The sequence below is a fragment of the Streptomyces sp. NPDC047085 genome (assembly GCF_040643735.1).
Lineage (GTDB): Bacteria > Actinomycetota > Actinomycetes > Streptomycetales > Streptomycetaceae > Streptomyces.
The window spans coordinates 57,111-170,542 of record NZ_JBEYUW010000016.1; the positions used below are offsets into that span (position 1 = coordinate 57,111).

Annotated in this window: 106 protein-coding genes, 1 tRNA gene and 1 pseudogene (2 of these 108 cut by a window edge); 61 read left to right on the top strand and 47 right to left on the bottom strand. The window is 72.2% G+C overall.

From position 1 onward, the window contains the following. A protein-coding gene (gene ctaD / locus ABZ865_RS36880; RefSeq protein ID WP_361240157.1) for a cytochrome c oxidase subunit I crosses the window boundary here: on the bottom strand, positions 1-850 show its 5' portion. The gene continues 836 nt to the left of window position 1, outside the view; 850 of the gene's 1,686 nt are visible here — the first part of the coding sequence; it begins with the start codon at positions 848-850; its stop codon lies off the left edge, out of view. 435 nt (positions 851-1,285) lie between these two features. Here ctaD and ABZ865_RS36885 point away from each other — a divergent pair, with 435 nt between their 5' ends. Continuing rightward, positions 1,286-1,501 (top strand): I78 family peptidase inhibitor, encoded by a 216-nt coding sequence (locus ABZ865_RS36885; RefSeq protein ID WP_361240159.1) that lies wholly within the window; start codon positions 1,286-1,288, stop codon positions 1,499-1,501. A 150-nt stretch (positions 1,502-1,651) separates the two neighbouring features. Here the strand turns inward: ABZ865_RS36885 and ABZ865_RS36890 are convergent, their stop codons facing one another. Continuing rightward, a complete protein-coding gene (locus ABZ865_RS36890) occupies positions 1,652-2,695 on the bottom strand; it encodes a phosphatase PAP2 family protein (RefSeq protein WP_361240161.1) in 1,044 nt (347 codons plus the stop codon). A gap of 239 nt (positions 2,696-2,934) precedes the next feature. Then, positions 2,935-4,119: a mannosyltransferase family protein gene (locus ABZ865_RS36895; protein ID WP_361240163.1), complete on the bottom strand. Its 1,185-nt coding sequence runs from the start codon at positions 4,117-4,119 to the stop codon at positions 2,935-2,937. Between the two features lie 259 nt (positions 4,120-4,378). On the opposite strand from ABZ865_RS36895, the gene ABZ865_RS36900 reads away from it, so the two are divergent. Further along, a complete protein-coding gene (locus ABZ865_RS36900) occupies positions 4,379-6,052 on the top strand; it encodes an MFS transporter (RefSeq protein ID WP_361240165.1) in 1,674 nt (557 codons plus the stop codon). Positions 6,053-6,131: 79 nt separating this feature from the next. Further along, positions 6,132-7,322 carry an acyl-CoA dehydrogenase family protein gene (locus tag ABZ865_RS36905; RefSeq protein ID WP_361240167.1) on the top strand — a complete coding sequence of 397 codons (1,191 nt, stop codon included), beginning with the start codon at positions 6,132-6,134 and terminating at the stop codon, positions 7,320-7,322. Positions 7,323-7,358: 36 nt separating this feature from the next. On the opposite strand, the gene ABZ865_RS36910 is transcribed toward ABZ865_RS36905, so the two are convergent. Continuing rightward, complete coding sequence (locus tag ABZ865_RS36910) at positions 7,359-7,796, bottom strand: cell division protein SepF (protein WP_361240169.1); 438 nt, start codon at positions 7,794-7,796, stop codon at positions 7,359-7,361. A gap of 310 nt (positions 7,797-8,106) precedes the next feature. On the opposite strand from ABZ865_RS36910, the gene ABZ865_RS36915 reads away from it, so the two are divergent. The 10 genes from ABZ865_RS36915 to ABZ865_RS36960 all read left to right on the top strand — a co-directional run bounded on the left by ABZ865_RS36915 (position 8,107) and on the right by ABZ865_RS36960 (position 22,507). Further along, the gene (locus tag ABZ865_RS36915) at positions 8,107-9,261 is read left to right on the top strand and encodes a DUF5685 family protein (protein WP_361240171.1); all 1,155 of its coding nucleotides are present in this window, start codon (positions 8,107-8,109) and stop codon (positions 9,259-9,261) included. Between the two features lie 539 nt (positions 9,262-9,800). Next, a complete protein-coding gene (locus tag ABZ865_RS36920) occupies positions 9,801-10,007 on the top strand; it encodes a hypothetical protein (protein ID WP_361240173.1) in 207 nt (68 codons plus the stop codon). 11 nt (positions 10,008-10,018) lie between these two features. Further along, the gene (locus ABZ865_RS36925; protein ID WP_361240175.1) at positions 10,019-11,797 is read left to right on the top strand and encodes an FAD/NAD(P)-binding protein; all 1,779 of its coding nucleotides are present in this window, start codon (positions 10,019-10,021) and stop codon (positions 11,795-11,797) included. A 170-nt stretch (positions 11,798-11,967) separates the two neighbouring features. Further along, positions 11,968-12,864: an LLM class flavin-dependent oxidoreductase gene (locus ABZ865_RS36930; RefSeq protein ID WP_361240419.1), complete on the top strand. Its 897-nt coding sequence runs from the start codon at positions 11,968-11,970 to the stop codon at positions 12,862-12,864. A 16-nt stretch (positions 12,865-12,880) separates the two neighbouring features. Beyond that, positions 12,881-13,696 carry a DUF1684 domain-containing protein gene (locus tag ABZ865_RS36935; RefSeq protein WP_361240176.1) on the top strand — a complete coding sequence of 272 codons (816 nt, stop codon included), beginning with the start codon at positions 12,881-12,883 and terminating at the stop codon, positions 13,694-13,696. A gap of 154 nt (positions 13,697-13,850) precedes the next feature. After that, a complete protein-coding gene (locus ABZ865_RS36940; protein ID WP_361240178.1) occupies positions 13,851-14,702 on the top strand; it encodes a S1 family peptidase in 852 nt (283 codons plus the stop codon). Between the two features lie 248 nt (positions 14,703-14,950). Then, positions 14,951-15,853, top strand: a complete 903-nt coding sequence (locus ABZ865_RS36945) for a S1 family peptidase (protein WP_361240180.1) — start codon at positions 14,951-14,953, stop codon at positions 15,851-15,853. A 211-nt stretch (positions 15,854-16,064) separates the two neighbouring features. Then, entirely contained in the window at positions 16,065-17,192 is a 1,128-nt protein-coding gene (locus ABZ865_RS36950; RefSeq protein WP_361240182.1) for a S1 family peptidase, read from the top strand. A 912-nt stretch (positions 17,193-18,104) separates the two neighbouring features. Further along, positions 18,105-21,536: a DNA polymerase III subunit alpha gene (locus ABZ865_RS36955; protein WP_361240183.1), complete on the top strand. Its 3,432-nt coding sequence runs from the start codon at positions 18,105-18,107 to the stop codon at positions 21,534-21,536. Then, the gene (locus ABZ865_RS36960; RefSeq protein ID WP_361240185.1) at positions 21,533-22,507 is read left to right on the top strand and encodes a hypothetical protein; all 975 of its coding nucleotides are present in this window, start codon (positions 21,533-21,535) and stop codon (positions 22,505-22,507) included. The genes ABZ865_RS36955 and ABZ865_RS36960 overlap by 4 nt, the downstream gene beginning before the upstream one ends. A 17-nt stretch (positions 22,508-22,524) precedes the next feature. Here the strand turns inward: ABZ865_RS36960 and ABZ865_RS36965 are convergent, their stop codons facing one another. Next, positions 22,525-22,899 (bottom strand): cupin domain-containing protein, encoded by a 375-nt coding sequence (locus ABZ865_RS36965; RefSeq protein WP_361240187.1) that lies wholly within the window; start codon positions 22,897-22,899, stop codon positions 22,525-22,527. A gap of 110 nt (positions 22,900-23,009) precedes the next feature. On the opposite strand from ABZ865_RS36965, the gene ABZ865_RS36970 reads away from it, so the two are divergent. Together ABZ865_RS36970 and ABZ865_RS36975 are read left to right on the top strand one after the other, a co-directional pair. Beyond that, the gene (locus tag ABZ865_RS36970; protein WP_361240189.1) at positions 23,010-23,456 is read left to right on the top strand and encodes a MarR family transcriptional regulator; all 447 of its coding nucleotides are present in this window, start codon (positions 23,010-23,012) and stop codon (positions 23,454-23,456) included. 169 nt (positions 23,457-23,625) lie between these two features. Beyond that, positions 23,626-24,486 carry an alpha/beta fold hydrolase gene (locus tag ABZ865_RS36975; RefSeq protein ID WP_361240422.1) on the top strand — a complete coding sequence of 287 codons (861 nt, stop codon included), beginning with the start codon at positions 23,626-23,628 and terminating at the stop codon, positions 24,484-24,486. Positions 24,487-24,550: 64 nt separating this feature from the next. Here the strand turns inward: ABZ865_RS36975 and ABZ865_RS36980 are convergent, their stop codons facing one another. After that, on the bottom strand, positions 24,551-25,540 hold the full coding sequence (locus ABZ865_RS36980; RefSeq protein WP_361240191.1) for a lytic polysaccharide monooxygenase: 990 nt from the start codon (positions 25,538-25,540) through the stop codon (positions 24,551-24,553). A 176-nt stretch (positions 25,541-25,716) separates the two neighbouring features. On the opposite strand from ABZ865_RS36980, the gene ABZ865_RS36985 reads away from it, so the two are divergent. Beyond that, entirely contained in the window at positions 25,717-26,166 is a 450-nt protein-coding gene (locus tag ABZ865_RS36985; protein WP_361240193.1) for a GNAT family N-acetyltransferase, read from the top strand. A 15-nt stretch (positions 26,167-26,181) separates the two neighbouring features. On the opposite strand, the gene ABZ865_RS36990 is transcribed toward ABZ865_RS36985, so the two are convergent. After that, positions 26,182-26,316, bottom strand: a complete 135-nt coding sequence (locus ABZ865_RS36990; RefSeq protein ID WP_361240195.1) for a hypothetical protein — start codon at positions 26,314-26,316, stop codon at positions 26,182-26,184. 110 nt (positions 26,317-26,426) lie between these two features. Between ABZ865_RS36990 and ABZ865_RS36995 the strand changes: the two genes are divergently transcribed. Further along, the gene (locus ABZ865_RS36995) at positions 26,427-27,047 is read left to right on the top strand and encodes a class I SAM-dependent methyltransferase (protein WP_361240197.1); all 621 of its coding nucleotides are present in this window, start codon (positions 26,427-26,429) and stop codon (positions 27,045-27,047) included. A 67-nt stretch (positions 27,048-27,114) separates the two neighbouring features. Here the strand turns inward: ABZ865_RS36995 and ABZ865_RS37000 are convergent, their stop codons facing one another. Both ABZ865_RS37000 and ABZ865_RS37005 read right to left on the bottom strand, forming a co-directional pair. After that, on the bottom strand, positions 27,115-27,615 hold the full coding sequence (locus ABZ865_RS37000; RefSeq protein WP_361240199.1) for a DUF402 domain-containing protein: 501 nt from the start codon (positions 27,613-27,615) through the stop codon (positions 27,115-27,117). Continuing rightward, positions 27,596-28,525 (bottom strand): GNAT family N-acetyltransferase, encoded by a 930-nt coding sequence (locus ABZ865_RS37005; RefSeq protein ID WP_361240201.1) that lies wholly within the window; start codon positions 28,523-28,525, stop codon positions 27,596-27,598. Before ABZ865_RS37005 ends, ABZ865_RS37000 begins: the two co-directional genes overlap by 20 nt. Before the next feature lie 71 nt (positions 28,526-28,596). On the opposite strand from ABZ865_RS37005, the gene ABZ865_RS37010 reads away from it, so the two are divergent. Continuing rightward, complete coding sequence (locus tag ABZ865_RS37010) at positions 28,597-28,965, top strand: GntR family transcriptional regulator (protein WP_361240203.1); 369 nt, start codon at positions 28,597-28,599, stop codon at positions 28,963-28,965. Between the two features lie 34 nt (positions 28,966-28,999). Here ABZ865_RS37010 and ABZ865_RS37015 read toward each other — a convergent pair whose 3' ends face one another. Both ABZ865_RS37015 and ABZ865_RS37020 read right to left on the bottom strand, forming a co-directional pair. Continuing rightward, positions 29,000-29,770, bottom strand: a complete 771-nt coding sequence (locus tag ABZ865_RS37015; RefSeq protein WP_361240205.1) for a DUF72 domain-containing protein — start codon at positions 29,768-29,770, stop codon at positions 29,000-29,002. Positions 29,771-29,836: 66 nt separating this feature from the next. Further along, complete coding sequence (locus ABZ865_RS37020; protein ID WP_361240207.1) at positions 29,837-30,931, bottom strand: DUF5925 domain-containing protein; 1,095 nt, start codon at positions 30,929-30,931, stop codon at positions 29,837-29,839. Positions 30,932-31,183: 252 nt separating this feature from the next. Between ABZ865_RS37020 and ABZ865_RS37025 the strand changes: the two genes are divergently transcribed. Beyond that, on the top strand, positions 31,184-31,990 hold the full coding sequence (locus tag ABZ865_RS37025; protein WP_361240209.1) for an SGNH/GDSL hydrolase family protein: 807 nt from the start codon (positions 31,184-31,186) through the stop codon (positions 31,988-31,990). Here the strand turns inward: ABZ865_RS37025 and ABZ865_RS37030 are convergent, their stop codons facing one another. The 4 genes from ABZ865_RS37030 to ABZ865_RS37045 form a co-directional block, all read right to left on the bottom strand. After that, the gene (locus ABZ865_RS37030) at positions 31,991-33,649 is read right to left on the bottom strand and encodes a protein kinase (RefSeq protein ID WP_361240211.1); all 1,659 of its coding nucleotides are present in this window, start codon (positions 33,647-33,649) and stop codon (positions 31,991-31,993) included. Positions 33,650-33,676: 27 nt separating this feature from the next. After that, the gene (locus ABZ865_RS37035; RefSeq protein WP_361240213.1) at positions 33,677-35,305 is read right to left on the bottom strand and encodes a nickel transporter; all 1,629 of its coding nucleotides are present in this window, start codon (positions 35,303-35,305) and stop codon (positions 33,677-33,679) included. Next, entirely contained in the window at positions 35,302-36,666 is a 1,365-nt protein-coding gene (locus ABZ865_RS37040; protein WP_361240215.1) for a tetratricopeptide repeat protein, read from the bottom strand. Before ABZ865_RS37040 ends, ABZ865_RS37035 begins: the two co-directional genes overlap by 4 nt. 127 nt (positions 36,667-36,793) lie before the next feature. Beyond that, positions 36,794-38,335 (bottom strand): DUF4331 domain-containing protein, encoded by a 1,542-nt coding sequence (locus ABZ865_RS37045; protein ID WP_361240217.1) that lies wholly within the window; start codon positions 38,333-38,335, stop codon positions 36,794-36,796. A 218-nt stretch (positions 38,336-38,553) separates the two neighbouring features. Between ABZ865_RS37045 and ABZ865_RS37050 the strand changes: the two genes are divergently transcribed. The 3 genes from ABZ865_RS37050 (at position 38,554) to ABZ865_RS37060 (ending at position 40,334) form a co-directional block, all read left to right on the top strand. Then, positions 38,554-39,096, top strand: a complete 543-nt coding sequence (locus tag ABZ865_RS37050) for a sigma-70 family RNA polymerase sigma factor (RefSeq protein ID WP_361240425.1) — start codon at positions 38,554-38,556, stop codon at positions 39,094-39,096. Next, a complete protein-coding gene (locus ABZ865_RS37055) occupies positions 39,093-39,938 on the top strand; it encodes an anti-sigma factor (RefSeq protein ID WP_361240219.1) in 846 nt (281 codons plus the stop codon). The genes ABZ865_RS37050 and ABZ865_RS37055 overlap by 4 nt, the downstream gene beginning before the upstream one ends. 126 nt (positions 39,939-40,064) lie before the next feature. Further along, positions 40,065-40,334, top strand: coding sequence for a hypothetical protein (locus tag ABZ865_RS37060; protein WP_361240221.1), 270 nt, complete (start codon positions 40,065-40,067; stop codon positions 40,332-40,334). Positions 40,335-40,408: 74 nt separating this feature from the next. Here ABZ865_RS37060 and ABZ865_RS37065 read toward each other — a convergent pair whose 3' ends face one another. Beyond that, complete coding sequence (locus ABZ865_RS37065) at positions 40,409-41,605, bottom strand: CaiB/BaiF CoA-transferase family protein (RefSeq protein WP_361240223.1); 1,197 nt, start codon at positions 41,603-41,605, stop codon at positions 40,409-40,411. Between the two features lie 72 nt (positions 41,606-41,677). Between ABZ865_RS37065 and ABZ865_RS37070 the strand changes: the two genes are divergently transcribed. Next, the gene (locus ABZ865_RS37070) at positions 41,678-41,956 is read left to right on the top strand and encodes a hypothetical protein (protein WP_361240225.1); all 279 of its coding nucleotides are present in this window, start codon (positions 41,678-41,680) and stop codon (positions 41,954-41,956) included. On the opposite strand, the gene ABZ865_RS37075 is transcribed toward ABZ865_RS37070, so the two are convergent. From ABZ865_RS37075 to hmgA, 3 genes are all read right to left on the bottom strand, one after another. Then, complete coding sequence (locus ABZ865_RS37075) at positions 41,953-43,119, bottom strand: type ISP restriction/modification enzyme (RefSeq protein ID WP_361240227.1); 1,167 nt, start codon at positions 43,117-43,119, stop codon at positions 41,953-41,955. The two genes, ABZ865_RS37070 and ABZ865_RS37075, sit on opposite strands and share 4 nt — an antisense overlap. Before the next feature lie 25 nt (positions 43,120-43,144). Continuing rightward, positions 43,145-43,894, bottom strand: coding sequence for a GntR family transcriptional regulator (locus ABZ865_RS37080; protein ID WP_361240229.1), 750 nt, complete (start codon positions 43,892-43,894; stop codon positions 43,145-43,147). Between the two features lie 63 nt (positions 43,895-43,957). After that, positions 43,958-45,271, bottom strand: coding sequence for a homogentisate 1,2-dioxygenase (hmgA, locus tag ABZ865_RS37085; protein WP_361240231.1), 1,314 nt, complete (start codon positions 45,269-45,271; stop codon positions 43,958-43,960). A gap of 151 nt (positions 45,272-45,422) precedes the next feature. Here hmgA and ABZ865_RS37090 point away from each other — a divergent pair, with 151 nt between their 5' ends. The 11 genes and pseudogenes from ABZ865_RS37090 (at position 45,423) to ABZ865_RS37140 (ending at position 58,661) form a co-directional block, all read left to right on the top strand. Next, entirely contained in the window at positions 45,423-45,989 is a 567-nt protein-coding gene (locus ABZ865_RS37090) for a hypothetical protein (protein ID WP_361240233.1), read from the top strand. 84 nt (positions 45,990-46,073) lie between these two features. Next, positions 46,074-46,730: a TetR/AcrR family transcriptional regulator gene (locus ABZ865_RS37095; RefSeq protein ID WP_361240235.1), complete on the top strand. Its 657-nt coding sequence runs from the start codon at positions 46,074-46,076 to the stop codon at positions 46,728-46,730. A 122-nt stretch (positions 46,731-46,852) separates the two neighbouring features. Next, positions 46,853-49,084, top strand: a complete 2,232-nt coding sequence (locus ABZ865_RS37100) for a molybdopterin oxidoreductase family protein (RefSeq protein ID WP_361240237.1) — start codon at positions 46,853-46,855, stop codon at positions 49,082-49,084. Positions 49,085-49,207: 123 nt separating this feature from the next. After that, complete coding sequence (locus ABZ865_RS37105; RefSeq protein WP_361240239.1) at positions 49,208-50,605, top strand: citrate:proton symporter; 1,398 nt, start codon at positions 49,208-49,210, stop codon at positions 50,603-50,605. Positions 50,606-50,653: 48 nt separating this feature from the next. Next, positions 50,654-51,910, top strand: coding sequence for an MFS transporter (locus ABZ865_RS37110; RefSeq protein ID WP_361240242.1), 1,257 nt, complete (start codon positions 50,654-50,656; stop codon positions 51,908-51,910). Positions 51,911-52,007: 97 nt separating this feature from the next. Then, positions 52,008-52,619: a hypothetical protein gene (locus tag ABZ865_RS37115; protein WP_361240244.1), complete on the top strand. Its 612-nt coding sequence runs from the start codon at positions 52,008-52,010 to the stop codon at positions 52,617-52,619. 913 nt (positions 52,620-53,532) lie between these two features. Beyond that, positions 53,533-54,018: pseudogene (locus ABZ865_RS37120) on the top strand (class F sortase); the annotation flags it as partial. Positions 54,019-54,174: 156 nt separating this feature from the next. Next, entirely contained in the window at positions 54,175-55,515 is a 1,341-nt protein-coding gene (locus ABZ865_RS37125; protein WP_361240246.1) for an ABC transporter ATP-binding protein, read from the top strand. An 18-nt stretch (positions 55,516-55,533) separates the two neighbouring features. Then, positions 55,534-56,070, top strand: a complete 537-nt coding sequence (locus tag ABZ865_RS37130; RefSeq protein WP_361240248.1) for a DUF3574 domain-containing protein — start codon at positions 55,534-55,536, stop codon at positions 56,068-56,070. Positions 56,071-56,174: 104 nt separating this feature from the next. Then, the gene (locus ABZ865_RS37135) at positions 56,175-57,563 is read left to right on the top strand and encodes an aldehyde dehydrogenase family protein (protein WP_361240250.1); all 1,389 of its coding nucleotides are present in this window, start codon (positions 56,175-56,177) and stop codon (positions 57,561-57,563) included. 15 nt (positions 57,564-57,578) lie between these two features. Next, positions 57,579-58,661 (top strand): Zn-dependent alcohol dehydrogenase, encoded by a 1,083-nt coding sequence (locus ABZ865_RS37140; RefSeq protein WP_361240252.1) that lies wholly within the window; start codon positions 57,579-57,581, stop codon positions 58,659-58,661. A gap of 46 nt (positions 58,662-58,707) precedes the next feature. Here ABZ865_RS37140 and ABZ865_RS37145 read toward each other — a convergent pair whose 3' ends face one another. From ABZ865_RS37145 to ABZ865_RS37155, 3 genes are all read right to left on the bottom strand, one after another. Next, positions 58,708-59,673 (bottom strand): DMT family transporter, encoded by a 966-nt coding sequence (locus tag ABZ865_RS37145; protein WP_361240254.1) that lies wholly within the window; start codon positions 59,671-59,673, stop codon positions 58,708-58,710. 115 nt (positions 59,674-59,788) lie between these two features. Further along, positions 59,789-60,532 carry a winged helix-turn-helix domain-containing protein gene (locus tag ABZ865_RS37150; protein ID WP_361240256.1) on the bottom strand — a complete coding sequence of 248 codons (744 nt, stop codon included), beginning with the start codon at positions 60,530-60,532 and terminating at the stop codon, positions 59,789-59,791. Between the two features lie 41 nt (positions 60,533-60,573). Continuing rightward, positions 60,574-61,221 carry a TetR/AcrR family transcriptional regulator C-terminal domain-containing protein gene (locus tag ABZ865_RS37155; protein ID WP_100825355.1) on the bottom strand — a complete coding sequence of 216 codons (648 nt, stop codon included), beginning with the start codon at positions 61,219-61,221 and terminating at the stop codon, positions 60,574-60,576. A 136-nt stretch (positions 61,222-61,357) separates the two neighbouring features. On the opposite strand from ABZ865_RS37155, the gene ABZ865_RS37160 reads away from it, so the two are divergent. The 3 genes from ABZ865_RS37160 (at position 61,358) to ABZ865_RS37170 (ending at position 63,664) form a co-directional block, all read left to right on the top strand. Then, the gene (locus ABZ865_RS37160) at positions 61,358-62,509 is read left to right on the top strand and encodes an acyl-CoA dehydrogenase family protein (protein ID WP_361240428.1); all 1,152 of its coding nucleotides are present in this window, start codon (positions 61,358-61,360) and stop codon (positions 62,507-62,509) included. Between the two features lie 131 nt (positions 62,510-62,640). Then, the gene (locus ABZ865_RS37165; RefSeq protein ID WP_100825353.1) at positions 62,641-62,928 is read left to right on the top strand and encodes a YiaA/YiaB family inner membrane protein; all 288 of its coding nucleotides are present in this window, start codon (positions 62,641-62,643) and stop codon (positions 62,926-62,928) included. Between the two features lie 88 nt (positions 62,929-63,016). Continuing rightward, positions 63,017-63,664: a TetR/AcrR family transcriptional regulator gene (locus ABZ865_RS37170; protein WP_361240258.1), complete on the top strand. Its 648-nt coding sequence runs from the start codon at positions 63,017-63,019 to the stop codon at positions 63,662-63,664. A gap of 4 nt (positions 63,665-63,668) precedes the next feature. Here ABZ865_RS37170 and ABZ865_RS37175 read toward each other — a convergent pair whose 3' ends face one another. Continuing rightward, the gene (locus tag ABZ865_RS37175) at positions 63,669-64,130 is read right to left on the bottom strand and encodes a MaoC family dehydratase (protein ID WP_361240260.1); all 462 of its coding nucleotides are present in this window, start codon (positions 64,128-64,130) and stop codon (positions 63,669-63,671) included. A gap of 105 nt (positions 64,131-64,235) precedes the next feature. Between ABZ865_RS37175 and soxR the strand changes: the two genes are divergently transcribed. Then, positions 64,236-64,694 (top strand): redox-sensitive transcriptional activator SoxR, encoded by a 459-nt coding sequence (soxR, locus tag ABZ865_RS37180; RefSeq protein ID WP_361240262.1) that lies wholly within the window; start codon positions 64,236-64,238, stop codon positions 64,692-64,694. Positions 64,695-64,748: 54 nt separating this feature from the next. Here the strand turns inward: soxR and ABZ865_RS37185 are convergent, their stop codons facing one another. After that, the gene (locus ABZ865_RS37185; RefSeq protein WP_361240264.1) at positions 64,749-65,816 is read right to left on the bottom strand and encodes an RNA ligase (ATP); all 1,068 of its coding nucleotides are present in this window, start codon (positions 65,814-65,816) and stop codon (positions 64,749-64,751) included. A 162-nt stretch (positions 65,817-65,978) separates the two neighbouring features. On the opposite strand from ABZ865_RS37185, the gene ABZ865_RS37190 reads away from it, so the two are divergent. After that, the gene (locus ABZ865_RS37190; RefSeq protein ID WP_361240266.1) at positions 65,979-66,713 is read left to right on the top strand and encodes a hypothetical protein; all 735 of its coding nucleotides are present in this window, start codon (positions 65,979-65,981) and stop codon (positions 66,711-66,713) included. Here ABZ865_RS37190 and ABZ865_RS37195 read toward each other — a convergent pair. Both ABZ865_RS37195 and ABZ865_RS37200 read right to left on the bottom strand, forming a co-directional pair. After that, positions 66,659-67,387 carry a 3-keto-5-aminohexanoate cleavage protein gene (locus tag ABZ865_RS37195; RefSeq protein ID WP_361240268.1) on the bottom strand — a complete coding sequence of 243 codons (729 nt, stop codon included), beginning with the start codon at positions 67,385-67,387 and terminating at the stop codon, positions 66,659-66,661. The genes ABZ865_RS37190 and ABZ865_RS37195 overlap by 55 nt on opposite strands. Positions 67,388-67,675: 288 nt before the next feature. Continuing rightward, entirely contained in the window at positions 67,676-68,278 is a 603-nt protein-coding gene (locus ABZ865_RS37200) for a hypothetical protein (protein ID WP_361240270.1), read from the bottom strand. A gap of 253 nt (positions 68,279-68,531) precedes the next feature. Between ABZ865_RS37200 and ABZ865_RS37205 the strand changes: the two genes are divergently transcribed. After that, entirely contained in the window at positions 68,532-71,321 is a 2,790-nt protein-coding gene (locus ABZ865_RS37205; RefSeq protein ID WP_361240272.1) for a penicillin acylase family protein, read from the top strand. Between the two features lie 28 nt (positions 71,322-71,349). On the opposite strand, the gene ABZ865_RS37210 is transcribed toward ABZ865_RS37205, so the two are convergent. Beyond that, positions 71,350-72,654, bottom strand: coding sequence for a serine-threonine protein kinase (locus ABZ865_RS37210; RefSeq protein ID WP_361240274.1), 1,305 nt, complete (start codon positions 72,652-72,654; stop codon positions 71,350-71,352). 82 nt (positions 72,655-72,736) lie between these two features. After that, the gene (locus ABZ865_RS37215; protein WP_361240276.1) at positions 72,737-73,966 is read right to left on the bottom strand and encodes a DUF1343 domain-containing protein; all 1,230 of its coding nucleotides are present in this window, start codon (positions 73,964-73,966) and stop codon (positions 72,737-72,739) included. 156 nt (positions 73,967-74,122) lie between these two features. Between ABZ865_RS37215 and ABZ865_RS37220 the strand changes: the two genes are divergently transcribed. From ABZ865_RS37220 to ABZ865_RS37230, 3 genes are read left to right on the top strand one after another with little or no spacing between them, the layout of a single operon-like run. Further along, a complete protein-coding gene (locus ABZ865_RS37220; protein WP_361240278.1) occupies positions 74,123-74,896 on the top strand; it encodes an SDR family NAD(P)-dependent oxidoreductase in 774 nt (257 codons plus the stop codon). Continuing rightward, complete coding sequence (locus ABZ865_RS37225; RefSeq protein WP_361240280.1) at positions 74,893-76,572, top strand: AMP-binding protein; 1,680 nt, start codon at positions 74,893-74,895, stop codon at positions 76,570-76,572. Before ABZ865_RS37220 ends, ABZ865_RS37225 begins: the two co-directional genes overlap by 4 nt. A gap of 26 nt (positions 76,573-76,598) precedes the next feature. After that, positions 76,599-77,192 (top strand): TetR/AcrR family transcriptional regulator, encoded by a 594-nt coding sequence (locus ABZ865_RS37230; protein WP_361240282.1) that lies wholly within the window; start codon positions 76,599-76,601, stop codon positions 77,190-77,192. Positions 77,193-77,319: 127 nt separating this feature from the next. Here ABZ865_RS37230 and ABZ865_RS37235 read toward each other — a convergent pair whose 3' ends face one another. The 7 genes from ABZ865_RS37235 to ABZ865_RS37265 all read right to left on the bottom strand — a co-directional run bounded on the left by ABZ865_RS37235 (position 77,320) and on the right by ABZ865_RS37265 (position 82,458). Then, positions 77,320-78,534: an acyl-CoA dehydrogenase family protein gene (locus ABZ865_RS37235; protein ID WP_361240284.1), complete on the bottom strand. Its 1,215-nt coding sequence runs from the start codon at positions 78,532-78,534 to the stop codon at positions 77,320-77,322. Between the two features lie 6 nt (positions 78,535-78,540). Continuing rightward, positions 78,541-79,563, bottom strand: coding sequence for a phosphotransferase family protein (locus ABZ865_RS37240; protein ID WP_361240286.1), 1,023 nt, complete (start codon positions 79,561-79,563; stop codon positions 78,541-78,543). 221 nt (positions 79,564-79,784) lie between these two features. Next, positions 79,785-80,084, bottom strand: coding sequence for a hypothetical protein (locus ABZ865_RS37245; RefSeq protein WP_361240288.1), 300 nt, complete (start codon positions 80,082-80,084; stop codon positions 79,785-79,787). A gap of 159 nt (positions 80,085-80,243) precedes the next feature. Next, positions 80,244-80,558, bottom strand: coding sequence for a DUF202 domain-containing protein (locus ABZ865_RS37250; RefSeq protein WP_361240290.1), 315 nt, complete (start codon positions 80,556-80,558; stop codon positions 80,244-80,246). After that, a complete protein-coding gene (locus tag ABZ865_RS37255; protein WP_361240293.1) occupies positions 80,555-80,947 on the bottom strand; it encodes a DUF202 domain-containing protein in 393 nt (130 codons plus the stop codon). The genes ABZ865_RS37250 and ABZ865_RS37255 overlap by 4 nt, the downstream gene beginning before the upstream one ends. A gap of 21 nt (positions 80,948-80,968) precedes the next feature. Next, the gene (locus ABZ865_RS37260; protein ID WP_361240296.1) at positions 80,969-81,484 is read right to left on the bottom strand and encodes an NUDIX domain-containing protein; all 516 of its coding nucleotides are present in this window, start codon (positions 81,482-81,484) and stop codon (positions 80,969-80,971) included. An 80-nt stretch (positions 81,485-81,564) separates the two neighbouring features. Further along, on the bottom strand, positions 81,565-82,458 hold the full coding sequence (locus ABZ865_RS37265) for a DMT family transporter (protein ID WP_361240299.1): 894 nt from the start codon (positions 82,456-82,458) through the stop codon (positions 81,565-81,567). 544 nt (positions 82,459-83,002) lie between these two features. Between ABZ865_RS37265 and ABZ865_RS37270 the strand changes: the two genes are divergently transcribed. From ABZ865_RS37270 to ABZ865_RS37285, 4 genes are all read left to right on the top strand, one after another. After that, positions 83,003-84,034, top strand: coding sequence for a hypothetical protein (locus tag ABZ865_RS37270; protein ID WP_361240302.1), 1,032 nt, complete (start codon positions 83,003-83,005; stop codon positions 84,032-84,034). Positions 84,035-84,137: 103 nt separating this feature from the next. Next, positions 84,138-84,872, top strand: coding sequence for a molybdopterin-dependent oxidoreductase (locus ABZ865_RS37275; RefSeq protein ID WP_361240304.1), 735 nt, complete (start codon positions 84,138-84,140; stop codon positions 84,870-84,872). Continuing rightward, the gene (locus tag ABZ865_RS37280) at positions 84,856-85,482 is read left to right on the top strand and encodes a cytochrome b/b6 domain-containing protein (protein WP_361240307.1); all 627 of its coding nucleotides are present in this window, start codon (positions 84,856-84,858) and stop codon (positions 85,480-85,482) included. Before ABZ865_RS37275 ends, ABZ865_RS37280 begins: the two co-directional genes overlap by 17 nt. Positions 85,483-85,739: 257 nt before the next feature. Further along, entirely contained in the window at positions 85,740-85,910 is a 171-nt protein-coding gene (locus tag ABZ865_RS37285) for a hypothetical protein (protein ID WP_361240310.1), read from the top strand. 212 nt (positions 85,911-86,122) lie between these two features. Here ABZ865_RS37285 and ABZ865_RS37290 read toward each other — a convergent pair whose 3' ends face one another. Further along, on the bottom strand, positions 86,123-87,520 hold the full coding sequence (locus ABZ865_RS37290; protein ID WP_361240313.1) for a gluconate:H+ symporter: 1,398 nt from the start codon (positions 87,518-87,520) through the stop codon (positions 86,123-86,125). Positions 87,521-87,562: 42 nt separating this feature from the next. Beyond that, a complete protein-coding gene (locus tag ABZ865_RS37295; RefSeq protein ID WP_361240316.1) occupies positions 87,563-88,081 on the bottom strand; it encodes a gluconokinase in 519 nt (172 codons plus the stop codon). Between the two features lie 142 nt (positions 88,082-88,223). Between ABZ865_RS37295 and ABZ865_RS37300 the strand changes: the two genes are divergently transcribed. After that, positions 88,224-88,925: a FadR/GntR family transcriptional regulator gene (locus ABZ865_RS37300; RefSeq protein WP_361240319.1), complete on the top strand. Its 702-nt coding sequence runs from the start codon at positions 88,224-88,226 to the stop codon at positions 88,923-88,925. 7 nt (positions 88,926-88,932) lie between these two features. On the opposite strand, the gene ABZ865_RS37305 is transcribed toward ABZ865_RS37300, so the two are convergent. Next, complete coding sequence (locus tag ABZ865_RS37305) at positions 88,933-89,307, bottom strand: YchJ family protein (RefSeq protein WP_361240322.1); 375 nt, start codon at positions 89,305-89,307, stop codon at positions 88,933-88,935. A 115-nt stretch (positions 89,308-89,422) separates the two neighbouring features. On the opposite strand from ABZ865_RS37305, the gene ABZ865_RS37310 reads away from it, so the two are divergent. From ABZ865_RS37310 to ABZ865_RS37320, 3 genes are read left to right on the top strand one after another with little or no spacing between them, the layout of a single operon-like run. Next, on the top strand, positions 89,423-89,734 hold the full coding sequence (locus tag ABZ865_RS37310) for a dsRBD fold-containing protein (RefSeq protein WP_361240325.1): 312 nt from the start codon (positions 89,423-89,425) through the stop codon (positions 89,732-89,734). Between the two features lie 11 nt (positions 89,735-89,745). Then, entirely contained in the window at positions 89,746-91,050 is a 1,305-nt protein-coding gene (locus ABZ865_RS37315; RefSeq protein WP_361240328.1) for a phosphoribosyltransferase, read from the top strand. 40 nt (positions 91,051-91,090) lie between these two features. Continuing rightward, the gene (locus tag ABZ865_RS37320) at positions 91,091-92,224 is read left to right on the top strand and encodes a CapA family protein (RefSeq protein ID WP_361240331.1); all 1,134 of its coding nucleotides are present in this window, start codon (positions 91,091-91,093) and stop codon (positions 92,222-92,224) included. A 6-nt stretch (positions 92,225-92,230) separates the two neighbouring features. Here the strand turns inward: ABZ865_RS37320 and polX are convergent, their stop codons facing one another. From polX to ABZ865_RS37345, 5 genes are all read right to left on the bottom strand, one after another. Further along, positions 92,231-93,961 (bottom strand): DNA polymerase/3'-5' exonuclease PolX, encoded by a 1,731-nt coding sequence (gene polX, locus ABZ865_RS37325; RefSeq protein WP_361240334.1) that lies wholly within the window; start codon positions 93,959-93,961, stop codon positions 92,231-92,233. 80 nt (positions 93,962-94,041) lie between these two features. Then, positions 94,042-94,461 carry a CBS domain-containing protein gene (locus tag ABZ865_RS37330; protein WP_361240337.1) on the bottom strand — a complete coding sequence of 140 codons (420 nt, stop codon included), beginning with the start codon at positions 94,459-94,461 and terminating at the stop codon, positions 94,042-94,044. Between the two features lie 108 nt (positions 94,462-94,569). Beyond that, positions 94,570-95,913, bottom strand: a complete 1,344-nt coding sequence (locus ABZ865_RS37335) for a M1 family metallopeptidase (protein WP_361240339.1) — start codon at positions 95,911-95,913, stop codon at positions 94,570-94,572. A 74-nt stretch (positions 95,914-95,987) separates the two neighbouring features. Continuing rightward, on the bottom strand, positions 95,988-99,857 hold the full coding sequence (locus ABZ865_RS37340; protein WP_361240342.1) for a Pls/PosA family non-ribosomal peptide synthetase: 3,870 nt from the start codon (positions 99,855-99,857) through the stop codon (positions 95,988-95,990). Positions 99,858-100,133: 276 nt separating this feature from the next. Further along, positions 100,134-100,221, bottom strand: a tRNA-Leu gene (locus tag ABZ865_RS37345). A 214-nt stretch (positions 100,222-100,435) separates the two neighbouring features. Between ABZ865_RS37345 and ABZ865_RS37350 the strand changes: the two genes are divergently transcribed. From ABZ865_RS37350 to ABZ865_RS37360, 3 genes are all read left to right on the top strand, one after another. Then, a complete protein-coding gene (locus ABZ865_RS37350) occupies positions 100,436-101,761 on the top strand; it encodes a M20/M25/M40 family metallo-hydrolase (protein WP_361240345.1) in 1,326 nt (441 codons plus the stop codon). A 146-nt stretch (positions 101,762-101,907) separates the two neighbouring features. After that, the gene (gene chpH / locus ABZ865_RS37355) at positions 101,908-102,141 is read left to right on the top strand and encodes a chaplin ChpH (RefSeq protein ID WP_100825321.1); all 234 of its coding nucleotides are present in this window, start codon (positions 101,908-101,910) and stop codon (positions 102,139-102,141) included. Between the two features lie 140 nt (positions 102,142-102,281). Then, complete coding sequence (locus tag ABZ865_RS37360; protein WP_361240350.1) at positions 102,282-103,058, top strand: chaplin; 777 nt, start codon at positions 102,282-102,284, stop codon at positions 103,056-103,058. A gap of 83 nt (positions 103,059-103,141) precedes the next feature. Here the strand turns inward: ABZ865_RS37360 and ABZ865_RS37365 are convergent, their stop codons facing one another. Then, a complete protein-coding gene (locus tag ABZ865_RS37365; RefSeq protein WP_046732800.1) occupies positions 103,142-103,330 on the bottom strand; it encodes a DUF5703 family protein in 189 nt (62 codons plus the stop codon). 47 nt (positions 103,331-103,377) lie between these two features. Between ABZ865_RS37365 and ABZ865_RS37370 the strand changes: the two genes are divergently transcribed. Continuing rightward, entirely contained in the window at positions 103,378-104,127 is a 750-nt protein-coding gene (locus ABZ865_RS37370; RefSeq protein ID WP_361240353.1) for a hypothetical protein, read from the top strand. A 97-nt stretch (positions 104,128-104,224) separates the two neighbouring features. Here the strand turns inward: ABZ865_RS37370 and ABZ865_RS37375 are convergent, their stop codons facing one another. Both ABZ865_RS37375 and ABZ865_RS37380 read right to left on the bottom strand, forming a co-directional pair. Further along, positions 104,225-106,552, bottom strand: a complete 2,328-nt coding sequence (locus ABZ865_RS37375) for a helix-hairpin-helix domain-containing protein (RefSeq protein WP_361240356.1) — start codon at positions 106,550-106,552, stop codon at positions 104,225-104,227. Continuing rightward, the gene (locus ABZ865_RS37380; RefSeq protein WP_361240359.1) at positions 106,549-107,532 is read right to left on the bottom strand and encodes an aldo/keto reductase; all 984 of its coding nucleotides are present in this window, start codon (positions 107,530-107,532) and stop codon (positions 106,549-106,551) included. The genes ABZ865_RS37375 and ABZ865_RS37380 overlap by 4 nt, the downstream gene beginning before the upstream one ends. 186 nt (positions 107,533-107,718) lie before the next feature. Between ABZ865_RS37380 and ABZ865_RS37385 the strand changes: the two genes are divergently transcribed. Further along, positions 107,719-108,774, top strand: a complete 1,056-nt coding sequence (locus ABZ865_RS37385) for an LLM class F420-dependent oxidoreductase (protein WP_361240362.1) — start codon at positions 107,719-107,721, stop codon at positions 108,772-108,774. 229 nt (positions 108,775-109,003) lie between these two features. Further along, the gene (locus ABZ865_RS37390; RefSeq protein WP_361240365.1) at positions 109,004-109,792 is read left to right on the top strand and encodes a ferritin-like domain-containing protein; all 789 of its coding nucleotides are present in this window, start codon (positions 109,004-109,006) and stop codon (positions 109,790-109,792) included. Between the two features lie 7 nt (positions 109,793-109,799). Here the strand turns inward: ABZ865_RS37390 and corA are convergent, their stop codons facing one another. Further along, positions 109,800-110,795, bottom strand: coding sequence for a magnesium/cobalt transporter CorA (gene corA, locus ABZ865_RS37395; RefSeq protein ID WP_361240431.1), 996 nt, complete (start codon positions 110,793-110,795; stop codon positions 109,800-109,802). Between the two features lie 62 nt (positions 110,796-110,857). On the opposite strand from corA, the gene ABZ865_RS37400 reads away from it, so the two are divergent. The 4 genes from ABZ865_RS37400 to mshC all read left to right on the top strand — a co-directional run. Beyond that, on the top strand, positions 110,858-111,544 hold the full coding sequence (locus tag ABZ865_RS37400; protein ID WP_361240368.1) for a histidine phosphatase family protein: 687 nt from the start codon (positions 110,858-110,860) through the stop codon (positions 111,542-111,544). A gap of 90 nt (positions 111,545-111,634) precedes the next feature. Continuing rightward, on the top strand, positions 111,635-112,225 hold the full coding sequence (locus tag ABZ865_RS37405; protein WP_361240371.1) for a DUF3090 domain-containing protein: 591 nt from the start codon (positions 111,635-111,637) through the stop codon (positions 112,223-112,225). After that, the gene (locus ABZ865_RS37410) at positions 112,189-113,034 is read left to right on the top strand and encodes an SCO1664 family protein (RefSeq protein WP_361240374.1); all 846 of its coding nucleotides are present in this window, start codon (positions 112,189-112,191) and stop codon (positions 113,032-113,034) included. Before ABZ865_RS37405 ends, ABZ865_RS37410 begins: the two co-directional genes overlap by 37 nt. Positions 113,035-113,127: 93 nt before the next feature. Next, positions 113,128-113,432: the 5' end (the start) of a cysteine--1-D-myo-inosityl 2-amino-2-deoxy-alpha-D-glucopyranoside ligase gene (gene mshC / locus ABZ865_RS37415; protein WP_361240377.1), read on the top strand. It continues 925 nt past the right edge of the window; only the first 305 of its 1,230 coding nucleotides appear in the window; the start codon lies at positions 113,128-113,130; the stop codon falls past the right edge of the window.

A 113,432-nucleotide genomic window follows, 5' to 3' on the forward strand; every position in this document is an offset into this window, starting at 1 on the left:
TCGGCTTGCGGCTGAAGACCGGGATGATCTCCGTGATGATCCCGAAGAACGGCAGCGCGATGATGTAGACCTCGGGATGCCCGAAGAACCAGAACAGGTGCTGCCACAGCAGCGCCCCGCCGTTGGCCGCGTCGAACACGTGCGCGCCGAACCGGCGGTCCGCCTCCAGGCACAGCAGGGTGGCCGCCAGCACCGGGAACGCCATCAGGATCAAGATCGACGTGAACAGCGTGTTCCAGGTGAAGACCGGCATCCGGAACAGCGTCATGCCCGGCGCGCGCATCCCGATGATCGTGGTGATGAAGTTGACCGCGCCGAGGATCGTCCCGAAGCCCGCTAGAGCGAGCCCCGTGATCCACAGGTCCGGGCCGATGCCGCGGGAGTGCGTGGCGTCGTTGAGCGGCGCGTAGGCGAACCAGCCGAAGGCGGCCGGTCCCTCGGGCGTCATCAGCGAGCCCAGCACGATCAGACCGCCGAACAGGAACAACCAGTACGACAGCATGTTCAGCCGCGGGAACGCCACGTCCGGCGCGCCGATCTGCAGCGGCATCACCTCGTTGGCGAAGCCCGCGAAGCTCGGGGTCGCGAACAGCAGCAGCATGATCGTGCCGTGCAGCGTGAACAGCTGGTTGTACCGGTTGTTGTCCATGAGCTGCAGCCCCGGCCGGGCCAGCTCGGCCCGCATCAGCAGCGCCATGACCCCGCCGGCCAGGAAGAACAGGAAGGCCGTGATCAGGTACAGATGGCCGATCTTCTTGTGGTCGGTGGTGGTGAGCCAGTCCACGATCAGCCGCCCCGGCCCCCCGCGTGCCTCCGGTCCTGCCGTCGCCCGTACGGTGTCGGTCCCCATCGCTCGCTCGCCCCTTCGCTCGTCGCGCCCGGGTCCGCCGGGGCCCGGGGCACGCCCACCCGCGAGCTGCCGTCATGATGCTCGCGCCGCCGTGCGCTCCGACAGGGGCGTACGGCGGTTGTGTGCTGAATCCGTGAATTTCCTATGCGGTGTCAGCTCTCGCGGCATCGCATGGATTCCGGGGGAATCCCGTTCCGGAGCCCGCCCCGATCATCACGTGGGCACTTTCCGCCGGGTAATTGGAAGGGGCACTGCGACACGCGGGAATTCTGTTCGAATGCCCCGGGAAGCGGAACGGAAACCCCCGTACGCGTGACGGAGTTCGACGGAATCGCGTGTCGGGAAGCTGTGACAGAAGTGTGACGGGGCGCGGGAACTCCGTCCCCGCCGAGGGTCCGGCTTCCGTCGCCGCGGGATGCGGCCTAGCGTGGTCGCATGGCACCGATTCCCACTCCGCCAGCGGAGCCGAACGACAGTCCCGACGGGTACGTCGGCCTCGACGCCGAGCACGCCGAGCGGCTGGCCCGGGACCGGGGGTGGTCGACGGTACGGTCGCTGCCGCCCGGCGCGATCATCACCATGGAGTACCGGGTGGGCCGGCTCAACTTCGAGGTGACCGACGGCCGGGTGACCCGCGCCTGGAAGGGCTGACCCGAGCCTGAAAGGGCTGACCGGCGCCGCCCGCCGGGCCCCGGGCGCCAGAAGGCCCCGCTTCCCCCTGAGGGGAGGCGGGGCCTTCTGCCGGCCGGGGTGGGTGTGCGTACCGGACCCCGTTGTCGCCGGTGTGGTCCTGGCGGGGCGTCAGCCGCCGGTCAGGGGGCGGGCCTGCTGGGCCGTGCCGCGCGGAAGCCGGTCCGCGTGCGGCGGCCGGCGACTGCCGGCCGGGGTGACCGGGGTGCGCTCCGAACGGGCCGTGTGCGGACCGGGCGCCAGATGGATCGAGGCCCGGGACCCGCGCCCCGACGCCACCGGCTCGCGCGCCGGGGCGGGCTGAGTGGCCCGGGCGGACGGCTCGACGGACGAGGCGCGCGGCCTGAGCACCACGGGGGTGACCGGGACGGCCGGTGCGGGAGCCGTACGGCGGCGACGGTCGCGCAGGCGGTCGCGCAGGTCGAACAGCGCGGTCTCGGTCCTGGCGATCAGCGGCTCGAACCAGGGCAGGGCGAGCAGGATCAGCAGACCCGCGGCCCAGCCCAGCAGCACGTCGCTCAGCCAGTGCGTGCCGAGGTAGACGGTGGTGAGGCCGACGCCGAGCGCGGTGATCGCGGAGAGCGCGGACAGCCAGCGGCGCGCTCGCGGGGTGGAGGCCAGATACGCCAGGATTCCCCAGGTCACCACCGCGTTGGCGGTGTGGCCGCTGGGGAATATATCGCCGCCGAGGCCCATCTCGTTCGAGCCGATCACGGTCGCGTAGTGCGGACCGAGGCGCCCCATCCCGAGCTTGGCGGCGCCGACCGTGATGTTCAGCAACAGCAACGAGGCGGCCAGGGTCAGCAGCGGGCGCAGCGTGTGCTGCCGCCAGGAGCGCCAGCCGAGCCAGGCCGCGACCATCACCGCGGTGGGGCCGCGCTGGCCGAGCACCACGTAGTAGTCGAGGAAGGCGTGGATCTGCGGCCACTGCTGGTACGGCCGGAAGAACATGACCTGCCAGTCGAGCCGGACCAGCCAGGAGGTGGTGATCACGGCCCACACGATCGCCAGGTAGAAAGCCAGGGTCGCGGAGAACAGCACGACCCGGTGCCGGCTCATCCTCGGCACATCGATGTGGGCCGGTCGTTCCGGCTCACGGTCCAGCCTGGCGAAGACCCGGTCCAGACGCCGGGTCAGGTTTCGTTCGGTACGCACCCAATCGACGTTACAGCGGGTGAGCTGTGTTCCCGGTCGAATCAGCACCTTTGTGATGACGATGTGATGTGGGAAACCTCTCAGGAGCCCGCAGAATTCCTCGGATTCGACAATCCCGTGCGCGCCGCTTCCGGTAATTCCTTTGATCATGCCGGAGGTTGCTTATATGGCGCTTATAAATGCGTTCACCGAATCATGGGGTGGAATTCAGGGTACGCTCATCGGACCGCCGAAGATGATCATGGAGGACCGGAGCCGTTCAGCCAGAACGCGCCGTACACCGCCGTCGCCGCCGCCACACCCGCCGTGACCAGCGCCGACCTGGACGTGCGCAGCCGGGCCAGGGCGCGCGCGAGGGGGAACAGCACCGGGAAGGCGGGCATCAGCAGTCGCGGCTTCGACCCGAAGTAGCTGGACGCGCACAGGGCGAGGGCGAGCACGACACCCGTGTACACCAGCAGCGCGACGGGCTGACGCTGGCGCACGCCGGTGACGTAGAGCCAGATCAGCAGAGCGACACCGATGATGAGGCCCGCGCCGGCGAGGGCCGACGGAAATGACGTGAACTTGTCGGCCACGAAGCGCCCGAAGGCGTACCCGCCGTCGAACCCGTTGCGCCACCCGGCCTGGACGTCCAGATATCCGAGGAGTCCCTTTCCGGTGCGGTGTCCGACCCACAGCACATAACCGGCGGCACCCAGCGGAGCGAGAAGCATGCCGAGGGCGCGGCGCGGGACGGGGGCGTGCTCGCCGTCGCGGGCGCCGCTCGCGCCTCGCGCGCTCCTGTCCCGCACGAACGAGATCACGCCCGTCACCCACACGGCCGCGACCACCGCGAGCCCCACCGGCCGGGTCAGCCCGGCCAGCGCAGCCAGCACACCCGCGCCCACCCACCGGCCGGTCAGCACCGCGTACAGCGACCACGCGGCCAGCGCCGTGAACAAGGACTCGCTGTACGCCATCGACTGCACGATCCCGACCGGCAGCACCGCCCACAGCAGCACCGCGCAGACCCCCACCCGGCGGCCGTACACATGCTCCGCCACCGCGAAGATCCCGCAGGCCGCCGCGAGCGAGGCGAGCAGCGCGACCACGAACCCGGCGTCCGCGTACGACAGCGGCGTGACCGCGTGCAGCGCCCGCTCCAGCCACGGCAGCAGCGGGAAGAACGCGAGATTGGAGTGGACGTCGCCGTTCGGCAGCCGCACCTCGTAGCCGTAGCCCAGCTCGGCGACCCGCGTGTACCACAGCGAGTCCCAGCGCGCCGTCAACAAGGTGTACGCACTCTTGCCGCGCGCGGCGCTCCACACCGCCAGCACGACCAGGCCCAGGGCGCGCACGGCCGCGTACCCGAGCAGGGCAGGCGCCGCCCGGCGCAACAGGGGGGCGCGGGACGGGGTCGCGCGCGTCGCAAGATCGGTCACGGGCTCGATTATCGACCGGCCGCGGAACCGCACGGTCCGCCGGGGCGTGGTCAAGAGCGGGCGGAGTGGCGTACGCCACACGGGTTCGGTCGTGCGTGTGAGAGGTCCGCCACGTGACCCCGTGGTGAACTCGCGTACGCTGACGAGTCACCCGCGTGGGTTGCGCGGGCCGGAGACCCCGCTCCTCTCCGGCCGTACGACGGGGAGTCCCCACCCCGCCGATCCGCCGCACGCGAGGGAGCATCTGGGAGGTACGTACATGTCCGGGACGACCACGGCCGGCATCCGGCCGCGCCGTCGGGCGGCCGGGGCCGGGGCCAACCGCTGGGTCGTCCTCGTCGTCCTCTGTGTCAGCCTGCTGCTCGTCGCCGTGGACGCGACCGTCCTGCACGTGGCGGTCCCCGCCGTCACCGAGGACCTCAGGCCGGGCGCCGTACAGCTGCTCTGGATCGTCGACATCTACCCCCTGGTCTGCGCCTCGCTGCTGATCCTCTTCGGCACGCTGGGCGACCGGATCGGCCGCAGACGCGTCCTGCTGCTCGGCTACGCCCTCTTCGGCGTGGCCTCCGCGGTGGCCGCCTTCGCGCCGAGCGCCGAGACCCTGATCCTCGCCCGCGCGCTGCTCGGCGTCGGCGGCGCGATGATCATGCCCGCGACCCTGTCGATCCTGCGCCAGGTCTTCCCGGAACGGCGCGAGCGCGCGCTCGCCATCGGCATCTGGAGCGCGGTCGCCGCCGTCGGCGCGGCGGTCGGACCGCTGCTCGGCGGGTTCCTGCTGGAGCACTTCTGGTGGGGCGCGGTCTTCCTGGTCAACATCCCGCTGATGCTGGTCAGCCTGCCCGTCGGCCGGATGCTGCTGCCCGAGTCGCGCGGCGACCGCGACGGCCCCTGGGACGTGGTCGGCGCGCTGATGGCGGCGGCCGGACTGTTCGGCCTCGTGCTCGGTGTGAAGCGGCTCGGCGGCGAGCCGCTTGCCGATCCCCTCACCCTGCTGCCGCTGCCGGTGGGCGCCGCACTCCTCTTCTTCTTCGTACGACGCCAGCGACGCCGCCCGCATCCGCTGGTGGACCTGCGCATGTTCCGGCGGCCCGCGTTCAGCACCTCGGTGGGCTGCATCGTGCTGGCGATGCTCGCGCTGGTGGGCCTGGAGCTGATCGCGGCTCAGTATCTGCAGCTGGTGCTCGGCCTGTCGCCGCTGGAGACGGGCCTTCGGCTGCTGCCGCTGACCGTCGCGGCGATGGCGGCCGGCCTCGCGGGCGCGCGGATGCTGCGCCGCTTCGGACCGCGCCGCATGGTCTGCGCCGGCTTCTGCCTCACCGCCGCCGCGGTCCTCACGCTGACGGCGATGGGCGGCACGGACAACCCGACCCTGCTGCTCCTCGGCTTCGTGCTGCTCGGCTTCGGCCTGGAGACCACCCTCTTCGGGGCGTACGAGTCGATGCTGAGCGAGGCTCCGGCGGAACAGGCCGGCGGGGCGGCGGCGATCGGCGAGACCTCGTACCAACTGGGCGCCGGCATCGGGATCGCGCTGCTCGGCAGCGTGATGAACGCGGCCTACGCGCCCGGCCTCGCGTCCGTGCCGGGCGTGCCCTCGCGCGCCTCCGCCGCCGCGGGCCACTCGCTCGGCGAGGCCTACGACATCGCCGGACGGCTGGGCGGACCCGAGGGGGCCGCGCTGCGCCGGGCGGCACGGGAGTCCTTCGTGCACGGGCTGCATGTGACGCTGCTGGTCAGCGCGGGCCTGTTGCTGCTGGGTGCGGTGATCGCGCTGCGGCTGCCGAGGATCATGCAGTGCGCGGAGGACGTCCGCGCGGACGCCGTCACGATGCAGGAGGGCGCCGCCGAGGTGGAGCTGCCCTCCCCGCGGGAGGCGGAGAAGCCGAGGGTGTCGGCCCTGACCCCCGCTCTGGACGTGCGGGAGACTGCACCGTAACGTCGGTCGCACGCGTCGTAACTAGCGCTGCTAGTTTTCGCTGTACCGCTGTGTGCCTCAGTGTCCCGGAGGGTGTTCCATGTCCGCGTCCGCGAAGTTGCCCCCGTTCGACCCCGCCGACCCGCTCGGGATCGACGACCTGCTGGAGCCGGAGGACCTGGCCGTCCGGAACACCGTCCGCAGCTGGGCGGCCGACCGCGTGCTGCCGTACATCGCCGACTGGTACGAGAAGGGCGAGCTGCCCGGCATCCGGGACCTCGCCCGTGAACTCGGCGGCATCGGCGCGCTGGGCATGTCCCTGACCGGGTACGGCTGCGCGGGCGCGTCGGCGGTGCAGTACGGCCTGGCCTGCCTGGAGCTGGAGGCCGCCGACTCGGGCATCCGGTCCCTGGTCTCGGTGCAGGGTTCGCTCGCCATGTACGCCATCCACCGCTTCGGCAGCGAGGAGCAGAAGCAGGAGTGGCTGCCTCGCATGGCCGCCGGCGAGGTGATCGGCTGCTTCGGGCTCACCGAGCCCGACCACGGCTCCGACCCCGCCTCCATGCGCACCCACGCCAAGCGCGACGGCGACGACTGGGTCCTGAACGGCCGCAAGATGTGGATCACCAACGGGTCGGTCGCCGGGGTGGCCGTCGTCTGGGCGCAGACCGAGGACGGCATCCGCGGGTTCGTCGTCCCCACCGACCGACCCGGCTTCTCGGCGCCCGAGATCAAGCACAAGTGGTCCCTGCGCGCCTCCGTCACCAGCGAACTCGTCCTGGACGACGTACGACTGCCCGCCACCGCCGTACTCCCCGAGGTCACCGGACTGCGCGGCCCCCTGAGCTGTCTGTCCCACGCCCGGTACGGCATCGTCTGGGGTGCCATGGGCGCGGCGCGCAGCAGCTTCGAGGCGGCCGTCGACTACGCGAAGACGCGGGAGCAGTTCGGACGGCCCATCGGCGGCTTCCAGCTCACCCAGGCCAAGCTCGCCGACATGGCGGTCGAACTGCACAAGGGGATCCTGCTCGCCCACCATCTGGGGCGGCGGATGGACGCCGGCCGCCTGCGTCCCGAGCAGGTCAGCTTCGGCAAGCTCAACAACGTCCGCGAGGCCATCGAGATCTGCCGTACCGCGCGGACGATCCTCGGTGCCAACGGGATCTCCCTCGAATACCCCGTCATGCGGCACGCGACGAACCTCGAGTCGGTACTCACCTACGAGGGCACCGTCGAGATGCACCAGCTCGTGCTGGGCAAGGCGCTCACCGGGCTCGACGCCTTCCGGTGAGCCCCCGAGGAGGCAGGGCCGGTGAGCGGCCCTGCCTCAGCTCTGGTTGAAGAACCCGTCCCCGCGGTGCGAGGACGCCTCACCGCTGATGATCTCCGTGTTCGCCGGCGTCAGCAGGAACACCCGGGTCGCGACCCGCTCGATCGTGCCCCGCAGGCCGAAGGTCAGTCCGGCGGCGAAGTCCACGACGCGCTTGGCGTCGGCCGGCTCCATCGCCGTCAGGTTCATGATGACCGGGACACCGTCCCGGAACAGCTCGCCGATGGCGCGGGCGTCCCGGAAGCTGTCCGGGGTGACCGTGCCGATCCGCCGGCCCTTCTCCTCGGCCGTGTCCGTGGCCACCTGCACCCGGGGGTCCGTGACCCAGGCGTCTCCGGACTCCGTGCCCTCCGAGTACTCGTCGTCGTAGTAACGCTCGTCATCGTTGTCGTCGACGAGGCCGAGCCACGCACTCGCCTTGCGTACCGATCCCATGGACGCCTCCTCTCACAGCGGTCTTCTTGCGTTCCTCTTCCCTATGGTCATCCATGATGCTGACAGTGCGCCAAGTAGATAGGCGCCGCGCGGGGGGTTTGTGACGGTACTGGTGCACAGCCGATCCGTCGAGAGCCCTTGTGTCCCAAGGGTCGTTACTCATACGGCTGCTGACTGTGAGTGAAATATGATTGTCTTCGGCGGATGGGTGATGTCGGGGCGTATGGGTGAACGCACCGGCTGATACGAGCCGACTTTGGGTCGGTACGATGCCGCGACTCAACGTCGCATCGCATCACGGGGGATCGTCGTGTTCGGAATCGTCAGGCCCTGCGCCCACCGGCTCGGTGAGCGTCTCAAGGCCGAGTGGATGGCGCACCTGTGCGGGCTCTGCCTCGCGCTGCGCAAGGATCACGGCCAGTTCGCACGCATCGTGACGAACTACGACGGGCTGCTCATATCCGTTCTGACGGAGGCTCAGGCGGGTGCGGTGAGCGGCTCCCGGCGCACGGCGGGCCCGTGCGCGCTGCGCGGGATGCGGACGGCGTCCGTCGCCCAGGGCGAGGGCGCGCGACTCGCTGCCGCGGTCTCGCTGGTGCTCGCTTCGGCGAAGGTGCGCGACCATGTCGCCGACGGTGACGGACTGCTGGGGCGGAAGCCGGTCGCGGTCGCGGCACGCCGGGTCGCGGCGGGTTGGGGGAGGGCCGGAGCGCGTGGCGGATCGGCGGTCGGGTTCGACACCGGGATCCTCGTCGACGCCGTGGACCGGCAGGTCGGCCTGGAGGCCCTGGCGGGCCCGGGCACCTCGATCCTGACGGTCACCGAGCCCACCGAGACCGCCACCGAGGCCGCCTTCGCGCACACCGCGGTGCTGGCCGGCCGGCCGGGCAACGCCGAACCGCTCGCCGAGGCCGGCCGCCTCTTCGGCCGGCTCGCGCATCTGCTGGACGCCGTGGAGGACAGGCACGCTGATGCCGTGTCAGGTGCCTGGAACCCCCTCACCGCCACCGGGACCTCGCTGACGGAGGCCCGTCGGCTCGCCGACGACGCCCTGCACGGCATCCGTCTGGCACTGCGGGAGGCGGAGTTCGCCGACGGCAAGCTGGTGCACCTGTTGCTGGTGCACGAGCTGCGGCGCTCGGTGGACCGGGCGTTCGGTGCGATGCCCACGTGCGCGGCGCATCAGCCGGGGCCGTATGCGCCGGGTCCGTATGGGCCGGGGCCGGGAGCGCCGCACTTCCCTGGCGCCCCCTCCCCTCAGAAGCCCAAGGAACCGCGCGGCTTTCTGCCCGGCTGCGGGATGTTCCTGCTGCTGTGCTGCAGTTGCCAGATGTGCTGCGCCGAGGAGTACGAGGGGCCCTGGTCCCGGAAGAAGCGCGAGGGCTGCTGCCGGGACTGCGACTGCGACTGCCCGTGCGACGGGTGCGACGGCTGTGACTGCTGCTGCCCTTGCGACGGCTGCTGAGCAGAGCGATGAAAGGGCCCCGCTGACTCGGGATCAGCGGGGCCCTCTCGTTCCCTGAACCGGTACTGCCGACTACGCCGGATCGGACCTCAGGAGGGCCGGATCCGAATGATGTGCCGCGGCCAGAAGTCCGTCCTCAGGTCTCCATAGGCGTGAATGGCGGGAAGCGGAAATACGAGGGGAGGGGTGTGCGTGTGAAGGCGCGGAAAGAGGAGAACGCGAGTACGCCCGCCCGGAGGGCAGGCGCACGCAGGGGGTCAGCTCAACAGGACGAGGACCACACGCGACCGAAGTCGATGTGGGAGCGGGTGACCAGCCACTGCTGTGGGCGCATGGGCCAAGTGGAACAGGCATCCGGTTCCGCGTCAACTGCGTTGAGACGTACGGCTCACAGTGCGGACGACCTTGACAGCGGACCGAAACGTCCACGTACTCTCGACGAACGGCCCTGCTGAGGGGCTCGGCCGTACCCGCGCCGCACGGCGCGCCCGTGTGAAGGCGATCACCGTGTTCCACCCACCGTGTCACGGAGCCTTCGCATGTCATCCGACACCCTCGCCAAAATCCCCACCGCACCCCCGGCATCCGAGCGCGCGGACGCCCTGACCGTCGTCCCGCAGCGCCGGTTCGGACAGCGGGCCGCCGTCGCCGTCCTGGTGCCGCCCGGGTTCGCCGTCAACTCGCTGAGCCCGGTCGCCGTCGCGGTCGTCGGACTCACCCCGCACCAGGGGGAGTCCGCCCGGTGAGCGCGCGGCCGGTGAGCGACGGAACCCGCGCGACGCGGCCGCAGCTGGTGATCGTGGGAGCCGGGCCGCGGGGGACCGGACTGCTCGAACGCATCGCCGCCAACGCGCCCGAGTTGTACGCCGGTTCGGGCCTCGACATCCATCTGGTCGACCCCCATCCACCGGGCGGCGGCCGCATCTGGCGCGAGGCGCAGTCGCCGCTGCTGTGGATGAACTCGCATGCCGAGGACGTCACCATGTTCACCGACGAGACGGTGGTGATGGACGGCCCGGTGCGCGAGGGGCCCACGCTGCACGAATGGGCCGGCCTGCACGGCCGTACCTTCGCCGGCCGGCGGCTCCAGGGCCGCTATCTGCGCTGGGTGTACGAGCAGGCGCTCGCCGAACTGCCCCCGGGTGTCACCGTCCACCACCACCCCCGGCGCGCCCTGCGCGTCAGCGGCCCGCGCGAGGGGCGCCAGCAGGTGTGGCTGGAGGGCCGTCCGCGCCCCCTCCTCGCCGACCTGGTCGTCCTCGCCCTCGGCCACCTCGACTCCGAACTCGACGAGGAACAGGGGCGGTTGGCCGCGTACGCCCGTGAGCACGGCCTGGTCCACCTGCCGCCCGACTTCACCGCCGACAGCGACCTGTCCCCGCTCAAGGCCGGCGAACCCGTCCTCGTACGGGGCTTCGGTCTGGCCTTCGTCGACCTGATGGTGCTGCTCACCGAGGGGCGGGGCGGACGGTACGAGGGTGACACCTACGTTCCCTCGGGGCGTGAACCGGTGCTGTACGTCGGCTCGCGGCGCGGGGTGCCGTACCACTCGAAGATCGGCTACGACTGGACCGGCGACCGGCCCCCGCTGCCCCGCTTCTTCGGACCGGCCGAGGTGCGGGAGCTGCTGGCCGGGCCGACGGGGTTCGACTTCCGGCGCGATGTGTGGCCGCTGGTGGAGAAGGAGCTGGGCTTCGCCCACTACCACCGGCTGTTCACCGCCCACGCCGAGCGCACCGCGATGGCCTGGTCCGACTTCGAGGAGAAGTACGCGGCCGCCGCCGACCCCGCCGAGATCCAGGCGCTCGTCGCCACCGCCGTACCCGACCCGGCCGACCGCCTCGACCTCGCGGCGCTCGACCACCCCCTCGACGGGGTGCGGTACGGCTCGCACGAGGAGTTCCAGGAGGGGCTGCGCGGCTATGTGGAGGCGGACCTGGCGCGCCGTCATGATCCCGAACACAGCGCCGACCTGGGGGTCTTCCTGGGGCTGCTGTCCGTCTACGGGCAGCTCGTACGGCTCGGGAACGTCGGCTCCTGGTGGCACGGCTTCTTCAGCTACCTGGCGTCCGGGCCGCCCGGACCCCGGCTGCGGCAGATGCTCGCGCTGTCCCGGGCCGGCGTGCTGCGGTTCGTCGGGGCCGGCATGACCGTCACGGCCGAGGGCGGGGTGTTCCGGGCGTCCGGGGCGACGGTGCCGGGGTTCTCCGTCGAGGCGCGGGCGCTGGTCGAGGCCCGGCTGCCCGAGCCCACCGTCGGACGGGCCCGCGACACCCTGCTGCGCGAGCTGCACGCCGACGGCGCCGCCGAGACCCCCGACGGGCTGCTGCGGGTCGACCCCGGAGACGGCCGCGTCCTCGACGGGGCCGGACGCCCGCATCCCCGGCGCTTCGCCCTCGGCCCCTACACCGACGCCCGTACCCCCGGCGCCTTCACCCGGCCGTGCACCGGCGGGCCGGCGTTCCGGCAGAACGACGCCGTCGCCCGGGCCGCGCTGGTTCTGCTGCGGGGTCTGGCCGGTCGTGCGGCCGCCTGAGACACCAACACCATCCACCATCCCAACACACGTTCGCTGACAAGGAATTCACGCCATGACCGTCATGGTCGACACCGTCGTCCTCGGCCCCTCCGGCTCCGGCAGGTCGACACCGCCGCGCACCACCATCAAAGTGTTTCCGGCGAAGGTGCTGTGAGGTGGTGCGGGCGTTGTTGCATCTCGGCGTCGCCATCGATCAGCCGGAGCGCTGGAACGCCGCCCCGTACGTCGAACTGGCGCAGCTCGCCGAGCGCGGCGGTGTGGACTTCGTGACGCTGGACGACTCCGTCGCGCGGCCGGGGCCCGACGCGCTCGCCGTGCTGGCGCGGGTGGCGCCCGGTACGCGGCGGATCGGGCTGGTGCCGACCGTCACCTCGGCCTCCGCCTCGGCCTCTGCCTCCACCGAGCCCTTTCGGGTGCAGGCCGCCGTGGCCACGCTCGACTGGGTCAGCCGTGGGCGGGCCGGCTGGCGGAGCGACGTCTTCCCGGATGAGGGCGAGGGAGGCGCCGAGATCCGGGACGTGGGCGGTGGCCGGTTGCTCGGCGGGGCCGGGCCGCAGGGGCGTCCGGTGCGCGTGGTCGACGCCACCGAGGCAACGGCCCGGCCCGTCGCCGCCCGGTGCGCGGACGTGGCGCTGATCCGTACCGCGCAGCTCGGGCGGGCGGCCGCGGTACGTCGGCAACTGCGGGACTTGGCAGGGAGGTTCGGGAGGGACCCGGACGGCCTGCGGGTCCTGGTGAGCCTGCTCGTCGACCTCGGCGGCGGCGAGTGCGCGGCCGCGCCCGGACACGGTGGGGGAGGCCCGCGGCCGACCGTACGAGGGCCGCTGTACCGGGGCGGTCCCGTCGACCTCGCGGAGCTGATCGCCGCCTGGCACGCCCAGGAGGCGGCCGACGGCTTCCATCTGATCCCCGTCGAACCGCACCGTGACCTGGAGCGGCTCGTCAACGGCACGGTGGCGCTGCTCCAGCACCGCGGCCTGTTCCGCACCTTCTATCCGGGCGGCACCCTGCGCGAACACCTGGGCCTGACCCGGCCCGCCAACCGGTACCAGACCCTGGCATAGGAAAGGAATCGAGCGCATGACGATGGACGCACTGGACGCACTGGACGCACCGGGCGCGGACGCACAGGACGCGTGGAAGCGGTGGCACGAGCACCGCATGGAGACGGTCTCGGCGCCCTACGGGCCGCTCGCGCTGACCGCGACCCACTGGATCGAGGACTATCCGGAGGGGCGACTTCCGGACATTCCCGGGAACTGGGTGGTCGACGGGGACGTGGTGGTGCTCATGGCCGACGAGGCCGATGGGCTGAGGGTGGACGGCCGGCCATTCTCCGGTGAGGTCCGGCTCGCCGCCGACCTCGGCCCCGAGGGCGCGTCGCGGGTCGCGCTCGGTGAGAAGCGGCTGGTGGTGTTGGTCCGGGAAGGTGTCTGGGGGGTACGGGTCTATGACCCTGCGGCTGAGGGCCGTCGTGCCTTCCGGGGTATCGAGGCTGCGCCGTACGACCCGCGCTGGTCGGTGCCGGGGCGTTTCACGCCGTACGACGAGACGCGCACCGTGCGGGTCGGCAACGCGGACGGGCGCGAGCGGGGCCTCGTCCTCGCCGGCGACCTTGCCTTCACCCTGGCGGGACAGGATCTGACGCTCCAGGTCGCGCGGCAGGGCGACGGGCGGTTGTGGGCGGTGTTCGCCGATGCCACGAGCGGTGACAGCAGCTTCCGGTTCCGGTTCCTCCATCCCCCGGCGCCTGATGCGGAGGGCCGTACCACCGTCGACTTCAACCGCGCGCAGCTTCCGCCGTGCGCCTTCGCCGACCACTTCATCTGCCCCTTCCCGCCACAGGGGAACACGCTGGCCGTGCCGATCGAGGCGGGGGAGCGTGTACTGGGCTGAACTCCTCTTTCCGCAGGGCTTCTGCGCGCGTCTTGTGCGCGCGCCCTTCTGGCGTCATCCTCACTGCGGCGCATGTCAGGAACACGCCACAGCGTGCGCGTTCCGCGGGTCCTCACCCCCCGGCCCGGCCTTCCGCTTCCCACGAGGAGGATCAGTGAGAGCCAAGCGCATCCGACTGCTCGCCATCGCCGCAGGTCTCGTCGCCGCGACCCTGGCCGGAGCCCCCACCGCGGGCGCCGCCGGCACTCCCGTCCGCGGCGCGGCCCAGCTGGCCCGGGTCTCGGGCAACGTCGCCAAGGCCGCGGTCGACGGCACCGCCTGGTACGCCGACCCGGCGAGCGGCCGTGTCGTCGTCACCGCCGACAGCACGGTCACCAAGGCCGGCATCGCCCGCATCGAGAAGGCCGCGGGCTCCGACACGGGCGCCGTGGAGGTCCGGCGCGCCGCCGGGGTCTTCCGGCCACTGCTGTCCGCCGGTGCCGCCATCTACGGCGGCCAGTACCGCTGTTCGCTCGGCTTCAACGTGGTCAGCGGCAGCACCTACTACTTCCTCACCGCGGGCCACTGCGGCAAGGTCGCCAAGACCTGGTACACCAACCAGGCCCACACCACGCTCATCGGTCCGACCATCGGCTACGACTTCCCCGGCAACGACTACGCCCTCGTCCGCTACGACAACTCCGCCCTCAGTCACCCCGGCGGCTACAGCGCGGCGAACGCCTACGTCGGCGAGAACGTCAAGCGCACCGGCTCCACCTCGGGCACCCACAGCGGCACGGTCACCGCGCTGAACGTCAGCGTCCGCTACCAGGGCGGTGGCACGGTCAGCGGCATGATCCAGACCACGGTGTGCGCCGAGCCCGGCGACTCCGGCGGCCCCCTGTACGACGGGACCAAGGCCCTCGGCATCACCTCCGGCGGCAGCGGCGACTGCACGACCGGCGGCACGACGTTCTACCAGCCCGTGCCGGAGGCGCTGAGCGCGTACGGCGTCAGTGTCTACTAGATCCACCAGGTCCACTCGGTGCGCGGTGTCGTAGCGGCATCTCGGGAGTGGAACGACGGTAGCGTGTAGGACAGTTGAAGGCTGGACGGCCGAAAGGTGCCCTTGTGCCGACCGGCCGTTCGGCCGAATACTGCCGCTCAGCGCTTGTCAGGGACATGTGGTTTTCGTGATCCGATACGCGTCTCTGGCTGCGCCTCACCGGGCCCCGACCCCACGCGGGCCCCCGACTTCCCCGGAGGGAACGAAACGTGAGGATCAAGCGCACCACTCCCCGCAGCGGCATCACAAGACGGACCCGGCTGACCGCCGTGGCCTCCGGCTTCCTGGCCGCGGCTGCGTTCGCCGCCCCCACCGCGAACGCCAGCGACGCCCACACGTTCAGCGCCAACCAGCTCACCAAGGCGAGCGACTCCGTCCTCAAGGCCGACATCCCCGGTACGGCCTGGGCGGTGGACAGCAAGACCGACCGTGTCGTCGTCACCGTCGACAGCACGGTCTCCCAGGCCGAGATCGCCAAGATCAAGCGGCAGGCCGGTGGTAACGCGGGCGCGCTCGTCATCAAGCACACGCCCGGCAAGTTCAACAAGCTGATCTCGGGCGGCGACGCCATCTACGCGAGCAGCTGGCGTTGCTCGCTGGGCTTCAACGTCCAGGACTCCAGTGGCAACTACTACTTCCTGACCGCCGGGCACTGCACCGACGGTGCGGGCACCTGGTGGTCGAACTCCTCGCACACCACGACGCTGGGCTCCACGGCCGGCTCCAGCTTCCCCGGCAACGACTACGGCATCGTGCGCTACACGAACTCGTCGGTCTCCAAGCCGGGTGCCGTGGGCAGCCAGGACATCACGAGTGCGGCCACGCCGTCCGTCGGGACGACCGTGTACCGGCGTGGGTCCACCACCGGTACCCACAGCGGTCGGGTCACCGCGCTCAACGCGACGGTGAACTACGGTGGCGGGGACATCGTGTACGGGCTGATCCAGACCACGGTCTGTGCCGAGCCCGGTGACTCCGGTGGTCCGCTGTACGGCGGCAGCACGGCGTACGGCCTGACGTCCGGCGGCAGTGGTAACTGCACGTCCGGTGGTACGACGTTCTTCCAGCCGGTCACCGAGGCGTTGAGTGCCTATGGGGTTCACGTCTACTGACGGACTCCGGTGACACTCCGGTGACGAGGTGTGCTGTGCCCCCGCGCGCTGTGTGCGTGCGGGGGCTTTCGTCTGGGGCTTTTGTGCGCGTCCTGAAGGCGACCTTGTGTGCCCCCTGTGCTGTTCGGAAGAGTGAGCGTCCGTCAACCATCCTTCCGGCTCGTGAGGTCCCCACAACCTCTCGGGCCGACCCCCCACAGGAGGACGTGAGTTGAAGCACCGACGCATACCCGGGCGGCGGGCCGCCGTGGCTGGTGCGGGAATCGCCGCGCTGGTAGCCGTGGGCATCACCTTTCAGACGGCGAACGCCGACGAGCCGGTGAAGTCGGCGAAGTCGTCGATATCTGCAAAGTCTGAGAGTTCCTCGAAGTCTGTTTTGGGAGTGCAAGTTCTGTCGGCGCCTGCGGCTGGAAAGCTCGCCTCGGCGCTGGTTCGGGACCTCGGGTCCGATGCCGCCGGCAGTTACTACGACGCTCGGGCGAAGAGCCTCGTCGTCAACGTGCTCGACGCCTCCGCTGCCAAGACCGTCGAGGCGGCCGGAGCGAAGGCCAGGATCGTCGCCAACTCCCTTGCCGAGCTGGACGGGGCGCGGGCGACGCTGAAGAAGGACGCGACCATTCCGGGGACCTCGTGGGCGACCGATCCGGTCACCAACAAGGTTGTCGTCACCGCCGACAGAACGGTGTCCGGGGCCGAGTGGGCCAAGCTCGGGAAGGTGGCCGACGGGCTCGGGGGCATGGTCGAAGTCAAGCGCTCGAAGGGGGAGTTCAAGCCCTTCATCGCCGGTGGTGACGCGATCACCGGGTCGGGTGGGCGTTGCTCGCTCGGCTTCAACGTGGTCAAGGACGGGCAGCCGTACTTCCTGACCGCGGGGCACTGCACCGAGGCGATCTCCAGTTGGACGGACTCCAGTGGTAAGGAGATCGGGCAGAACGCGGAGTCGCACTTCCCGGGGACCGACTTCGGGTTGGTGAAGTACGCGGCGGGTGTGGAGCATCCGAGTGAGGTCGATCTGTACGACGGGTCTTCGCAGCGGATCACGCAGGCTGCTGAGGCGACCGTCGGGGAGAGGGTGACCCGGAGCGGGTCGACGACGCAGGTGCACGAGGGCAAGGTCACGGGGCTGAACGCGACCGTGAACTACCAGGAGGGTACGGTCAGCGGGCTGATCCAGACCGATGTGTGTGCCGAGCCCGGGGACAGTGGTGGGTCGCTGTTCGACGGGAGCAGTGCGATCGGGCTGACGTCGGGTGGCAGTGGTGACTGCACGTCCGGTGGGGAGACCTTCTTCCAGCCGGTCACCGCGGCGCTGTCGGCCACGGGTGCACAGATCGGCTGACGCCGGGAAGACGGTTTGTGGAGTCCCGCCCCGCGCGCGAGGGGCGGGGCTTCGTCGTGCTGTGGCTGTGGCTGTGGCTGTGGTGGGGGCGGAGGCTTGGTGTGCCTGCGGCGGCCTGTCGCGGTGCGTTGTGGCTTGGGTCGCGCCTGCGGTGCGTCGTGGGTCGGGTCCGTGCCGGGGGGTATCCGTCCTCGGTCCGGCGCCACTGCAAGGACGGATCGTTCTGTTTTTCTTACGCCGGCCGCTGCGGGCGGACACCCCCCGTCCCGTCCCCTCCCCGCCGCGGGCGGGTGCGGCCCGCCTCCCCCCGGTGACCCCGACCCGCCGTGCGCGGGTGCGGCCCCCCTCGGTGGCTCCGGCCCGCCGTGCGCGGCTGTCGGGCGTCTGCCTCGCCTTGTGGCTCCGGCCCGCTGTGGGCGGGTGTGGCGCGCCGCGGCCTGGTGGCTCCGGCCCGCCGTGCGCGGCTGTCGGGCGTCTGCATCGCCTTGTGGCTCCGGCCCGCTGTGGGCGGGTGCGGCGCGCTGCGGCCTGGTGGCTCCGGCCCGCCGTGCGCGGCTGTCGGGCGTCTGCCTCGCCTTGTGGCTCCGGCCTGCCGTATGCGGGTGTGGCGCGCTGCGGCCTGGTGGCTCCGGCCCGCCGTGCACGGGTGCGGGTCGCATCGCCCTGTGGCTCCGGCCTGCCGTGTGCGGGTGCGGTGCGCGTCGGCCCGGTGGCTTTGGCCTCGCCGTGGTTGGCCCCTTTGTCGTGCGGGCTGGCGGCCCCCTCTGTCGGCCTTCCGGCGGGGCCGTGGTTTGGGTGTTTGTGCAGGTGAGGGGGTTGGGTGTGGATGTCGCACAAGCGTTCGAGATTGGGGGTATGGTGGGGGTGGGGATGTTGGGAACAGGTGTTCGAGTGTGAGTGCGGGAGGTGTGTGTGCCGGGCTTCGCGCATCTGCGCACCGTCTCCGGGTTCTCCCTGCGGTACGGGGCCTCGCATCCGGAGCGGCTGGCCGAGCGCGCCTCGGAGCGGGGGATGGATGCCCTTGCGCTCACTGATCGCGACACCGTTGCCGGCACTGTTCGGTTCGCCAAGGCGTGTGCCGGGGTGGGTGTGCGGCCGTTGTTCGGGGTGGATCTGGCGGTGGGTGAGCCGGAGGTGGTGCGGAGGGAGCGGCGGCGGGCGCCGGTGCGTGGGGGTGCCTTTGTCGATGAGTCGGCGCCTCGGGTGACTTTTCTGGCCCGGGATGGTGCCCGTGGGTGGGGTGATCTCTGCAGGATCGTTACTGCGGCGCACGAGGGTGAGGGTGCGCCCCTGCTGCCCTGGGCCGGTAATCACGGTGACGGTCTGACCGTGCTGCTGGGGCCCGGGTCCGATGTGGGGCGTGCGCTGGTGGCGGGGCGTCCTGACCGGGCCGCCAGGCTGCTCGTTCCCTGGCGTGAGGTGTATGGCGACGCGCTGCGGTTGGAGGCCGTCTGGCACGGGCGGCAGGGGACGGGAGCGGGGTCGCTGAGGCTGGCCGCTCGGACGGTCGGCTTCGCCGCCGAGCAGGGGGTTCGGCCGGTGCTCAGCAATGCCGTCCGGTATGCCGATCCGGGGCAGGGGCCGGTCGTCGATGTTCTGGATGCCGCCCGGCGTCTGGTGCCGATCGATCCGCGCAAGGAGCTGGACTCGGGGGAGGCCTGGCTGAAGGACGCGGGGGCCATGCTGGGGATCGCCGAGCGGGTGGTGGAGGCGGCCGGATACCGGCGGGACACCGCGCATCGGCTGCTGGAGCAGACCCGGGCCACCGCCGACGAGTGTCTCGTCGATCCCGAGGACGATCTCGGTATCGGTAGCGTCCACTTTCCCGAGGCGCATCTGGTCGGTGCCGGCCGTCGTACCGCCCAGCGGGTGCTCGCCTCGCGGGCGGCGGCCGGGATGGTGCTGCGCGGGTATGCCGACCGGCGGGACTACTGGGAGCGGATGCATCACGAGCTGGACATCATCGCTCACCATGGTTTCGCCTCTTATTTTCTGACGGTCGCTCAGGTTGTCGATGATGTGAAGGGGATGGGGATCCGGGTGGCCGCCCGTGGCTCCGGTGCGGGGTCTCTGGTGAATCATCTGCTCGGGATCGCGCATGCGGATCCGGTGGAGCACGGGCTGCTCATGGAGCGCTTCCTGTCCAAGGAGCGGGTCGCGCTGCCGGACATCGACATCGATGTGGAGTCCGCGCGCCGGCTGGAGGTGTACCGGGCGATCATCGGGCGCTTCGGGAGTGAGCGGGTGGCCACTGTCGCCATGCCGGAGACCTATCGGGTGCGGCACGCCATCCGTGATGTCGGGGCCGCCCTGTCCATGGACCCGGCCGAGATCGATCGCGTGGCCAAGTCCTTCCCGCACATCCGGGCGCGGGACGCCCGCGCGGCGTTGGAGGAGCTGCCCGAGCTGAAGCAGCTCGCGGGGGAGAAGGAGAAGTACGGCAGGCTGTGGGAGCTGGTCGAGGCGCTGGACGCCCTGCCGCGTGGGGTCGCCATGCATCCCTGTGGGGTGCTGCTGTCCGACGCCTCGCTGCCGGCCCGTACGCCGGTGGTGCCGACCAGCGGTGAGGGGCTGCCGATGTCGCAGTTCGACAAGGAGGACGTGGAGGATCTCGGGCTGCTCAAGCTGGATGTGCTGGGTGTGCGGATGCAGTCGGCGATGGCGCACGCGGTGGCGGAAGTGGAGCGGGCGACGGGGGAGCGGGTCGATCTGGATGCCGTGCGGGAGGGGGATCCGGCTACGTACCGGCTGATCCGGTCCACCGAGACGCTGGGCTGCTTCCAGATCGAGTCGCCGGGGCAGCGGGATCTGGTGGGGCGGCTCCAGCCGAGCACCTTCCATGATCTGGTCGTCGACATTTCGCTGTTCCGGCCGGGGCCGGTCGCCGCCGACATGGTGCGGCCCTTCATCGAGGCGCGGCACGGGCGGGCGCCGGTGCGCTATCCACATCCGGATCTGGAGGAGCCGCTGAAGGGGACGTACGGGGTCGTCGTCTTCCACGAGCAGATCATCGACATCGTCGCCATCATGACCGGCTGCGGGCGGGGTGTGGCGGACCAGGTGCGGCGCGGGCTGTCCGATCCGGAGTCGCAGGGGCGGATCCGGTTCTGGTTCGCGCAGAACGCGGCGGCGAAGGGATACGACGCGGAGACCGTCCAGCGGACCTGGGAGATCATCGAGGCCTTCGGGTCGTACGGCTTCTGCAAGGCGCACGCGGTCGCCTTCGCCGTGCCGACCTATCAGTCGGCGTGGCTGAAGGCCCATCATCCGGCTGCTTTTTACGCGGGGCTGCTCACGCACGACCCCGGGATGTATCCGAAGCGGCTGTTGCTGGCGGACGCGCGGCGGCGTGGGGTACCGATTCTGCCGTTGGATGTGAATGTGTCGGGGGTCGCACACCGGATCGAACTGGTGTCTGAATCAGGGGTGTGGGGGCTGCGGCTCGCCCTCTCCGACGTGCACGGCATCAGTGAGGCGGAGGCGCGGAGGATCGAGGACGGGCAGCCGTACTCGTCGCTGCTGGACTTCTGGGAGCGGGGCCGGCCGAGCCGGCCGCTGGCCGGGCGGCTGGCGCAGGTGGGCGCGTTGGACGCCTTCGGCGCCAACCGGCGTGATCTGCAGTTGCATCTGACCGAGCTGCACCGGGGGACCCGGGGAGCCCGGGGCGGAGGCGGTCAACTGCCGTTGGCCGGTGGGCGGAAGACGGCGCCGGCCGGTCTGCCGGATCTGTCGCCGGCGGAGAAGCTCAGTGCCGAGCTGGGCGTGCTGTCCATGGACGCCTCGCGCAATCTGATGGACGACCACCGGGAGTTCCTGAAGGAGCTGGGCGTGGTGTCGGCGCGTCGGCTGCGCGAGGTGCGGCACGGGGAGACGGTGCTGGTCGCGGGCGCCAAGGCGGCCACCCAGACCCCGCCGATCCGGTCCGGCAAGCGGGTCATCTTCAGCACGCTGGACGACGGCACGGGCCTGGTCGATCTCGCCTTCTTCGACGACTCGCACGATGCCTGCGCCCACACCGTCTTCCATTCCTGGCTGCTGCTGGTGCGTGGGGTGGTGCAGCGGCGCGGTCCGCGCAGTCTGAGCGTGGTGGGGTCCGCCGCCTGGAACCTGGCCGAGCTCGTCGAACTGCGGGCGGAGGGCGGTCTGGACGAGGTGGCCGCCCGGCTGGCGGCGCCCGGCCCGGAGGGGGCGGGGGCCGATCCGACGGGCGGACGGCGGATCCATCTGCCGACCGGATACGACATGCACCCGTGGGCCGATCTGCGGCCCGCGGGCGAGGGGGCCTCACAAGGGCCCGCAGCCGTAAGGAAGTTGTGGCACCAGAGTCCGGGGAGTGCGGGATGACCATCCTCTGCGTACGTTTCCAGCTGCCGCCGATGTACGAGGCGGCCCTGCCCGGGCTGCTCGGGCTGCTGGAGGAGTTCACCCCGGTCGTGGAGGCGTTGCCCCCGGACGGGGCGCTGGCCGATCTCCGGGGCGCCGAGCGGTACTTCGGGCGCGGCGCCGTGGAACTGGCCTCGGTGATCCGGGTGCGGGCCCTGGCGCTGTACGGCGTCGACTGCGCGATCGGTGCCGGTCCGGGACCGATGCTGGCCCGCGTGGCGCTGCGCGACGCCCGGCCCGGGGTGACCTGTGCGGTGCCCGAGGAACCGGACGCCGTCGCGGAGTTCCTCGCCGACCGGCCCGTGTCCGCGCTGCCCGGCGTCGGTGCGGCGACCGCCCGCACCCTGTGTGAGTACGGCCTGGACACCCTGGGCCGGGTCGCCGCCGCGCCGCTGTCCACGCTCCAGCGGCTGATCGGCGCGCGGGCGGGCCGTGAGCTGCGGGAGAAGGCGGCCGGTGTCGACCGGGGGCGGGTCGTCCCGAACGCCGTCTCCCGTTCCCTGGCCGCTGAACGGCCGTTCGAGATGGATGAGTTGGATCCCGGCCGGCATCGCCGGGCGCTCCTGGGCGCCGCCGAGGAGCTGGGTGCCCGGCTGCGCGCGGTGGAGAAGGTCTGCCGCACCCTGACCCTCACCGTGCGCTACGCCGACCGCTCTTCCACCACCCGCAGCCGCACCCTCGCGGAGCCGACCGCGCACTCGGCGGCCCTCACGAAGGCGGCCTACGGCATGTACGAGGCACTCGGCCTCCAGCGCGCCCGGGTCCGCTCGATCGCCCTGCGCGCCGAGGGCCTGGCCCCCGCCGACCAGGCCTCCCACCAGCTCACCTTCGACCCCGTGGACGAGAAGGTCCGCCGCATCGAGGAGGTCGCCGACCGCGCGCGAGCGAAGTTCGGACCACGGGCGGTGATGCCGGGGACGCTGGCGGCGTAACTCTCCTTCGGCGTATGTCAGTTGGCCCACGGCGGGGTGATGCGGGTGCCGTCGGCCAGCTCGGCCTCCAGGCCGATGGACGTGGTGACCCAGGAGATCGCGGTGTGGCCGGTGGGGTTCTCGACGGCCAGGGTCGCGCCGGGGTTGATGATCACCGTGTCGCCGGCGGAGATCCGCTCGGTGTGGCCGTCGAGGGTGATCAGCAGCTCGCCGAGGAGCAGGTGGAAGATCTCCTCGCGGGTGACGGTGTGGGCGGGGGCCTTGGTCTCGGGCGGGATCTCGCCCCGCCAGGCACACAGCTCCTTGCTGCCGGTGCCGGGGGTGGCGTACGAGACGAAGCGGGCGCCGTGGATCTCGTGGGTCACGGCGTCGGAGGAGCGGACGACGGGCATGGTGATCTCCGTTCGAGCGCGGGTAAGTGGTCAAGCTTCTTGACTATATGGTCAAGCTGCTTGACTGATTCGTCAAGGGGGTTCTCCCGTGGGGGTGTTTCAATGCCTCCGTGCAGAACTCCGAAGCCATGGCCCTGACCGCCGCGCTGCTCGCCGTCGCGGGCGACCTCACGCAGCGCATCAACGAGGGTGTCGTGGCCCGCGGCTTCACGGACATCCGGCCCGCTCATGGCTTCGCCTTCGCGCGGCTCGCCCCGGGCGGGGCCACCGTCACCGATCTCGCCGTGCATCTCGGGGTGACCAAGCAGGCCGCCAGCCAGCTGGTCGACGAGATCGTACGCAAGGGGTACGCCGAGCGTCGGCCGCATCCCGGGGACGCGCGGGCCCGGCTGATCGTGCTCACCGAGCGGGGGTGGGCGTGCACCCGCGCGGCGGAGGCGGCGGCCGCCGAGGTCGTGGGGGCGTGGGCCGAGGTGCTGGACGAGGGTGAACTGCGCGTGTTGCGGGAGGGTTTGCTGCGGATCGCGCCCTATGGTCCCTTGAGGCCCTCCTGGTGACGGACTGTCAGGCGTGTCACGGCCCGCTTGTTACTCGAAAGTTTTACTGACGCGTAACTTCACATGTCAGCTACTCGCCCGTAACTTGACGAGTGAACAGACAGCATCCTCGTGATCCGGATCACAGGGCAAGGCCCCCACCACCCTTGAGCCGCAAGGAGATCACATGGTGCTGCCCTGGAAGCGCGTGCTCAGACCGCTCGCCGCACTGGCTCTGACGATCGCCGTCGCCGCCGTTCCCGCCGCCACCGCACGGGCCTCGACGGCACCCAGCAGCGGATGGAACGACTACTCCTGCCAGCCGTCCGCCGCCCATCCCCGCCCCGTCGTCCTGGTCCACGGCACCTTCGGGAACTCCGTCGACAACTGGCTGGGCCTCGCCCCGTACCTGAAGGACCGCGGGTACTGCGTCTACTCCCTCGACTACGGCCAACTGCCCGGCGTCCCCCTCTTCTACGGCCTCGGCCCCATCGACAAGTCCGCCGCACAGCTGTCGGCCTTCGTCGACAAGGTGCTCACCTCGACCGGAGCCGCCAAAGCCGACCTCGTCGGCCACTCCCAGGGCGGCATGATGCCCCGCTACTACCTGAAGTTCCTCGGCGGTGCCGCCAAGGTGAACGCCCTCGTCGGCCTCGCCCCCGACAACCACGGCACCGACCTGAACGGCCTCACCAACCTGCTGCCGTACTTCCCCGGCGCCGAGGACCTGCTCAAGGCCACCACCCCCGGCCTCGCCGACCAGATCTCCGGCTCCGACTTCCTCACCAAGCTCAACGCGGGCGGCGACACCGTCCCCGGAGTGCACTACACGGTCATCGCCACCAAGTACGACGAGGTGGCCACCCCGTGGCGCGACCAGTACCTGAGCGGCTCGGACGTCCACAACGTCCTGCTCCAGGACCTGTGCCCGCTCGACCTGTCCGAGCACGTGGCGATCGGCCTGTTGGACCGGATCGCCTTCCACGAGGTGGCCAACGCCCTCGACCCGGCCCACGCCAAGGCCACCAGTTGCGCGTCGGTCTTCAGCTGACGTGCCGCCGGGGCCTGTCCGGCCTGAGCCGCCGGACAGGCCCCGGAAACTTTCCGGGCGCCGCTCAGCGCCCGTGCCGGCCGCCGCCCGCAGCGCGCCGCCGCACCGACAGGAACAGCACCGCCGAGCCCAGCGCCAGCGCCGCCGCGCCGCCGATCGCGACGTACGAGGTGCCGGTGGACGCGCCGGTCTCGGCGAGGTTCTCCGACGCCCCGGCGGCCTTCGGCTCGTTGGCGGAGGCCGGAGTCGGTGCCGGTGCCGTGGTGGGCTCGGCCGTGGTGCTCGCGTCGTCGTCCCCGTGCCCGTGGTGCTCGATCGTCGACTTGTCGGCACCGTCCGCGATCTGCTCGTCGGAGGGCGCGGAGGCGCTCGGAGCGGGGGCGCTCGAAGCTGGGGTGCCCGAAGCAGGGGTGGTGCCGCCCGTCGTACCGCCGCCGAAGTCGACGTCGGAGCAGGAGTAGAAGGCCTCCGGGCTGTCCGAGCGCTGCCAGACCGCGTACAGCAGCTGCCTGCCCGTGCGCTCGGGAAGGGTGCCCGAGAAGGTGTAGAAGCCGCCCGAGGCGACCGGGTCGGTAGCCGTCGCGACCGGGTGCTCCAGATCCAGGCCGGACCAGGCCAGCGGCTTCGCCGGGTCGTAACCCGGCTTGGTCGCGTAGACCTTGAAGGTGCCCTTGTGCGGGGCGGTCACCCGGTACTTGAAGGTGTACGAGCCGCTGCGCACGCTCGTCGCCGGCCAGTCGGCGCGGGCCAGGTCGAGCCCCTTGAACTCCTCGTTGCCGGCGCTGCACAGCTTGCCGTCCGGGATCAGCTCCTGGTGCCGCCCGTTCGCGTCGCCGATCCGGATGCCGTTCCAGTCGTACAGCGCCTGGGTGCCGCCGGCCGCCGCGGCCGCCTTGCACGCCGCCGACTTCGGGCTCTCCGGACCCTCCGCGTAGCACTGCGCGACCCGGCTGACGGGGCCGCCCATCGAACCGTGCGCGGACGCGGGCGCGGCGGACAGCGCGAGCGCGGTGATGCCGAGAGCGGCGACGACGGCCTTGCGGCGTGCGGGCATGGGGAACTCCTCGAAACGGTCCTCGGGGGAGGGCTGAATCCCGTGGGGGCGATCAGAAGCTAGCCCCAAGACACCGTGAAGTCGCCTGCTGAGGGCGGCGGACGGAGATCCTTATGGTCGGCTTAAGGGAGGGCTCAGACTGCGATCAGACTGAGATCGGAAAGTACCGTTCGTGCATGACCGAAGACGAGATCCGGCCGGCGGCCGAGGCCGACGTACCCGCCGTGAAGGCCGTGACCGACGCGGCCTACCACCTCTACGTCGAGCGCATCGGGGTGGTGCCCGCGCCCATGGAGGCGGACCACGCGGCGGACGTGGCCGAGGGAAAGGTGTTCGTGACCGGGGACCCCGTGAACGGCCTGGTCGTGGTCGAACCGCGCCCGGACCATCTCTTGCTTGACAGCATCGCCGTCCACCCCGACGCCCACGGCAGGGGCGTCGGGCGGCGGCTGCTGCACTTCGTCGACGCCCACGCGCGTGCGCTGGGCCTGCGCGAAGTCCGGCTCTACACCAACGCGATGATGTGGGAGAACCAGAAGATCTACCCGAAGTACGGGTACGAGGTCGTGGAACGCCGCGTCGACGGGCCCTACGACCGGATCCACTACCGCAAGCCGCTCGACTGACGGCCCGCCGCGGCCTCAGCCGTCGGGCCACCAGGTGCGCGCGATGTCCTTGCGCACCTCCGGGCGCGCGGCCGGGCGCTGGTCCGCCTCTTCGCGGACCCTGCGGCTGTCCGTCCTCTTCAGGGGCTTCTGCACGGTCACACGGCGCATGGCTGCCTCCTCGGGCGTCCACCTGAATCCGTCGTTCACGGAGGTGGACCCTTTCGGGGAGCGTTCCTCATCGGAGCCGGTCTGTCAGTGGCGGGTGTCACTCTGGAGCCATGGCATACGAGGGTGAGCACACGGTGACGGCAGGTGCCGAGACGGACTGGGACGCGGCGGCCGCCGCCTTCGACGACGAGCCGGACCACGGCCTGCGCGCCCCCGAGGTGCGCGCAGCCTGGGCGGCGAGAATGCGCTCCTGGCTGCCCGGGAGCCCCGCCGACGTCCTCGACCTGGGCTGCGGCACCGGCAGCCTGTCGCTCCTCGCGGCCGAACAGGGACACCGGATCACCGGCGTCGACCGGTCCCCGGCCATGGTCGAGCGGGCCCGCGCCAAGCTCGCCGGGCGGGACGCGGTCGTGCTGTGCGGAGACGCCGCCACGCCGCCCGTGGGGGAGCGGCGTTACGACGTCGTCCTCGTCCGGCACGTGCTGTGGACGCTGCCCGATCCAACGCGCGTGCTGCGGCACTGGCGGACCCTGCTGCGCCCCGAGGGCCGGTTCGTGCTGGTCGAGGGCGTCTGGGGGACCCTCGCCCCGGTCGGCATACCCGCCGGCCGGCTCACCGCCCTGCTGGAGCCGCTGGTCCGCGAGGTGCGCGTCGAGCGACTGTCCGACGACCCGCTGCTGTGGGGGAAGACCGTGGACGACGAGCGGTACGCGGTGCTGGCGACGGTGTGAGACGGCCGGGTCCAGGGATGGGGCCGGGGGCGGGGTCCCGTGCCGGGGGCCGCGCCCTTGGGGGGACTCAGGCCAGCAGGGAGTCGAAGCCTCCCTCGCGGGCCAGTGTCTCCAGTTCGTCCAGGGCGGCCAGGGCGGCGGACGCGGCCTCCGGGTCCGTCTCCGTCAGGCCGCTCTCGGCGAACTCGTCCTCGTCCAGGCGGCGTACGTCCGTGCCGTCGGCGGAGCGCCACAGGTCCAGGTCGAGGTCCTCGACCACCAGCTCGCCGCTGGAGCGGACCGCGGGGCGGGTGATGTCGCAGTACCAGCCCTTGACGGTGCCGTCCCCGGCGCGGACCTCCTTCACCGAGTACCAGCGGTCCCGCCAGTAGTGCTCGGTGAAGACGTCGCCCGGCTCGAAGCGCACGAAGCCGAAGTCGCGGACGCCTTCGCCCGCCCACGGGGCCCGCACGGTGACGTGCGTGCCGTCGTCGCCGAGCAGCTCCGCCGGATAACGGATCTTCGTACGGCCCGCCTTGACGAGGACGACGTCCACCTGGGCGCCGGGCTCAGCCGAGTTCGCGGACATAGCGCACCTCCGTCGCGCAGATCTCGTACCCGAGCCACTTGTTGATCGCGATCATCGGGTCGTTCCCGGCGTCGTTGCCCGTGAACGCCTCCGTGATGCCGGCGGCGCGGGCCCGGTACAGGGAGTGGATCTTGGCGAGCTTGGCCAGACCACGGCCCCGGTGGGCGCGCGCGGTACCGGTCATCGCGGTGGAGTACCGGGTGGCGCCGTCGGTGTAGGCCACGCTGAAGGCGACCGGACGGCCGTCGACGACCGCGGCCATGGTCAGCTCGCGGTCCAGCAGCGGATGCTTCCAGGCCTGCTCGAGCCAGGCGTCGTAGTCCGTGAACTCGACGGTGACCTCGCCGGGTTCGTCCGACACCGTCTCCGCGTCCAGCTCGAACAGCGGCCGGGGGTCGTCCGTGAAGTCGGCGGCCGGGCGCAGCTCGACGCCCTGAGGGACCTCCGGGAGCGGCGGGAGGGTGCCGTTCGCCAGGTCGAGGCGGAGGAAGTGGGCGGGGCGGCCCCGGGTGTAGCCGTGCCGTTCGGCGAAGGCGCGGTTGGCGGGTTCGTCGAGCACCCAGGTGTACAGCTTGCTCGCGCCGACGGCGGCGAGATGCTCCTCGGCGGCCCGGGTGAGGAGCCGGCCGGCACCGCGGTGGGTCCGGTCCGGGCGGACGTAGATGTTCAGGTACCCCTGGCCCGGCTCCGTGCTGTCGTGCGCGAGGGCGACCCCGGCCGCGCCGATCACCTCGCCGTCCTCGACCGCGATCAGCTGGCGGAAGTGGGCGTCGGGGTGGCTACGGGTCACGAGGTGGCGGACCGAGTCCGGGGTGAACAAGATGTACGGCAGGGCGAGATGGCGGACGCGGGCGTAGCCCTCGGCGTCGGCGGGCGTGTCGAGGCGCAGGTCGCGGACGATCACTGTCATGTGCAGGCACCGTACGGGGAGACGTGCGGGGATGCCTCTCATTTTCCTTCGGGTACGGGACAATCGGCCCTGTGACCCTGAAGATCCACATCGATGACAGTGCGCCGCCGTACGAGCAGGTCCGGGCGCAGATCTCCGAGCAGGCGCGGTCGGGGGCGCTCCCGGTGGGGTACCGGCTGCCGACGGTGCGTGGGCTGGCCGAGTCGCTGGGGCTCGCTGTGAACACGGTGGCCAAGGCGTACCGGGCGCTGGAGACGGACGGGGTGATCGAGACGCGGGGGCGCCACGGGACGTTCGTGGCCGCGGCGGGCTCGGCCGCGGTACGCGAGGCGTCGCTGGCCGCTCAGGCCTACGTGGAGCGGGTGCGGCGGCTGGGGCTGGCGGAGGAGGAGGCGCTGGCCGCGGTGCGGGACGCCCTGCGGGCGGCCTATGAGGAGTAGCGGGACGCCCTGCGCGGCCTACGGGGAGTAGGAGTCACCGGTGTGCCGCCCGCTCGGGTGTGCGGGTCACCGACAGGTCCGCCCGCCTCGCCGCCCTGGCGAACGTCACCGCGTCCGCCACTGCCGCGCCGCCGGGATCGTTGTTGAAGTAGGCGTAAACGTCGTGGTCGTCGGACCAGGTGGTCGCGAGGCGGTCCACCCACGTCTCCAGGGAGCGCCGGCCGTAGCGCGGCCACGGTTGGGCCCGGCCCTCGTGGAAGCGGACGTAACCCCAGTCGGTGGTGCGCCACAGCGGGGTCATGGGGCGGGCCTGGACGTCGGCCCAGCACAGGGCCGCGCCCCGGGACTCCAGGACCTTGCGCACCTCCGGTGTCCACCACGAGTCGTGGCGCGGCTCGACCGCGATCCTCGTGCCCGAGGGGAAGCAGGCCAGGCAGGCGTCCAGGAGGGGCGGGTCCGCGCGCAGGGTCGGGGGGAGCTGGAGGAGGACCGGGCCCAGGCGGTCGCCGAGGCCCGCCGCGTGGGTCATCAGGCGGTGGACCGGTTCCTCGGGGTCCTTCAGGCGCTTGATGTGGGTGAGATAGCGGCTGGCCTTGACCGCGACCACGAAGTCCGCCGGGACGCGGTCGCGCCAGGCCTCGAAGTTCTCCTTCGTCGGCAGCCGGTAGAAGGCGTTGTTGATCTCCACGGTGGCGAACAGCCGGGTGTACTCCTCCAGCCACAGCCGTGCCGGAACCCCCTCCGGGTACACCACGTCCCGCCAGTCCTTGTACTGCCACCCCGACGTGCCGACGAACAGGGTCATACCTCCATCAAAGCACCGGACGCCGATTTCTACCGGTGCTTCCACCGGCACTGCTACCGGTGACTGCTACAGGTACAGCCCCGCGTCCGCCCCGTCCCGCGCCCCCGGCACCGAGGTCGGCGCCGTGCCCCGGCGCAGGGCGTACAGCTCGGCGAGGGTCGCGCCGTCCCGGCCGATGCCCTCCTCGGAGCCGAGCCAGTTCACCGCCTCGCGGCGGGTCAGCGAGCCCACCTCGATGCGGGCCAGGCAGCGACCGGGGCGGACCACGGCGGGGTGCAGGCGCTCCAGGTCCTCGTTGGTGGTGACGCCCACCAGGACGTTCCTGCCCTGCCCGAGCAGGCCGTCCGTCAGGTTCAGCAGGCGGGACAGCGCCTGGCCCGCCGTGTGCTTGGCCTCGCCCCTGATCAGCTCGTCGCAGTCCTCCAGCAGGAGCAGACGCCAGCGGCCCTTGCCCGCGCCGTCCTCCTCGCCGATCGCGATGTCCATCAGATAGCCGACGTCGGAGAAGAGGCGCTCGGGGTCCAGCACGCAGTCCACCTGGCACCACTCGCGCCAGGACCGGGCCAGCGTGCGCAGCGCGGAGGTCTTGCCGGTGCCGGGCGGGCCGTGCAGCAGGAGCAGACGCCCGGCGATGTCCTCCGGGGTCGTCTTCATCAGCCGGTCCATCGCCTCCGCCACCGGAGCCGTGTAGTTGGGCCGGACCTCGTCCCAGGTGCCGGCGGAGATCTGCCGGGTGGTGCGGTGCGGGCCGCGCCGCGGGGAGACGTACCAGAAGCCCATGGTCACGTTCTCCGGCTGTGGCTCGGGCTCGTCGGCCGCGCCGTCCGTGGCCCGGTCGAGGACCTGCTTGGCCAGCTCGGCGCTGGTCGCGGTCACCGTGACGTCCGCTCCCCGATTCCAGCGGGAAACGAGCAGGGTCCAGCCGTCGCCCTCCGCGAGGGTGGCGCTGCGGTCGTCGTCGCGGGCGACCCGCAGCACGCGGGCGCCCTCCGGCAGCAGGGTCGCGCCGGAGCGCACCCGGTCGATGTTGGCCGCGTGCGAGTACGGCTGCTCGCCCGTCGCGAAGCGGCCGAGGAACAGCGCGTCGACGACATCGGAGGGCGAGTCGGAGTCGTCGACGTTGAGCCGGATCGGCAGAGCGTCGTGTGGGTTCGCAGACATGCCGCCATGATCCGTCACGGATGCGCTCCGCGCACGACATTTCCACTGCTTGTTCATGGTGTTGCCCGGGGTGTTCCAAGACCTGGCTACAGCCCCGGGTTGACGGAACGTCAACGCTCCGGATGTGCGCGTCTCGTGGGCGCGGGGTGAAGGGCCTAGTTGAGGTCAAAATATCTTTGACATGGACACTTCCCCTCAACGCGCGTAGTTGCTACCACAGTTGTGGCAGAGATCCTGCTAAAGGGAGGTTCCATGAGACGTTCCCGATTTGCGGCATACGTGACCTCGCTCCTCCTCGCCACCGGCCTCGGCCTCACCGGGGCCGCCTCGGCGCAGGCGTCCTCGACGGCCGTGACCGGCGGCTACGTGGCCCTCGGCGACTCCTACTCCTCCGGAGTCGGAGCGGGCAGCTACATCAGTTCCAGCGGCAGTTGCGACCGCAGCACCAAGGCGTACCCGTACCTGTGGAACGCCGCGCACAGCCCGTCCTCGTTCGCCTTCAACGCCTGCTCGGGCGCCACGACGGACGATGTGCTCGCGGGCCAGCTGGGCTCGCTCAACTCCTCCACCGGCCTGGTGTCCATCACCATCGGCGGCAACGACGCCGGTTTCGCCGACGTCATGACGACCTGTGTCATCCAGTCCGACAGCTCCTGCATCTCCCGGATCAACACGGCGAAGGCGTACGTCGACTCGACGCTCCCCGGCAAGCTGGACGCCGTCTACAACCAGATCAGCGCCAAAGCCCCGTCGGCCCGGGTGGTCGTGATCGGCTACCCCCGCTTCTATCTGCTCGGACAGACCTGCCTCGGCCTCTCCGAGACCAAGCGGTCCGCCATCAACGGCGCCGCTGACTACATCGACGCCGCGATACAGAAGCGCGCCCAGGCCCACGGCTTCGTCTTCGGCGACGTCCGCACCACGTTCTCCGGCCACGAGATCTGCTCCGGCAACTCCTGGCTGCACAGCGTGAACTGGCTCAACATCGGCGAGTCGTACCACCCGACCGCGTCCGGCCAGTCCGGCGGGTACCTGCCGGTACTCACGAACGCGGCCTGATCAGGGCGAAGCCGAAGGAGATGCGGAGGCCCCGTCCGTCGGGGTCTCCGTCGACGTCGTACACGTCACCGAGAACGGCACCGCGTTCGACGTGGTCCGCACCGGACTGCGCACCTCCACGCTGATCTCGTTCTCCAACGTCCCGCTGTCGGGGTAGGCGGTCACCGTCACGGTCACCTGCTTGGTCCGCGCGCCGCCCGACGGGAACGCCAGCGTCTGCCATCCGGGATCCGACACCGATCCGTGCGCGAGCACCCACCGGTACTCCACCTGCGCCGGCAGCCGGCCGACCGTGAACGTCGCCGTGAACGTGGGCGCCTGCGCGGGCGGCGGCGGACAGGTGCCGTTGTACTCCGTGTACGAGCCCGCCAGCGTGACGTGCACCGACTGGGCGGGCTGCGCGCTCCGCGACGCGGCGCTGCTCGACGCGGGCGGCGGCGCCCCGGACTCCGCGTCCGTGGTGCCGCTCGGACTGGAGGAGTATGTGCTCTCGGTCGCCGTGCCGGACTGCGCGCCGGAGCCTCCGTCGCCGCTCCCGTTGTCACGGTCGAGCAGCGCGTACGTCAGCCCCGCCAGGGCCAGGACGACCGCGAGGACACCGGCGACCAGCACCGCACGGGCCCGCCGGTCGCGCACCGGATCCTCGGGCGCCGCCATGGGCGAAGCCGCGGTCCGGGGCTCCGGACGGCCCGTGGGCACGGGCATCGGCGGTGTCGGGGACAGCCGCGGGGACGGCTGCGGGGTGGGCCGGTGCGGCTGGGCCGCGACCGTCGGGGTGTACGGCGAGGCCGGCTGTGTGTCCGTACGGAGCGCCCCGCCCGCCGCGACCAGCCGAAGATCCTGCTCGGCCCGCTCGGCCGGCAGCCGTTCGCCGGGTTCCTTGCGCAGCAGCCCCGCGATGACGGGCGCGAGCGGCCCGGCCCGGCGCGGCGGCGGCAACTCGTCCTCCACCACGGCGCGCAGGGTGCTGAGCGGAGTGTCCTGCCGGAACGGGGAGTTGCCCTCGACCGCCGCGTACAGCAGCACGCCCAGCGACCACAGGTCCGACTCCGGCCCCGGGGTGCGCCCCAGTGCCCGCTCCGGCGCGAGGAACTCGGGCGAGCCGATCACCTCGCCGGTCATCGTCAGCGCGGAGCTGCCCTCGACCGAGGCGATGCCGAAGTCGGTCAGCACCACCCGGCCGTCGTTGGCCAGCAGCACGTTCGCCGGCTTCACGTCCCGGTGCAGCACCCCGACCGCGTGCGCGGCGCGCAGCGCGGCCAGCACCTCGGCACCGACGTGCGCGGCCCGCTGCGGCGAGAGCGGACCCTCCGCGTCCAGCTGGTCGGCGAGGGACAGCCCACGCACCAGCTCCATCACGATCCAGGGACGGCCGCCCTCCAGCGCCACGTCGTACACCGTGACCACGTTGCGGTTGGCGACCCGGGCCGCCGCCCACGCCTCGCGCTCCAGCCGGGCGTACATCCGCTCGACCTCCGCGGCGGGCAGGCCGGCCGGGGCCCGTACCTCCTTGACGGCCACCTCACGGTGCAGCACCTCGTCACGGGCACGCCACACGGTGCCCATGCCGCCCTCGCCCAGCGCGGACAGCAGTCGGTAGCGGCCCGCGATCACACGTTCTCGGCCCGGCTCTTCGGACACGGGCGCCCCCCACGGCATCTGGCGTGATTCCTCCCCAAAAGTAGCTCAGCCGAGCGCGGCTGTAGCCCCCCTGAACACCAATCCGGCACCCAGCACCACGACGAGCAACGCGGAGGCCAACGGCAGGGTCCGGCGCACCAGGACGGCCGCCGGGTGGACCGTCCAGCGCGGGCGCCGCTCCAGCACCCGGGTGACACCCGAACCCAGCCGTACGACGGCGAACCCGGCCGCCGTCAGCGTCAGCGCCAGCCCGGCCCCGTACGCCACGACGAGCAGCAGCCCGAACCAGGCCTGCCCGAGCGCCGCGGCGCCGACCAGCACGACCACGGCGGAGGGACTCGGCACCAGCCCACCGGCGAACCCGAGCAGGATCGTGCCGCGCAGGGTGGGGGCGGTGGGGTGGGTGTGGGTGTGGCCGCCGTGGGTGTGCTCGATGGCGTGGGCGTGGGGGTGCGGATGTGCGTGTTCGTGATGGTGCTCGTGGTCATGGTCGTGGCCATGGTGGTGGTGGCCGTGGTGCTGCTCGTGATCACGGGCATGCTCAGGGTCATCGTGGTGATGGTGATGGTGGGCCCCCGCGGGTGCGCCCACCGTGGCCAACTCGCGTTCCTCCACCTCCTCATGGACATGTGCCTGGACGGCCGTGTGCCCGTGCGCCCGGTCGCGCCAGGCCCGGCGTACGAGGTTCGCGCCCGCCCCGAGCACGAGGGCACCGCTCGCGATGCCCAGCCAGGCGATCACCGAGGGCGCCGCGGCGGAACCGGCCGTGACGAGCAGGCCCAGGGCGACCACGCCGAGGGTGTGCGTGACGGTGACCGAGGCGGCCAGGGGGAGCACGTCCTTCAGCCGGGCCCGGCCGCCGCGCGCGGCCGCCGTCGCGGCCATCAGGGTCTTGCCGTGCCCCGGCGCGAGGGCGTGCATCGCGCCCAGGACGACCGCGACGAGCAGGGCGAGCGAGGCGAAGCCGAGGGTCAGGTCATGGCGGGCGACCAGGTTGTTCAGGGCCTGGGTCCAGCGGTCGGCACCCCGGGGCAGGACCGAGGCGGCGGGCGCCGCCTCGTGTTCCGGTACGAGGGCGGGGCCGCCGGGGCGCACCCGCAGGCGGGCGGCGGAGGTGTCGGCCGGGGAGGAGAGCAACTCCTTGGGGTAGGTGGTGAGTTCGCGGGAGACCGAGTGCTTCGGCACGTCCGACTTCGTGAGCGTCATGCGGTCGCCCCGCGCGGTGATCTCCCGCCAGCCTGGCCCGGACGACGCGCCCGCGCTGTGGAAGCCGAGGGCCACCGAGGCGCCCTGGGGCAGCGAAGCCGTCTCGGCGCACTCCACCCGGAGGGTGTCGAGCCCGGCCTGCCCCGGCCGCAGTCGTGCCCGGCTGGACTCGACGGTGAGGGCGACCGGGCGGCCGTCGACGGTGAACCCGCTGCCGCGCGCAGCCTTCGCGCACCGCTGCCGGGCCCACTCGGCCAGGCCCAGCCGCTGGATGTCGGGCTTGGCCTGGGTCGCCGGGATCTCGGCGAGGTCCTCCACATGGTCGACACGGAGCTGCCCGGGCGCGACGACGAGCCCGTCGTACCGGTTGACGGTGAAGTTGCCGAGGGGGTGGGCGCTCGCGGTGCCGGCCGGGAGGAGCGCGAGGGCGGCCACGGCGATCAGGACGAAGGGGAGACGCAGCTTCACTTGGCGGCCTCCAGTGCCGTGCGGGCCTGGGCGGCACCCAGCGGCGAGAAGCCGGGGTTCAGCTCGAGGGCCGCCGCCAGGGACGCGCGGCCGTTCTTGCTGTCGCCCGTGGCCCGTTCGATGATGCCGCGGTGGTAGAGGAAGGCGGCGTTGCGGTAGCCGGTGGCCGTGGCGCGGCGGGCGTAGGGGAGGGCTTCCCGGTCGTGGCCGTTGACGTGCAGGGCCCAGGCGAGGGCGTCCGCGGTGTGCACGGTGTGGCGGCGGGCCCACTCGGCGCGGGCCGCGCGCAGGGCGGCGGCCTTGTCGCCGTGGTCGGCGGCGGCCAGCGCGGTGTCGAGGTCGGCGTCGACGCCGTTGGCGCGGGCGAGGGCGGTCCAGGCGTCGACGAGCGCGTACTGCTCGCGGGCCTTCGCCTTGTCGCCGGCCGCGCCCCGGGCCTCGTACAGCTCGCCCAGCTCGACGAGCGGGCCGGGCAGCGGATAGCGGGAGACCACCGTCTCCATGCCCTTGATCGCGTCGGCGCGCCGGCCGCTCGCCGCCTGTGCGCGGGCCCGCCCCTCCAGCGCGGGGAGGTAGTTCTCGTCGGCGGCGAGGGCGCGGGCGTAGAGGGTGAGCGCCGTCTTGTAGTCGCCCTGGTTCCAGGCGAGCTGGCCGAGCTGGGCGGCCACGTACGCGATGTCGCCGGGCGACGTGGCACCGGCGAGGGCCTGCTGGAGCACCCGCCGTGCCGTCGTCACGTCGCCGCGCAGTTCGCGCACGTACGCGTACCGCGTGAAGACCGGCACACCCGGCCTGCGGGCGTCGGCGGTGTCGGCGGCCCGCGATGCCTCGGTGTACCGGCCGAGTTCGACCAGCGCGTCGATCCGGGAGGACAGGGCGCGCTCGCTGTACGGGTTCCGTTTCAGGGCCCGGTCGGCGTAGGCAAGGGAGTGCTGGAAGTCGTGCCGGGCGGCGGCGAGGGCGGCCTGTCCGGCCAGCGCCTGGTCGTTGCCCGGGGCCAGCGTCAGGGAGCGCCGCAGCGCCTTCTCCGCCTGGGGGTACCGGGCCGGATCACCCTTGGTCCGCGCCTGTTCGACATAGGCCAGGCCGAGCGTGGCCCAGCTGCCGAAGTCCCGTGGCTGTGATCGGAGATGGGCCTGGAGGGCGGTGATGCTCGCGTCCAGGTTCCCGCTGCCGAGCACTCCGGGATCGACGGCGGCGGAGGCGGCCACCGGTGAGGCGGGCGTCCCCTCCCGCGCCGCCCCGAAGGCGATCGCCCCGCCGGTGAGCGCCACGGCCAACAGGGCGGCGCAGCCCCCGAGCTGGGCGCGCCGTCGCCACCGTCGCCCGCCGGTCTCCTCGTCATTCGTACGCGGGGCCATGCCCTCTCCTAGGTCGCCTGATGATCGCGATGCTCGCGATGGTCGCCTGGTCGTGTGTCGGAAGGGGGAAGGGCGCGGCCCGCCGTGGGGGAGAGAGGCGCGGGCCGCGCCGGTCGGTGGGGTGGGATCAGTACGGGCGCTGCATGCGGCGGCGCCACCACGCGAAGGCGGTGCCGATCAGCAGGATCCCGGCCGCACCCGAGGCCGCCGAGGCGGCGATGAGCATGGTGTTCCCGGAACCGCCGGACGACGACCCGGCCGGCTGGAGCGCGTCACCGAGCTGGCTGCGGACGTCCGCACCCGAGGTCGTGCCCTTGGCGAGCGGACCCCGCGAACCCGAGGTGGGCTGGGCGACGTACGGGAAGTACTTCTCGAAGCTCTTGTCGTTCTTGTCGACCGCGTCGCCCAAGTCGTTCTTGGAGCCGACCAGTTCGCCCTCCACGACCTGCAGTGCCTCGTCCACCACGTCGTCGGTGAGCCGGCGGCCGTTCGGGAAGCCCGCGTTGTCACCGTCGAGGACACCGAGCCGCTTGGGGTGCATGCTCGGCTTGATCGAGGTGTTCAGCCGCAGCTCCTCCGCCGGCTTCACGTTCGGCGGCTGGTTGAGGCCCTTCACGCCCTTGAGGAAGACGTCGACCAGGTCGTTGCGCGGCTCGGCGGGCGCCTTGATCTTGTAGATCCCCTCGATGAGCTTCGGCAGCTCGGGGTTGGTGACGTTCTTCAGGAACTGCCCGTCGTACCAGGGCTGGGACGCGTTGAACCTGTCCTTGTCCTTCTGCGGATTGACGACCTCGTTGACCAGCGGGTTGCCGAGGCGGGAGACCTGTGAGTAGTAGCCCTGGGCGTTGCGGCGCTGGGTGGTCGACCAGATGCCGACGACGGGCTGGTGGGCGGACTCGCGGATCAGGTCGTTGGGGACCTGGAGCGCGATCGTGTTGACGTTGTAGCCCTTGAGCGTGTCCCGGCCGACCTCGGTGAGGTTGCCGCCGTACAGCAGGTCGAAGACGCGCAGGTCCAGGAAGAACGGGTCGTCCGCCTGGCCGGCGAAGGTCGAGGCACCGCCCGCCGTCTTGTACACGGCCTGCGAGCGCAGCTTGGCGTAGTCCGGCATGGACGCCTTGCCGACGTTCGACGGAGCCACCGGTACGTCGTCCGCGAGCTTCGTCTTCGACATCACGTGCTGGTTCTTCAGCCGGATCAGGTCGATGTCGTAGGTCTGCGTGACGTTGAGGTCGGGGTCGTCCAAGCTGGTGACCGGACCGGTGTTGTACAGGAACGTGTTCCCGTTCTTCGTGTGCGTCTTGAAGGTGTAGCGGAAGAGCAACTCGCCCTGCGCGTCACCGTTGTTGTCGATGTGGATGTCGTACTGGGCGTCGTCCGCGAAGGTGTAGAAGTTCGGGCCGCCCGCCGGTTCCTCGAACGGGATCCAGTTGGCCACGATCGTCGTGGTGTCGGGCTTGTCCGGGCTGACGAACGCGTACAGGTCCGTGTTGTCGTACTGCGGGGTCCCGGAGATCAGCGGGGCTTCCCGGTGGGAGGAGGCGGAGGCCGCCCCGGGTTCCAGCGTGGCGACGCCGGCGGCTGCGAGCCCTCCGGCGGCCAGCGCACCACAGATGAGCGGGATCAGGCCCTTGCGTCCCCTGCCGCCCCTGGAGAAGAGAGGTGTCATGCCGTCCGTCCTCAGTGCCAACTTGCCTTTGACGGACGGGTATACGGAGCGGAGGGCGCGATCGGATTGGTCGGACGGAAAAAATCTTTTCACCGCCCCGGACCCGCGTTTTCGGCCCGCTGATCCGTATCACCCGCGGGAGGTGTGCGTTCGTGCGGATGCGTGGGGTCAGAGGCAGGGCCGGCTGCGGCCACGGAAGCCAGGTGAGGGGGGCCGGGGTGGAGGCGGACGAGCTGCTGGTGCTCGTGGCGGGCGGTGACCAGAAGGCGTTCGAGGATCTGTACGGACTGGTGTCCGGTCCGGTCTACGGGCTGGCACGGCGGATCGTGCGCGACCCCGCCCAGTCCGAGGAGGTGGCCCAGGAGGTGCTGCTGGAACTGTGGCGCTCCGCCGGCCGGTTCGACCCGCGCCGGGGCAGCGCCCTCTCCTGGATCCTCACCCTCGCCCACCGCCGGGCCGTCGACCGGGTGCGCAGCGCCCGCGCGGCCGGCGAACGCGAGCAGCGCGAGGCCCTGCGCGCCGGCGAACCCGCCTTCGACCACGTCGCCGAGGAGGTCGAGGCGGGCCTGGAGCGCGAGTGGGTGCGGCGCTGCCTGGACCGGCTCACCGCGCTGCAACGCCAGTCCGTCACCCTCGCCTACTACGACGGCTACACGTACCGTGAGGTGGCCGAGCGGCTGAAGCTGCCGCTGGGCACGGTCAAGACGCGGATGCGCGACGGACTCACCCGGCTGCGCGAGTGCCTGGGAGGTGCCGCATGAGCATCCTCGGCCGACTGCTGCGCCGCGAGGACCTGCACTCGCTGGCCGCGCCCTACGCGCTCGACGCCCTCGACCCCGGCGAACGGCGCCGCTTCGAGAAACACCTCAGGGACTGCGACCGCTGCGCCGCCGAGGTGCGGGACCTGTCCGAGGACGCGCTCCGCCTCGCCTGGTCCACCGCGGCGCCCGCCCCGGCCGTCCTGCGCGAGCGGGTCCTGGCCGCCGTCCGCACCACCCCGCAGGAGCAGACACCCGCGCCCGCCCGGGAGCGCGCCGGTGCCGGGGGCCCTGCCGGGCGCGCCCCCCAACTGCCCCCGCATGTCTGGGGCACGCAGCCCCCGCCGGGACGCACCCGTACGCCCCGGGCGCGCCCCCTCTTCGTGCCGCTCGCCACGGCGACCGCCGCCGCGGCCCTCGTCGTCGCCTCCCTCTTCGCCGTCCAGGCCGACCGGACACGGGACCGGCTCGACGCCGAGCGGGACCGGGCACGTGAGATCGCCCACGTTCTCGCCGCGCCCGACGCCCGCGCCGCCACCGGCCGGGACGCACAGGGGCGCAGCATCGGAGTGATCGCTTCCGTATCGGAGCGGCGGGCCGTCGTCACCCTCAGCGGATACGGCACCCCGCCCGGCGGCCGCGTGCACCAGCTCTGGCTCATGCGCCCCCATGCGCAACCACGCTCCCTGGGGCTCTTCGCGGGCGACACGCCCTTGGTCGCCAAGGGGCTCGAGAAGTCCGCGACGTCACTCGCCGTAACCGTCGAACCTGACGGCGGCTCAGCGCAACCCACCAGCCAGCCCGTTGTCCAACTCACCCTGAAAACGGTCGGATTCGGAGAGTAGTCAAATGTGGGTGATCAACGCCCTTACAGGGAAGGTGAATCCTGTGGGCGAGATACACGCGTGCCCCACTGGGGCGATAGGGTTACCCTGCCCGGGCCGGGTGGACTCGTACGGGTGGGGAGTGACATGGAACAGATAACAGTGCGCAGCAGGGCCAGGGTCCCTGCGATCACCTGCGGGAGCAGCGCGACCAGTTCGCGGCTCGACCGCCATCTGTCGGTGCTGGCGGGGCCCGCCATACCGCAGCGGGAGACGGTCGAGGCGACCTCGCTGATGCGTGAGCTGACCGCACGTGACACCGCGCACCAGCGCAGCGACCGAGGCAAGCGGGTCAGCCGGGTCTCCCTGTTCGCGCCCCTGCGCCGACTGCGCCGTTCGCTGTTCGGCGGACACTGAGCACACTCTGTTCGAGTCCCGGCTCGAACCCCGAGTGAACCGGCGTTCCCCCAGCATCCCTCCGGGGCCCGCGCTCAGGCCACCACACCGTCCCGGCGCATCGCTGCGATCTCGTCGTCCGTCATCCCCACGGCATGCAGCAGCGTCTCGGTGTGCTGTCCGAGCGCGGGCACATCACCCATCCGTGCCTCGTCCCCGCCCGGCAGCGTGATGGGAGGCAGCAGCGCCCTCAGCGGTCCGACCGGCGAACCCACCTCACGCCACCGCTCCCGGGCCGCCAGCTGCGGATGCGCCGCGAGCTCGGGCAGATCCCTGAGCCGGGCACACGCGATGCCCGCCTTCTCCAGCCGGGCCAGCGCCTCGTCGGCATCCAGCACACCCAGCGCCCCCGCGACCAGCTCGTCGGTCTCCGCTCGATTCGCCACCCGTGCCGCATTGGTCGCATACGCCGGATCCGTCCCCAACTCCGGTCGGCCTATGACCTGCTCGGCCAGACGCCGCCACTCCCGGTCGTTCTGCACCGACAACAGCACGCGCCCGCCGTCACCCGTCGGATAAGCGTCGTACGGCGCGATGACGGCGTGGGCGAGGCCGGTGCGCGCCGGGGGCTCACCGCCGTGCATCGCATGGTGCAGCGGATGCCCCATCCACTCCGCGAGCGCCTCCAGCATCGACACCTCCACCGGCCCGCCCCTGCCGGTCGTGCCGCGCCGCACCAGCGCGGCCAGCACGCCCGAGAACGCGTACATGGCCGCCGCGATGTCCGCCGCCGGGACCCCCGCCTTCACCGGCTGCTCGGCCGTCCCCGTCACCGACACCAGCCCGGCCTCGCACTGCACGAGCATGTCGTACGCCCGCTTGTCCGCGTACGGCCCGCCCGCGCCGTACCCGGAGATGTCCACGGCGATCAGCCGCGGATGCGCGGCGCACAGCGTGGCGGCGTCCAGCCCCAGCCGGGCGGCGGCCCCGTGCGCGAGGTTCTGCACGAACACGTCCGCCTCCGCGACCAGCCGCCGCACGACCTCCAGACCCCGCGGATCCTTCAGATCCAGGGCGAGGGACTCCTTGCCCCGGTTGCACCACACGAAGTGCGAGGCGAGACCGCGGGCGGCGGTGTCATAACCACGCGCGAAGTCGCCCCCGTCCACCCGCTCCACCTTGATGACCCTGGCCCCCAGATCGGCGAGCTGCCGCGTCGCGAACGGCGCGGACACGGCCTGCTCGACGGCGACGACGGTGATGCCCTCCAGGGGCAGCGGGAGATGATCCATGGGGTGGATGATGTCCTCTGACCGGCGGTTTTGTCAGCAGTGCGGCACCGAGCCCGAGGGAAGGGTGGGCTGATGCGGTACTCCGGCGGCCTGAACCACGAGCGCGCGGAGCGCCAACTCGCCCTGCTAGCCGAGGGCGCGGGTGGGCCCTGGGCCGGGACGCCCTGGCCCGAGGGGCTGCTCGATGCCGCGACGGGGCGCATAGGTGGGCTGGCGGTGCCCGTCGTCAGCCCACAGGCACAGATCGAGATCAAGCGGATGATGCCCGTCTGGGATCCCTCACGGCCGCGCCGGGCCAAGGACGCCGAGGACATCGCGCGGTTGGAGGCCGGCCTGCGCCGGCATGGCTAGAGGAGGGCGAACTGGCCTTCCGGGCCCTCTTCCTGGTGGTCCAGGACGGAGGCGGGGCGGCGGGAGGGAGGGGGTGCAGGGAGGATGCCCGCGTTGTGGAGGTCGGCCGTGGTGAGGGGTGAGGTGATTTTGAAGTCGGCGCGCTGGGGGCGGAGGTCGGCCAGCAGGGCGAGGACGGTGATCAGTTCCAGCAGCTCCGACGTCCAGGGCTGGGGCCAGGCCGGAGGGCGTATCGCGGCGAGGGAGCCGGGGGTGGCCGGGGACGTGCGGGCGGTGAACCAGGCTTCCAGGACGCGGACGCCGGCCACTTCGTAGTCCCAGGCCTCAGGTGGGACGGGGGAGATGCGGCCCTCGTCCAGGTGGAGGGTCTCCTCGTCGCGGTCGTAGTGGAGGGTGAGGGGCCGCGTGGGCAGGGGTGCGCGGACGTAGGGGCGGCGGCCGCCCGGCAGCTTGGGGCGCTCGCCGTCGCGGCGCATCAGCCACAGCATGCGGCGGCCCGACTCCACGCCCCGGTGCCACACGTCGGCGTCCTCGGTGAGCGGGACCGTGAGGTCGGGGCGGACCACGGCGAGGATCCAGGCCAGGACGTCCAACGGGGTGGGGCGTTCGCCGAGCCGGGCGCCCAGGTGGTCCAGCAGGCCCGGGGCCAGGTTGGGTTCGGTGCCGCCCGGGCGGCGGTACAGGGGGCGGATGCGGCCCATGCGGAGGGTGGGCAGGTGGGCGGTCGCGAGGAGGGGGGTGTCCTCGGGGGCGGCCTCGGCGCCCGTCTCCACCACGAACACCTGCCGCTCGTCCGCCACCCGCCACAGCTCCGGGCGGGCCGTGTCGATCAGCCGGTGGTCCGGGATCAGCCACTGCTCGTCGAAGGGCGCCGCCAGCACCCGTACCGGCTGCGCGCACGGGCCCTCGGCGCGCGCCAGCCGCTCGGTGCCGGTCGCCTGGCCGGGCAGCTGGCCCACCGCCGAGTGCAGCGTGCGGGAGCGGGTCGGCTCGAACAGGGCCTCCCGGTCGGGCCCTTCGGCCTTCAGCAGGGCCTCCCAGCGGGCCTTCAGGGATGCCGGGTCGGGTGCCGTCGGCCAGACGCGGCCCGGCCGCAGCGGTGCGACGGACCACGGCATGAGGTCCGCCAGCGGCGGAGCGTCGTCGTGCGTCACGCTGGGCATCGTACGGCCTGGGCGTGGGAGAGGGTCAGGTGGCGTCCAGGGTCACCGTGAAGGAGAAGCGGTCGCCGCGGTAGTGGATGACCGCCACGTCCAGCACCCGGCCCGCCGCGTCGTACGTGATGCCCGTGTAGTGCAGGATCGGGCTGAGCAGCGGCACTTGGAGCAGACGGGCGGTCTCCGGGTCGGCGAGCCGGGCCTCCACGGTGTCCGTGATGCGGCTGATGTCCGCACCCACGACGTCCCGCAGCACCTTGGTCATCGGCCAGCGGATCAGGTCCGCCGGGTCGACGCGCGCGGCCAGTTCGGGACGGACGTGGTTGACGGCGTGGTTGGTCGGCTCGCCGGTCTTCTCGTCGCCGCGCAGCCGGTGATAGGTCGCCACCTCCGTGAGATCCGGGAAGTACTCGGCGAGTTCGGCCGGCACCGGCGCACTGCCGTGGTCCAGCAGCTCGGTCGTCATGCCGGACTGCTGGGCCACGATGGCGTCCACCGAGCCCAGCAGCCGCACCGGGGCCCCGCGCCGGGCACCGGGTTCGATGAACGTCCCGCGCCGCCGGTGCCGGCTGATCAGCCCCTCGTCCTCCAGCTCCTTCAGCGCCTGCCGCATGGTCAGCACGCTGACCCCGTAGTGCTCCGCCAGCTGCTCCTCGGTGGGCAGGCGCAGCGGGTCCTGCGGCGAGCGGCCCAGGATGGAGGCGCGCAGCGACTGCGACACCTGGTACCAGAGCGGCAGCTTGCGGTTCAGGACGATCGAATCCGGAGCGAAGGAGGTCACATGGCTATCCGTACCTGTTGAAGAACGTTCAGTGCAATGGAGGTGACAGCGGGGGCAGAGCGGTCACAACGCGCGGAAGTGCCGTTCGAGGCCCTGCCACACGTCGTCGTAGCGCTGCTGGAGATGCTCCGCCCCGGCCGCCTGCGGCGTGAGGGTCACCGGCCAGCGGGTCTCGAACATGAACGCCAGGCCGTCATCGATCTTCTGCGGCCTGAGCTCCGCCGCGCTCGCCCGGTCGAAGGTCTCCCGGTCCGGGCCGTGCGCCGACATCATGTTGTGCAGCGAACCGCCGCCCGGCACGAAGCCCTCCGCCTTGGCGTCGTAGGCCCCCTCGATCAGGCCCATGTACTCGCTCATCACGTTCCGGTGGAAGTACGGCGGCCGGAACGTGTCCTCACCGACCAGCCAGCGCGGGGCGAAGACCACGAAGTCGACGCCGGCCAGGCCCGGGGTGTCCGACGGGGAGGTCAGGACCGTGAAGATGGACGGGTCCGGGTGGTCGTACGAGATGGTGCCGATCACATTGAAACGGCGCAGGTCATAGACGTACGGCACATGGTTGCCGTGCCAGGCGACCACGTCGAGGGGCGAGTGGTCGTACGTGGCCGTCCAGAGGTTGCCGCAGTACTTGTTCACCACCTCCACCGGGCCCTCCGCGTCCTCGTACGCGGCGACCGGCGCCCGGAAGTCCCGTGCGTTCGCGAGGCCGTTGGCGCCGATCGGGCCGAGGTCGGGCAGCTGGAAGGGCGCCCCATAGTTCTCGCACACATAACCACGGGCGGACTCGTCCAGCAGCTCCACACGGAAGCGCACCCCACGCGGAATCAGCGCCACATGGGCGGGTTCCACATGAAGGAGACCGAACTCGGTGTGCAGCAGCAGCCCGCCGCGCTCCGGCACGATCAGCAGCTCCCCGTCGGCGTCGCTGAACACCCGCTCCATGGAGGCGTTCGCGTGGTAGAGGTGCACGGCCATGCCGGCGCGCTGGGTCGCGTCGCCGTTGCCGCCCAGGGTCCACAGGCCCGCCAGGAAGTCCGTGCCCGCCGGCGGCTCGGGCAGCGGGTTCCAGCGCAGCCGGTTGGGGTCGGGCACCGTCTCGGTGAAGGGGGCCGTGCGGATCCCGCCGTTGTCGCTGCGGGTGAACGCCGGGTGCGCCGCCGAGGGGCGGATCCGGTACAGCCAGGAGCGCCGGTTGTGCGCCCGCGGCTCGGTGAACGCCGTACCGCTCAGCTGCTCCGCGTACAGGCCGAGCGGCGCGCGCTGCGGCGAGTTGCGGCCCTCGGGCAGGGCGCCCGGCACCGCCTCCGAGGCGTGTTCGTTGCCGAACCCGGAGAGATACGACAGTCCCTCGGCGGTCTTCCGTGCGTCCCCGCTCATGATCGCTCCCTTGCGCTCCTGATTCCTATGCATCACCGTAGGAATGAGCCGGGGCGTGCGCAAGAGGGCGACGCGTCCTCCACCCGGGGGAGGGCGAGAACCAGACTTCAGGGGGATTCGGTTGCCTGACCGTTGTTCTACCGTCGCGGGCATGTCCTTGACGTCGTGGTCGCGCAGCGCTCTCACCGCGCTCGCGGTCTGCGTCCTGCTGCCCCTCGGCGCGGCGGGCTGCGGAGGTGGAGAAGCGCACGGGCGCGGGGGCGCGATCTCGCCCTCGCCGGTCGGCAAGGTCCTCGACGACACGGACGGGACCGGCCGCCATCTGCGCGAGGTCGGCAAGCAGCACGCGCCCGAGGTCGGCATCGAGGTGACCCCGGACGAGGCCGGCGGCTGGGACGTCCTGCTGACCCTGTACCGATTCCGCTTCTCCGCCGCGGACGCGCGGCCGAAGGCGGTCGTCGGACGCGGCTTCGCCCGCCTCTTCGTGGACGGCAAGCCGGTCACCAGGCTCCGGGCGCGGGAGTACCACCTGCCCGGCCGCCTCGTCCCGCACGGCACCCACCAGGTGACCGCCCGTCTGTACGCCGACGACGGCACGGTCTGGGCCGTCCACGGCAAACCGGTCGAGAGCACCGCCGACATCACCGCCTCTGCCGCCGAAGGGGCACCGGCCGCGTCTCCCTCGGCCGGCACCGCGACGGTGACGGCCGGGCCGTGAGTGCGTAGGGCGGGCCGTGAGTGCGTAGGCCGGCTTTCTCCGTACTGGGGGGCGAGGTTCACCGGACCCCGGCGGAAAGGCATCATGAAACCCGTGCCCCACGCGACATCGCTCCGCCGTGCGCCGGTCCAGCGGCGCAGCGCCGAACGGCTGACGAGGATCCTCGACGCCTGCGCCGACCTGCTCGACGAGGTCGGCTACGACGGCCTGAGCACCCGGGCCGTCGCCCAGCGCGCGGGCGTGCCCATCGGCTCGGTCTACCGCTTCTTCGGCAACAAGCGGCAGATGGCCGACGCCCTCGCCCAGCGCAACCTGGAGCGCTACACCGAGCGCGTCACCGAGCGGCTGAAGGAGGCGCGGGGCGGCGGTGACTCCCGCTCGGACCAAGCCGCCGAGGGCCGGGCGGACTGGCGGGCCGCGATGGACGCCGTACTGGACGAGTACCTGAGCATGAAGCGCACCGCGCCCGGCTTCTGCCTCGTGGACTTCGGCAACCAGATCCCCGTCGGCGCCCGGCACGCCGAACCCAACACCCGGGTCGCGGAGCGGCTCACCACCCTGCTCTCCGGCTATCTCGGACGCACCCCCGACGAGGATCTGCGCCGCGTCTTCCTGGTCGCCGTGGAGAGCGCGGACACCCTCGTCCACCTGGCCTTCCGGATGGACCCGGACGGGGACCCGGCGATCATCGCGGAGACGCGGGAGCTGCTGCGGGCGTATCTCGGGCGCGTGCTCGACTGACTCTCCCCTCGGCGCAACCGACCGACAGAGGGCTCCCCTCCATGCCTACCGGTCGGTATGCTCACCGCCGAGCCCCTCCGCGCTCGCCCGGCACCGCCGCCGCCGACCCTTCGGGAGGAACCGTGTCCCGCACCGCCCTGCGAATCTGCCCCCTGTGCGAGGCCACCTGCGGGCTGACCCTCACCATCGAGGGCACCCGTGTCACCGGTGCCCGCGGCGACCGCGAGGACGTCTTCAGCAAGGGCTTCATCTGCCCCAAGGGCGCCTCCTTCGGCGCCGTCGACGGCGACCCCGACCGGCTGCGCACCCCCCTCGTCCGGGCGGACGGCGTGCTGCGCGAGGCCACCTGGGAGGAGGCCTTCGACGCGGTCGCCGCGGGGCTGCGCCCGGTCGTGGAGCGGTACGGCGCCGACGCCGTCGGCGTGGTCCTCGGCAACCCCAACGTGCACACCATGGCCGGCGCCCTCTACCCGCCCGTGCTGCTCGGCGCCCTGCGCACCCGGAGCGTGTTCACCGCCTCCACGGTCGACCAGATGCCCAAACACGTCTCCAGCGGGCTGCTCTTCGGCGACGCCCACGCCATCCCCGTACCGGACCTCGACCACACCGACCACCTCCTCCTGATCGGCGCCAACCCCCTGGAGTCCAACGGGAGTCTGTGCACCGCCCCCGACTTCCCCGGCAAGCTCAGGGCGCTCAAGGCCCGCGGCGGCCGGCTCACCGTCGTGGACCCGCGCCGCACCCGCACCGCGAAGCTCGCCGACCGTCACCTCGCCATCCGGCCCGGCGCCGACGCGCTGCTGCTCGCCGCGATGGCCACCGTGCTGTTCGAGGAGCACCTCGTGGACCTCGGGGACCTCACCCCGCACGTGCAGGGGCTCCCCGAACTCCGGGAAGCGCTGCGGGACTTCACCCCCGAAGCCGTCGCCGAGGCGTGCGACGTCGACTCCGGCCTCATCCGCACCCTCGCCCGCGAACTCGCCGCCGCCCCCACCGCCGCCGTCTACGCCCGCATCGGCAGCTGCACCGTCCCGCACGGCACCCTGGCCAGTTGGCTGGTCGACGTCCTCAACATCCTCACCGGCAACCTCGACCGTCCCGGCGGCGCCCTCTTCCCGCATGCCGCCACCGACAAGACGCCCCGCCCGGCCGGTCCCGGCCGTGGCTTCGCCCTCGGCCGCTGGCACTCCCGGGTACGGCGACTCCCCGAGGCCAAGGGAGAGTTGCCGCTGTCCGCGCTCGCCGAGGAGATCGACACCGCGACCGAGGAGGGCGAGCCCGTCCGCGCGCTCGTCGTGATCGCCGCCAACCCGGTGCTGTCCGCCCCGGACGGCGATCGCCTCGACAAGGCGCTGGAGTCCCTGGACTTCATGGTCAGCGTCGACCCGTACCTCAACGAGACCTCCCGGCACGCCGACGTCGTCCTGCCTCCGCCCCCGCCCGCGCAGAGCCCGCACCACGACTTCGCCTTCAACAACTTCGCCGTCCGCAACCAGGTCCGGTACACCCGCCCCGCCGTCCCCCTCGAACCCGGCCGCATGGCCGAGACCGAGATCCACGCCCGGCTGCTCCTGGCCGCCACCGGCATGCACGGCGCCGACCCGGCCGCCGTCGACGCCATGGTGATCGACCAGACCCTCGGCAAGGCCGTCCAGGAACCCCACTCCCCGGTCCACGGCCGTGACCCGCAGGAACTCGCCGCACTGCTCACCGGGGACACCGGTCCCGAGCGCCGGCTCGACATGATGCTGCGCCTCGGCCCCTACGGCGACGGCTTCGGCGCCCGGCCCGAGGGGCTGACCCTGGCCCGGCTGCTCGCCCACCCGCACGGCATCGACCTCGGCCCGCTGCGCCCGCGCCTGCCGCAGCCGCTGAAGACCGCGAGCGGCAAGGTCGAGCTGCTGCCCGGCCCCATCGCCGGCGACCTGCCCAGGCTCCGGGAGGCGATCGGCGAGCGGCCCGCCGGACTCGTCCTCGTCGGCCGCCGCCATCTGCGCTCCAACAACAGCTGGATGCACAACGTGCCCGCCCTCACCGGCGGCAGCAACCGCTGCACCCTGCACATCCACCCGGACGACGCCGAGCGGCTCGGCGTACGGGACGGGGCGGACGTACGCGTCAAGGGCGCCGGGGGCGAGGTGACCGCGCCCGCCGAGGTCACCGACGCCGTCCGGCCGGGCGTGGTGAGCCTCCCGCACGGCTGGGGCCACGACCGTCCCGGCACCCGCCTCGGCCACGCGACCGCCGCCCCCGGCGTCAACGTCAACCAGCTCCTCGACGGCAGTCTCCTCGACCCCCTGTCGGGCAACGCCGTCCTCAACGGAGTGCCCGTCGACGTCGCGGCAGCGCTGTGACCTGGACTTTCGCGCTTATTGCTCACGCGTCAACGTCTTGTTAACGCCGTTCCGACCGACCTAACGTCATCGCACCGCCGGCCCCAGGTGGGATGTTCAAGGGCGAACGTTAGGTATCCACACATGCTGACCATCCTCGGCTTCACCATGATCGCGACCTTCCTGGTCCTGATCATGCTGAAGAAGATGTCGCCGATCGCGGCGCTCGTGCTGATTCCCGCGCTGTTCTGCGTGTTCGTCGGCAAGGGCGCCGAGCTCGGCGACTACGTCATCGACGGCGTCACCGGCCTCGCCCCCACCGCGGCGATGCTCATGTTCGCGATCGTCTACTTCGGCGTGATGATCGACGTCGGCCTCTTCGACCCGGTCGTTCGCGGGATCCTGAGGTTCTGCAAGGCCGACCCGCTGCGCATCGTCGTCGGTACGGCGGTGCTCGCCGCGATCGTCTCGCTGGACGGCGACGGCTCGACCACCTTCATGATCACGGTCTCGGCGATGTACCCGCTGTACAAGCGCCTGAAGATGTCCCTGGTCGTGATGACCGGCGTGGCCGCCATGGCGAACGGCGTGATGAACACGCTGCCCTGGGGCGGCCCGACCGCCCGCGCCGCGACCGCGCTCAAGCTCGACGCGAGCGACATCTTCGTGCCGATGATCCCGGCGCTGGCCGTGGGTCTGCTGTTCGTCCTCGTCCTGGCCTACGTCCTCGGCCGCCGCGAGCGCAGGCGGCTCGGCGTGCTGACGCTGGACGAGGCGCTGGTGGAGGAGCCTGCCGAGCAGGAGACGGTGCTGGTGGGCGCCGGTGCCGGCAGCGGCACCAGGACCACCACCGGGGGCTCCGCCGGCGGCGGCCTGCCCGAGGAGCCCGAGGGCGAGGCGTTCCAGGGCCTCGACCCGAACCGCCCGACCCTGCGCCCCAGGCTGTACTGGTTCAACGCGCTGCTCACGGTTGCCCTGCTCACCGCCATGATCATGGAGTGGCTGCCGATCCCGGTGCTGTTCCTGCTCGGCGCCGCGCTCGCGCTGACCGTCAACTTCCCGCACATGCCCGACCAGAAGGCCCGTATCGCCGCCCACGCCGAGAACGTGCTCAACGTCTCCGGCATGGTCTTCGCCGCCGCCGTCTTCACCGGCGTCCTGCAGGGCACCGGCATGGTGGACCACATGGCCAAATGGCTGGTGGGCAACATCCCCGACGGCATGGGCCCGCACATGGCCCTCGTCACCGGCGTGCTGAGCATCCCGCTCACGTACTTCATGTCCAACGACGGCTTCTACTTCGGCATCCTGCCGGTGCTCGCCGAGGCGGGCCAGGCGCACGGCGTCTCCTCGCTGGAGATCGCCCGCGCCTCCCTCGTCGGCCAGCCGCTGCACATGTCCAGCCCGCTCGTCCCGGCCGTCTACGTCCTGGTCGGCATGGCCAAGGTCGAGTTCGGCGACCACACCCGGTTCGTGGTCAAGTGGGCCGCGCTGACCTCGCTGGTCGTGCTCGCCGCGGGAATCCTGTTCGGCATCATCTGAGCACCGGAGGGTTCGGCATCGTCCGAGCACGAGAGGGAGGATGTACTCATGAGGCCCGGCGGGAACCGCGGCTGGCTGCTCCGCCTCGTCATCGCCTTCGGCTTCGCGCAGGGGGCGGTGTCGATGGCCCGGCCCGCCGTGTCCTACCGGGCCCTCGCGCTGGGCGCCGACGAGCGGGCCGTCGGTGTCATCGCGGGCGTGTACGCCCTGCTCCCGCTCTTCGCCGCCGTACCGCTCGGCCGCCGCACCGACCACGGCCGCTGCGCGCCCCTGCTGCCGCTGGGCGTGGTCCTGATCTCCGGCGGCTGCGCCCTGAGCGGACTCGTCGGCTCCCTCTGGGCTATGGCCCTGTGGAGCGGCGTGATGGGGCTCGGCCACCTCTGCTTCGTGATCGGCGCCCAGTCCCTGGTGGCCCGCCAGTCCGCTCCGCACGAACAGGACCGCAACTTCGGGCACTTCACCATCGGCGCGTCCCTGGGCCAGCTCGTCGGCCCGATCGCCGCGGGCGCCCTCATCGGCGGCCCCGACATGGCGGGCAGCAGCGCCCTCGCCCTGGTCGTGGCGGGCGCGGGCGCGGCCGTCGCGCTCACCTCGCTGTGGCGCGTCGAGGACCGTACGACCGTCAACTCCCGTGCGCGCCGGGGCGATCGGGTTCCCGTCGGCGGGATCCTGCGGGCCCGGGGCGTACCCGCGGGCATGCTCATCAGCCTGTCCGTCCTCTCCGCCACCGACATCCTCACCGCGTACCTGCCCGTGGTCGGCGAGCACCGGGGCATCGCACCGGCGGTGATCGGCGTGCTGCTCAGCCTGCGCGCGGGCGCGACGATCGCCTGCCGTCTCGTCCTGACCCCGCTGCTACGACTGCTCGGCCGGCCCGCGCTGCTCACCGTGACGTGCCTCCTGGCGGCCGTGCTGTGCGCGGGGGTCGCCCTGCCGGTGCCGGTGTGGACGCTGGGCACGATGCTCACCGTCCTCGGGTTCTGCCTGGGCGTGGGGCAGCCGCTGTCGATGACGACGGTCGTCCAGGCGGCTCCCGAGGGCGCCGGCTCGACCGCCCTCGCCCTGCGCCTGACCGGCAACCGGCTCGGCCAGGTCGCCGCGCCGGCCGCGGCGGGCCTGGTCGCCGGGGTTGCGGGGGTGGCGGCGCCGTTCGTGATGCTGGGGGCGCTGCTGCTCCTGTCGTCCGGAGTGGCGCTGCGCTCACCGGGGCGGCCGGCGGCGGACGGGGAGAAGCGGGCCGGGCAGACGCGGGGCGGGGCGGGCCGGCGGGCTCGGTCGCCGTTGAGCCGGAAGGGCGATGTCTGAGGGGCGTGCGGCGCCGCTTCCGTGCCGTGCGCGGGGAAGTGAAACAGAGTCAGGTGAAACAGATTGTATGAAAATCACCTGATTCGGAGTGTGGTTGATGCCGACCCCGTCCCTGTCCCGTCGTGCCGCCGCCCTGTCGGCCCTCACCCTCGCGGGAACCGCCCTGCTCGGCGGACCGGCCGTCGCCGCGCCCGGTGACAACGGAGACGTCAAGATCCACGTGGTGGGCACGGCCGCCGCCGCCCACCTCAAGCAGCCGAAGGTGTGCCGCTTCTACCTCGACGCGTTCAACTTCGACGTCGCCCGGGGGATCCACTGGACGATCGAACCGCAGCCCGCGCGGGTCGGCGGCACCACGCTCTCCGGCGCCCTGCGGCTCACCGCCGGTGTGGGCACCACCGCGGTTCTGCTGCTGCCCGACGGCCAGTACAAGCTGACCTGGACCGTCGACGGCGGCAACGGCGCGGGCAAGTACAAGGTCTTCAAGGTCGACTGCCCGAACACGCCGAGTGGCGGCCCCAGTGGCGCACCCGGCGACCCGCGCGACGGCGGGCACCGCGGCCCGAACGGCGGCCCGCCCGCCGGTGGCGGCGGCCTGGCCCGCAGCGAGGCCTTCACCCCGGTCGCCGGCGCCGCCACCGTGGGTCTGGCCGCCGTCGGCGGAGCGGTCTGGTTCCGCCTCCGCCGCCGCCCGCATGGCGCGGCGTAACCAACACCGCAGGCCTTCCACGACGGGTCCGGGCGGGCCGGGTGACACCGCCTGGCCCGTCGGGGGAGTGGTTCGGGTCCGAGGGGCGGCACCTGTGCGTGGGGCGGGTCCGGTTCGTGAGGTGGCATCCGTGCGTGAGGTGGCTTCCGTGCGTGGGGCGGTGTCCGGGCGTGAGGTGGCATCCGTGCGTGGGACAGGGCCTGTGCGTGGGGCGGTTCGCGTGCGGGGCGCCGCTCCTCGGCGTGCCGATGATGCCGATGGCGCCGCTCTCCCTGAGCGTGGCACGGCTCCCGGTCGCACCGCAGTGGCCAGTGGGCCTGCCGGCGGCGTGCGTGGTGCCGCTCCTGGTCGTGCCGCCATTGCCCGTCACTCCGTCGCCTCGAGCAGGCGGAGCGGCCCGGCCATGCGGCCGTGGTACCGGACACGCGTCTTCCGGCTGGCCCGGACCGTCGCCCTGAGCGTCGTGCTGCTGGTCGGCGGCGTTCGGTGCGTGGGCGGCGGGGGTGGTCCGGCCGAGGACCAGGGCGACCCCGGCGCCACCGACATCCGCGTGGACGCCCGCGGCGGGCAACAGCCGCCCGAAGCCGGCCGTACGAGCCCGCCCCCGTCAGGGCGGCCCTCCCCGGTGGGCCAGGGGCCGGCGCGGCAGGCGAGCCCGGCACAGGCGACGTCCACCCCCACCGCACGAGCCACCCCTGCCGCACGCACCACTCCGACCGCACGAGCCACCCCCGCCCCACGCGCCACCCGCGCCCAAGGCCCCAGCCGCACCCCGGCACCCAGCCACTCCCGGGCACCCAGCCACTCCCCGACACCTGCCCCCACCCCCACCCCGACCCCCACCAACACCCCTGCTGCCAAGCCCCATCCCCGCCCCGACCCCCATCCCCGCCCGCGCCCCCTTCCCCTCTCCCTCCCCCCGTCCCGCGCCACCGCCCTCGCCATCCCCTACCTCGGGGTCGACGCCCCGGTCATGGGGCTCCGGCTCGACGCCGACCACCGGATGACCGCCCCTCCGGACGACGACCCGAAGCTGGTGGGCTGGTACCAGGACGGCCCAACCCCCGGGGAGCAGGGCACCGCCGTCGCGGTGGGGCACCTGGACACGGACACCAGGCCGGCCGTCTTCGCGGGTCTGTCCCAGCTGGCCCCCGGGCACCGGATCGAGGTGCGGCGCGCGGACGGCCGTACCGCCGTCTACACCGTGGACACGGTCCGCACCTTCGAGAAGTCGCACTTCCCCGACCGCGAGGTCTACGGCGACCGGGGCCGCCCCGAACTGCGCCTCATCACCTGCGGCGGCACCTACCACCGCCGGACCGGTTACGCCGGCAACGTGGTCGTCTTCGCCCACCTCACGAGCGTGCGGGCGCCGGGCGCGAAGCCCGGCGGCCATTGAGCCGCCCCGCCCCACCGCGGCCGGCGTCGTCACGTGTCTTCCCCACCCCGGGCACATTCCGTTAACTTCCGTGACCCACAGGCCCCGTACGACCCGCACGGGGCCTTCGGACCCACGGAGCGGCCGCGCTCCGGACAGCCCCCGGGGGCGACAGTCATGACACGCGCCATCTCGCTGCACGACGTGAGCAAGTCCTACGCGCGGGGCCCCCGCGTGGTGGAACACCTCTCGCTGGACATCGCGCCCGGCGAGTTCCTGGTCCTGCTGGGCCCGTCCGGCTGCGGAAAGTCCACCGTGCTGCGGATGATCGCGGGGCTGGAGGACATCGACGAGGGCGAACTGCACCTGGACGGCGAGTACGCCAACGACTGGCAGCCGTCGGATCGGGACATCGCGATGGTCTTCCAGAACTTCGCCCTGTACCCGAGCATGACCAGCCGCGACAACATCGGCTTCCCGCTGCGCATCGAGGCCCCCGGCGCCGACCCCCGCCCACGAGTGGACGCCACCGCCCGCATGCTCGGCATCGAGGACCTGCTCGACCGCTTTCCCGGCCAGCTCTCCGGCGGTGAACGTCAGCGGGTGGCCATGGGCCGGGCGATCGCCCGCCACCCGTCCGCGTTCCTGATGGACGAGCCGCTGTCCAACCTCGACGCCAAGCTCCGCAACCATCTACGGGCCGAGATATCCCAGCTGACCCGGGAGTTGGGCGTCACCACGGTGTACGTCACCCACGACCAGGCCGAGGCCATGTCCCTCGGGGACCGGGTCGCCGTGCTGCGCGGCGGGGTGCTCCAGCAGGTCGGCGCCCCGCGTGAGGTGTACGCGCTGCCCCGCAACGTCTTCGTCGCCGCCTTCATCGGCACCCCGCGCATCAACCTGCTGCGCGGCCTGGTCCGCGCCCCGCTGGACGGCGCCATGACCATCAGCCTCGGCAAGCAGTACCTGCGGCTGCCCGAACCCCTCTCCCTGGACCACCAGTTGCTCCGTGTGCAGCAGGGCTGCGAGGTGATCATGGGGCTGCGCTCGGAGGCGGTGCGCATCGCCAAGCACAGCGCGGCCCGGCCCGGCGAGGTGCCGCTGACCGGGCTGGTGGAGCACGTGGAGTTCCAGGGGCACGAGACCCTCGTCCACTTCAACACCGGTTCCCGGCCCGCCGTCGTACCCGAACTGGAGGCCCCGCGCCCGGCAGCCCGGCCCGCGCGCCGGCGCCGCCGGGAGGCGCCGGGCGTGCTGGACCGGCTGCGGGAGCGGGCCGGGGCGCTGCGCGCCGGGCCGGTGGTGGTGCTGGACCGCCCGGCCGACGACCGGCCCGATCCGGCGCCGCCGGAGGGCCGGCTCCCCGGCGACCTGGTCGTCCGGACCACCCCCGACATCCGGCTGCACCACGGCATGCAGGTGCCCCTCCTCGTCGACCTCGCCCACCTGTTCGTCTTCGACCAGCACGGCGACCGCATCTGCCCGTCCCCGGCGCGGCTTCCGGACCTGGACGAGTGAGCCCACTAGGGATGGGGCATGCGCCATCACCTCACCCCCACCCGGATCGCCCTCACGGCGGCCGGTCTGCTGCTGGCCGCCGCCCCCACCGCGTACGCCACCCTCGCCGCGCCCGCGCACACCCCCGCGCACACGCTCGCCCCGGCCGACTCCGCGCACGCGCTCGCCCCGGCTCACTCGGCGCACACGCGCGCCACCGCCGACTCCTCCGCACACCGGCGCGGAGAGCCGTACATCGAGACCCGGCTGTTCTTCGGCACCGCGCGCCCGGACGGCGGCCCGGCCGTCACCGACCGGCAGTTCATGGCGTTCGTCGACCGGGAGGTGACGCCGGACTTCCCGGACGGGCTCACCGTGCAGAGCGGGCGCGGGCAGTGGCGGGACGCGAGCGGCACGATCGAGAAGGAGCGGTCGTACGAGCTGATCCTGCTGTATCCGGAGGGGCGGGCCGAGGCGAGCGACCGGAGCATCGAGGAGATCCGGCGGGCCTACGAGAAGGTATTCGGCCAGGAGTCCGTGGGCAGGGTGGACGAAAGGGCGCAGGTCGACTTCTGATATTCCGGGGGACGACGTCCGGTGACGCAGGGCCCTGTGGCGCATAAAAACTATCGCCGCTAGTTTGTGTGCCGGACGACGGAGACCCGCCGGGAGGAAGCACCATGAAGGCACATGACGGCCTCTACATCGACGGCGCCTGGCGCCCCGCCGAGAGCCAGGACGTGATCGAGGTCGTGAACCCGGCCGACGAGCAGGTCATCGGCCGGGTCCCGGCCGGCGGCGCCCTGGACGTCGACACCGCCGTACGCGCCGCGCGCGCCGCCCTCCCGGCCTGGGCGGCCACGCCCCCGGCCGAGCGGGCCGCCCGCCTGGCCGCGCTGCGGGACGTCCTGGCGGCCCGCAAGGACGAGATCGCCGAGACGGTCACCGCCGAACTGGGCGCCCCGCTCGCGTTCGCGCAGACCGTGCACGTCGGCCTGCCGATCGCGGTCGCCGGCTCGTACGCCGAGCTGGCCGCCGGCCACTCCTTCGAGGAGAAGGTCGGCAACTCCACCGTGCTGCACGAGCCCGTCGGCGTCGTCGGCGCGATCACCCCCTGGAACTACCCGCTCCACCAGATCGTCGCCAAGGTCGCCCCGGCGCTCGCCGCGGGCTGCACGATCGTCCTCAAGCCGGCCGAGGACACCCCGCTCACCGCCCAGCTCTTCGCCGAGGCGGTCCACGAGGCGGACGTACCGGCCGGTGTGTTCAACCTGGTCACCGGCCTCGGTCCGGTCGCCGGCCAGGCCCTCGCCGAGCACCCGGGCGTCGACCTGGTCTCCTTCACCGGCTCCACGGCGGTCGGCCGGCAGATCGGCGCGGTGGCCGGCGCGGCCGTGAAGCGGGTCGCCCTCGAACTCGGCGGCAAGTCCGCCAACGTCATCCTGCCCGGCGCCGACCTCGCCAAGGCCGTGGGCGTCGGCGTGGCCAACGTGATGTCCAACTCCGGTCAGACGTGCAGCGCCTGGACCCGGATGCTGGTCCACACCGACCAGTACGACGAGGCCGTCGAGCTGGCCGCCGCCGCGGCCGCCAAGTACGGCGACCGCATCGGCCCGGTCGTGAACGCCAAGCAGCGGGCCAGGGTGCGCGGTTACATCGAGCAGGGCATCGCCGAGGGCGCCCGCCTGGTCGCCGGCGGACCCGAATCCCCGCACGAGCGCGGCTACTTCGTCAGCCCGACCGTCTTCGCCGACGTCACCCCCGAGATGACCATCGCCCAGGAGGAGATCTTCGGCCCGGTCCTCACCGTCCTGCGCTACGACGACAAGGACGACGCCCTGCGCATCGCCAACGGCACGGTGTACGGCCTCGCCGGCGCCGTCTGGGCCGCCGACGAGGCCGAGGCGGTCGCCTTCGCCCGCCGCATGGACACCGGCCAGGTCGACATCAACGGCGGCCGGTTCAACCCCCTCGCCCCCTTCGGCGGCTACAAGCAGTCCGGGGTCGGCCGGGAACTCGGCGCGCACGGGCTCGCCGAGTACCTCCAGACCAAGTCCCTCCAGTTCTAAGGAAGTCCGCGAGTCATGGCCGTACGAGCCGCCGTCCTGCCCGCCGTCGGCGCGCAGTTGGAGATCACCGACATCGAGCTGCCCGACCCCGGTCCCGGACAGGTCCGGGTCCGCCTCGCCGCCGCCGGGGTCTGCCACTCCGACCTGTCCCTGTCCAACGGCACCATGCGGGTGCCGGTCCCGGCGGTCCTCGGCCACGAGGGCGCCGGCACGGTGGTCGCCGTGGGGGAGGGCGTCACCCACGTCTCCCCGGGCGACCCCGTGGTCCTCAACTGGGCGCCGTCCTGCGGCAGCTGCCACGCCTGCACGCTCGGCGAGGTCTGGCTGTGCGCCAACGCGATGAACGGCGCCGCCGACGTCTACGCCCGCACCGCCGACGGCACCGACCTCCACCCCGGCCTGAACGTCGCCGCGTTCGCCGAGGAGACCGTGGTCTCCGCGTCCTGCGTGCTGCCCCTGCCGGACGGGGTGCCGCTGGTGGACGCCGCCCTCCTCGGCTGCGCCGTGCTCACCGGCTACGGCGCCGTCCACCACTCGGCCCGGGTCCAGCCCGGCGAGACGGTCGCCGTGTTCGGCGTCGGCGGCGTGGGCCTGGCCACCCTCCAGTCGGCGCGCATCGCGGGAGCGTCCCGCGTCATCGCGGTCGACATCTCCCCGGAGAAGGAGGAACTGGCCCGGGCGGCCGGCGCCACCGACTATGTCGTCGCCTCCGAGAACACCCCCCGCGAGATCCGCACCCTCACCGGCAAGCAGGGCGTCGACGTCTCCGTGGAGTGCGTCGGCCGCGCGGTCACCATCCGCGCCGCCTGGGAGTCCACCCGCCGGGGCGGCCGTACGACCGTCGTCGGCATCGGCGGCAAGGACCAGGAGGTCACCTTCAACGCCCTGGAGCTCTTCCACTGGGGCCGCACCCTCTCCGGCTGCGTCTACGGCAACACCGACCCCGCCCGCGACCTGCCGGTCCTCGCCGAGCACGTACGACAGGGCCGCCTGGACCTCTCGACCCTGGTCACCGACCGCATCACCCTGAAGGAGATCCCGGCCGCCTTCGACAACATGCTCGCGGGCAAGGGAGGCCGCGCGCTGGTGATCTTCTAGCCGCACTTCCCGGCCCACGCGCAATGCGCCGGCGGACAGGGCGCGTTCAGCGCCCCGGCCCGGTCTCCGAAGCCCCTTCGGACAGCGGCTGCGGAGTGACCTCCGCCGCGGTTACCACCGCTCGCGCGTGCGGCCGGGTCCGGGTCCGGGACACGGCCACGCCGGCCAGACACAGCACACCACCCGCCAGCGTGAGCAGCCCCGGCACCTCACCGAGCACCAGCCACGACATCAGCACGACCAGCGCCGGTACGGCGTACGTCGTCGCCCCCATCCGGCTGGCGGTGGTGCGTGCCAGCGCATAGGCCCAGGTGGTGAAGGCGAGCGCGGTCGGGAAGACGCCCAGGTACACCATGTCGAGGGTCGCCGACACGGGTGCGTGCGCCGCGTCCGTGACCAGTTGCCCGGCGAACGGCAGACACACCACCGCGCCGACGAGACACCCGAAGGTGGTCACCTGCAGGGCGCTCGCCCGCCCGAGAGCGGGCTTCTGCGCCACGACCCCGGCCGCGTACGCCATCGCCGCGAGCAGACACAGCACCACCCCGAGCACCGAGGACCCGCCCCCGGACGACATCGACAGCCCCACGGTCACCGCACCGGCGAACGACACCCCCATCCCCGCCAGCAGCCGGGGCGGCATCGCATCACCGAGCAGCCGGGCCCCGAGCAGGGCGATCAGCAGCGGGCCGACGTTCACGACGAGGGCGGCGGTACCGGCGTCCACCTGCTGCTCGCCCCAGTTCAGCGCAACCATGTAGAACCCGAACCACAGCACCCCGGACAACCCGATGCCCCGCCAGGCGCTGCGCGGAGGCCACCCCTCCCGCCGTACGACACAGAGGGCACCCAGCGCGACGGCCCCCGCGAGCAGCCGCCCGAGCGCGAGCGCCCCAGGCGAGTAGGCGTCCCCGGCACTCCGGATCGCCACGAAGGCGGACGCCCACAGCACGACGGTGACGACGGCGGCAGCGGTCGCGAGCAGGTGAGGGCGGTGCGCATCGGTCTTCATCACGTCTCCCGAGGCTAGGAAGCGGCTGAGGTTCCGGCTGGCGGAAATCGGACGGAGTCTCTTGCGGGCCGGTGCTGCTGCCAGGGGTGGGGGTCGCCCCCACCCCTGGCCGGACTCAGGACAACCGCTCCGTCTCGATGCCCAGCAACTCGAACAGCGCGCGCTCGCCCGACGAAGTCACCTTCACGGCTCGCTCGGAGCCGATGCGGACGCACCACCCCGTGTCCAGCGCATACCGGCACAGCGCGGCGCCCGCCGTGCCCGCGAGGTGCGGCCGGCGCTCGGTCCAGTCGAGGCAGGCGCGGGCCAGTGGACGCCGGGTGGACCGGTCGAGGGCGATACCCACCGCGCCGAACCACTCCAGCCCCGCGTCCGTCAGCGCGAACCCGGTGTCCTGCCGCAGCAGGCCCCGCGAGGTCAGCGCGTCGGTGACCGCGATCCCGAGCCGGCCGGCCAGGTGGTCGTAGCAGGTGCGGCCTCGGGCCATCGCGGAACGGGCGCTCGCCTCCCGCAGCGTGCGGCCCTGCTGCCGTATCCCCGCCCCGGGCACGCCCACCTGCACCTGCGCCGCCAGATCCTCGACCAGCTGGGCCACCCGCGCGTCGGCCAGCCGCACGTACCGGTGCCGTCCCTGCCGCTCCTGCGCGAGCAGCCCGCCCGCGACCAGCTTGCCCAGATGCTCGCTCAGCGTGGACGGGGCGACCCCGGCGAGCCGGGCCAGCTCACCGGCGGTCCAGGCGCGCCCGTCGAGGAGGGCCAGCAGACATGCGGCCCGGGTCTCGTCGGCGATGAGCGCGGCGAGCGAGGCGAGGCCGGCGGCCTGGGAGTCCTGGGAGCGCTGGAAGTCCTTGGCGGTCATGCACCCCAGCATGCGTCACGGACACTTCGGCCATGGCCGAACTATCGCTGCACGCCCTGCCGCACCTGCTCGTACTGCTGCGCCAGCCCGTCCAGCAGTGCCGTCAGCCCGGCCTCGAAGGCCCGCTCGTCGATCTTCTCCTGCTGCTCGGCGAGCAGATGCGCCTGCCCGAGGTGGGGATAGTCGGCGGGGTCGTACGCGCTCGCGTCGTCCACGAAGCCCCCGGCGAAGGAGCCGAGCGCGGAGCCCATGATGAAGTACCGCATCAGCGCGCCGATGGAGGTCGCCTGCGCCGGCGGCCAGCCCGCCTCGACCATCGCGCCGTACACCGCGTCGGCCAGCCGCAGCGCGGCCGGGCGGCGGCCGGGACCGCGCGCCAGGACCGGGACGATGTTCGGGTGGTCGCGCAGGGCGGCCCGGTAGGAGACCGCCCAGTCGTGCAGCGCGGTCCGCCAGTCCCGGCCGTCCTCGAACATCGACAGGTCCACCAGCCCGCTCACCGAGTCCGCGACCGCCTCAAGGATCTCGTCCTTGGTGCGGAAGTGGTTGTAGAGCGAGGGCCCGCTCACCCCCAGTTCGGCGGCGAGCCGCCGGGTGGAGACGGCCGCCAGGCCCTCCGCGTCCACGAGTTCCCGGGCCGTCTCGACGATCCGGTCGGTGCTGAGGAGGGGCTTGCGTGGTCGGGCCATGGCGCACATAGTAGGGCTGCGAGCAGAAACTAGCAGTGCTAATTTAAATGTACGGCTTTCAAGATCCGTCGGCCGTATACGACTCGTATGTCCTGTAAGTCTCGTCTGTCTCTGTCTGGTGTGGGGTGATCGCGTGGTGAACCTGGAGCTGAGCGAGGAGCAGGCCGCCGTACGGCGGCTCGCCCGTGACTTCGTGGAGCGCGAGATCGCCCCCCACGTGATCGCCTGGGACCGCGCCGAGGAGGTCGACCGGGGCATCGTGAAGAAGCTCGGCGAGGTCGGCTTCCTGGGCCTGACCATCGACGAGGAGTACGGTGGCTCGGGCGGCGACCACCTCGCGTACTGCCTGGTCACCGAGGAGCTGGGGCGCGGCGACTCCTCGGTCCGCGGCATCGTCTCCGTGTCCCTCGGGCTGGTCGCCAAGTCGATCGCGGCCTGGGGGAGCGAGGAGCAGAAGAGGCGCTGGCTGCCCGGGCTGACCGCCGGCGAGTACGTCGGCTGCTTCGGGCTCACCGAGCCGGGCACCGGCTCCGACGCGGGCAACCTCACCACTCGCGCGGTGCGCGACGGCGACGACTACGTGCTGAGCGGCACCAAGATGTTCATCACGAACGGCACCTGGGCCGACGTCGTCCTCCTCTTCGCCCGCTCCACGGACGCCCCCGGCCACAAGGGCGTCTCCGCCTTCCTCGTGCCCACCGACACCCCCGGCCTGACCCGCCGCACCATCCACGGCAAGCTCGGCCTGCGCGGCCAGGCCACCGCCGAACTGGTGCTGGAGGACGTCCGGGTGCCCGCCTCGGCCCTGGTCGGCGAGGAGGGCAAGGGCTTCTCGGTCGCCATGTCCGCCCTGGCCAAGGGCCGGATGTCGGTCGCCGCGGGCTGCGTCGGCATAGCTCAGGCCGCCCTGGACGCGGCCGTGCGGTACGCCGGTGAGCGCGAGCAGTTCGGCAAGTCGATCGCCCAGCACCAGCTGGTGCAGGAGCTGATCAGCGACATCGCCGTCGACGTGGACGCGGCCCGGCTGCTGACCTGGCGGGTCGCCGACCTGATCGACCGGGGACAGCCGTTCGCGGTCGAGTCCTCCAAGGCCAAGCTGTTCGCCTCCGAGGCGGCCGTGCGCGCCGCCAACAACGCCCTCCAGGTCTTCGGCGGCTACGGCTACATCGACGAGTACCCGGTCGGCAAACTCCTGCGTGACGCCCGCGTGATGACCCTCTACGAAGGCACCAGCCAGATTCAGAAGCTGCTCATCGGGCGGGCGCTGACGGGAGTTTCGGCGTTCTGAGCACGCGCCCGGCCTTCTGGGCGCGCGTCCGGCGTCCGGCTTTCTGAGTACACGTCCGCGTCCGGTTTCTGAGTACGCGTCTGAGTACGCCGGCGGATGTGCCGGGGACGCTGCCGGGCGAGGCTTGTCCCATGAGTGACACACCGGTCAAGCAGCAGAGTACGGCCGCGTTCTACGGGCAGGCCGTCGCCTCCTTCGCCGTCGCCATGTCGGCGACCGCCGTCGGCATCTACCAGCTGGACACCAACGCCTGGGTCCGCGCCTTCCTGGCGATCGCGGTCCTGTACCTTGTCACCTCCGCCTTCACCCTGGCCAAGGTCATCCGGGACCGACAGGAGGCGGGGCAGATCGTGAGCCGGGTCGACCAGGCGCGGCTGGAGAAGCTCCTCGCCGAGCACGACCCCTTCGAGAAGCTCTGAGCAGGCCGGATCCGAGCGGGTGCTCTAAGCGGCCGCTCACCTTCGGCGGTATGGTGGTGCTCCTGTCACCGAGAGGGGCGAGCGAGCGATGAGTACGGCGGAGGAGACGACCGGCGGCGAGGCCGAGCCGTGGGACGAGGTCACCCCTGACGCGGCGCGGCGGCTGCTCGTCGCCGCCGTGGAGGCCTTCGCCGAGCGCGGCTACCACGCGACGACCACCCGCGACATCGCGGGCCGCGCCGGCATGAGCCCGGCCGCGCTCTACATCCACTACAAGACCAAGGAAGAGCTGCTCCACCGGATCAGCCGGATCGGCCACGACAAGGCCCTGGACATCCTGCGCACCGCGGCCGGGCGCGAGGGCACGGCCGCGGAGCGGCTCGCCGACGCCGTCAGCTCCTTCGTCCGCTGGCACGCCGGGCGGCGCACCACGGCGCGCGTCGTCCAGTACGAACTGGACGCGCTCGGCCCGGAGGCCCGCGCCGAGATCGTCGCGCTGCGCCGCCAGGTGGACGCCGAGGTGCGCGGCATCGTCGAGGACGGCGTGGCCTCGGGCGAGTTCGACGTGCTGGACGTGCAGGGCACCACGCTGGCCGTGCTGTCGCTGTGCATCGACGTGGCCCGCTGGTTCAACGTGGACGGCCCCTACACCCCCGAGGAGGTCGGCGCGCTCTACGCCGACCTCGTGCTGCGGATGGTGGGCGCCGGCAAGGCGTCCCAGGCGTCGCAGGGGTAGTGGCTCAGAGGTAGTACCGGGAGACCGACTCCGCCACGCACACCGGCTTGTCGCCGCCCTCGCGCTCCACCGTGAAGGCGATGGTCACCTGGATGCCGCCCGGGACGTCCTCGACGCCGGTGATCTTCCCGGTGGCGCGCAGGCGGGAGCCGACGGGGACGGGGGAGGGGAAGCGGACCTTGTTCGTCCCGTAGTTGACGCCCATCTTCACGCCCTCGACGTTGATCAGCTGCGGGCCGAAGAGCGGGAGCAGCGAGAGCGTGAGATAGCCGTGGGCGATGGTGGTCTTGAACGGGCCCGCCGCGGCCTTCTCCGGATCCACGTGGATCCACTGGTGGTCCCCGGTGGCGTCGGCGAACAGGTCGATCCGCTTCTGGTCGACCTCCAGCCAGTCGGTGTGGCCCAGCTGCTCGCCCACGGCGGCCTTCAGCTCGTCGGGGGAGGTGAAGGTCCTCGGTTCTGCCATGATCCCGGCCTCTCGCTCGCGTGTCTAAGCAACTGCTTAGCATGGTCGGGTACGGGGGCGATGTCAACGGATGGGGGGCCGTCCGGGGTCGGTAGGCTTGGAGGGGTGCCCCAGATTCCCGAGAAGATCCACGAGCTGACCGTCGGCCAGTTGTCCGCGCGCAGCGGCGCCGCCGTCTCCGCGCTGCACTTCTACGAGGCGAAGGGCCTGATCACCAGCCGCCGCACCGCCGGCAACCAACGTCGCTACACCCGCGACACGCTCCGCCGCGTCGCCTTCGTCCGCGCGGCCCAGCGGGTGGGCATCCCCCTGGCCACGATCCGCGAGGCCCTCGCGCAACTCCCCGAGGAGCGGACGCCGACCCGCGAGGACTGGGCCCGCCTGTCGGAGGCGTGGCGCTCGGAACTCGACGACCGCATCAAGCAGCTCAACCGCCTCCGCGACCACCTCACGGACTGCATCGGCTGCGGCTGCCTGTCCCTGGACACGTGCGTGCTGTCCAACCCGGACGACGTCTTCGGCGAGCGCCGGGCCGGCTCCCGCCTCATGGCGGAGGGCCGCTGACGGCGGAGCCGGGCCGCTGCCCGGCCCGGCCCCGGCGCCGGGCAGCCGGCGACCCTACTCGTACTCGGTTCCGCCCTTGCGCGTCAGGTACGCGGGGCTGACCGCCTTGGCGATGGCCCGGCCCCCGGTCACGGGGCTGTACCGCTCGACGACGGGCCGTATCACCACGCCCTCCCGGAGATGCAGACCCTTCCCCGACACCGTCTCCCGGCCGCTCGCCAACTCCAGCACCCGCTCGATGTCGTACGGCCCGGAGAACAGCCGAGGCACCAACGGCAGCTCGCCGTCCAGCACTTCGGCCGGGTCCAGCCACCGCACCGCGCCGTCCAGCTCCGCGGAGACGTCGAACGCGGCGTAGCCGAGCGTGTCCCGTCGGCCGTCGGCGCCGTAGGTCAGGTCCTGGACGCCGGCGCCGTAGACCTCCCCGAAGATGCCGACCCGCGTGGCGCCGAGCCGCTCGCAGAGCCGCGCCGCGGCCTCGGCGACCCCGTGTCCCCGCACGGCCCGCCAGTACAGGTTCCGCGAATCCTCCGTCAGCGCCAAGGACTTCGCCCCGAAGCCCTTGGAGGACACGTACACTCGCCCCTCGTCGGCGACATACGTCAGCAGGCAGGCCGAACCGTGCAGCTTCTCCGTCAGGACGACCGGCTCGCCCGGGGTGAAGACGTCCGGATAGCGCTGGATGTTCTCGATGTCGACCCAGGGCAGCAGATCCGGCGCCGACTCGACGTCCCCGCTCATTGTCGGCGGGATCGGCGGCACCCACTTGGTGATGCCCAGCCGCTCCGCGAAGTCCGTGCCCTGCGCCGCCGCCCGCGCCAGGTCGACGTCCGCCAGCGCCCGCGGCCGGCACACGATGCCCTGCGACAGCTCACCCCGCAGCCGTACCGCCTTCACCCGGTTCGCCTCACCGCCCGCCAGTCGCCCGGTCAGCCCCAGCTCCTCGATCAGCCCGGCCGGGAGCACGGACTGCTCGGGGATGTACACGGCGGCCTCGCCGGTGCGGTACGCGCCCTTGGCGACGACCGCCCGGTACAGGCCCACCTGGGCCAGTTCCAGCGCATCGGCGTTCGGATGCTCGTGCACGGTCAGCACTTCGGCGGTGACGCGCAGCGTCGACATGGAGACTCCTCGGAATGCCGGGTGTGGGTGTGTCAGCTCGGTTTCATCGCCTCCCACTGTCCGCACGCGAAATGGGTGGAGCGACCGGATTAGGGCCTGCTAACGTCGCGATCTTCGGCCGGTGGCGACACTGCGCCCGGAGTCATGAAGGGGCCAACTCCCTTGCTCACTCCTTCTCTTGACGCCGCCCTCGCGGACATCGAGACGGTCTTCAACGGCTTCTCCAGCCCGCACGAGACCGGCTGCGAGCTCTGTTTCGGGCCGGAGGAGACGGTGTATCTGCGCACGCCGTACACACGCGTACCGCTCGAACTGGTCGGCCGGTTCGTGTTCAAGCACCCGCTCCACTTCGAGGACCACGCCGCCGTGATGCGGCGTCTGCTGCCGCAGTGCGCCCGGGCGATGGCGGACGGCAGCCTGGACGGCGTCGGCTGGTGGCACCACGGGCTGAGCCGGGTGGACTGGCGGTCCTGGCCGCGGAAGCAGGCCGCCGCCGTCGAGGCCTTCGTCCTCGCCTGGTGGTACGACGCGCTGACCGCGCCCGAGCCGCCGTACCCCGTCGCCGACGTGTTCGAGACGTGCGGCGCGATCCTGCGCACGATGACCCCGCTGCTCGACCGGTGGGACGCCCATCCCGCCGCCGACGCCCACCTCGTCCGCTGCGCGAGCGCGTGGCTGCACTCGCTGATCTACGACGACTGGCCGTTCACGTGGTGGACCCGGGACGACGAGGCCGCCGGCATCGCCGAACTCCAGGCCTGGTTCGCCCGGCACGCACCCGCGCGGCTACGCGCCCAGGGGGAGGAGGATCTGGCGATCCAGGCCCGACTCGTCGGTCTGCCCTACGACGAGCGCTGGAACGATCCGTACTGGACCAGCCCCTCCGCCACCAACTGAGCGTTGGACGAGGCCCGTTCCCCGTCCGGCAGGAACAGCGTGTCCTCCAGGCCGATCCGGGTCGCCAGGCCGAGGCGGCCGGCCAGTCGCAGCACCGGCCAGGTGCCGCCCTCCTCGCCGTGCAGCAGCACGGGTCGGCCGTGGGCGTCGTCCAGCTCGGCCAGCAGGGCCCGCGCGGATGTCTCCGCCGTCACCGGGTCCGGGTCGGTCACTTCCGCGAGCACGCGCAGCACCCTCGGCCCCAGCGGCGAGGCCGCGAAGCGGGCCGCTCCGTCGGTGCCGGACCAGATCCCCGCCTCCACGCCGATGCCCATGGCCAGCAGCTGCTCGGCGACCTCTTCGGCGCCCGGCTCGTGCCAGTTGACCGAGGCGAAGTCGGGCAGCACCGTCCAGCCGCGCACCCGGTCGAGGCGGGCCGCGGGATCGGGTTCGGCCCAGGCGCCGGTGGTCACTCCGACCGGCACCGACGCAGACGCCCGTATCGCTTCGAGTGTCGGGGCGAGCACCCGTGGGGACAGGCTGTCGTGCCCGCAGGGCGTCTTCGGATGGACGTGCACCTCCGTGGCACCGGCCGCGACCGCATCCGCGGCGGACCGCGCCAACTCCCGCGGCGACAGCGGCACGCACGCGCCGTCGGCGGCCGAGCGGCGCCCGTTGAGACAGACCTGCATCATGCCCCGATGGTGCCAGTCGCCACTGACAACGGTCCCGAGGCGAGGTCAGGCAGGGGGTGCGGCATCCCCGGCACACCCCCCGGGTTTCCCTCCCCGTCGGTCGGTCGGGCCCCTCGGTCAGCCGGGCGGGCCCCCGTCGGGGTCACTCGGTCAGGCCCCCGTTGGCCGTACGGTCAGGCCCCCGTCGGTCGTACGGTCGGGCCCTCGTCGGTCGGGCGGTGAAGCCCCCGTTGGTCGGGCGGTCAGGCCCCCGTCGGTCACTCGGTCAGGCCCCCGTCGGTCACTCGGTCAGGCCGACATCAGCAGTGGTTCGCGGCGTGCGGACTCCAGTGTCCGGGGCGTGAGTACGGGCCGGGGCACGAGGATGCCGCAGTCCGTGCAGACCGGACCGGACGACGGCTCGTGGACCAGGCCGTACGTCCACCTCAGGCGCTCTCCGCCGCACACCGGGCAGGCCGAGCCCGGCTCGCGCTCCAGCGCGGCGATCAGCCGGCGCAGCACCTCCGCGAGAGGCTCGTCGGGGTGGACCCCCGGGTCGTCGCACCAGGCGACCCCGAACCCGCCCCAGGTCATCCGGTGCCAGTCGTCCACACTGCCGGGCCGGCGCAGCCCGTCGTGCTTCTCCTTCCTGCGGCGTTCCGCGAAGTCGGCCTCATAGGCCAGCCACACCGCCCGCGCCTCCTCCAGCTCCTCCAGCGCGGCCACGAGCCGCGCCGGATCGGGGGAGCGGTCCTCGGGTCCGAAACCGGCCCGGGAGCACAGATGGTCCCAGGTCGCCCGGTGCCCATAAGGAGCGAACCGCTCCAGGCACTTGCGCAGTGAGTAGCGCCGTAGCGCCAGATCACACCGCGGATCGCGCACCTGTCTCGCCAGACTTCGGAATCCGGCCATGGCCCTGCACCTCCGTCACATCTGCGTTCGCTCTTCGGTCACTTCGGTGTCGCCGCACGCGTCGCGCGACATCGCCGAGTAGACGTATCGACACACGATCCGGCTCCATCCGATTTCCGATGCCCTCCCATAAGGCGGCCCGGGTTGACGCGGTCACCGGGCCCCGGGACACCAAAACTTGACGCATGTTCACCTTCCAACTCGGGGATACCGGCGGTAACGTCCGGCCACCCCCGTCGGGAGGAGCTGCCCCATGACACGGCGCACCCCACGCAACGTGTTGTTCGACAAACTGAGAACTCCCCGCAAGCTCTCCGGGTTCCTGAAGACGGCATCCGTCTGCGTTCTGATCGCCGGCCTTCTCTCCCCGCTCACCCAGGCCGTGGCCGCGCCGAGCATCACGGCCTCGAACGACTACTGCGGCGGCCAGTGTTCCGACATCCTGCCGCCCGGCGAGAACGGCAATGCCACCCTCGCCCAGATCCTGCTCAACCAGATGTTCGGCACCCAGCCCTCCCACGCCGAGGACCAGCTCGGCCCGTACGCGGGCCTCGCGACCGGCTACTCCGGCCTCACCGACGCGAAGATCAACACCTTCTTCAACGACGCGTCGTTCGGCGTCCCCTCCGACCAGGTCGCCTCCTCCGAGAAGCCGGCCGGCCGCGGTGACGTGACGATCGTCCGGGACAAGAAGTCCGGTGTGCCGCACATCACGGGCACCACCCGGTACGGCACCGAGTTCGGCGCCGGTTACGCGGCCGCCGAGGACCGGCTGTGGCTGATGGACGTCTTCCGGCACGTGGGCCGCGGCCAGCTGACCTCCTTCGCGGGCGGCGCGGCCGCCAACCAGGGCCTGGAGCAGCAGTTCTACCGCAACGCGCCGTACACCGAGGCCGACCTCCAGGCGCAGATCGACCGCGCCGTGGCGAGCAACGGAGCGCGCGGGCAGCAGGCGCTCGCGGACGTCAACGCCTACCTCGACGGGATCAACGCCTACATCGACGCCTCCGACAGCGGCCGTTACTTCCCCGGCGAGTACGTCCTGACCGGCCACAAGGACGCGATCACCAACGCCGGCACCATCGCCCACTTCAAGGTCACCGACCTGGTGGCGCTGGCCTCCGTCATCGGCTCGCTGTTCGGCTCCGGAGGCGGCGGCGAGGTGGGCAACGCGCTGTCCCTGATCGCCGCCCAGTCCAAGTACGGCGTCGAGGAGGGCACCAGGGTCTGGGAGTCCTTCCGCGAGCGCAACGACCCCGAGGCCGCCCTCACCGTGCACAACGGCGAGAGCTTCCCGTACGTGACCAGGCCCGCCACCGCACAGGGCGAGGCCCTGCCCGACGCCGGCTCGGTCACCCAGGAACCGCTCGTCTACGACCGCACCGGCAGCGCGGCCTCCGCGAGCGCCGCGAAGACCTCCGCCACGGCCGCGAAGACCGCCCTCACCTCCGCCCGGCGCGGCATGTCCAACGCCCTCGTGGTCAGTGGCAAATACACCGCGAGCGGCCACCCCATCGCCGTCTTCGGACCGCAGACCGGCTACTTCGCCCCGCAGCTGCTCATGCTCCAGGAGATCCAGGGCCCCGGCATCAGCGCCCGCGGCGCCTCCTTCGCGGGCCTGAGCATGTACGTCGAACTCGGCCGCGGCCAGGACTACTCCTGGAGCGCGACCACGTCCGGCCAGGACATCATCGACACCTACGCCGTCGAACTGTGCCAGGACGACTACCACTACCTGTACCACGGCACCTGCACGGCCATGGACAAGGTCGAGCAGAAGAACTCCTGGACGCCGACCACGGCCGACGGCACGCCGGCGGGCTCGTACACCATGCGGGCGTGGCGCACCAAGTACGGGCCGGTGGAGTACCGGGCCACCGTCGGCGGCAAGAAGGTCGCCTACACCACCTTGCGCTCCTCCTACCTGCACGAGGCCGACTCGATCATCGGCTTCCAGATGCTGAACGACCCCGACTACGTCAAGGGCCCGGGGGGCTTCCAGAGCGCGGCCCAGCACATCAACTACACCTTCAACTGGTTCTACGCCGACTCCCAGCACACCGCGTACTACAACAGCGGTGACAACCCCGTCCGGGCCGCCGGTGTCGACGCCGAGTTCCCGGTGTGGGCGCAGCCCGCGTACGAGTGGCGGAACTGGGATCCGGCCGCCAACACGGCCGACTACACCCCGGCCTCCGCCCACCCCAACTCCGTCGACCAGGACTACTACATCTCCTGGAACAACAAGCAGGCCAAGGACTACACGACCGCGCCCTGGGGCAACGGCTCCGTGCACCGCGGCAACCTGCTGGACGACCGGGTGAAGAAGCTCGTCGCGGCCGGCGGGGTGACCCGCACCAAGCTGGTGCAGGCCATGGCGGACGCGGCCCTCGCCGACCTGCGCGCCGAGGACGTGCTGCCCAAGCTGCTGAAGGTGATCAACTCCTCGCCGGTCACCGACTCCACGGCGGCCGCCGCGGTGAACAAGCTCCAGGCATGGGTGACGGCGGGCGCCAGGCGCACCGAGACGTCGGCGGGTTCGAAGACGTACGCCAACGCGGACGCGATCCGCATCCTGGACGCCTGGTGGCCGCTGCTGGTCAAGGCGGAGTTCGAACCCGGACTGGGCAGCGACCTGTACAACGCGATCACCGGCAACCTGCCCGTGGACGAGGCGCCGTCCGCCGGTCACGGCCCGACCGGCTCGCACGCCGGAAGCTCCTTCCAGTACGGCTGGTGGAGCTATGTCGACAAGGACATCCGCGCGGTCCTCGGCGAGCCCGTGCAGGGCGGCCTGGCCCGGACGTACTGCGGCGGCGGCAGCCTCGGCTCCTGCCGGGACGCGCTGATCAGCACGCTGAAGCAGGCCGCCGGCCTGACCGCCGCCCAGGTCTACCCGGGTGACGACCAGTGCTCGGCCGGCGACCAGTGGTGCGCCGACTCCATCGCCCAGCGCGCCCTGGGCGGCATCAAGCACGGCAGGATCAGCTGGCAGAACCGGCCGACCTACCAGCAGGTCGTGGAGTACACCGCGCACCGGTGACACGTCCGGTGACCCACCCGGCGGCGGGTCAGGTGATGCGGCCCGCCGCCAGGACCACCCGCGCCAGTTCGGGGTGCACGATGTCGCTGTGCGCCCCGGCCGGCGGGCCGCCGTGCCGGACGACGGACGCCACGTCCACGTTCACGCACCCCGAGGCCGGCAGCGGTCCCCGCAGCGCGCCCGCGAGATCCAGCCCGGCCGTGCCGGGGACCGCCTGCACCCCGTCGTGGCCCATCGCGCCCCAGCGGACGCCCAGCAGGTCGCCGACGGCGTTCCCGGTGAGCGAGCGGTCGTCGTCCGCCATCCGTGAGGCCAGCGGGTAGAAGGTGCCGAGCGCCGAGTCGAACCGCGAGTGGCAGCACACCAGCGGGCCGTCGATCCGGCCCTGTCGGCCGTGCAGCGCGCCCGCCGCGTCATGGTCGTGCGGCAGCCGCTCGGCGAACGCGTAGTGCGAGAAGGCTCCTTGGAGCAGGGTCACGGACTTCACCGTGCGCACCCCCGCGGGCAGCCCGCGCAGCGCGAACGCCACCAGCCGCCCGCCGAAGCTGTGCCCGACCAGATGCACCCGCACGTCCGCCGCCGCGCGGGCCAACTGACCGACCACCGGCCCCAGTCCGTGCTCACCGACCGTCCCGGCACGCCGCTTCATCGCATAGTACGTCGCCTGCCGCAGCAGCTCCTTGGCGCCCTCCCAGGGATTCGGCAACCCGAACTGTGCCGGTGCGGCAGGGGAGTTGAGTCCGATCAGGGCCTCGGCGAACTCCTCGCAGGCGGCGGTCGTGTCCCCATGGAACACGACGGGGTCGCCCTCCTCGGACGTGTCGGTCACGGCGAGCGCCTGCCCCGGCGCCTCGACCAGCAGCCGCACCAGCCGCCCGAACTCCGCCAGCCCCTCCTCCCCGCGCGGCTGCTCGTCCAGCAGCCGGGCCAGCTGGTCGAGCACCGAGGTCCGGCCCGGGAACGCCTCCAGCAGCGCGCGCCGCGTGTCCTTGTCCAGGGCGGACCGCGGCGCCGCCTCCGCCTCGGTGGCCGCCACCGACCGGGGGAAGTCGGGGATCGGCTCGTCGCTGAACCGCATCGACGGCCAGATCACACCCACGTACCCGATCCGCGCCCCCGGCGCGAGCTGGGGGACGGGCGCGAAGAACCGGCGGTACAGCGCGGTGGCGCCCGTACGGTCGTTGTTCCAGCCGTGCGCGAAGACGATCAGGTCACGGACGCCCTCGCCCGTGACCTGCGTCAGCAGCCGGTCGCGTTCGGGGCGGTCCACGTCCCCGTCCGCGTCGAAGGTCAGCTCCCAGTAGGGAGTCACGCTCATCCCAGGATCCGCCATCACAGGCTCCCTTGTGCCCCCGAAACGGTGCGATACGGGCGCATCGTCCTGCGGCGGGGCGGGGTTGGCCATACAACGCGGCTCAGTTGTAGAGGAGATATTCCTTTCGAATCCGCTGGAACGCCGTCAGCTCCTCCTGCCAGGCACCGGTCACCTCGTCGGTGCCGGCACCCGCGTCGATCATCGTCCGCACCCGCGTGGAGCCGGTCAGCTTGTCGATCCAGTTGTCCGCACGCCAGGCGAAGCCGGTCCACGCCTTCCTGGCGGTCACCAGCAGCGCGATCCCGGTGCGCACCGGGTCGTAGACGGCCCGGTCGGTCACGTGGATCTGGACGCCGCCGACGGTCTTGCCCTGGAACTTGGAGAAGGTGGGCGCGAAGTACGCCTCCCGGAACCGGACGCCCGGCAGCCCGAGTTCGTTCACGGCGGCGGCCCAGCGCCCGTCGATGCCGTCGGCGCCTAGGAGTTCGAAGGGTCGTGTCGTGCCCCGGCCCTCGGAGAGGTTGGTGCCCTCGAACATGCAGGTTCCGGAGTACACCAATGCCGTGTCCGGAGTGGGCATGTTGGGGCTCGGCGGCACCCAGGGCAGCCCGGAGTCGTCGTAGAACCGCGACCGCTTCCAGCCCGTCATCAGGACGGTCTCCAGCGGTACGGGGGCGGCGAGGAACTCGCCGTTGAACAGCCGGGCCAGCTCGGCGACCGTCATCCCATGCGCCTGCGCGATCGGCTGCCGGCCGACGAACGTGGCGAACTCCTTGTGCAGCACCGGCCCCTGGGCGGACCGTCCGGTGACCGGGTTGGGCCGGTCGAGGACGACGAACCGCTTGCCCGCGAGCTGGGCCGCCTCCATGCAGTCGTAGAGCGTCCAGATGTACGTGTAGAAGCGGGCGCCGACGTCCTGGATGTCGAAGACGATCGTGTCGACGCCGGAGGCCGTGAACACGTCGGCCAGCGGCGAGCCGCTCTTCAGGTAGGTGTCGTAGACGGGCAGTCCGGTCGCGGGGTCGTCGTAGCGTCCCTCGGAGCCGCCGGCCTGGGCGGTGCCCCGGAAGCCGTGCTCCGGGCCGAAGACGGCGGTGAGCCTGACGCGGGGGTCGGCGTGCATGACGTCGACGATGTGGCGGGCGTCCCGGGTGATGCCGGTGGGGTTCGTGACCACACCGACCTTCTGGCCGGAGAGAAGGGAGTAGCCGTCGGCCGCGAGGCGCTCGAAACCGGTCTGGGGGTGCTCGCGGGGTTTGGCGCCGGCCGGTGCCAGGGGTACGGCTGCCAGCGTGGCTGATGCGAGCATGTTCCGTCTGGACAGGTGCATCGGGGTGACCTCCGTGGGTGTGGAAGTACAGGCCGTATGTGACTCGTCGCGTCCCTTAGGTTGCTGCAGTCACCCTTCCTTTCACACATACCGACTGGTTAGTCTGGCGTTCGCCGAGCCGATGCGCGCCGCGCGAAGTCGTGTCGAAGGAGACCGATGGTGGAAGCCGTGCAGGATGCGGGAGTGGTCGTCACCGGAGCTGGTGGCGGGATCGGGGCCGCGCTGGCCCGGAGGTTCGCCGCCGACGGAGCCCGGGTGGTCGTGAACGACCTGGACGGTGAGAAGGCCGAGGCGGTCGCGGCCGAGATCGGCGGGATCGCGGTGCCGGGCGACGCCTCCGCGATCGTCGGCGAGGCCCGGGACGCGCTCGGCGGCACCGTCGACGTCTACTGCGCCAACGCCGGCGTCGCCTTCGAGGACGGCGTGCCCGGCGCCCCGCTCGACGAGAAGTCCTGGGCGGTGTCCTGGGACGTCAACGTGATGGCCCATGTCCGCGCGGCCCATGTACTGCTGCCGGACTGGCTGGAGCGCGGCCGCGGAAGGTTCGTCTCCACCGTCTCGGCCGCCGGACTCCTCACCATGATCGGCGCGCCCTCCTACAGCGTCACCAAGCACGGCGCGCTGGCCTTCGCCGAGTGGCTGTCCCTGACGTACGGTCACCGGGGCGTCAAGGTCCACGCCATCTGCCCCCAGGGCGTCCGCACCGACATGCTGGCCGCCACCGGCAGCGCCGGCGATCTCGTGCTGCACCCGACCGCCATCGAGCCCGAGGCCGTCGCCGACGCCCTCTTCCAGGGCATCGAGGAGGACCGCTTCCTGGTCCTTCCGCACCCCGAGGTCGCCGAGTACTACCGCGCCCGGGCCACCGGCCCCGACCGCTGGCTGGCCGGGATGAACCACATCCAGCAGAAGTGGGAGGCCACCCGGTGACCGCCTCCCCCTACGCGGCCCGGCCGTGGCTGGCGCTGCTCACCGAGGCCCAGCGGGGACCGGTCGAGCCCGCCGACTCCCTGGTGCACGCCCTGCGCCGCGCGGTCGCCGAGGCCCCCGACCGCACCTTCCTCGCCTACTTCGACGCCCGCCTGAGCTACCGCGAGGTCGACGAGCTGAGCGACTCGGTGGCCGCCCACCTCGCCGCGCGCGGTCTGGAGCGCGGGGACCGGGTCGCCGTCCTGCTGCAGAACTCCCCGCACTTCGTGCTGGCCGTGCTCGGCGCCTGGAAGGCGGGTGCGACCGTCGTGCCCGTCAACCCGATGTACAAGTCCGCCGAGGTCTCCCACGTCCTGCGGGACGGCGAGGTGGCCGCGCTGATCTGCTCCGACCGGGCCTGGGAGGCGTACCTGAGGGAGACGGCCGCCGGTTCGCCGGTGCGGATCGTGCTCACCGGATGCGAGCTGGACTTCCAGACCCGCGACGACGCGCGCGTGCTCGCCTTCGAGCGGCTGCCAGGGGCCGCCGACGCCGACGACCTCGTGGCCGTCGCCCGGCAGGGCGGCCGGGCCCCCGAGGGTCGTGACCCGCGCCCCGAGGACATCGCCCTGGTCAGCTACACCTCCGGCACCAGCGGCACCCCCAAGGGCGCCACCAACACGCACGGCAACATCATGCACAACGCCGAACGGCAGCGGACCGGGCTCGGTCTGCCCGAGGCACCCGTCTACTACGCGCTCGCGCCGCTGTTCCACATCACCGGCATGGTGTGCCAGTTCGGCGCCTGCCTGAACAGCGCGGGCACGCTCGTGCTCGCCTACCGCTTCGAGCCGGGCGTCGTCCTGGAGGCCTTCGCGGAGCACGCCCCGCACTACACGGTCGGCCCCTCCACCGCCTACATGGCCCTCGCCGCCCACCCCGACGTCACCCGCGAGCACTTCGCCTCCTTCGTCAACCTCTCCTCGGGCGGCGCCCCGGTGCCGCCCGCCCTGGTCGAGCGGTTCCGCGAGCGCTTCGGGCCGTACATCCGCGTCGGCTACGGCCTCACCGAGTGCACGGGCCCCTGCGCCGCCGTACCGCCCGGCCTGGAGGCGCCCGTCGACCCCGTCTCCGGCACGCTGTCGGTCGGCGTGCCCGGCGCGGACACCGTCGTACGCATCGTCGACGAGCAGGGCGAGGAGGTGCCGTTCGGGGAGCACGGCGAGATCGTCGTACGCGGGCCCCAGGTGGTCCCCGGCTACCGCGGGCGCCCCGACGCCACCGCTGAGACCTTCCCGGACGGCGAGCTGCGCACCGGGGACATCGGCTTCATGGACGAACAGGGTTGGCTCTACGTCGTCGACCGCAAGAAGGACATGATCAACGCGTCCGGCTTCAAGGTGTGGCCGCGCGAGGTCGAGGACGTCCTCTACACCCACCCGGCGGTGCGCGAGGCGGCCGTCGTCGGGATCCCGGACGGCTACCGCGGGGAGTCCGTCAAGGCGTACATCAGCCTGCGGCCGGGCACCGCGGCGGACCCGGATGAACTCGCGGTGTACTGCAAGGAGAGACTGGCCGCCTACAAATACCCCCGCCAGGTGGAGATACTGCCCGACCTCCCCAAGACGGCGAGTGGGAAGATCCTCCGGCGGGAACTGCGTTCCCGCGCGCAGGACCGTAGTGACGACAGTCGATAGACACGACAGAAAGGCAGGTGGCGGCAGTGCCCAGGACGACGGACGGAGACGGGACCCCCGTTCCGCAGCGGCTGCTGGACGCCGCCACCCGCCTCTTCGCCGAGCAGGGTTACGACCGCACGTCCGTGCAGGAGATCGTGGAGGCGGCCGGCGTCACCAAGGGGGCGCTGTACCACTACTTCGGCTCCAAGGACGATCTGCTGCATGAGGTGTACGCGCGCGTGCTGCGCCTCCAGCAGGAGCGGCTGGACACGTTCGCCAACGCGGACGCGCCCATCGAGAAGCGGCTGCGGGACGCGGCCGCGGACGTCGTGGTGACCACGATCGAGAACCTCGACGACGCGATGATCTTCTTCCGGTCCATGCACCACCTGAGCCCGGAGAAGAACAAGCAGGTCCGCGCCGAGCGCCGGCGCTACCACGAACAGTTCCGCGCGCTCATCGAGGAGGGCCAGCGCGAGGGCGTCTTCTCCACGGCGACCCCGGCCGACCTGGTCGTGGACTACCACTTCGGCTCGGTCCACCACCTGTCGACCTGGTACCGCCCCGACGGCCCCCTCACCCCCCAGCAGGTCGCCGACCACCTCGCCGACCTGTTGCTGCGGGCCCTGCGCCCCTGAGCGTGCGGGGGCAGGGCCTGACAGCGCATGCGCAAGGCCCGACAGCGCATGAGCAGGGCCTGGCAGCGCATGCGTAAGGGGCGACCGCCATGGCGGCCGCCCCTTACGCGCGTTCCCTACGGGTACGTCACAGGTACTTCTTCAGCTCCCGGCGCGCCAGCGACCGCTGGTGCACCTCGTCCGGGCCGTCGGCGAGCATCAGCGTGCGCGCCGCCGCGTACAGCTCGGCGAGCGGGAAGTCCTGGCTGACGCCGCCCGCGCCGTGCAGCTGGATGGCACGGTCGAGGATGCCGACGACCGCGCGCGGGGTGGCGATCTTGATGGCCTGGATCTCGGTGTGGGCGCCCCTGTTGCCGACGGTGTCCATCAGCCAGGCCGTCTTCAGCACCAGCAGCCGCAGCTGCTCGACGCTCACCCGGGCGTCGGCGATCCAGTTCTGCACCACGCCCTGCTGGGCCAGGGCCTTGCCGAAGGCCGTGCGGGAGACCGCGCGCCGGCACATCAGCTCGATCGCCCGCTCGGCCATGCCGATCAGCCGCATGCAGTGGTGGATGCGGCCGGGGCCGAGGCGGGCCTGGGCGATGGCGAAGCCGCCGCCCTCCTCGCCGATGAGGTTGGTGACGGGCACGCGCGCGTGGTCGAAGACCACCTCGGCGTGGCCGCCGTGGGAGTGGTCCTCGTAGCCGAACACCTGCATGGCCCGCTTGACCGTGACCCCCGGGGTGTCGCGGGGGACCAGGACCATGGACTGCTGACGGCGGATGTCGGCGCCGTCCGGGTCCGTCTTGCCCATCACGATGAAGATCGTGCAGTCCGGGTTCATCGCCCCGGAGATGTACCACTTGCGGCCGGTGATGACGTACTCGTCGCCGTCCCGCTCGATGTGCGTGGTGATGTTGGTGGCGTCGGAGGAGGCCACCTCCGGCTCGGTCATCGCGAACGCCGAGCGGATCTCACCGGCCAGCAGCGGCTCCAGCCACTGCTTGCGCTGCTGCTCGTTGCCGAACTGGGCCAGCACCTCCATGTTCCCGGTGTCGGGCGCGGCGCAGTTCAGCGCGGTGGGCGCCAGGTGCGGGGAGCGGCCGGTGATCTCGGCGAGCGGCGCGTACTGCAGGTTCGTCAGTCCGGCGCCGTACTCGGCGTCCGGCAGGAAGAGGTTCCACAGGCCCTGCCGCCGGGCCTCGGCCTTCAGCTCCTCGACCACGGCCGGGGTGTCCCACGGCGAGGCCAGCTCGGCCCGCTGCTCCTCGGCGACCGCCTCGGCCGGGTAGACGTACTCGTCCATGAAGGCGAGGAGCTTGGCGCGCAGTTCCTCGGTGCGCGCGTCGAACGCGAAGTCCATGTCCGGTCAGCCTTCCTGAAGCGTGGTCAGTCCGTGGTCGATGAAGACGGGCACGAGGCCGCCGATCCGGTCGAAGCCGCGCCCGACCGTCTGGCCGAGGGTGTACCGGTAGTGGATGCCCTCCAGGATCACGGCGAGCTTGAACCAGGCGAACGCCGTGTACCAGGAGACCGCCGAGACATCGCGCCCCGAACGCGCCGCGTACCGCTCGATCAGCTCCTGCGGGGACGGGTGCCCCGGTGCCTCGGCGGTGGTGGACACGGGCGAGTCGGGCGCCCCGAGCGGCCGGCTGTACATCACCAGCAGGCCCAGGTCCGTCAGCGGGTCGCCGAGCGTGGACATCTCCCAGTCCAGGATCGCCTTGATCTTGTCGTCGGCGCCGATGAGGACGTTGTCCAGCCGGTAGTCGCCGTGGACGACCGCGGGCGCGGGGGAGGTGGGCAGGGAGCGTCCGAGGGCGGCGTGGAGCTCGTCGATGCCGGCCAGTTCGCGGTTGCGGGAGGCGTCCAGTTGCTTGCCCCAGCGGCGCAGCTGCCGGTCCAGGAAGCCCTCCGGGCGGCCGAAGTCCTCCAGGCCCACCTCGGCGGGGTCCACCGCGTGCAGTTCGACCAGCGTGTCCACCAGGGACAGCACCGCGTTGCGGGTGCGCTCCTCGCCCAGCGGGGCGAGCTGGTCGGCGGTGCGGTACGGGGTGCCCTCGACGAACTCCATGACGTAGAAGGGCGCCCCGAGCACCTCGTCGTCCTCGCACAGCAGCACCGGCCGTGGGACCGGGACCTCGGTCGGGTGCAGCGCGCTGATCACCCGGTGCTCGCGCTTCATGTCGTGCGCGGTGGCCAGCACATGGCCGAGCGGCGGCCGCCGCACGACCCACTTCGAGGCGCCGTCGGACAGCAGGTAGGTGAGGTTCGACCGTCCGCCCTCGATCAGCCGGCCGGTCAGGGGGCCGCTCACCAGACCCGGACGCTCACGGTCGAGCAGCGCGCGGAGCCGGTCGAGGTCGAGTCCGGGCGGGTGGTCGGCGCTCATACATCACTCCTACGTACGGGTGAACAGGAACCCGTCTCATGATGCCGACCGGTCGGTATGTCGTCCAGTGCGTGTGCCGAACAGGCCGCGAAACGTGACCGGAGCCACGATAGGCCGACGGCTCCCCGGTGCGCTTCCCGGGGAGCCGCCGACCTCTTGTCTTCCGCCGCTTTTCTGCCGCTCGCTGGGTTCCGACGCCCGCCGGGGGTGGTGGCGGGAGGTCAGTGGTCGTCCCAGTGGTCCCCGTGCTCGGCGTGCCGGTGTCCGTCGTGCAGATAGTCGACATGGTCGCCGTGCCGCACGCGCGCGTGCCCGCACTCCTCGTGGTGGACGTGCGCGTGGTCCGCGTGCGCGGTGTGGCCGGCCGGCTCGCACTCGTCCCAGTGGCCGCCGTGCTCGCGGTGCAGATGGCCGTCGTGCACGTAGTCGAGGTGGTCGCCGTGCGGCACGGCCGTGTGTCCGCAGTCCGGACCGTGGCTGTGCGTGCCGTGCTCGACGTGTTCCTGGTGGAGCGTGGTCATGGTGCGTGCTCACCTTCGGGAGGCGCGGGATCTGACGACCGACAGGCTACGCGCGTATGGGGCTTTTCCGGGCATATCGGATGATTGGTGTCGAAGTGGGCACGTGCCGTGCCGCGAGGTCCGAGCGAGCCGGCGCTGGACCCGGCGCCAGAACCGGCGCTAGAAGACGAGTGCGGTCGCGCACACCGCCATCGCCACCGTGCACAGCACCGCCGCCGTCGCGTGCCGGGGTGCCAGCGCCGCGGGGCGGGGGCTCGCCGTGAGGGCGCGGATCCGGTGGTGGGCGACCCACAGGAAGCCCAGCCAGAGGGCACAGCACAGCGCGCTCACCACGAGTCCGGCGGCCGTGGCCCCGCCGTGCAGCGCGGTCTTCACGGCGAGCACGGCGGCCACGGTGCTCGACAGCGTCGTACGCCGCCAGGCCAGTCGGGTCCGCTCGGGCTGCAGCCCCGGATCCCGGTCCTCCGTGCTCATCCCGCCCATCCGACCAGCACCACCACGACCATCGCGACGGCCACCACCGCGACGACCAGGCTCAGCAGTGCCGGGAACCGGGACGCCGGCAGGTCCTCGCCCCGGCGCATCGCCCGCTCGCAGCGCACCCAGTGGTTCACCGCGCGCAGCGAGCACAGCACACCGGCGCCGAGCAGCGCGAGCGCGAGACCGGCCCGCCACGCCCAGCGCAGGTCCGGCAGGAACTGGTCCACCGCGAATCCGCCGCCGATGAGCGCGAGGGCGGTCCGCAGCCAGGCCAGGAACGTGCGCTCGTTGGCCAGCGAGAAGCGGTAGTCGGGGGTGCTGCCCTCTGCCCGTACCCGCTCCGGCGCGAACCAGAGCCGGACGTTCCGCACGAATTCGATCACGCGCAGGACCCTACCGGGGTGTCACCGGGCTGCCCGGAACGCCCTCAGCCTCTCGTACGCCGCCAGCCCGTCCGGCGTCCACTCCCACTCGCCGAGCCGCCGCTCCACCTCGTCCTCGGGCAGGAAGTCGTACCACTGCACCTCCTCCGCCTGAGGCTGTACGGGAAGGTCGCAGCGCACCTCGTAGACCGCCGACCACCAGCCGTGCCCGGCGCCGTCGTCGTACAGGAACTTGAAGCGGAACTCGGGCTGGGGCAGCCCGCTCACCCCCAGCTCCTCCTCGGCCTCCCGCAGCGCCGCCTCGTCGTAGGACTCGCCCGCGCCCACGACCCCGCCGACGAACACGTCGTACAGGGAGGGGAAGACCAGCTTGGTGGCGGTGCGGCGGTGGACGAAGATCCGGCCGGCCGCGTCCCGGGCCAGGATGAAGGCGCAGCGGTGGCGCAGCCCGCGGGCGTAGGCCTCGCCGCGCGGGGCCTGGGCGATGACCTGGTCGTTCTCGTCGACGATGTCGAGGACTTCCTCAGCAGGGTTCATGGCGGCCATCCAAGCAGCCCCGGGGGCGCGGCTCGGTACGGCTGTCAGTAGTGCTGTCAGTGCTGCCGTCAGTATTGCTGTCAGTACTGCTGGAGGTCGCGCACCGGTTCCTCCGGCGCAGGGCCGCACGGCATCGCCGGGTGCAGCCCGAGCAGCACGATGCCCGCGACGATCGCCGCGAGCCCGGCCGCCTCCCAGGCCAGCGCCCCGGTGTCGGTGTGCAGCCGGTCGCCGAGGAAGCCCACCCCGCACAGGATCCCGGCCAGCGGCTGAGCGGCCGTCAGCGCGGGCAGCGACATGCGCAGCGGGGCCGTCTCGAACGCGCTCTGCACCAGGATCAGCCCGGTCACGCCGAGCGCGAGCACGCCGTACGGCTGCCAGCCCGTGAACAGCTCCGGGAAACCGCCGGCCGCGAAGCGGGTGCTGCTCACCCGGGTCAGCGCGTCCTGCACGCCGTACAGCAGCCCGGCGGCGGTGGCCAGCAGAACAGGTCCCCAGCTCAGCCGGGACCGCTTGGCGTACGCGGCGAGCAACAGGGCCGCGCCCAGCATCGCGCCGATGATCAGCCAGTGCCGCAGCGGGTCGGTGACGGCGCTTCCGGCGCGCGGCTCGCCCGCCAGGATGAACGCGCTCACACCGCCCGCGAGCAGCGCGAGGCCCGCCCAGCCCTGACGGCCCAGCGGCTGTTTCGTCTGGTGACGGGACAGGGCGAGAGCGAACAGCAGGTTCGTGGCGAGCAACGGCTCGACCAGGGAGATCTCGCCCTTGCCGAGGGCGACGGCACCCAGCGCCATCCCGGTCACCATCAGGGCGATGCCGCCCAGCCAGCGCGGCACCCGCATCAGGTCGAGCAGCAGACGGAACGACAGGAAGTCGCTGAGCGGTGCCTTCTGGGCCACGTTCTGCTGGAGCACGAAGCCGAAGCCCACGCAGCACGCCGCGCTCACGGCGAGCAGGAGAACCAGAACGGACACGCTGCGTACCTCGATCATCCGGCCGGACCACGGGTGCGTAGTGGCCGACTGTAGCGTTCCCGGGACGGCGATGACCTGAGGAGTGCCCGGAACCGGGCAGTTGACTCGGTCACGTCGCCCGGCCGATCGAAAGGTCGATCAGACCGACCACGGATCGGCATCGCGACCGACCACGGATCGGCCTCGCGACCGACCGCGGATCGGCATCGGGGCCGTCCGCGGACCGGCACGGGGACCGACCGTGGATCGGCATCGCGACCGACCGTGGACCGGAACGGGACCGACCGCGGATCGGATCGGCGTGGCGCCGGGACCGTCCCGTCATGGTCCGTCGGGCGCACGCCCCGCGCCATGGCCCACGCCACATCCGCCGACCCGAACTCCGCGTTCCCGGCCCGGCACCGAGAGGCCCCGTGCCGCAAGTTCCCCTTCCCGCACGGTGCTTGAACGCAATAACATTCCGGTTCCGCTTGACGCAAACCGTGGCGGGGGGTTGGCTGTGCGTGATCGGTCGATGGCAGCCCGAGAAACAGGAAGTCCCGCGGTGCCCTCATTCCCGCCTCTGCTCGGCGCAAGCCGGGCCCCCACGGAACCGTCCGGCGACACCGCCCCGGGCGACTCCAGCGCGTTAAAAACGGGCCTCGACGCCCACGCCGACGCCTCCGACGCCCACGCCGACGCGTTCGACAGCACTCTCGGCGACGTCGAACTCCTCGCCGCCCGGGCCGCGTTGACCCAGGGCCGCTGGCAGGCCGCCCGCTCGCTGCTGCTGCACACCGGCGACGACTGGGACCGCCGGGGCCACCGCGTCACCGTGCTCGCCCGGGAGCCGTACGCCACCGCCTGGGCCCGGGAGTGGCAGCTCGCCGAGCCCGAGTCCGCCGACGCCGCCACCCTCCTCGCACTGTCCCTGGTCCGGCGGGCCCTGCGCGGCAAGGAGGATCCCGAGCGCGCCCGCGAGGGCTGCCGCACCGCCGCCGCGCTCGCCCCCGCCGACCCCACCCCCTGGCTCGGCCTGCTCCTGCTGGCCCGCACGTTCGGGCCGGAGACCGAGCTGCTCCGAACCTTCGCGGAGCTGCGCGAGCGCCACCCCGAGCACCACCACGGCCACCATCTGCTGGTCGCCCGCCTCGCCGAGCGGCCCCGCGGCCGCGGGGCCGAGTCCCACGAGGTGTACGACCTCGCCGAGTACGCGGCCGCCGAGGCCCCCGCCGACTCCCCGCTGGCCGTCCTCCCGGTGGTCGCCTACGCCGAGCGCTACCGCGTGCTGGCCGCCACCGGCCTCGCCCCCGCCGACCCGGCCGCCACCGGGCACTGGTCCGGCCCCCGGGCCCGCCGGATCCTCCGCGCGTCCTTCGACTGGTGGCTGGAGTGGGAGCACGACGAGCACCCGCGCCGCCACATCGACCTCAACCACCTGGCCTTCGCCATGTCCTGCGCCGGCCGCCCGGCCGAGGCGGCGGCCCTCTTCCAGCGCATCGGCGCCCACGCCACCCCGGCCCCCTGGTCGTACCCGCACCGCGACCCCCGCACGGCCTTCGCCACGGCCCGCGCCCGCGCCCTGGGCGCGATGTAGGCGACGCCCCGCAGCGGAGACCCCCGTAAGAATTGATTACGGAACTCTGACCGACGTCCGTACTCCCTGGCCCCGCCCGGGCGAGGAGTGCTCGAATAAGCATGTGAACTCCGAACGATCCGAGGCCCCCGACGCGCAGGGCAGGCCCGTCGGCCGCCGCGTCTTCCTCGGCACCCTGGGCCTGGGCGCCCTCGGCGTGGCCACGGCGCCCGTGCTCCAGCGCGGCCTGGAGGGCTTCCTCGGCACCGTCTCCGGCAAGGACCCGACGGGCCTGACCGGCCTGCTGCCCAACGGCGGCGGATTCCGCTACTACTCGGTCGCCGCGTCCGTCCCGCACAAGGGCCCCGCCGACTACCGGCTCACCGTCGACGGACTGGTCGACCACCCGGGCACCTACACCCTCGCCGACCTGCGCGCCCTGCCGCAGACCCGGCTGGTCAGGGACGTCCAGTGCGTCACCGGCTGGCGGGTCCCGGGCACCCCGTTCGAGGGGGTGCGGCTCGCCGACCTGCTGGACGCGGCGGGCGTACGGCCGTCCGCGAGGGCCATCCGCTTCACCTGCTTCGACGGCACCTACACCGAGAGCCTCACCCTCGACCAGGCCCGCCGCCCGGACGTCCTGGTCGCGCTGCGCATGCAGGACAAGGACATCGGCCACGACCACGGCGGCCCCGTCCGCCTCTATGTCGCCCCCATGTACTTCTACAAGTCCGCCAAGTGGCTGTCGGGGATCACGGTCACCGACAGCGTCCGGCCCGGCTACTGGGAGGAGCTCGGCTACGACGTCGACGCGTGGGTGGGCCGTTCGAACGGACGGACCGATGAGCCTACGAGCTGAGACCCCGGCGCCGCCGAGCGCCCGTGTCCACCGCTTCACCCGCGCGGAGAGGTGGGTGCACCGCACGACCGCCGCGCTGATGGGTGTGTGCGTCGTCACAGCGGCCTGCCTCTACATCCCGCAACTGGCCGTGCTCGTGGGCCGCCGCGAGCTGGTCGTCCGCATCCACGAGTGCGCCGGTCTCGCGCTGCCCGTGCCCGTCCTGCTGGGCCTGGCCTCCCGTGCCTTCCGCGCCGACCTGCGCTTCCTCAACCGCTTCGGCCCGCACGACAGGGTCTGGCTGCGCGCCGCGCTGGTCCGCGACAAGCGCCGCTCCTCGCGCCCGGCGGGCAAGTTCAACGCCGGTCAGAAGATCTACGCGGCCTGGATCGCCGGTGCCACCCTGGTCATGCTGGGCACGGGCCTGATGATGTGGTTCACCCACCTCACCCCGCTGATGTGGCGCACCTCGGCCACCTTCGTCCACGACTGGCTGGCCCTGACCATCGGTGTGGTCCTGGCGGGCCACATCGGCATGGCGCTGGGCGATCCGGAGGCGCGACGGGGCTTGCGGACGGGGGCGGTCAGCAGGGAGTGGGCCAAGCAGGAGCACCCCTTGTGGCGCCCCTGAGGTGAGTCCCGTTCGTGGCGGCGCCCCTGAGGGAAGTCCCGCTCGTGCCGCGGCCCTTGAGGCTTCTTCCGCGGCTGATGCACTTGGCCCCCGCGGGCCCGCCGTCCCGGGACCGGCGGGCCGGCGCCTCGCAGGGCGCCGACGCGGGGTAACCGGAACCTACGCCTCCGCCAGTTGAAATGGAAGCCCCGATTCCCATTGACCCTCGACGTGCACCCATGCACCCTGAACCCCACGCACCACGAGGGAGCACAGGAATGAGCCGAGCCACGGAGACGCTCCGCGTCGTCGAGTACTGGACGGACAAGGACACCCACGTGATCATTCCGGTCCAACGGACCGAAGAAGTCGACCGCATGAGCGACGCGCAGCTGATCTCGACGTTCGGCAACCCCGAAGACGGCGCGGTCGCCCGCATCGTCCACTAGGAAGGTCACGCGTCAGCGCGCCCGTCGGCGCACTCCGGGCACCGCCCGCAGGGAGTCGCGGGGTGCAGCCGTGAACTCCAGGAGTCGGGCGGGCAGTTGGATGCCCGCGTTGTCGACCGGGATGCCAGCGGGCTCACCCGCTCCTCGACGCCGTGCGGCCGCTGATGTCGAAGAGAGGGTGAGCCGTCATCGCCGTACCGCTCCCGGATTTCCTAGATGACCAGTGAGAGCAGCAGGACCAGACCGCCGGCGACCACGGAGATGATCGTCTCCATCACCGACCAGGTCTTCACCGTCTGCCCGACGCTGAGCCCGAAGTACTCCTTCACGAGCCAGAAACCGGCGTCGTTGACATGGCTGAAGAAGAGCGAGCCGGCGCCGATGGCCAGGACCAGCAGGGAGGCGTGGGTGGTCGACATGTCGGCCGCCAGCGGAGCCACGAGCCCCGCCGCCGACACGGTGGCGACCGTCGCCGAACCCGTCGCCAGCCGGATCGCCACCGCGATCAGCCAGGCCAGCAGCAGCGCCGGGATCGACCAGTCCTTGGAGATGTCCAGGATCATCTGACCCACACCGGAGTCGATCAGCGTCTGCTTGAAGCCACCGCCCGCGCCGACGATCAGCAGGATGCCGGCGATGGGCATCAGGCCCTTGTCGACGGTCTGCTGGAGCCGCTCCTTGCTGAACCCGGCGGGCCGGCCCAGCGTGAAGAAGCCGACGATCACCGCGGCGAGCAGCGCGATCAGCGGGGAGCCGATGATGTCGAAGACCCGCTGGTTCATGTTGGCGGGGTCGTCGACGACGATGTCCACCAGTGCCTTGGCCAGCATCAGCACCACCGGCAGCAGCACCGTGGCGAGCGTGGCGCCGAAGCCCGGACGGCGCTCCAACTGCTCCGAGGCGCGCTCGGGCAGCATCCGGTCGGGAGCCGGGACGTCCACCCAGCGGGCGGCCACCTTCGAGAACAGCGGACCGGCGATGATCACCGTGGGGATGGCGACCAGGATGCCGAGCGCCAGGGTCACGCCCAGGTTGGCCTTGACCGCGTCGATCGCGACCAGCGGGCCGGGGTGCGGCGGGATCAGGCCGTGCATCACGGACAGACCGGCCAGCGCCGGGATGCCGATGCGCATCAGGGAGTAGTTGCCGCGCTTGGCGACCATCAGCACGACCGGGATCAGCAGCACGATGCCGACCTCGAAGAACAGCGGCAGGCCGATCACGGAGGCGATCAGCACCATCGCCCACGGCATGGCCCGCCCGCCGGCCTTGGCGAGGATCGTGTCGACGATCTCGTCGGCACCGCCGGAGTCGGCGAGCAGTTTGCCCAGGATCGCCCCGAGCGCGATCAGGACACCGACGCCGGCCACCGTGCTGCCCAGGCCGGTCGTGAAGCTGAGGATCGCCTTGTCGAGCGGCGCTCCGGCGACCGCGCCGAGCACCAGCGAGCCGATGGTCAGGGACAGAAAGGCGTGCAGCTTGAACTTGGTGATGAGAACGACGATGACGGCGATGCCCGCCAGGACGGCTGTGCCCAGCTGAGCATGACCGGCCGAGGTGATCGGCGGAACAGGGTCCGCTGCCAGCATCTCGACGCTGAGTCTGGTCACGGGGAGTTTCCCTTTGCAGATATGGGGACGAGGGGTGGGGTGCTACTCGGATGTGTCGGAAAGGGCGTCCAGGGCCTTCACCGCGCGCTCGGTGATCTCCTCGGGGTCACCGCTGACGCTGACGGCGACTCCCGCCTCGTCGGGCTCCAGCGGCTGGAGCGTCGCGAACTGGGAGTCCAGCAGCGCCGTCGGCATGAAGTGACCCTGCCGGTGGGACATCCGGTCCTCGATCAGCTTCCGGTCGCCCGTGAGGTGCACGAACACGATCCCGGGAGCGACGGCCCTGAGCCGGTCGCGGTACGACCGCTTCAGCGCCGAGCTGCTGACCACCCCACCGAGTCCCGCTCTGCCGTGCGCCCAGTGCCCGATGGCGTCGAGCCACGGCCACCTGTCGGCGTCCTCCAGCGGGATCCCGGCCGTCATCTTGTCGATGTTGGCCTTCGGGTGGAAGTCGTCGCCCTCGGCGTACGGAACGCCCAGCCGGGCGGCGAGCAACGGACCGATCGTGGTCTTGCCCGTCCCGGCGACGCCCATCACGACGACGACCTGGGGGGTGCGCATGACTGCCTCACTGTCTTCTTCGACATCCGACGCCGACATCCGGCGTCGCCACACTGAAACCTATTAGGTACGACGAATTCAAGAGTGTGTGACGTATAAGTCTGACTTTTTGTCTCCGTGATCCACGCCGTACGCTGAGTGCATGAGCACATTGGGCCGGGGGCTGCACGGCCGTGTACTGGACACCCTCGGCCCCGCGATCACCGCGGGCGAGTACCCGCCGGGCAGCGTTCTGCGCACCGACGAACTGGCACAGCACTTCGAGGTGTCGCGGTCCGTGATGCGCGAGGCCGTGCGCGTGCTGGAGTCCATGCACCTGGTCGAGTCCCGCCGCCGCGTGGGCGTGACGGTCCGCCCCGAGGCCGAGTGGAACGTCTACGACCCCCAGGTCATCCGCTGGCGCCTGGCCGGCGCCGACCGCCCGCGGCAGCTGCGCTCCCTGACCGTGCTGCGCTCGGCGGTCGAACCCGTCGCGGCGGGCCTGGCCGCCAGGAACGCCACGCCCGAGCAGTGCGCCGAACTCACCGAGTGCGCCCTCGGCATGGTCGCCAACTCACGCGGCCACAAGCTGGAGGGGTACCTGGTCCACGACATCGCCTTCCACCGGGTCATCCTCACGGCCTCGGGCAACGAGATGTTCGCCCGCCTCGGGGACGTCGTCGCGGAGGTGCTGGCGGGCCGCACCCATCACGAGGTCATGTTCGAGGACCCCGACCCGGCCGCCGTCACCCTGCACGTACAGGTCGCGGAGGCGGTCCGCGAGGGCGACGCCACCCGCGCCGAGGAACTGACCCGGCAGATCACCGTGGGCGCCCTCCAGGAACTGGACATCCTGGCGCCCTGAGGGACGGTCAGTCGAGGAAGTCCCCGTCGACGTACACCCACGCCCCGTCCACCCGCTCGAACCGGCTCCGCTCGTGCAGCGAGCCGCCGCGGTAGGAGGCACGGAAGGTCACGGTGCCCGTGGTGTGGAAGGCGGACCCGTCCGTGCCGTCCAGGATCTCCAGCCCCGTCCACTTCATGCGCGGATCCAGATCCAGCCGCTCCGGCCGGGTCCTCGGGTGCCACGTCCGCAGCAGATACCCCGCGTCCCCCTTCACGAACGCGCAGTACCGCGACCGCATGAGCGCCTCGGCCGTGGGCGCGGCCGCCGAGCCCGAGTGGTAGCGGCCGCAGCAGGCGTCGTAGGACTCGGGGCGGCCGCAGGGGCAGGTGCGCGTGGTCATGGGCCCCATTCTGCCCGTACCAGCGGAGGCGCCGACGTCCGGCGCGGTGCACAGTGGAAGGGGAGACGCGCAGGTGCGCCCCCTTGCCGCGCAGCGCAGTGAGGAGGGACGGACGATGACCCGACCCGTGAGCAGCACTCCGACGTCCGTCAAGGAGTGGCGGCTGAACCTGTATCTGTCCGAACACGACCCGGACACCACCGCCCGGATCGTCCTGGACACCGGTGACAACATCCTGGAGAGCCGCGCCGAGGCCCGCCGCAATCCCGTGGACCAGGCGGTCCCGGAGATAGGCGACGAACTCGCGGCCGGCCGCGCCCTGATAGCCATGGGGCATGTGCTGCTGAGCGCGGCCCAGGGCGACATCAAGGCGATGGGAGCGACCGAGACGGAGGCTCCCGCGGGGCTCTGGCAGCCCCAGGAGTGAGGGAGGCCGTCGTGCCCTTCTCGGACCGACTCGAAGCGGGCCGGCGCCTGGGCGCCCGCCTGGAGTACCTCAGGGGCCAGGACGTCGTGGTGCTGGGGCTGCCCCGGGGCGGGGTGCCGGTCGCCGCGCAGGTCGCCGACGCCCTGGACGCCCCGCTGGACGTCTGCCTGGTGCGCAAGCTGGGCGTGCCCGAGCAGCCGGAACTGGGGATGGGAGCGATCGGCGAGGACGACGTACGCGTCATCAACCAGCAGGTGATGGCCGGGGCGCACGTCAGCCAGGAGGATCTGGACCGGGTCGAGGAGCACGAGCGCGAGGTGCTGCGGCAGCGGGCCGAACGCTACCGGGGCGAGCGCCCCGCCCCGGCCGTCGCCGGCCGCACCGTGGTCATCGTCGACGACGGCGTGGCCACCGGCTCCACCGCCCGGGCGGCCTGCCGGATCGCCCGGGCCCGGGGCGCGGCCCGGATCGTGCTGGCGATCCCGGTGGCCCCCTGGGACTTCGCCCAGCGGCTGGGCGACGAGGCGGACGAACTGGTCTGCCTGGAGACCCCTTCCGACTTCATGGCGATCGGTCAGTTCTACGGCGACTTCACCCAGACCGACGACGAAGAGGTGACCGCCTGGCTCCGGCGGGCGGCCGAGCGCCACGAGCGCTTCGAGGGCTCCGGGTCCGTGGACCGGGAGGTGGAGGTGACGGCCGGCACCGTGCGGCTGCGCGGCCGGCTCACCGTGCCCGAGGGCGCGACCGGCGTCGTGGCCTTCGCCCACGGCAGCGGCAGCAGCCGGCACAGCCCCCGCAACCGGGTCGTCGCCGAGGGCCTGAACCGGGCCGGTCTCGGCACGCTGCTGTTCGACCTGCTCACCGAGGACGAGGAGCGCGACCGGGCCAACGTGTTCGACATCGAGCTGCTCGCCGGCCGGCTGGTGGGCGCCGCCGCCTGGCTGCGGGCGGAACCCGACGTCGAGGGGCTCGCCGTCGGCTACTTCGGCGCCAGCACCGGCGCGGCCGCCGCGCTCTGGGCCGCCGCGGACCCCTCGGCCCGGCCCGCCGCGGTCGTCTCCCGCGGCGGCCGGCCCGACCTCGCCGGACCACGGCTGCCCGAGGTGACGGCACCCACGCTGCTCATCGTGGGCGGCGCCGACCTCCAGGTCCGCGACCTCAACCGCGAGGCGCAGAACCGGATGCACTGCGAGAACCGGCTGGCGATCGTCCCCGGCGCCACCCACCTGTTCGAGGAGCCCGGCGCACTGGAGGCCGTGACCGACCTGGCCTGCGACTGGTTCATCGACCACATGGCACCCGCGCACGTGTAGCGCGCGGACAACTCGGGGACCGGCGCGAGGAGTTCGGGCCATGCGTGAGGGCGCCGTCACCCTGTTCGTCGCCGGCGACGTCATGCTCGGCCGGGGCGTCGACCAGATCCTCCCGCACCCCGGCGATCCCGTCCTGCGCGAGGACTGCGTCACCGACGCCCGGGGCTACGTCTCCCTGGCGGAGGCCGTCAACGGCCCGATACCCCGCCCGGTCGACCCCGCCTGGCCCTGGGGCGAGGCGCTGCCGGTCCTGGAGCGTGCCGCACCCGACGTCCGTGTGATCAACCTGGAGACCGCCGTCACCCAGAACGGCGACTTCGCCCCGGGCAAGGCCGTCCACTACCGCATGCACCCCGCCAACCTGCCCTGCCTCGCCGCCGCCCGCCCCGACGTCTGCGTCCTCGCCAACAACCACGTCCTCGACTTCGGTCCGCCCGGCCTGGCCGAGACCCTGGACTCCCTGGCACAGGCCGGGCTCACGACGGCGGGCGCGGGCCGGGACGCGGACGCGGCCTGGCGTCCGGCGGCCGTCCCGCTGCGCACCGGCGGACGCGTCCTCGTCCTCTCCTTCGGCATGCCCACCAGCGGCATCCCGCACAGCTGGGCCGCCGGCCCCGACCGGTCCGGCGTGGCCCTCGTCGACGCGCCGAACGCGACCGCCGCCGCCGACCTCGCCGACCGCCTGCGCCGCACCGTACGCCCGGACGACATCGTGGTCGCCTCCGTCCACTGGGGCCCGAACTGGGGCTACGGCGTCTCCCGCGACGAGATCCGGTTCGCCCACGCGCTCGTCGACGCCGGCGCCGACGTCGTCCACGGCCACTCCTCGCACCACCCCCGGCCCCTGGAGATCTACCACGACCGGCTCGTCCTGTACGGCTGCGGCGACCTCGTCGACGACTACGAGGGCATCGGCGGCTACTCCCGCTACCGCGACGACCTGCGGCTGCTGTACCTGGTGTCGGTCGAACCCGGCACCGGCCGGCTGACCGGCCTGCGGATGGTCCCCCTGCAGGCGCGCCGGATACGGCTGGAGCACGCCTCGGCCGAGGACACCGACTGGCTCCGCACCGTCCTCGACCGCTGCAGCCGCCGTGACTTCGGCACCCGCGTCGAGACCGCCGACGACGGCACGCTCACGGTACGAGCCCTGCGCCCCGGCCCCGCCCGGTGACCCGGCTCAGCCCCGCCCGCCCTTGCGCAGGAATCGGCGCAGCCGGGTCAGCGGCCAGGCGTTGATCACATCGTCCTTGGTCAGCCAGCCGCGCTGCGCGGTGCCGACGCCGTAGCGCAGCTGGGCGAGGTGCAGGACCGAGTGGGCGTCGGTGTTCACCGCGAACTTCACCCCGTGCTGCTCCTTGGCGCGCAGGATGTCCTCGTCGCACAGGTCCAGCCGGTCCGGCTGGGCGTTGACCTCCAGCGCCGTGCCGGTGCGGGCACAGACGGCGAACACCTCGTCCCAGTCGGCGTCCACGCCCGGCCGCTTGCCGAGCAGCCGGGTGGTCGGATGGCCGAGGATGTGCACGTGCGGGTTCTCGCAGGCCCGCACCAGCCGCCTGGTCATCGCCTTGCGGCTCAGGTCGAAGTGCGAGTGCAGGGACGCCACGCACAGGTCGAAACCGGCGAGGAACTCGTCCGGCCAGTCCACCTCGCCGTCCGGGCCGATGTTCAGCTCCGTGCCGTGCAGCAGCCGCATCCGGTGCTGGGTCCCGTCCAGCTCCCGCAGCCGCTCCCGCTGGGCGAGGATCTTCTCGTCCGTCATGCGCTGCATGTAGAGATTGGGCGCATGGTCGGTGACCGCGTAGTACGCGTACCCGCGCTCGGCGGCCGCCTCCACCATCGCCTCCAGCGGGGCCAGCCCGTCGGTGAGGTCGGTGTGCGTGTGCAGATCGCCGCGGATGTCCCGCTCGGTCACCACCTCGGGCAACTCCCCGCGCTGCGCCGCCTGCACCTCCCCGCGGTCCTCCCGCAGCGTCGGCGGGATCCACGGCAGGCCGAGCCGCTCGTACACGTCCTCCTCCGTCCGGGAGGCGACCGACTCCCCGCTGTCCGCGTCGAACAGCCCGTACTCGGACAGCTTCAGGCCCTCCCGGACGGCGATGGTCCGGGTACGGATGTTGTGCGCCTTGGACCCCGTGAAGTACTGCAGCCCCGCGCCCCACGAGTCCGGCGGCAGCACCCTCAGATCGACCTGGACACCCTTGGTGGTGCGGATCGAGGTCTTCTTCTCGCCCGTGGCGATGGTCTCGGCGGTCGACGGCAGCGCGCCGAGCGCCTCCATGAACGGCGCCGACCGCTTCGCCGCCACCAGGATGTCGATGTCGCCGATGGTCTCCCGCATCCGCCGCAGCGACCCCGCGTACGTGCACTTCTTGCAGCCGGTGACCTGCGACAGCTCGGCGACGATGCTCTCCGCGGTGTCCAGCGCCAGCGGGATCAGGATGCGGCCGCCGGCCTGCTGCATCAGCTGGATGCCGTGCAGGATGTTCTCCTGCGTCTTCTCCCCGAAGCCCTTCAGATCGGCCAGCGCGTCCGACTCGATCGCCGCGGCCAGCTCCTGCACCGACGAGATGTGCAGGTCCTCGTAGAGCCGCATCGCCTTCTTGGGGCCGAGCGTGGGGATCGTGATCAGCTCCCGCACCCCGGCGGGGATCTTCGCCCGGCGCTCCTCGACCACCGAGACCTTGCCGGTGCGCAGATACTCCAGCACCTTGTCGGCGATCGACCGGCCCACGTTCGGGATCTCCCGGAGGCCGTCCTCGTCCATCTGCGCGATGTCGACCGGATGGCCGCCGATGGCACGCGCGGCCTTCTCGTAGGCGCGCGCCTTGAACGCGTCGCCTCCCGTGATCGCGATGAGGTCCGCGTACTCCCGCAGGAGCGCCTCGACCTCGTCATTGGGCCGGGCCACGATTCCAGTCCAGGGACAGAGCCGGCGACGCCGGCCGGAGATCCGGCCGGCACCACCGGCGTCGGGCCGGGGAAAACGGTTCAGGCCTTCGCGTAGACCTTCTCGACGAAGTCGGCCAGTTGCCGGTCCGTCACGTGGGTCACCAGATCGGCCTCACTGATCATGCCGACGAGTTTCTTGTTCTTGATGACCGGCAGCCTGCGTATCTGGTGGCTCTCCATCTCCTCCAGCACGTCGGCCACGGTCGCGTCCGCGTCGATCCAGCGCGGCGTGCCCTCGGCCAGGTCACCACACGTCACCTTCGACGGATCGTGGCCCTTGGCGATGCACTTCACAACGATGTCGCGGTCCGTGATGATGCCGGCCATCCGTTCGTCGCGGCCGCTGACGGGCAGCGCGCCCACGTTCAGTCGCGCCATCAGCTGCGCGGCCCGGTCGAGAGTCTCGGTCGCGGGGATCCACTGGGCCCCGGGATGCATGATGTCTGCGGCGGTGGTCATGGGTTCAACCTCCTGGAGCACACGCCCCTACGGGCACGGAGGGCGTCCTCCTTCCACCGTACGAGCGTGTCCCCGTCCCCGCGACAGCCCGGAGCGGTTCCGCCCGAGCTAGACCGCCGCGCGGGTGCCGAGCGTCGGCAGCGGCGGCAGCGCCGCCCGGTACACCCACGCGTCGAACAGCCCGTCCAGCGGCTCGCCCGCGAACCGGCCCACATGCTCGGCGAACGCCGCCGTCGTCACCGACCCGTTCCGGTGCAGCCGCACCCAGCTGCGCACCATGAGGAAGAACGCCTCGTCGCCCAGCGCGCAGCGCACCGCGTGCAGGACCAGGCCGCCCCGCTCGTAGAGCCGGTCGTCGAACATCGACTTGCGGCCCGGATCGGCCAGCCGCAGATCCTGCGGCAGCGTGGCCAGCAACCGGTGTGCGGCGGCGGCCAGTTGCTGGGCGCTCCGGCCGCCCGAGCGCTCGGACCACAGCCACTCCGCGTACTTGGCGAAGCCCTCGTTCAGCCAGATGTGCCGCCAGTCCGCGATGGACACGCAGTTGCCGAACCACTGGTGCGCCAGCTCGTGCGCCACCAGCCGCTCCGAACCCCGCGCCCCGTCCACATGGTTGGAACCGAACAGCGACAACCCCTGTGCCTCGACCGGCACATCGAGTTCCTCCTCGGTCACCGCGACCGCGTACTCGTCGAACGGGTACGGCCCGAACAGCTCCTGGAACAGCTCCATCATCGCGGGCTGCCGCGCGAAGTCCCGCGAGAACTGGGGGAGCAGACGCGCCGGGATGTGCCCGTGCTGCGGGATGCCGCCCGGACCCGGGTCGCCCAGCAGCACGGTCTGGAACTTGCCGATCACGAGACCGACCAGATAGCTGGAGGTGGGTGCGGACTGCTCGTACACCCAGGTGGTCGTCGAGGCCTTCGTCGTACGGGTCAGCAGCCGCCCGCCCGCGACCACCGCGTACGCGGACGGTGTGGTGACCGAGATCAGGTACGACGCCTTGTCGGCGGGCCGGTCGTTGCACGGGTACCAGGACGGCGCCCCGACCGGCTGGCTCGCCACCAGCGCCCCGTCCTCCAGCTCCTCCCAGCCGATCCCGCCCCACGGGCTGGCCACCGGCCTGGGGTTGCCGGACCAGTGCACCTCGACCGTGAAGGCCGCCCCGGCCCGGACCGGCTTGGCCGGGCGCACGCGCAGCCTGCCGCCGCGGTGCGTGTAGTGCGGCTGCCGGCCGTCCACCCGCACCCGGCCGATCCTGAAGTCGGCCAGATTGAGCTGGAACTCGGTGAGCGCCGCCCGTCCCGCGATGGCGTTGATCCGGGCCGTGCCCGCCAGCCGGTTCGGGCCCGGGCGGTAGTCCAGCGTGATCTCGTAGCGGTGCACCCGGTAGCGGGAGTCACCGTTGTCCGGGAAGTACGGGTCCCGGCCGACCGCCTGCTGAACTGCCACTGCTGTGTCCGCTCCCTGCGCCGTTCCACCACTCCGTGCCGGTGCACCACCCACCAGACCCGAGTGGGCAGCGCTCACGGACGCCATGCCTCGATCGGGTTGCCGAGCCAGCGGGTGTCGTCCGGGACGGACTCCGCGGCCATGACGAGCGACGCGGGACCCAGGGTCGTACGGGCCCCGACCGTGCTGCCGGGCAGCACGATCCCGCCAGGGCCCAGCGTGGCGCCCTCACGGAGGACCACAGTATCCGTCCGCAAGATCCGGTCGTGGAAGAGGTGAGTCTGCAGCACGCACCCGCGGTTCACCGTGGCCGCGTCCTCCAGCGTCACCAGGTCCGACTCCGGCAGCCAGTAGCTCTCCACCCACACGCCCCGGCCGATGCGCGCGCCGAGCCCACGCAGCCACGCCGTCATCACCGGCGTCCCCGGCACGGCCCCGGCCAGCCACGGCACCGCCAGCACCTCGACGAACGTGTCCGCCAGCTCGCCCCGCCACACGAACGCACTCCACAGCGGATGTTCCCCGGCCCGGTGCCGCCCCACCAGCAGCCACTTCGCCAGCACGGAGACGACCCCCGCCACGGCACCCGCCGCCGCCAGCACCAGCCCCGACAGCGCCCAGGCCCACGCCCCCAGCGCACTCAGTGCACACAGCGCCGCCACCGTCGCGGCGGCCAGCGCCGCCGAACACAGCACCGGCACGATCCGGCACAGCTCCACCAGACCCCGCGCCCACAGCAGCCGCGCCGGCGGCTCGTACGTACGGCTCTGGTCCCCGCCGGCGGCACTGCGCGGCAGCTTCACCGGCGGCAGCCCCAGATACGAGGTGCCCTTCTTCGCTTTCTTCGGCGTCGCCGACAGCACCCCGACCAGCCCGCCGTCCGGCACGCTCCGCCCCGGCGCGGTCATCCCGGAGTTCCCGAGGAAGGCCCGCCGGCCGATCTCCGCGCGCCCGATCCGCAGCCAGCCGCCCCCCAGCTCGTACGGCGCCGTCAGCGTGTCGTCCGCCAGGAACGCCCCGTCGCCCACGGTCGTCAGGCTCGGCAGCGCGAGCACGGTCGACACCTCCGCCCGCCGCCCGATCCGCATCCCCAGCAGCCGCAGCCACACCGGCGTGACCAGCCCCGCGTACAGCGGGAACAACGTCTCCCGGGACCGGTCCATCAGCTGCGACACGGTCCACGCCTGCCAGCCGACCCGGCCGTGCGTCGGATGCGTGCCCTCGCGCAGACCCAGGCTGAGCACCCGTACGGCGACCAGGATCAGCAGCGCGTACGCCAGCCCGTAGGCGAGCGTGGCCGGGACCAGCCCGAGCGCGGCCCCGCGCAGAGCCCCGGCGAGCGAGGCGCCGGGCGCCACGAAGACGCGGGCGACCAGCAGCGCGGCCACACCCGCGAGCAGGGGCAGGGCACTGAGCCCGAGGCCCGTCACGCCATACATCACCCGCCAGTACGTGCCCCGCTGCGGCCGCTCCTTCGGCCAGTTCCGCTTGGCCTTGCCGAGCTTGACCGCGGGCGCGCCCGCCCACCGCTGACCGGTCGGCACCTGCCCGGTGACCGCCGACCCCGGCGCCACCTCGGCCCGCTTGCCGACCCGCGCCCCCGGGAACAGCACGCTGCGCGTCCCGACGACGGCGTGCGCGCCGACCCGCACCGGACCGATCTCCAGCCGGTCACCGTCCAGCCAGTACCCGCACAGGTCCACCTCGGACTCCACCGCGGCCCCGCGCCCCAGCCGGAGCATGCCGGTGACCGGCGGCAGCGAGTGCAGGTCCACGTCGGGTCCGACCTTGGCGCCCAGTGCCCGCGCGTACCGCTCCAGCCAGGAGCCGGTCAGCGAGGTGGCCCCGCTGAACTCGGCCAGCCGCTCGGCCGCCCACAGCCGCAGATGCACGCTCCCGCCGCGCGGGTACCGCCCCGGTCCGAGGCCCCACAGCAGCAGCCGTGCCCCGCCCGCCGCGAGCGCGATCCGTCCCGGCGGGCTGAAGAACAGCAGGGCCCCGGCCGCCAGGAGCCACCAGGGAGCGGTGGGCAGCCAGGCGTACCCGGGCAGCAGGTTCCCGGCCGCGGCGAGGACCAGCGTCCAGCGCAGCCCGAGCAGCGTGACCAGCGGAAGGAGCAGCAGGAGCTGCACGACCTGGGCGCGGACCGGCACCGGCGCGACCGTGCGCGTACTGCCGTCTTCCTGCGCCGAGGCTTCCAGCCGGCGGGCCAGCTTGCGCAGGGTGGGCTGCTGGTAGATGTCGAGGACGGCGGCGCTCGGGTATCGGGTGCGCAGCCGGGTGGTGAGCTGGGCGGCGGCCAGACTGCTGCCGCCGATCGCGAAGAAGTCGTCCGAGGCGCCGGTCACCGGGATGCCCAGGACCTCCGCCCACTGCTCGGCGAGCCACGCCTCCGTGCCGTACAGCTCGGCCTTCGGCGCCTCCACGCCCTCCAGGGGCCACGGCAGGGCGTTCCGGTCCACCTTCCCGGAGGTCCGGGTCGGCAGCTCGGCGACGGGCGCGAGCAGCGGTACGAGCGCGGCGGGCAGCTCCGCGCGCAGCTTCTCGACGGCGGCCGCGTGGTCCCAGCCGTCCTGGGTGACGACATAGCCGACGAGGAGCTGGTTGCCGCCGCGGGCGGTGCGCACGGCGGCGGCGGCCCCCGCCACCCCGGGCAGCGCCTGCAGCGCGGCGTCCACCTCGCCCAGCTCGATCCGCCGGCCGCCGAGCTTGATCTGCTCGTCGGCCCGCCCGAGGAAGATCAGCCCCTCGGGCTCGGCCCTGACCAGGTCACCGCTCCGGTACGCCCGCTCCCAGCCCAGCGACTCCAGCGGCGCGTACTTCTCCGCGTCCTTCTCGGGGTCGAGATACCGCGCGAGCCCGACCCCACCGATCACGAGCTGCCCGCTGCCGCCCATGGCCACGGGCTCACCGTTCTCGTCGACGACGGCGAGCTCCCACCCGTTCAGCGGCAGCCCGATCCGGACCGGCTCCTCGCCGGTCATCAGCGCCGCACAGGCCACCACGGTCGCCTCCGTCGGCCCGTAGGTGTTCCACACCTCGCGGCCCTCCGTGACCAGCCGCTGCGCCAGCTCGGGCGGGCAGGCCTCGCCGCCGAAGATCAGCAGCCGCACGTCGTTCAGGGTCTCGGGCTCCCAGAGCGCGGCCAGCGTGGGCACCGTCGAGACCACGGTGATCTCCTGCTCGACCAGCCAGGGCCCGAGATCGGCACCGCTCCTGACCTGCGACCGGGGCACCGGCACCAGACAGGCGCCGTATCGCCACGCCAGCCACATCTCCTCGCAGGACGCGTCGAAGGCGACGGACAGCCCCGCCATGACCCGGTCCCCGGGCCCGATCGGCTCCTCGGTCAGGAACAGCGCGGCCTCGGCGTCCACGAACGCGGCGGCGCTGCGGTGCGTGACGGCCACGCCCTTGGGCTTCCCGGTGGACCCGGAGGTGAAGATGATCCAGGCGTCGTTTCCGGCGCCGGGACGGCCGGCCGGGGCCGCGGAGGCACCCTTGGTGCTGATCCGGTGCCCGGCCCCGACGACGGCCCGCACCTCCGCCTCCCCGAACACCAACTCGGCCCGCTCGTCCGGGTCCTCGGCGTCCACGGGAACGTAGGCGGCACCGGCGGCGAGCACGGCGAGAATCGCGACGTACAGCTCGTTGGTCCCCGACGGAACCCGCACCCCGACCCGGTCCCCGAGCCCGACCCCCGCGTCGGCGAGCCGCCGCCGCAACCGCTCGACCTCGACGGCCAGCGCACGGTAGGTGAGACGGTGGGTGCCGTCGTCCAGGGCGAGTTCGTCCGGGTACGACCGCACGGACGCGTCGAAGACGTCGACCAGGGTGCGCGGCGAGGCCGCCGGCCCCGCGGAGAACCGCGCCCTGTCGCCGAACTGCGTGCGGATCTCTTCGTCGAGCAGGCCGAGAGCACTGCTCTCGTCTATGGCTGCCATCGGGTCCTCACGTCGGTCCGGCCGGGTAACAAACCGGAAATGTTAGTACGACGCTAGGTTCCGAACCGTCGCGCGGCCACTCGGAGGGGCCGTTCGAGTGCGCGCAGTGACCGGTCGGAGGTCGCTGACCTGCCGGTCTTCGCACCGGACGAGAGATGGCCCACACGGCCGCCAAGAAGCGGACATTCAGGGGCGGTTGGTACGCCGTCAGGTGCCGCTTCCCGGACCGGCACCCGAGCCAAAAGCAGAGGGCCCCTGATGAACAGGGGCCCTCACTGGTGTCCGAGGGGGGACTTGAACCCCCACGCCCGATAAAGGGCACTAGCACCTCAAGCTAGCGCGTCTGCCATTCCGCCACCCGGACAAGGTGTCTGTCGTGCGAGGTCTTCCCTTTCGGCGGGGCTTCCCTCGCGGCGACGAAGGAAACATTACCAGGCTTTCGAGGGTGGCTGATCACCCCTGTCCCCGGACCCGGATCCGCGTGAACGGGGTGTGACGGGCCGGGACCGGTCTTGGGCCCGGGGCGGGGGCGGAGGGAGGATGAGGGGGACCACCAGCAGACAGCGGGAGGAAGCAGCGTGAGCGACACGGACACGGCCAAGGGCGTCACCGGCGAGGACGAGGTCGTGGACCTCTGCCGCGAGCTGATCCGCTTCGACACCAGCAACTACGGCGACCACTCCGGCCCGGGCGAGCGCCAGGCCGCCGAGTACGTCGCCGAGAAGCTCGCCGAGGTCGGTCTCGAGCCGAAGATCTTCGAGTCACACCCCGGCCGCGCCTCCACGGTGGCCCGCATCGAGGGCGAGGACCCGTCCCGGCCCGCGCTGCTCATCCACGGCCACCTGGACGTCGTACCGGCCAACGCCGGCGACTGGACCCACCACCCCTTCTCCGGCGAGGTCACCGACGGGTGCGTGTGGGGGCGCGGCGCCGTCGACATGAAGGACATGGACGCGATGACCCTCGCGGTCGTCCGGGACCGGCTCAGGAGCGGGCGCCGCCCGCCGCGCGACATCGTCGTCGCCTTCCTCGCCGACGAGGAGGCGGGCGGCACGTACGGCGCCCGGTACCTGGTCGACCACCACCGGGACCTGTTCGAGGGCGTCACCGAGGCGATCAGCGAGGTGGGCGGCTTCTCCTTCACCGTGAGCGAGCAGCGGCGGCTCTATCTGATCCAGACGGCCGAGAAGGGCATGCACTGGATGAAGCTGACCGTGGCCGGCACCGCCGGGCACGGGTCGATGATCCACCGGGACAACGCCATCACCGAGCTGTCGGAGGCGGTCGCGCGGGTCGGCCGGCACAAGTTCCCGGTGCGGGTCACCAAGACCACCCGGGCCTTCCTCGACGAGCTGGGCGACGCGCTCGGCACCGAGCTGGACCCGGAGGACATGGAGTCCACCCTCGCCCGGCTCGGCGGCATCGCCAAGCTCATCGGCGCGACCCTGTCCAACACCGCCAACCCCACGCAGCTGAACGCCGGTTACAAGGTCAACGTCATCCCCGGCGAGGCCACCGCGCACATCGACGGACGGTTCCTGCCGGGCCACGAGGAGGAGTTCCTCGGCGACCTCGACCGGCTGCTCGGACCGAACGTCCGCCGCGAGGACGTGCACTCCGACAAGGCGCTGGAGACCAGCTTCGACGGGGCCCTCGTCGAGGCCATGCAGTCCGCGCTGCTGGCCGAGGACCCGACCGCCAAGGCGATCCCCTACATGCTCTCCGGCGGCACCGACGCGAAGTCCTTCGACGACCTCGGCATCCGCGGCTTCGGCTTCGCGCCGCTCAAGCTGCCGCCGGAGCTGGACTTCGCCGGCATGTTCCACGGCGTGGACGAGCGGGTTCCGGTGGACGGACTGCAGTTCGGGGTGCGGGTGCTCGACCGGTTCATCGACGCGTCGTGACGTCGTCGACGTGGGTAATCGGGCGCGCGTGCGAGATCGACTGAGAAGGGTGAATGTGACCATAGGTTCGTAGCTCCATTACTCCCTCCTCGTTACAGGTGATGCGACCCCGCACCTTGGGGTCGCTTTGCCAACAAGGAGGAAGAATGATCAAGAAGGTCGTCGCTGCTGCGGCTGCCACCGGTGGTCTGGTTCTCGCCGGCGCGGGCCTGGCCGTCGCCGACTCGGGTGCCCAGGGTGCCGCCGTGCACTCGCCGGGCGTCATTTCCGGCAACGTCGTCCAGGTGCCCGTGCACGTCCCGGTGAACGTGTGCGGCAACACGATCAACGTGATCGGGCTCCTGAACCCCGCCTTCGGCAACACCTGCGTCAACGACTGACGCCGACTCCCTGAGGGGCGTCTTTAACGAGCCGTCGGCCTCGGAGCGCGCACCATGCGCTCCGAGGCCGACCGGCCTTTCACACAGTCGAGATCAGCATCGAAGACCAGGGAAGTCCCGAAGTCCAGGGGGGACACAGAATGCGACAGAGCACTCGCAAGGGCCTGATGACCATGGCGGCCGCGACCGGTGTGATCGCCGCCGCGAGCGGCTACGCGCACGCCGACGCGGGCGCGGCCGGCTCCGCCACCGGCTCGCCGGGCGTACTGTCCGGCAACACCGTGCAGGTGCCGGTGCACGTGCCGGTGAACGTCTGCGGCAACACCGTGAACGTCGTCGGGATCCTCAACCCGTCGGTGGGCAACAGGTGCGCCAACTCCGGAGATCACGGCGGCTCCGGGGGGCACAGCGGCTCCGGCGGCTCGCACGCGGGCGGTCACACCGGCGGTTCGCCCGGTGTGGGCTCCGGCAACACAGTCCAGGTGCCGGTCGACGTACCGGTCAACGTGTGCGGCAACAGCGTGGACGTCGTGGGCGTCGGCAACGGCACCACGGGCAACGACTGCGCCAACGGCGGCGGGCACGGAAACCCGCCGGGCGAGCCGGGACACCCCGGCCACCCCGGGCAGCCGGGCCACCCTGGTACCCCGGGGCATCCGGGAACGCCTGGGACGCCGGGAACGCCTGGGACACCGGGCGGGTCGGGGCAGCACCCCGGAACGCCGGGCACCGGTGGGCACGGCCGGCACGCTTCGTCCCACGTCGGTCAGCAGGGTGGGCGCTCCGCCGAGCACCTGAGCGCCGGCCAACTCGCTCACACCGGCGGTGACGTGCCGCTGGGCGTGGCGCTGCCGGCGGGCGCGGGCGCGCTGCTCGCGGGCGCGGTCCTGTACCGCAAGGGCCGGGCCGCGGCGTAGCGCACGGCAGGAGTGGTCGTAGCAGGAGAAACGGAGCGGGCCCCGCCACATCGGCGGGGCCCGCTCCGGTCATGCGTCCCGCCTCACCACGTGGCACGCACCTGGCGGATGATCCGCCGACGCAGCCGCACCCTGCGGCTGCCGTCGCGCATCAGGCTCAGTCGGTCCAACTCCCAGTGTCCGTACTCGGCATGGTCCGTCAGCAGACGCGTCGCCTCCTTGCGGGACACCCCGCGAGGTACGTACACGTCGACAAATTCGTATTCCGGCATCGCATCTATTGTGCGGGCTGGTGCCCGGTACGGATAGCGTCTGCACTATGTCTGATGCTGCGCAGCCCACCGCTGCCGAGGTACGCGCCGCCGCCGAGGCGATCAAGACCGCGCTCGACCGCCACCTGGCGGCTGTCGAACGCAGGTCGGGGGAGGACGACCCGGCCGTCTACGAGGCGTTCAACCAGCTGGCCGCGGCCGCCGAGGCGTACGACGAGCTGCTCTACGACCGCTACGACGAGGTCACGCCCTTCGAGATCCCCGGTGCGGAGGACACGCTGCCCCCGTACGCGGGCCCCGAGGAGCCGAACGCGGTCAGCGTGCTGATCCGCCGCGACTACGCGGTGGCGGAACCCCAGCGGCTGCTGGCGCAGGCCCAGCGGGTGGAGGCGGCGGAGTACGAGGTCGTCGGCGGAGCGGACGACGAGGGCGCCGGCACGGTCCCCGGGGCGCTGGGCATCCTTTTCGGCGAGTTCGAACCCGACGAGATCGCATCCCGGCACAAGGAGTTCGGTCTGGAGGAGGGCGACTCCACGCTCTGGGTCACCGCAGCCGACGAGCCGGCCGAGCCCGGCGAGTGGCTGGAGGCGCCGTTCGAGCAGGTCGACCCGCAGCGGGTGGTGTGCAGATTCGACGTGAGCGCGGTGTTCGACGACGAGGACGAGGACATCGAGGACGACGAGGTCGACGAGGACGACGAAGACGACGTGGCCGACGAGGCCGACGAGGCCGACGAGGACGGCATCGACGAGCTGGACGGGGACGAGGAGCTGGAGCCCATCGACGCCGAGAGGTGAGACAGAGCGGCGGAGCCGTCCGGGCCGAGCCCGGTACGGCACCGCCGCGATCCGCCGCCGTGACTGATCGCCACCGCGGCGGAGAAGCGCGAGCGGATCAGCCCGCCGCCGGGACCTGGGTGCGCAGCAGTGTCTGCAGGCGGGTCGTGCGGGGCTTGGCCAGGGCTTCCGCCACCGCCCTCGGGAGGGCCTGCTCCACCCCGTGGACCACGGAGAGGTGGCGCTCGGCGCGGCCGAACGCGGTGTACACCCACGGTCTGCTGAGCGCCTGCGCCGCGTCGCCGGGTAGGACCGCGACGACGGCGGGCCAGCGGGCGCCCACCGCCTGATGCGCGGTCAGCGCCCAGCCGTGCCGCACGGAACCCTCCACCCGCTCGCGCGGTACGACGACGGGGGTGCCCGCGCACTCCAGGTGCAGTCCTTCGGCGTCGGCCTTCACCACCCGGCCCGGCACCGTACGGCCCGGGGCGGCGGAGTAGACGATCCGGTCGCCGGGGTCGAAGCCGCCGAAGCGGCCGGGGCCGGGGTTGAGGCGCTCCTTGAGGGCGGCGTTGAGGGCCCGGGTGCCCGCGGCGCCGCCGTGGCCCGGGGTGATCACCACCGTCTGCTCGGTCGGGACACCGATCGCCCGCGGCACCGAGTCGGCGACCAGCTGCACGGTCCGGTGCACGGCCTCGCCCGCGTCCCGCACCGGCACGATGACGATCTCCTTGCCGGGCGCCTCGACCTGGTTCAGCTCGCCGATGCCGATCCCGGAGACCAGCTCGCCGATGGGGCCCGGGTCGGGCGTGCGGGAGGCGATCTGCGGGCAGGCGCGGGCCGCGAGGAGGTCGGCGAAGACCCGGCCGGGCCCGGCCGACCACAGCACCGCGGGATCGCCGCTGAGCAGCAGCCGCGCCCCGTCGGGCAGCGACTCCACCAGCATCGCGGCGCTCTCCACGTCGAGCTGGGGCGCGTCCAGCACGATCAGCAGATCGAGGTCCAGGGCGCCTTCCGCGTCCCGCCCGGGGCCTTCGGCACCGGAGAGGAGCCCGGCGACGGTTCCGACGGAAGACACAACAGAAGACACAGTGGACCCGGAGTCCCCGGAGTCGCCCAGCAGCGCGGCGAGACGGCGGCGGCCGTCCGGGGCGTGACAGGCGGCGAAGGCGCGCAGGCCCGCGGCGCGGGCGGCGGCCAGCACCGCGGCCGGTTCGGCGCGGGCCGCCTCGCCGCCGGTGTGCAGCACCAGGCCGTGCCCGGCGAGCGCGCGGACCAGCTCGGCCGCGCCGCCGGAGACCCCGGCGGCGGCCGTCTCCCAGGGCCCGGCCGTCTCCTTGGACAGCGAGTTGACCAGGCGGGCCAGGCCGTCGGCCAGGCTCTCCTCGGCGAGCGCGTACCGCTCCAGGCCGACCAGGACACGGACCGGCCGCTCCGCCTCACCGCCCTCTTCCTCCTCGTCCTCCCGCTCCGCCCGTTCCTCCTGCCGGGCCGGGGCGCCGGGCTCCTCCAGGGCGTCCTGGAAGACCAGCGCCTCGCCCTCGGCGATCGCGTTCTGCACGGCGGCGTCCGCGTCCGGCACGGCCCGCTGGGCGAGGGCCGCGGTGAGCGCCGGCAGGTCCAGCGCGGTGTGGCCGGCCAGCGCGGCCTGCTCCAGCAGCCAGACGGTCAGGGCGCGGCCGCGCCGCTCGTCGTCCGGGCCGCAGGCCGCGCCCAGCAGGGCCCGCGCGAACCCGTCGGCCTGGTCCGGCCGTACACCGGCGACCCGCAGCAGCTGCCAGGGGTCCTCCCGGAGCGCGCTGTCGGCGCCCTCGCCGAGGGCCGCGGCCACCTGGGGCGCCAGGGTGTCGGGCGCGCCGCCCTCGGTCAGGACGCGCCGCACCGCCTCGACCGTCTCCGCTGCGGGGGCGCTCGGCACGGCCGGGACCGGGGTGGGCACCGGCCGGGGCGCGGGCTCCGGGGCGGGGCGGCGCGGGGCCCGCTCGGGCGTGGCGAAGACCGCGGTGACCGGCTTCTCGCCGCTCTCCACCGCACGGACCGCCGCGAGCAGGTCGGCCGCCGTGCCGCTGAGCTTCGTCCCGCTCTCGATGGGCCCCTTCTTCTCGGCCTTGCGCCGCTCGATGCGCTCCCGCTCGAGCCGCTGTGCGGCCAGCTCGGCCTGCGCCTCGGACGCCTGCGACGCACCCTCGCCCCCGGCGTCGAGGGCGCCCTCCGCCGTCCCGTCGCCCGCTTCGGCCCCGAGCTCCGCGCTCCCGGCGCCCTCCGCCGGGCCTGTCCCTGGTTCCTCGGCCTCCGCCGCGCCTGTCCCGGTCTCCTCGGTCCCGTCCGTCGGCCCGCTCGCACGGCTGTCGTCGGATGCCGTCTCCTGCCCGGCGGCCTGAGGGGTGTCCGAGGGCTCCGGCGTACCCGGCCCGGTCTCCTCCGTGGTCTCCGGCTCCGTGCTCACAGCGTGCTCCAGTCGTGATCGGGATAGCGGTGCACGGGCGCCGACACGTCGTCGAGCGCCCGGCAGATCTCGTCAGGAAGACTAAGCGCCTCCACTGACAATGCCGCCGTGAGCTGCTGTGCGTTGCGCGCGCCGACGATCGGCGCGGCCACGCCGGGCCGGTCCCGGACCCAGGCGAGGGCCACCTGGAGCGGGGTGACCGCGAGCCCGTCGGCGGCGGTCGTCACCGCGTCCACGATGCGGGTCGCGGTGTCGTCCAGGTACGGCTCGACGAACAGCGACAGGTGCTCGGAGGCCCCGCGCGAGTCCGGGGGAGTGGCGTGCCGGTACTTGCCCGTGAGCACGCCCCGGCCCAGCGGGGAGGAGGGCAGCAGGCCGACGCCCAGGTCGAGCGCGGCGGGCAGCACCTCGCGCTCGACGCCGCGCTGGAGCAGCGAGTACTCCATCTGCGTACTGGCCAGCCGGGTACGGGTGCCCGGCGCCGCCAGCTGCCAGGTGGCCGCCTTGGCGAGCTGCCAGCCGCAGAAGTTGGACACCCCGGCATAGCGGGCGCGGCCGCTGCTCACGGCCAGGTCCAGGGCCTGGAGCGTCTCCTCCAGCGGGGTCTCCGCGTCGAAGGCGTGGATGTGCCAGAGGTCGACGTAGTCCGTGCCGAGGCGGGCCAGGGAGGCGTCCAGGGCGGCGAGCAGATGGCCCCGGGAGCCGTCGAAGCGGCGGTCGGGGTCGGGCACGCTGCCCGCCTTGGTGGAGATCACCAGGTCCCGGCGCGGCACCAGCCCGTCCATCAGCTGTCCGAGCAGATACTCGGCCTCGCCGTCGCCGTACACGTCGGCGGTGTCGACGAGGGTGCCGCCGACCTCCCAGAACGCCTTCAGCATGTCCGCGGCGTCGTGCTCGTCGGTGTCCCGGCCCCAGGTGAGGGTGCCGAGTCCGATCCGGGACACGCGCAGGCCGGTACGGCCGAGATGCCTCTGCTCCATGTGCGCGAGATTACTGGCCATGGCTACTGCCGTGGGTTGCCTGTGGACAACCCGGTCTCCGGGCGCGGGCACAGGAGTTCCGGGGCACAGTGACCAAGCAGGCGCGGGTCGGGTCTGTGCGGGGGCGGGTCCGGCTCGCTAAGGTCTGCGCCAAGGGACGTTACTCATGGGTAAGGGGAATCGGCCATGCAGCTCGGGATCAACCTCGGCTACTGGGGCGCCGGGATGGACGCGGACAATCTGGCCGTCGCGCAGGAGGCCGAGCGGCTGGGCTACTCCGTGTGCTGGGCCGCCGAGGCATACGGCTCCGACGCGGCCACCGTGCTCTCCTGGGTCGCCGCGCAGACCGAGCGCATCGACGTCGGCTCGGCCATCTTCCAGATCCCGGCCCGGCAGCCCGCGATGACCGCGATGACCGCGGCGACCCTCGACTCGCTGTCCAAGGGCCGCTTCCGGCTCGGGCTCGGCGTCTCCGGCCCGCAGGTCTCCGAGGGCTGGTACGGCGTCAAGTTCGACAAGCCGCTGGCGCGCACGCGCGAGTACGTGGAGATCGTGCGCAAGGCGATGACCCGGGAGCGGCTGTCGTACGAGGGCGAGCACTGGACGCTGCCGCTGCCCGGCGGCCCGGGCAAGCCGATCAAGCTGACCGTGCACCCGCAGTGCGAGCACATCCCGCTCTACATCGCCGCCATCGGCCCCAAGAACCTCGAACAGACCGGTGAGATCGCGGACGGCGCGCTGGTCATCTTCCCCTCCGCCGAGCACCTGGAGGAGACCACGGTCAAGTACCTGCGTGCGGGCCGCGAGAAGGCCGGCAAGACCCTCGACGGGTTCGACATCTGCCCGACCCTGCCCCTCGCCGTCGGCGACGACAAGGACGTGTCCCGCCTCGCCGACGTCTTCCGCCCCTACACCGCGCTGTACGTGGGCGGCATGGGCAGCTTCAAGCAGAACTTCTACAACCAGCTCGCCCGGCGCATGGGCTACGAGAAGGAGGCCGCCGAGATCCAGGAGAAGTACCTGGCCGGCGACAAGCAGGGCGCGGCCGCCGCGGTCCCGCAGGACCTCATCGACAAGACCACGCTGCTCGGCTCCGTCGACCGCATCGCCGACCGGATGAAGGCCTACGCCGCCGCCGGCGTCACCACCCTCAGCCTCGCCCCGGCCGGCTTCACCCTGGACGAGCGGCTCGCCTCCCTGCGCGCCGGCACCGAGGCCCTGGAGCGCGCCGGACTCGCGTGACGCGAACCGGGAGGCCTCGGAAGCTTCAGCGGCCGTGGTGGGGGCTCGGGGGTCTTCCCCGCCACGGCCGTCACGCAGAACAACGCGCCAGGACCCGCGCGGTTACGACCCCCGCACTCATCCTTTCGGCCGAGTCGTCCGGCACTGCTGTTGCGATGCCCTCTGTCCGCATTTGAACTGTTCTTTGCGGAGTGCTGCAGGCGGAACGCGCCGCAGGGAGGAGCTCACGATGCTTTCGGCCAAGAGTCTGTTCCAGGAGATCCTCGACAACGACGCCTCCTTCCGGCTCTTCTGCTCCATCGCGGCCAGCGGGGAGTCCCAGGGCGGCTGGGAGAACGGGCGGATCGCCGCACTGGTCCCGGGCAGCGAACGCGCGCTCGCACCCAAGATCGCCCGGCACGGGGCGGACGAGGACAAGCACGGGCGGATCTTCAACGCCCTGCTGCGCAAGCGCGGCCTGCGACCCGTCGACGTCCCGCCGGACACCGACTACACGATGCTCCTCGAGCGGCACGGCATCGGCCTCGCGCACGAGAGACTGCGGGCCGACCAGCCGCTGACGGTGCCGGACCTCGTCACCTACCTCGCCCACAGCCGGGTCACCGAACAGCGCGCCTCCGAGCAGATGGAGCTGCTGCGCAAGCACTTCGGCGACGACCCCGACGTCGGCCGCGCGGTGCGGATGATCTCCCACGACGAGGACAACCACCTCGCCTACTGCCACGAGGAACTCCTCCGCTTCGCCCGCTCCGGCCACGGCCGCACCATCCAGCGCACCTTGCGCGCGTGCGCGCTCGCCGAGATCCGCATCTACCGCGACGTCAGCCTCGCCGTCATGGCCCACATGGGACGCATCCTCGGCTGGTCGAAGGCCAGAGCGGCCGTCCTCGCCGCCGGGATCCACGCCGTGTACGCCTACGAGCGCCTCGGCGGCTGGCGCCGCATGGTGACCCTGAGCATGCCCGAGCGCCGCAACGCCCTCGGCGGCCCCGCCACCCCCGCCCCCGAGTTCGTCTGAGCCCCGCTCACAGCCAGCCGCGCCGCTTGAACGTCCGGTACAGCAGCACCTCCAGGGCGGCCATCAGCAGGATCACCACCGGGTAGCCCCACAGCCAGTGCAGCTCGGGCATGTGGTCGAAGTTCATGCCGTAGACGCCCGCGATCAGCGTCGGGACCGCGGCCATCGCCGCGAAGGCAGAGATCTTCCGCATGTCGTCGTTCTGCCGCACGCTCATCTGCGCCAGATGCGCCGACAGGATGTCCGACACCAGCCGGTCCAGGCCCTCCACGGACTCGTTCACCCGCGAAAGGTGGTCGTTCACGTCCCGGAAGAAGGGCCGCGCCTTCTCGTGCACGAACGGCACCCCGCCGCCGAGCGTGCCGGTACCGGCCAGCCGGGTCAGCGGCACCGCGAGCGGCACGGTGGCCCGGCGGAACTCCAGGATCTGCCGCTTGAAGGTGTAGATCCGGGACGCGGTGTGGTGGGCGCCGCCGTGCTCCGGCTCGAACACCTCGGCCTCCAGCTCCTCCAGATCCGTCTGCAGCTCCGTCGCCACGTCCAGGTAGTGGTCGACGGTGGCGTCGGAGATCGCGTACAGCACCGCAGTGGGACCCTTGGCCAGCATCTCCGGGTCCCCCTCCAGCCGGTGCCGGATGGCCGCCAGCGACGAACTCTCGCCGTGCCGGACGGTCACCACGAAGCTGTCGCCCACGAAGACCATGACCTCGCCGGCCGAGACGGTGTCGCTCTCGGGCTCGTACACCACCGGCTTGAGGACCATGAACAGCGAGTCGTCGTACACCTCCAGCTTGGGCCGCTGGTGCGCCTTCAGTGCGTCCTCGACGGCCAGCGGATGCAGCGCGAACTCCTCCGTGACCAGGTCGAACTCCCGCACCGACGGCTCGTGCAGCCCGATCCACACGAACCCGCCCGCCGCCCGCGCCGCGTCCAGCGCGTCGGACAGGTCCTGCGGACGCTCGGTGCGGTGCCCGTCGCGGTACACCGCGCAGTCCACGATCACGGAGCGCATTCTCCTCTCGCCCTCCCGCGGGCGCACGTTGTGATGCGCTTACCCTGGGCCGCATGCCCACGCTGATCCTCGTCCGGCACGGACGCTCCACCGCCAACACCTCGGGCGTGCTCGCCGGCTGGACGCCGGGCGTCGCCCTGGACGAGCGCGGCGCCGCACAGGCCGCCGCGCTGCCCGGACGGCTCGCCCCGCTGGCCCTGTCCGAGGTCGTCGTCAGCCCCCTGCAGCGCTGCCAGGAGACCGTCCGGCCCCTGCTCGACGCCCGGCCCGGACTGCGCGTCCACACCGACGAACGGATCGGCGAGTGCCACTACGGCGACTGGTCCGGCCGCAAGCTCGCCGAGCTGAAGGACGAGCCGCTGATGGAGGTCGTCCAGGCCCACCCCTCGGCCGCCGCGTTCCCCGGCGGCGAGTCCATGCGGGCCATGCAGACCCGCGCCGCCGAGGCCGTACGCGAGTGGAACGCGCGCGTGGAGCGCGACCACGGAGCGGACGCGGTCTACCTCATGTGCTCGCACGGTGACATCATCAAGTCCCTGGTCGCGGACGCACTCGGCCTTCACCTCGACCTCTTCCAGCGGATCTCCGTGGAACCCTGTTCCGTCACCGTGATCCGTTACACCCGTCTCAGGCCGTACCTCGTCCGCCTCGGCGACACCGGCGACTTCGCCTCCCTCGCCCCCCGCGAGACACCCCCGGAGGACGACGCACCGGTCGGGGGCGGTGCGGGAGCACCGTGATCGTCGGCCGCAGTAGGGTGAAGCGACCCACCCCGTCGCACCCCACATGGCCAGCACTGCCGAAACCCTCGAATCCAATGGAGACAGGACGTGTCCCGTCAGGTGTTCCTCTACGATCCGCCGGACCGCTTCGTGGCGGGCACCGTCGGACTGCCCGGACGCCGTACGTTCTTCCTCCAGGCCACCGCCGGCCCCCGGGTGACCAGCGTGGCTCTGGAGAAGACCCAGGTCGCCGCGCTCGCCGAGCGCATGGACGAGCTTCTCGACGAGGTCGTACGGCGTAGTGGCGGCAATGCCGCCGTCCCGGCCGTGGCGCCCACCGAGATCGCCGACACCGCCCCGCTGGAGACCCCCATCGACGAGGAGTTCCGCGTCGGCACCATGGCCCTCGCCTGGGACGGCGAGGAACAACGCATGATCGTCGAGGCGCAGGCCCTCGTGGAGCTGGACGCCGAGACCGAGGAGGACCTCGCCGAGGCCGAGGAGCGGCTGCTCCAGGACGAGGAGAACGGACCCCCGATGCTGCGGGTCCGGCTGACCGGCGCGCAGGCCAGAGCCTTCGCCAAGCGCGCCCTCGACGTCGTCAACGCCGGGCGGCCGCCGTGCCCGCTGTGCAGCCTCCCGCTCGATCCGGAAGGACACGTATGTCCGCGCCAGAACGGATACCGCCGCGGAGCGTGACGGCCGCCGACGCCGAGGCCGACGCGGCCTTCGCCCTGCTGCTCACCCACGGTGAGCTGACCGTACGCGGCCGGATCCGCGAGGCGTCCAACGCGGCGCTGTTCTGCACCATCGCCCTCGACGGCCAGGAAGCCACCTGCGTGTACAAGCCGGTGGCCGGGGAGCGCCCGCTGTGGGACTTCCCCGACGGCACCCTGGCCGGCCGCGAGGTCGCCGCCTACGAGGTCTCCGAGGCCACCGGCTGGGGGCTCGTACCCCCGACCGTGCTGCGCGAGGGGCCCTACGGCGAGGGCATGTGCCAGCTGTGGATCGACGTGCACCCCGAGGCGGAGCTGCTCGCCCTGGTCGACGGCGAGGAGCCGGAGCCGGGCTGGAAGGCGATCGGGTTCGCCGAGGTCGGCGAGGGCCGCACCGCGCTGCTCGTGCACGCCGACGACGAGCGGCTGCGCCGGCTCGCCGTCCTCGACGCCGTGATCAACAACGCCGACCGCAAGGGCGGCCACCTGCTGCCCACCGCCGGGGGCCGGCTCTACGGCATCGACCACGGCGTCACCTTCAACGTCGAGAACAAGCTGCGCACGCTGCTGTGGGGCTGGGCGGGCGAGCCCCTGACCGACGAGGCCGTCGAGGTGCTCAAGGGCCTCGGGAAGGGCCTCTCCGACGGCGGCGCGCTGTCCGCGCGGCTGGCCCCCCTGATCACCCCGGCCGAGATCGACGCCACGCGCGCGCGGGTCGACGCGCTGCTCACCGCCGGCCGGCACCCGGAACCGAGCGGACAGTGGCCGGCGATCCCCTGGCCACCGGTGTGAGCACATCCGGGGCCGATATTCAAGAACGCCCAACCGGCCATCCGGCCCGATCCCGTTCGTATACGCAGCGTGCGGCCGGTTAGGCTCATGTACATGCATGCCTGGCCCGCTTCCGAGGTCCCCGCCCTGCCTGGTCAGGGCCGCGACCTGAGGATCCACGACACCGCGACCGGCGGCCTCGTCACCCTCGACCCCGGTCCCGTCGCCCGTATCTACGTCTGCGGCATCACGCCGTACGACGCGACCCACATGGGTCACGCGGCGACCTACAACGCGTTCGACCTCGTTCAGCGCGTGTGGCTCGACACCAAGCGGCAGGTTCACTACGTCCAGAACGTCACCGACGTCGACGATCCGCTCCTCGAGCGCGCGGACCGGGACGGCGTCGACTGGGTCGC

Coding starts and splice junctions, on each gene's coding strand:
- ABZ865_RS36885 (WP_361240159.1), top strand. CDS start 1,286: ATGGCACCGATTCCCACTCCGCCAGCGGAGCCGAACGACAGTCCCGAC.
- ABZ865_RS36900 (WP_361240165.1), top strand. CDS start 4,379: ATGTCCGGGACGACCACGGCCGGCATCCGGCCGCGCCGTCGGGCGGCC.
- ABZ865_RS36905 (WP_361240167.1), top strand. CDS start 6,132: ATGTCCGCGTCCGCGAAGTTGCCCCCGTTCGACCCCGCCGACCCGCTC.
- ABZ865_RS36910 (WP_361240169.1), bottom strand. CDS start 7,796: ATGGGATCGGTACGCAAGGCGAGTGCGTGGCTCGGCCTCGTCGACGAC.
- ABZ865_RS36920 (WP_361240173.1), top strand. CDS start 9,801: ATGTCATCCGACACCCTCGCCAAAATCCCCACCGCACCCCCGGCATCC.
- ABZ865_RS36935 (WP_361240176.1), top strand. CDS start 12,881: ATGACGATGGACGCACTGGACGCACTGGACGCACCGGGCGCGGACGCA.
- ABZ865_RS36960 (WP_361240185.1), top strand. CDS start 21,533: ATGACCATCCTCTGCGTACGTTTCCAGCTGCCGCCGATGTACGAGGCG.
- ABZ865_RS36965 (WP_361240187.1), bottom strand. CDS start 22,899: ATGCCCGTCGTCCGCTCCTCCGACGCCGTGACCCACGAGATCCACGGC.
- ABZ865_RS36980 (WP_361240191.1), bottom strand. CDS start 25,540: ATGCCCGCACGCCGCAAGGCCGTCGTCGCCGCTCTCGGCATCACCGCG.
- ABZ865_RS36985 (WP_361240193.1), top strand. CDS start 25,717: ATGACCGAAGACGAGATCCGGCCGGCGGCCGAGGCCGACGTACCCGCC.
- ABZ865_RS36990 (WP_361240195.1), bottom strand. CDS start 26,316: ATGCGCCGTGTGACCGTGCAGAAGCCCCTGAAGAGGACGGACAGCCGC.
- ABZ865_RS36995 (WP_361240197.1), top strand. CDS start 26,427: ATGGCATACGAGGGTGAGCACACGGTGACGGCAGGTGCCGAGACGGAC.
- ABZ865_RS37000 (WP_361240199.1), bottom strand. CDS start 27,615: ATGTCCGCGAACTCGGCTGAGCCCGGCGCCCAGGTGGACGTCGTCCTC.
- ABZ865_RS37005 (WP_361240201.1), bottom strand. CDS start 28,525: ATGACAGTGATCGTCCGCGACCTGCGCCTCGACACGCCCGCCGACGCC.
- ABZ865_RS37015 (WP_361240205.1), bottom strand. CDS start 29,770: ATGACCCTGTTCGTCGGCACGTCGGGGTGGCAGTACAAGGACTGGCGG.
- ABZ865_RS37020 (WP_361240207.1), bottom strand. CDS start 30,931: ATGTCTGCGAACCCACACGACGCTCTGCCGATCCGGCTCAACGTCGAC.
- ABZ865_RS37025 (WP_361240209.1), top strand. CDS start 31,184: ATGAGACGTTCCCGATTTGCGGCATACGTGACCTCGCTCCTCCTCGCC.
- ABZ865_RS37030 (WP_361240211.1), bottom strand. CDS start 33,649: ATGCCGTGGGGGGCGCCCGTGTCCGAAGAGCCGGGCCGAGAACGTGTG.
- ABZ865_RS37040 (WP_361240215.1), bottom strand. CDS start 36,666: ATGGCCCCGCGTACGAATGACGAGGAGACCGGCGGGCGACGGTGGCGA.
- ABZ865_RS37045 (WP_361240217.1), bottom strand. CDS start 38,335: ATGACACCTCTCTTCTCCAGGGGCGGCAGGGGACGCAAGGGCCTGATC.
- ABZ865_RS37055 (WP_361240219.1), top strand. CDS start 39,093: ATGAGCATCCTCGGCCGACTGCTGCGCCGCGAGGACCTGCACTCGCTG.
- ABZ865_RS37060 (WP_361240221.1), top strand. CDS start 40,065: ATGGAACAGATAACAGTGCGCAGCAGGGCCAGGGTCCCTGCGATCACC.
- ABZ865_RS37065 (WP_361240223.1), bottom strand. CDS start 41,605: ATGGATCATCTCCCGCTGCCCCTGGAGGGCATCACCGTCGTCGCCGTC.
- ABZ865_RS37070 (WP_361240225.1), top strand. CDS start 41,678: ATGCGGTACTCCGGCGGCCTGAACCACGAGCGCGCGGAGCGCCAACTC.
- ABZ865_RS37075 (WP_361240227.1), bottom strand. CDS start 43,119: ATGCCCAGCGTGACGCACGACGACGCTCCGCCGCTGGCGGACCTCATG.
- hmgA (WP_361240231.1), bottom strand. CDS start 45,271: ATGAGCGGGGACGCACGGAAGACCGCCGAGGGACTGTCGTATCTCTCC.
- ABZ865_RS37090 (WP_361240233.1), top strand. CDS start 45,423: ATGTCCTTGACGTCGTGGTCGCGCAGCGCTCTCACCGCGCTCGCGGTC.
- ABZ865_RS37095 (WP_361240235.1), top strand. CDS start 46,074: ATGAAACCCGTGCCCCACGCGACATCGCTCCGCCGTGCGCCGGTCCAG.
- ABZ865_RS37105 (WP_361240239.1), top strand. CDS start 49,208: ATGCTGACCATCCTCGGCTTCACCATGATCGCGACCTTCCTGGTCCTG.
- ABZ865_RS37110 (WP_361240242.1), top strand. CDS start 50,654: ATGAGGCCCGGCGGGAACCGCGGCTGGCTGCTCCGCCTCGTCATCGCC.
- ABZ865_RS37115 (WP_361240244.1), top strand. CDS start 52,008: ATGCCGACCCCGTCCCTGTCCCGTCGTGCCGCCGCCCTGTCGGCCCTC.
- ABZ865_RS37125 (WP_361240246.1), top strand. CDS start 54,175: ATGACACGCGCCATCTCGCTGCACGACGTGAGCAAGTCCTACGCGCGG.
- ABZ865_RS37130 (WP_361240248.1), top strand. CDS start 55,534: ATGCGCCATCACCTCACCCCCACCCGGATCGCCCTCACGGCGGCCGGT.
- ABZ865_RS37135 (WP_361240250.1), top strand. CDS start 56,175: ATGAAGGCACATGACGGCCTCTACATCGACGGCGCCTGGCGCCCCGCC.
- ABZ865_RS37140 (WP_361240252.1), top strand. CDS start 57,579: ATGGCCGTACGAGCCGCCGTCCTGCCCGCCGTCGGCGCGCAGTTGGAG.
- ABZ865_RS37145 (WP_361240254.1), bottom strand. CDS start 59,673: ATGAAGACCGATGCGCACCGCCCTCACCTGCTCGCGACCGCTGCCGCC.
- ABZ865_RS37150 (WP_361240256.1), bottom strand. CDS start 60,532: ATGACCGCCAAGGACTTCCAGCGCTCCCAGGACTCCCAGGCCGCCGGC.
- ABZ865_RS37155 (WP_100825355.1), bottom strand. CDS start 61,221: ATGGCCCGACCACGCAAGCCCCTCCTCAGCACCGACCGGATCGTCGAG.
- ABZ865_RS37165 (WP_100825353.1), top strand. CDS start 62,641: ATGAGTGACACACCGGTCAAGCAGCAGAGTACGGCCGCGTTCTACGGG.
- ABZ865_RS37170 (WP_361240258.1), top strand. CDS start 63,017: ATGAGTACGGCGGAGGAGACGACCGGCGGCGAGGCCGAGCCGTGGGAC.
- ABZ865_RS37175 (WP_361240260.1), bottom strand. CDS start 64,130: ATGGCAGAACCGAGGACCTTCACCTCCCCCGACGAGCTGAAGGCCGCC.
- ABZ865_RS37185 (WP_361240264.1), bottom strand. CDS start 65,816: ATGTCGACGCTGCGCGTCACCGCCGAAGTGCTGACCGTGCACGAGCAT.
- ABZ865_RS37195 (WP_361240268.1), bottom strand. CDS start 67,387: ATGATGCAGGTCTGTCTCAACGGGCGCCGCTCGGCCGCCGACGGCGCG.
- ABZ865_RS37200 (WP_361240270.1), bottom strand. CDS start 68,278: ATGGCCGGATTCCGAAGTCTGGCGAGACAGGTGCGCGATCCGCGGTGT.
- ABZ865_RS37205 (WP_361240272.1), top strand. CDS start 68,532: ATGACACGGCGCACCCCACGCAACGTGTTGTTCGACAAACTGAGAACT.
- ABZ865_RS37210 (WP_361240274.1), bottom strand. CDS start 72,654: ATGGCGGATCCTGGGATGAGCGTGACTCCCTACTGGGAGCTGACCTTC.
- ABZ865_RS37215 (WP_361240276.1), bottom strand. CDS start 73,966: ATGCACCTGTCCAGACGGAACATGCTCGCATCAGCCACGCTGGCAGCC.
- ABZ865_RS37220 (WP_361240278.1), top strand. CDS start 74,123: ATGGTGGAAGCCGTGCAGGATGCGGGAGTGGTCGTCACCGGAGCTGGT.
- ABZ865_RS37235 (WP_361240284.1), bottom strand. CDS start 78,534: ATGGACTTCGCGTTCGACGCGCGCACCGAGGAACTGCGCGCCAAGCTC.
- ABZ865_RS37240 (WP_361240286.1), bottom strand. CDS start 79,563: ATGAGCGCCGACCACCCGCCCGGACTCGACCTCGACCGGCTCCGCGCG.
- ABZ865_RS37245 (WP_361240288.1), bottom strand. CDS start 80,084: ATGACCACGCTCCACCAGGAACACGTCGAGCACGGCACGCACAGCCAC.
- ABZ865_RS37250 (WP_361240290.1), bottom strand. CDS start 80,558: ATGAGCACGGAGGACCGGGATCCGGGGCTGCAGCCCGAGCGGACCCGA.
- ABZ865_RS37260 (WP_361240296.1), bottom strand. CDS start 81,484: ATGAACCCTGCTGAGGAAGTCCTCGACATCGTCGACGAGAACGACCAG.
- ABZ865_RS37280 (WP_361240307.1), top strand. CDS start 84,856: ATGAGCCTACGAGCTGAGACCCCGGCGCCGCCGAGCGCCCGTGTCCAC.
- ABZ865_RS37285 (WP_361240310.1), top strand. CDS start 85,740: ATGAGCCGAGCCACGGAGACGCTCCGCGTCGTCGAGTACTGGACGGAC.
- ABZ865_RS37295 (WP_361240316.1), bottom strand. CDS start 88,081: ATGCGCACCCCCCAGGTCGTCGTCGTGATGGGCGTCGCCGGGACGGGC.
- ABZ865_RS37300 (WP_361240319.1), top strand. CDS start 88,224: ATGAGCACATTGGGCCGGGGGCTGCACGGCCGTGTACTGGACACCCTC.
- ABZ865_RS37305 (WP_361240322.1), bottom strand. CDS start 89,307: ATGACCACGCGCACCTGCCCCTGCGGCCGCCCCGAGTCCTACGACGCC.
- ABZ865_RS37310 (WP_361240325.1), top strand. CDS start 89,423: ATGACCCGACCCGTGAGCAGCACTCCGACGTCCGTCAAGGAGTGGCGG.
- ABZ865_RS37320 (WP_361240331.1), top strand. CDS start 91,091: ATGCGTGAGGGCGCCGTCACCCTGTTCGTCGCCGGCGACGTCATGCTC.
- ABZ865_RS37330 (WP_361240337.1), bottom strand. CDS start 94,461: ATGACCACCGCCGCAGACATCATGCATCCCGGGGCCCAGTGGATCCCC.
- ABZ865_RS37340 (WP_361240342.1), bottom strand. CDS start 99,857: ATGGCAGCCATAGACGAGAGCAGTGCTCTCGGCCTGCTCGACGAAGAG.
- chpH (WP_100825321.1), top strand. CDS start 101,908: ATGATCAAGAAGGTCGTCGCTGCTGCGGCTGCCACCGGTGGTCTGGTT.
- ABZ865_RS37360 (WP_361240350.1), top strand. CDS start 102,282: ATGCGACAGAGCACTCGCAAGGGCCTGATGACCATGGCGGCCGCGACC.
- ABZ865_RS37365 (WP_046732800.1), bottom strand. CDS start 103,330: ATGCCGGAATACGAATTTGTCGACGTGTACGTACCTCGCGGGGTGTCC.
- ABZ865_RS37370 (WP_361240353.1), top strand. CDS start 103,378: ATGTCTGATGCTGCGCAGCCCACCGCTGCCGAGGTACGCGCCGCCGCC.
- ABZ865_RS37380 (WP_361240359.1), bottom strand. CDS start 107,532: ATGGAGCAGAGGCATCTCGGCCGTACCGGCCTGCGCGTGTCCCGGATC.
- ABZ865_RS37385 (WP_361240362.1), top strand. CDS start 107,719: ATGCAGCTCGGGATCAACCTCGGCTACTGGGGCGCCGGGATGGACGCG.
- ABZ865_RS37390 (WP_361240365.1), top strand. CDS start 109,004: ATGCTTTCGGCCAAGAGTCTGTTCCAGGAGATCCTCGACAACGACGCC.
- ABZ865_RS37400 (WP_361240368.1), top strand. CDS start 110,858: ATGCCCACGCTGATCCTCGTCCGGCACGGACGCTCCACCGCCAACACC.
- ABZ865_RS37410 (WP_361240374.1), top strand. CDS start 112,189: ATGTCCGCGCCAGAACGGATACCGCCGCGGAGCGTGACGGCCGCCGAC.